The organism is Paenibacillus campi (genome assembly GCF_034659835.1).
Classification (GTDB): Bacteria; Bacillota; Bacilli; order Paenibacillales; family Paenibacillaceae; genus Saccharibacillus; species Saccharibacillus campi.
Window position 1 is genome coordinate 576,716 of sequence record NZ_JAXSQZ010000001.1, and the last position, 115,343, is coordinate 692,058.

At 46.4% G+C, this 115,343-nt stretch carries 88 protein-coding genes, 2 tRNA genes, 1 pseudogene and 2 riboswitches (2 of these 93 running past the window's edge); of the genes and pseudogenes, 66 read left to right on the top strand and 25 right to left on the bottom strand.

All coding sequences use genetic code 11. From position 1 onward, the window contains the following. From U1I11_RS02235 to xynC, 9 genes and pseudogenes are all read left to right on the top strand, one after another. A protein-coding gene (locus U1I11_RS02235) for a methyl-accepting chemotaxis protein (RefSeq protein ID WP_322903441.1) crosses the window boundary here: on the top strand, nt 1-1,255 show its final stretch. 1,436 nt of this gene lie to the left of the window's left edge; 1,255 of the gene's 2,691 nt are visible here — the last part of the coding sequence; its start codon lies off the left edge, out of view; it ends in the stop codon at nt 1,253-1,255. A 129-nt stretch (nt 1,256-1,384) separates the two neighbouring features. Then, a complete protein-coding gene (gene pstB / locus U1I11_RS02240) occupies nt 1,385-2,140 on the top strand; it encodes a phosphate ABC transporter ATP-binding protein PstB (RefSeq protein ID WP_322903443.1) in 756 nt (251 codons plus the stop codon). 72 nt (nt 2,141-2,212) lie between these two features. Next, nucleotides 2,213-2,872, top strand: a complete 660-nt coding sequence (phoU, locus tag U1I11_RS02245; RefSeq protein WP_322903445.1) for a phosphate signaling complex protein PhoU — start codon at nt 2,213-2,215, stop codon at nt 2,870-2,872. A 360-nt stretch (nt 2,873-3,232) separates the two neighbouring features. Further along, the gene (gene polA / locus U1I11_RS02250; protein ID WP_322903446.1) at nt 3,233-5,926 is read left to right on the top strand and encodes a DNA polymerase I; all 2,694 of its coding nucleotides are present in this window, start codon (nt 3,233-3,235) and stop codon (nt 5,924-5,926) included. Nucleotides 5,927-6,045: 119 nt separating this feature from the next. Then, nucleotides 6,046-6,897, top strand: a complete 852-nt coding sequence (gene mutM / locus U1I11_RS02255; protein ID WP_322903447.1) for a DNA-formamidopyrimidine glycosylase — start codon at nt 6,046-6,048, stop codon at nt 6,895-6,897. Between the two features lie 4 nt (nt 6,898-6,901). After that, nucleotides 6,902-7,498: a dephospho-CoA kinase gene (coaE, locus tag U1I11_RS02260; protein ID WP_322903448.1), complete on the top strand. Its 597-nt coding sequence runs from the start codon at nt 6,902-6,904 to the stop codon at nt 7,496-7,498. Further along, nucleotides 7,495-8,070 carry a lytic transglycosylase domain-containing protein gene (locus U1I11_RS02265; RefSeq protein ID WP_322903450.1) on the top strand — a complete coding sequence of 192 codons (576 nt, stop codon included), beginning with the start codon at nt 7,495-7,497 and terminating at the stop codon, nt 8,068-8,070. The genes coaE and U1I11_RS02265 overlap by 4 nt, the downstream gene beginning before the upstream one ends. A 146-nt stretch (nt 8,071-8,216) precedes the next feature. Continuing rightward, nucleotides 8,217-8,669, top strand: a pseudogene (gene nrdR / locus U1I11_RS02270) (transcriptional regulator NrdR); the annotation flags it as partial. 897 nt (nt 8,670-9,566) lie between these two features. Beyond that, on the top strand, nt 9,567-10,838 hold the full coding sequence (gene xynC / locus U1I11_RS02275) for a glucuronoarabinoxylan endo-1,4-beta-xylanase XynC (RefSeq protein WP_322903451.1): 1,272 nt from the start codon (nt 9,567-9,569) through the stop codon (nt 10,836-10,838). 175 nt (nt 10,839-11,013) lie between these two features. Here xynC and U1I11_RS02280 read toward each other — a convergent pair. Next, a tRNA-Leu gene (locus tag U1I11_RS02280) sits at nt 11,014-11,100 on the bottom strand. A gap of 368 nt (nt 11,101-11,468) precedes the next feature. Continuing rightward, nucleotides 11,469-12,440 carry an ABC transporter substrate-binding protein gene (locus U1I11_RS02285; protein ID WP_322903452.1) on the bottom strand — a complete coding sequence of 324 codons (972 nt, stop codon included), beginning with the start codon at nt 12,438-12,440 and terminating at the stop codon, nt 11,469-11,471. Nucleotides 12,441-12,793: 353 nt separating this feature from the next. Here U1I11_RS02285 and U1I11_RS02290 point away from each other — a divergent pair. Continuing rightward, nucleotides 12,794-12,866: transfer RNA gene (locus U1I11_RS02290), tRNA-Ala, on the top strand. A gap of 261 nt (nt 12,867-13,127) precedes the next feature. Here the strand turns inward: U1I11_RS02290 and U1I11_RS02295 are convergent. Next, nucleotides 13,128-14,240, bottom strand: a complete 1,113-nt coding sequence (locus tag U1I11_RS02295) for a hypothetical protein (RefSeq protein ID WP_322903453.1) — start codon at nt 14,238-14,240, stop codon at nt 13,128-13,130. 340 nt (nt 14,241-14,580) lie between these two features. Between U1I11_RS02295 and U1I11_RS02300 the strand changes: the two genes are divergently transcribed. From U1I11_RS02300 to U1I11_RS02330, 7 genes are all read left to right on the top strand, one after another. After that, nucleotides 14,581-15,390, top strand: coding sequence for a copper amine oxidase N-terminal domain-containing protein (locus U1I11_RS02300; RefSeq protein WP_322903455.1), 810 nt, complete (start codon nt 14,581-14,583; stop codon nt 15,388-15,390). Between the two features lie 797 nt (nt 15,391-16,187). After that, complete coding sequence (gene licT, locus U1I11_RS02305; protein WP_322903457.1) at nt 16,188-17,024, top strand: BglG family transcription antiterminator LicT; 837 nt, start codon at nt 16,188-16,190, stop codon at nt 17,022-17,024. Nucleotides 17,025-17,148: 124 nt separating this feature from the next. After that, nucleotides 17,149-19,050: a beta-glucoside-specific PTS transporter subunit IIABC gene (locus tag U1I11_RS02310; RefSeq protein WP_322903459.1), complete on the top strand. Its 1,902-nt coding sequence runs from the start codon at nt 17,149-17,151 to the stop codon at nt 19,048-19,050. A 277-nt stretch (nt 19,051-19,327) separates the two neighbouring features. Further along, entirely contained in the window at nt 19,328-20,809 is a 1,482-nt protein-coding gene (locus U1I11_RS02315) for a glycoside hydrolase family 1 protein (protein ID WP_322904465.1), read from the top strand. Between the two features lie 678 nt (nt 20,810-21,487). Further along, the gene (locus U1I11_RS02320; RefSeq protein ID WP_322903461.1) at nt 21,488-23,266 is read left to right on the top strand and encodes an acid phosphatase; all 1,779 of its coding nucleotides are present in this window, start codon (nt 21,488-21,490) and stop codon (nt 23,264-23,266) included. Nucleotides 23,267-23,556: 290 nt separating this feature from the next. Beyond that, the gene (locus tag U1I11_RS02325) at nt 23,557-23,934 is read left to right on the top strand and encodes a hypothetical protein (protein WP_322903462.1); all 378 of its coding nucleotides are present in this window, start codon (nt 23,557-23,559) and stop codon (nt 23,932-23,934) included. Nucleotides 23,935-24,343: 409 nt separating this feature from the next. After that, nucleotides 24,344-26,506, top strand: a complete 2,163-nt coding sequence (locus U1I11_RS02330; protein ID WP_322903463.1) for an ATP-dependent Clp protease ATP-binding subunit — start codon at nt 24,344-24,346, stop codon at nt 26,504-26,506. A 295-nt stretch (nt 26,507-26,801) separates the two neighbouring features. On the opposite strand, the gene U1I11_RS02335 is transcribed toward U1I11_RS02330, so the two are convergent. Next, nucleotides 26,802-27,869 (bottom strand): polysaccharide deacetylase family protein, encoded by a 1,068-nt coding sequence (locus tag U1I11_RS02335; RefSeq protein WP_322903464.1) that lies wholly within the window; start codon nt 27,867-27,869, stop codon nt 26,802-26,804. A gap of 152 nt (nt 27,870-28,021) precedes the next feature. Beyond that, nucleotides 28,022-29,800: an adenine deaminase gene (gene ade / locus U1I11_RS02340; RefSeq protein WP_322903466.1), complete on the bottom strand. Its 1,779-nt coding sequence runs from the start codon at nt 29,798-29,800 to the stop codon at nt 28,022-28,024. A 189-nt stretch (nt 29,801-29,989) separates the two neighbouring features. Next, nucleotides 29,990-30,089, bottom strand: a riboswitch (purine riboswitch). 486 nt (nt 30,090-30,575) lie between these two features. Here ade and U1I11_RS02345 point away from each other — a divergent pair. Next, nucleotides 30,576-32,000: an NAD(P)/FAD-dependent oxidoreductase gene (locus tag U1I11_RS02345; RefSeq protein WP_322903468.1), complete on the top strand. Its 1,425-nt coding sequence runs from the start codon at nt 30,576-30,578 to the stop codon at nt 31,998-32,000. Nucleotides 32,001-32,568: 568 nt separating this feature from the next. Here the strand turns inward: U1I11_RS02345 and U1I11_RS02350 are convergent. Further along, complete coding sequence (locus tag U1I11_RS02350) at nt 32,569-33,435, bottom strand: rhamnogalacturonan acetylesterase (protein ID WP_322903470.1); 867 nt, start codon at nt 33,433-33,435, stop codon at nt 32,569-32,571. A gap of 189 nt (nt 33,436-33,624) precedes the next feature. Here U1I11_RS02350 and U1I11_RS02355 point away from each other — a divergent pair, with 189 nt between their 5' ends. After that, on the top strand, nt 33,625-35,868 hold the full coding sequence (locus tag U1I11_RS02355) for a helix-turn-helix domain-containing protein (RefSeq protein ID WP_322904466.1): 2,244 nt from the start codon (nt 33,625-33,627) through the stop codon (nt 35,866-35,868). Nucleotides 35,869-36,075: 207 nt separating this feature from the next. On the opposite strand, the gene U1I11_RS02360 is transcribed toward U1I11_RS02355, so the two are convergent. Further along, nucleotides 36,076-36,960, bottom strand: a complete 885-nt coding sequence (locus tag U1I11_RS02360) for a carbohydrate ABC transporter permease (protein ID WP_322903472.1) — start codon at nt 36,958-36,960, stop codon at nt 36,076-36,078. 369 nt (nt 36,961-37,329) lie between these two features. On the opposite strand from U1I11_RS02360, the gene U1I11_RS02365 reads away from it, so the two are divergent. The 16 genes from U1I11_RS02365 (at nt 37,330) to U1I11_RS02440 (ending at nt 57,082) form a co-directional block, all read left to right on the top strand. Next, nucleotides 37,330-38,211, top strand: a complete 882-nt coding sequence (locus U1I11_RS02365) for an ABC transporter permease (RefSeq protein WP_322904467.1) — start codon at nt 37,330-37,332, stop codon at nt 38,209-38,211. 49 nt (nt 38,212-38,260) lie between these two features. Continuing rightward, nucleotides 38,261-39,766 (top strand): extracellular solute-binding protein, encoded by a 1,506-nt coding sequence (locus tag U1I11_RS02370; RefSeq protein WP_322904469.1) that lies wholly within the window; start codon nt 38,261-38,263, stop codon nt 39,764-39,766. Nucleotides 39,767-39,824: 58 nt separating this feature from the next. Beyond that, on the top strand, nt 39,825-41,342 hold the full coding sequence (locus tag U1I11_RS02375) for an extracellular solute-binding protein (protein ID WP_322903473.1): 1,518 nt from the start codon (nt 39,825-39,827) through the stop codon (nt 41,340-41,342). Nucleotides 41,343-41,732: 390 nt separating this feature from the next. After that, nucleotides 41,733-42,923 (top strand): glycoside hydrolase family 88/105 protein, encoded by a 1,191-nt coding sequence (locus U1I11_RS02380; RefSeq protein WP_322903475.1) that lies wholly within the window; start codon nt 41,733-41,735, stop codon nt 42,921-42,923. 2 nt (nt 42,924-42,925) lie between these two features. Further along, entirely contained in the window at nt 42,926-44,302 is a 1,377-nt protein-coding gene (locus U1I11_RS02385; protein ID WP_322903477.1) for a glycoside hydrolase family 28 protein, read from the top strand. A 43-nt stretch (nt 44,303-44,345) separates the two neighbouring features. Then, on the top strand, nt 44,346-45,266 hold the full coding sequence (locus tag U1I11_RS02390) for a dienelactone hydrolase family protein (protein ID WP_322903479.1): 921 nt from the start codon (nt 44,346-44,348) through the stop codon (nt 45,264-45,266). Between the two features lie 67 nt (nt 45,267-45,333). After that, entirely contained in the window at nt 45,334-46,431 is a 1,098-nt protein-coding gene (locus U1I11_RS02395; protein ID WP_322903481.1) for a pectinesterase family protein, read from the top strand. A gap of 530 nt (nt 46,432-46,961) precedes the next feature. After that, nucleotides 46,962-48,572 (top strand): ABC transporter substrate-binding protein, encoded by a 1,611-nt coding sequence (locus U1I11_RS02400; RefSeq protein ID WP_322903483.1) that lies wholly within the window; start codon nt 46,962-46,964, stop codon nt 48,570-48,572. Nucleotides 48,573-48,648: 76 nt separating this feature from the next. Beyond that, complete coding sequence (locus U1I11_RS02405; protein WP_322903485.1) at nt 48,649-49,599, top strand: ABC transporter permease; 951 nt, start codon at nt 48,649-48,651, stop codon at nt 49,597-49,599. Between the two features lie 4 nt (nt 49,600-49,603). After that, the gene (locus U1I11_RS02410; protein WP_322903486.1) at nt 49,604-50,449 is read left to right on the top strand and encodes an ABC transporter permease; all 846 of its coding nucleotides are present in this window, start codon (nt 49,604-49,606) and stop codon (nt 50,447-50,449) included. Between the two features lie 12 nt (nt 50,450-50,461). Next, complete coding sequence (locus U1I11_RS02415; protein ID WP_322903487.1) at nt 50,462-51,508, top strand: ABC transporter ATP-binding protein; 1,047 nt, start codon at nt 50,462-50,464, stop codon at nt 51,506-51,508. Then, a complete protein-coding gene (locus U1I11_RS02420) occupies nt 51,501-52,409 on the top strand; it encodes an ABC transporter ATP-binding protein (RefSeq protein ID WP_322903489.1) in 909 nt (302 codons plus the stop codon). The genes U1I11_RS02415 and U1I11_RS02420 overlap by 8 nt, the downstream gene beginning before the upstream one ends. 29 nt (nt 52,410-52,438) lie before the next feature. After that, a complete protein-coding gene (locus U1I11_RS02425; protein WP_322903491.1) occupies nt 52,439-52,591 on the top strand; it encodes a hypothetical protein in 153 nt (50 codons plus the stop codon). A 534-nt stretch (nt 52,592-53,125) separates the two neighbouring features. Next, complete coding sequence (locus U1I11_RS02430) at nt 53,126-53,872, top strand: DeoR/GlpR family DNA-binding transcription regulator (protein ID WP_322903493.1); 747 nt, start codon at nt 53,126-53,128, stop codon at nt 53,870-53,872. A 2-nt stretch (nt 53,873-53,874) separates the two neighbouring features. After that, complete coding sequence (gene pfkB / locus U1I11_RS02435) at nt 53,875-54,786, top strand: 1-phosphofructokinase (RefSeq protein WP_322903494.1); 912 nt, start codon at nt 53,875-53,877, stop codon at nt 54,784-54,786. A 316-nt stretch (nt 54,787-55,102) separates the two neighbouring features. After that, nucleotides 55,103-57,082 carry a PTS fructose transporter subunit IIABC gene (locus U1I11_RS02440; RefSeq protein WP_322903496.1) on the top strand — a complete coding sequence of 660 codons (1,980 nt, stop codon included), beginning with the start codon at nt 55,103-55,105 and terminating at the stop codon, nt 57,080-57,082. Between the two features lie 273 nt (nt 57,083-57,355). On the opposite strand, the gene U1I11_RS02445 is transcribed toward U1I11_RS02440, so the two are convergent. Next, nucleotides 57,356-58,249 (bottom strand): LysR family transcriptional regulator, encoded by an 894-nt coding sequence (locus U1I11_RS02445; protein ID WP_322904471.1) that lies wholly within the window; start codon nt 58,247-58,249, stop codon nt 57,356-57,358. Nucleotides 58,250-58,874: 625 nt separating this feature from the next. On the opposite strand from U1I11_RS02445, the gene U1I11_RS02450 reads away from it, so the two are divergent. Next, the gene (locus U1I11_RS02450) at nt 58,875-59,585 is read left to right on the top strand and encodes an O-methyltransferase (protein ID WP_322903498.1); all 711 of its coding nucleotides are present in this window, start codon (nt 58,875-58,877) and stop codon (nt 59,583-59,585) included. Here U1I11_RS02450 and U1I11_RS02455 read toward each other — a convergent pair. Further along, a complete protein-coding gene (locus U1I11_RS02455) occupies nt 59,519-59,809 on the bottom strand; it encodes a hypothetical protein (RefSeq protein WP_322903500.1) in 291 nt (96 codons plus the stop codon). The genes U1I11_RS02450 and U1I11_RS02455 overlap by 67 nt on opposite strands. Nucleotides 59,810-59,869: 60 nt before the next feature. Continuing rightward, complete coding sequence (locus U1I11_RS02460) at nt 59,870-60,742, bottom strand: LysR family transcriptional regulator (RefSeq protein WP_322903502.1); 873 nt, start codon at nt 60,740-60,742, stop codon at nt 59,870-59,872. 160 nt (nt 60,743-60,902) lie between these two features. On the opposite strand from U1I11_RS02460, the gene U1I11_RS02465 reads away from it, so the two are divergent. Continuing rightward, nucleotides 60,903-61,790 (top strand): tautomerase family protein, encoded by an 888-nt coding sequence (locus U1I11_RS02465; RefSeq protein ID WP_322903503.1) that lies wholly within the window; start codon nt 60,903-60,905, stop codon nt 61,788-61,790. A gap of 241 nt (nt 61,791-62,031) precedes the next feature. On the opposite strand, the gene U1I11_RS02470 is transcribed toward U1I11_RS02465, so the two are convergent. Both U1I11_RS02470 and U1I11_RS02475 read right to left on the bottom strand, forming a co-directional pair. Next, complete coding sequence (locus U1I11_RS02470) at nt 62,032-63,036, bottom strand: hypothetical protein (RefSeq protein WP_322903505.1); 1,005 nt, start codon at nt 63,034-63,036, stop codon at nt 62,032-62,034. A gap of 534 nt (nt 63,037-63,570) precedes the next feature. Next, nucleotides 63,571-64,593 (bottom strand): hypothetical protein, encoded by a 1,023-nt coding sequence (locus U1I11_RS02475; protein WP_322903507.1) that lies wholly within the window; start codon nt 64,591-64,593, stop codon nt 63,571-63,573. An 827-nt stretch (nt 64,594-65,420) separates the two neighbouring features. On the opposite strand from U1I11_RS02475, the gene U1I11_RS02480 reads away from it, so the two are divergent. The 6 genes from U1I11_RS02480 to U1I11_RS02505 all read left to right on the top strand — a co-directional run bounded on the left by U1I11_RS02480 (nt 65,421) and on the right by U1I11_RS02505 (nt 71,980). Further along, a complete protein-coding gene (locus U1I11_RS02480; protein ID WP_322903509.1) occupies nt 65,421-66,185 on the top strand; it encodes a DeoR/GlpR family DNA-binding transcription regulator in 765 nt (254 codons plus the stop codon). Nucleotides 66,186-66,321: 136 nt separating this feature from the next. Next, nucleotides 66,322-67,698 carry a PTS fructose transporter subunit IIC gene (locus tag U1I11_RS02485; protein WP_322903510.1) on the top strand — a complete coding sequence of 459 codons (1,377 nt, stop codon included), beginning with the start codon at nt 66,322-66,324 and terminating at the stop codon, nt 67,696-67,698. A gap of 186 nt (nt 67,699-67,884) precedes the next feature. After that, nucleotides 67,885-68,343, top strand: a complete 459-nt coding sequence (locus U1I11_RS02490) for a PTS sugar transporter subunit IIA (protein ID WP_322903511.1) — start codon at nt 67,885-67,887, stop codon at nt 68,341-68,343. 369 nt (nt 68,344-68,712) lie between these two features. Then, on the top strand, nt 68,713-68,904 hold the full coding sequence (locus U1I11_RS02495) for a type II toxin-antitoxin system HicB family antitoxin (RefSeq protein ID WP_322903513.1): 192 nt from the start codon (nt 68,713-68,715) through the stop codon (nt 68,902-68,904). A gap of 346 nt (nt 68,905-69,250) precedes the next feature. Then, a complete protein-coding gene (locus tag U1I11_RS02500) occupies nt 69,251-70,177 on the top strand; it encodes a prenyltransferase (protein WP_322903515.1) in 927 nt (308 codons plus the stop codon). Nucleotides 70,178-70,882: 705 nt separating this feature from the next. Then, entirely contained in the window at nt 70,883-71,980 is a 1,098-nt protein-coding gene (locus U1I11_RS02505; protein ID WP_322903517.1) for a GntR family transcriptional regulator, read from the top strand. A 47-nt stretch (nt 71,981-72,027) separates the two neighbouring features. Here the strand turns inward: U1I11_RS02505 and U1I11_RS02510 are convergent, their stop codons facing one another. Continuing rightward, nucleotides 72,028-72,231, bottom strand: a complete 204-nt coding sequence (locus U1I11_RS02510) for a hypothetical protein (protein WP_322903519.1) — start codon at nt 72,229-72,231, stop codon at nt 72,028-72,030. Between the two features lie 291 nt (nt 72,232-72,522). After that, complete coding sequence (locus U1I11_RS02515) at nt 72,523-73,146, bottom strand: XRE family transcriptional regulator (protein WP_322903521.1); 624 nt, start codon at nt 73,144-73,146, stop codon at nt 72,523-72,525. A gap of 756 nt (nt 73,147-73,902) precedes the next feature. On the opposite strand from U1I11_RS02515, the gene U1I11_RS02520 reads away from it, so the two are divergent. The 4 genes from U1I11_RS02520 to U1I11_RS02535 all read left to right on the top strand — a co-directional run bounded on the left by U1I11_RS02520 (nt 73,903) and on the right by U1I11_RS02535 (nt 76,362). Then, complete coding sequence (locus U1I11_RS02520) at nt 73,903-74,541, top strand: 50S ribosomal protein L25 (RefSeq protein ID WP_322903523.1); 639 nt, start codon at nt 73,903-73,905, stop codon at nt 74,539-74,541. 435 nt (nt 74,542-74,976) lie between these two features. Next, on the top strand, nt 74,977-75,264 hold the full coding sequence (locus tag U1I11_RS02525) for a Dabb family protein (RefSeq protein ID WP_322903524.1): 288 nt from the start codon (nt 74,977-74,979) through the stop codon (nt 75,262-75,264). Nucleotides 75,265-75,385: 121 nt separating this feature from the next. Next, nucleotides 75,386-75,862, top strand: a complete 477-nt coding sequence (locus U1I11_RS02530; protein WP_322903525.1) for a YfbM family protein — start codon at nt 75,386-75,388, stop codon at nt 75,860-75,862. 77 nt (nt 75,863-75,939) lie between these two features. Further along, nucleotides 75,940-76,362: a DUF86 domain-containing protein gene (locus tag U1I11_RS02535; protein WP_322903527.1), complete on the top strand. Its 423-nt coding sequence runs from the start codon at nt 75,940-75,942 to the stop codon at nt 76,360-76,362. A gap of 475 nt (nt 76,363-76,837) precedes the next feature. On the opposite strand, the gene U1I11_RS02540 is transcribed toward U1I11_RS02535, so the two are convergent. After that, complete coding sequence (locus tag U1I11_RS02540) at nt 76,838-79,918, bottom strand: OTU domain-containing protein (protein WP_322903529.1); 3,081 nt, start codon at nt 79,916-79,918, stop codon at nt 76,838-76,840. 264 nt (nt 79,919-80,182) lie between these two features. Between U1I11_RS02540 and U1I11_RS02545 the strand changes: the two genes are divergently transcribed. From U1I11_RS02545 to U1I11_RS02575, 7 genes are all read left to right on the top strand, one after another. After that, a complete protein-coding gene (locus U1I11_RS02545) occupies nt 80,183-80,800 on the top strand; it encodes a helix-turn-helix transcriptional regulator (protein WP_322903531.1) in 618 nt (205 codons plus the stop codon). A 224-nt stretch (nt 80,801-81,024) separates the two neighbouring features. Then, complete coding sequence (locus tag U1I11_RS02550; RefSeq protein ID WP_322903533.1) at nt 81,025-81,480, top strand: YtxH domain-containing protein; 456 nt, start codon at nt 81,025-81,027, stop codon at nt 81,478-81,480. A 389-nt stretch (nt 81,481-81,869) separates the two neighbouring features. Beyond that, nucleotides 81,870-83,453, top strand: coding sequence for a hypothetical protein (locus tag U1I11_RS02555; protein WP_322903535.1), 1,584 nt, complete (start codon nt 81,870-81,872; stop codon nt 83,451-83,453). A gap of 36 nt (nt 83,454-83,489) precedes the next feature. Further along, entirely contained in the window at nt 83,490-85,688 is a 2,199-nt protein-coding gene (locus tag U1I11_RS02560) for an LPXTG cell wall anchor domain-containing protein (protein WP_322903537.1), read from the top strand. 384 nt (nt 85,689-86,072) lie between these two features. Next, nucleotides 86,073-86,333: a hypothetical protein gene (locus U1I11_RS02565; protein ID WP_322903538.1), complete on the top strand. Its 261-nt coding sequence runs from the start codon at nt 86,073-86,075 to the stop codon at nt 86,331-86,333. Between the two features lie 102 nt (nt 86,334-86,435). Then, complete coding sequence (locus U1I11_RS02570; RefSeq protein ID WP_322903539.1) at nt 86,436-86,744, top strand: HesB/IscA family protein; 309 nt, start codon at nt 86,436-86,438, stop codon at nt 86,742-86,744. A gap of 27 nt (nt 86,745-86,771) precedes the next feature. Further along, nucleotides 86,772-87,005 (top strand): YuzB family protein, encoded by a 234-nt coding sequence (locus tag U1I11_RS02575; RefSeq protein ID WP_322903541.1) that lies wholly within the window; start codon nt 86,772-86,774, stop codon nt 87,003-87,005. A gap of 439 nt (nt 87,006-87,444) precedes the next feature. Here U1I11_RS02575 and U1I11_RS02580 read toward each other — a convergent pair whose 3' ends face one another. Then, on the bottom strand, nt 87,445-89,472 hold the full coding sequence (locus U1I11_RS02580) for an LTA synthase family protein (protein WP_322903543.1): 2,028 nt from the start codon (nt 89,470-89,472) through the stop codon (nt 87,445-87,447). A 606-nt stretch (nt 89,473-90,078) separates the two neighbouring features. After that, nucleotides 90,079-91,242, bottom strand: coding sequence for a THUMP domain-containing class I SAM-dependent RNA methyltransferase (locus U1I11_RS02585; protein ID WP_322903545.1), 1,164 nt, complete (start codon nt 91,240-91,242; stop codon nt 90,079-90,081). Between the two features lie 294 nt (nt 91,243-91,536). Here U1I11_RS02585 and U1I11_RS02590 point away from each other — a divergent pair, with 294 nt between their 5' ends. Then, nucleotides 91,537-92,184 carry an O-methyltransferase gene (locus U1I11_RS02590; RefSeq protein ID WP_322904473.1) on the top strand — a complete coding sequence of 216 codons (648 nt, stop codon included), beginning with the start codon at nt 91,537-91,539 and terminating at the stop codon, nt 92,182-92,184. 245 nt (nt 92,185-92,429) lie between these two features. Here the strand turns inward: U1I11_RS02590 and U1I11_RS02595 are convergent, their stop codons facing one another. Continuing rightward, nucleotides 92,430-93,671: an MFS transporter gene (locus U1I11_RS02595; protein ID WP_322903547.1), complete on the bottom strand. Its 1,242-nt coding sequence runs from the start codon at nt 93,669-93,671 to the stop codon at nt 92,430-92,432. Nucleotides 93,672-94,506: 835 nt separating this feature from the next. Here U1I11_RS02595 and hemE point away from each other — a divergent pair. From hemE to U1I11_RS02635, 8 genes are all read left to right on the top strand, one after another. Beyond that, nucleotides 94,507-95,565 (top strand): uroporphyrinogen decarboxylase, encoded by a 1,059-nt coding sequence (gene hemE / locus U1I11_RS02600; protein ID WP_322903548.1) that lies wholly within the window; start codon nt 94,507-94,509, stop codon nt 95,563-95,565. A gap of 275 nt (nt 95,566-95,840) precedes the next feature. Continuing rightward, nucleotides 95,841-96,791 (top strand): ferrochelatase, encoded by a 951-nt coding sequence (gene hemH, locus U1I11_RS02605; protein ID WP_322903550.1) that lies wholly within the window; start codon nt 95,841-95,843, stop codon nt 96,789-96,791. After that, nucleotides 96,791-98,215, top strand: a complete 1,425-nt coding sequence (gene hemG, locus U1I11_RS02610) for a protoporphyrinogen oxidase (protein ID WP_322903551.1) — start codon at nt 96,791-96,793, stop codon at nt 98,213-98,215. Before hemH ends, hemG begins: the two co-directional genes overlap by 1 nt. A 316-nt stretch (nt 98,216-98,531) precedes the next feature. Beyond that, entirely contained in the window at nt 98,532-100,046 is a 1,515-nt protein-coding gene (locus U1I11_RS02615; RefSeq protein ID WP_322903553.1) for a CapA family protein, read from the top strand. A 128-nt stretch (nt 100,047-100,174) separates the two neighbouring features. Further along, a complete protein-coding gene (locus tag U1I11_RS02620) occupies nt 100,175-100,798 on the top strand; it encodes a fumarylacetoacetate hydrolase family protein (protein ID WP_322903555.1) in 624 nt (207 codons plus the stop codon). Next, entirely contained in the window at nt 100,795-101,643 is an 849-nt protein-coding gene (locus tag U1I11_RS02625; RefSeq protein ID WP_322903557.1) for a DUF92 domain-containing protein, read from the top strand. The genes U1I11_RS02620 and U1I11_RS02625 overlap by 4 nt, the downstream gene beginning before the upstream one ends. Before the next feature lie 10 nt (nt 101,644-101,653). Further along, the gene (locus U1I11_RS02630) at nt 101,654-102,247 is read left to right on the top strand and encodes a TetR/AcrR family transcriptional regulator (RefSeq protein WP_322903559.1); all 594 of its coding nucleotides are present in this window, start codon (nt 101,654-101,656) and stop codon (nt 102,245-102,247) included. Nucleotides 102,248-102,450: 203 nt separating this feature from the next. Then, the gene (locus U1I11_RS02635) at nt 102,451-104,427 is read left to right on the top strand and encodes an ABC-F family ATP-binding cassette domain-containing protein (protein WP_322903560.1); all 1,977 of its coding nucleotides are present in this window, start codon (nt 102,451-102,453) and stop codon (nt 104,425-104,427) included. 173 nt (nt 104,428-104,600) lie between these two features. Here the strand turns inward: U1I11_RS02635 and U1I11_RS02640 are convergent, their stop codons facing one another. The 7 genes from U1I11_RS02640 to U1I11_RS02670 all read right to left on the bottom strand — a co-directional run bounded on the left by U1I11_RS02640 (nt 104,601) and on the right by U1I11_RS02670 (nt 111,961). Next, nucleotides 104,601-105,053 (bottom strand): AAA family ATPase, encoded by a 453-nt coding sequence (locus tag U1I11_RS02640; protein ID WP_322903561.1) that lies wholly within the window; start codon nt 105,051-105,053, stop codon nt 104,601-104,603. Nucleotides 105,054-105,262: 209 nt separating this feature from the next. Then, nucleotides 105,263-107,026 carry a phosphomethylpyrimidine synthase ThiC gene (thiC, locus tag U1I11_RS02645; RefSeq protein WP_322903563.1) on the bottom strand — a complete coding sequence of 588 codons (1,764 nt, stop codon included), beginning with the start codon at nt 107,024-107,026 and terminating at the stop codon, nt 105,263-105,265. Between the two features lie 202 nt (nt 107,027-107,228). Then, nucleotides 107,229-107,332: riboswitch (TPP riboswitch) on the bottom strand. Between the two features lie 443 nt (nt 107,333-107,775). Further along, complete coding sequence (locus U1I11_RS02650) at nt 107,776-108,813, bottom strand: M42 family metallopeptidase (RefSeq protein ID WP_322903566.1); 1,038 nt, start codon at nt 108,811-108,813, stop codon at nt 107,776-107,778. A gap of 175 nt (nt 108,814-108,988) precedes the next feature. Continuing rightward, nucleotides 108,989-109,342 (bottom strand): LapA family protein, encoded by a 354-nt coding sequence (locus U1I11_RS02655; protein WP_322903568.1) that lies wholly within the window; start codon nt 109,340-109,342, stop codon nt 108,989-108,991. A gap of 230 nt (nt 109,343-109,572) precedes the next feature. After that, entirely contained in the window at nt 109,573-111,363 is a 1,791-nt protein-coding gene (pepF, locus tag U1I11_RS02660; RefSeq protein WP_322903570.1) for an oligoendopeptidase F, read from the bottom strand. Between the two features lie 167 nt (nt 111,364-111,530). After that, a complete protein-coding gene (locus tag U1I11_RS02665) occupies nt 111,531-111,722 on the bottom strand; it encodes a hypothetical protein (protein WP_322903572.1) in 192 nt (63 codons plus the stop codon). 8 nt (nt 111,723-111,730) lie between these two features. Then, on the bottom strand, nt 111,731-111,961 hold the full coding sequence (locus U1I11_RS02670; RefSeq protein ID WP_322903574.1) for a hypothetical protein: 231 nt from the start codon (nt 111,959-111,961) through the stop codon (nt 111,731-111,733). Between the two features lie 157 nt (nt 111,962-112,118). Here U1I11_RS02670 and U1I11_RS02675 point away from each other — a divergent pair, with 157 nt between their 5' ends. From U1I11_RS02675 to U1I11_RS02685, 3 genes are all read left to right on the top strand, one after another. Continuing rightward, complete coding sequence (locus U1I11_RS02675; RefSeq protein WP_322903575.1) at nt 112,119-112,316, top strand: cold shock domain-containing protein; 198 nt, start codon at nt 112,119-112,121, stop codon at nt 112,314-112,316. Between the two features lie 332 nt (nt 112,317-112,648). Then, complete coding sequence (locus U1I11_RS02680) at nt 112,649-113,854, top strand: cytochrome P450 (RefSeq protein ID WP_322903577.1); 1,206 nt, start codon at nt 112,649-112,651, stop codon at nt 113,852-113,854. Between the two features lie 526 nt (nt 113,855-114,380). Further along, a protein-coding gene (locus tag U1I11_RS02685) for a tetraprenyl-beta-curcumene synthase family protein (protein ID WP_322903579.1) crosses the window boundary here: on the top strand, nt 114,381-115,343 show its 5' portion. The gene runs 120 nt beyond the window's last position; 963 of the gene's 1,083 nt are visible here — the first part of the coding sequence; its start codon is at nt 114,381-114,383; the stop codon falls past the right edge of the window.

The window sequence follows — 115,343 nt, forward strand, 5'->3', positions numbered from 1 at the left end:
AGAACGTCCAATCACGTCTCCATCTGTAGCAACGACGATCCAAGCTCAAGCTGTCACCAGCCAGTCAGCGCTAGCGACCGTACTTGCACCAGCAATCGAATCGGCACCATTAGCCGCTACCGTCTCGGTTGCTACATCGTGGACAGCTGAACGAGCACCAATCGCTGCGCCGCGTCCAGAATGTCAGCTGCGCCATTATTTGATCGTTGTGCCGCCTATTGGCGCTAATGAAACATGCGGTGAGACGCTACAACGTTTTCGCGATCAGCCGCAGCTGCCTTGCGTGACCGTTTGCAATGAACATAGTGAGCCGACCGGCTTAATTATGCGTGAGCAATTTTATCGGCGGATGGCGAGTCGGTTTGCGACCGAGCTGTATTATGGGCGTCATACGAGTCGTTTTAGCCAAAATGACCCACTCGTAATGAAGTTGACCGATCAACCGGCAGCTGTAGTTGATGCGGCACTGGCACGTGAAGGGGAATCTTTTTATGAATGTGTGCTGCTGACCGAAGCAGGCAAGCTGGCAGGTGTAATTACGATTCGCGATCTGATGGAGCTGTCGCGTCATCTGCAAGCTGATTCCGAGCAGCAGCGTGTGCAGTCGTTACAGGCATCCCATCGTTATGTGGAGCAGATCGGACAGGCGGTCAACATAGTGACTACTGCGGCAAATGAAACATCGCGTGAGCTAGTGCAAATTAAAGAACGCACGATCGCCGGTCATCATCAACTGGTGGAAGCGAACCAGCAGTTCAGACAGGCGCAACAGCTCGTGAACAATCAGCGCGTACAAGCGGAACATATGCTAGAGCATACGATACAAGCACGTAAAGTCGTTGACGATGTTGCCCAGCTTGCCGGACAGAGCAGCATGCTGGCGCTAAATGCATCGATTGAAGCGGCGCGTGCGCAGCAAGCTGGACGGGGCTTCGCGGTTGTTGCGTCGGAGATGCGACTGTTGGCAGAACGCATTTCCGGTATGTCGTCGGATATTGCGCGTCTGCTCGGCAGTCTGAATGAGATGATCGGACAATCTGCCGAATCGAGCCAACTGACCGAGCAGACGATGGATGAGAGCATGTTGCGCATTGCCGAGGCGGATCGTTTATTTGATGAGATGGCAGCGGCAGCTGATCATGCGTCAGTACAGGCGAATCATTTGCATGGAACAGCAGGAGAAGCGAATCGTCTGACGATGCTTGTTATGGATACGCTCCGACAGCAAGTACAGAGCAAGTCGGTGTTGCATTAATTTTTACATTGCCTTTACAATTCAAAAGCTCATGCTTTACAAATATCCCGTATGATCTATAGATGCAAGCCGCTATACGATGCGGCTACGTGTTGATGAATATAGAGAAATTCGGGGGAGTGTGACCTTGTGTCAGACATTATTCGTATCGAGCAACTGAATTTGTATTATGAGAAGCATCATGCTCTTAAAAATATCGGACTTTCCATCAAAGAAAAAGCGGTCACCGCCTTTATCGGGCCATCCGGCTGCGGCAAATCGACATTGCTGCGTACGTTGAACCGGATGAATGATATGATCCCTGGCACGCGCATCGAGGGCAAAGTGGAAATTGCCGGCGCGGATATTTACAGCGATGAAGTTGAAGTGGAAAATTTGCGGCAGCAGGTAGGGATGGTATTCCAACAGCCGAATCCGTTTCCGAAGTCGATTTTTGAAAATGTCGCCTATGGTCCACGTCTACATGGCGTCAAATCCAAATCGGAACTGGAAGCGATTGTGGAGCGCAGTCTGAAACAAGCTGCACTGTGGGAAGAAGTCAAAGACCATCTGAAAAAGTCGGCGTTTAGCCTTTCCGGCGGTCAGCAGCAGCGTCTTTGTATTGCTCGCGCGATTGCGGGACAACCGGACATTTTGCTAATGGACGAAGCTACGTCAGCGCTTGACCCGATCTCGACGTTGAAGATCGAAGAACTGACTCAGGATTTGAAAAAGGAATATACGATCGTAATGGTGACGCACAATATGCACCAGGCGGCACGTATTTCGGATCAAACCGCCTTTTTCCTGAACGGGGAAATCGTAGAAGCTACCGATACAACCGAAATATTTGCCAATCCGTCGGATGCCCGTACGGAAGATTATATTTCAGGACGTTTCGGCTGATCGCTCACACCTCATTTCCGCCACTACTGCCTACTCGCTTCACACAAGTTATCAGCCATAGGAGGATCATGTATGCCTAAACGGAAAGAATTCGACGAAAACCTAGATGTGCTTCGCGAGCTGCTTATTTCGATGGGAGATCATGTCATTGAAGCACTTCAGGATGCAGTGAAATCGATGCAAATGCAAAACGTACCATTGGCGAAAAGCGTTGTAGACAACGACTATCGTCTAAACGAAATGGAAGAAAAGATTATGGATATCGGCTCACGTCTGATCATTACGCAGCAGCCGGTCGCCAAAGATTTGCGTCGCATTATCGTCGCGTTCAAAGTGTCCAGCGATTTGGAACGGATGGGCGATCTGGCATGTGATGTGGCGAAAGTGACGTTGCGTCTGCAAGGCGCGGAGCTAATCAAGCCGCTAAAAGACGTTCCGCATATGGCGGACATCGTGATCCAAATGATTCAGGAAAGCATTCAATCGTATCTGGATGAAAATACCGATCTGGCGCATAAAGTAGGTATGGACGATGATCAAGTTGACCATCTGTACAGCAGCATGATTCGTGAGCTGCACGAGTACATTAAAGAAGATGGCGCCGATGGCCCGCAAATTATGCTCGTTAATATGACTGGGCGTTATATTGAGCGCATTGGTGATCATGCGACCAATATCGCTGAAAGCGTAGTGTACCTCGTTACCGGCAAGCGCCCTGATCTGAACAGATAAGCGTCAACGGCATACAATTAGCCGATTGTGTATTCGATTGAACGCACTGTGACAAAGATTGTATTTTAAAGGATCATACTTTATTTGAACAGACAGATCGCATAATTAAATACGTCTGCTGTACGTCATAATATCCAAGCACCGGAAACTTCTCCGGTGCTTTTGTTTTGGAACCGGAGGGCTTGTGGTATCATAGAAGAAGTAAGAAAACATGTTGTTTTTATAAGTTATCGGTCTGCTTTCAATGATCGTCCACGGTACAAAAGCAGCATTTGCAGGCGGAATCGGACATTTATGCATGCCTGCTACAGCAACGGTGCAGACGGTATGTGTGTGCACGCGCCAACCACAGGAGGAACTATGGACAAATTTATGTTAATAGATGGAAACAGTATTATTTATCGCGCATTTTTTGCGATGCAGCAGCCGATGACCACATCGGCAGGGTTGCATACGAATGCGGTTTATGGCTTTACAAATATGCTTTTGCGTGTGTTAGAGGAACACGAACCGACCCATGTTATGGTTGCATTTGATGCTGGTAAAATTACGTTTCGACATAGCAGCTATGAGCAGTACAAAGGCGGACGCCAAAAAACACCGCCTGAGCTATCAGAGCAATTTCCGCTGCTCAAAGATTTGCTGACCGCATTTGGCATCGCTCATTATCAGCTGGAAGGCTATGAAGCGGACGATATTATCGGTACGCTCTCCCGTCAGGCGGAAGAAAAAGGCTGCGAAGTACTCGTGCTGAGCGGTGACAAAGATATGCTGCAACTCGCTTCAGCACATGTACAAATTGCGCTCACACGCAAAGGCGTAAGCGAGATGGAGCAGTATGGGCCTGCCGAAGTGCAAGCACGCTATGGATTGACCCCGGCGCAAATTATCGATCTCAAAGGATTGATGGGCGATGCATCCGACAATATTCCAGGCATTCCTGGCGTAGGTGAAAAGACAGCGCTCAAGCTGCTGCATCAGTTCGGAACGGTTGAAGCGGTACTGGAAAACACCGATCAACTTAAAGGCAAAATGAAGGAAAAAGTCGAAGCCCATGCCGACGATGCGCGTCTGAGCAAAGAGCTGGCGACGATCTTCCGCGAAGTTCCGTTTGCTGCGAGCTGGGACAGTATGAAATATGAAGGCATTCAGGCAGCGACAGCGATAACAGCGCTGCAAAAGCTGGAATTCAAGTCGATTTTGCAGCGGCTGAATTTAAACGATGTGGCAGCGCACCCAGACGCGACGCTTGATGAGTTAAACGCGGATGCTGAAGGGAGCGCAGTCTCGATGCCTGATCTTAGCGTGACGATGTTGGATGAGCAGCATGTATCGGTGTTGGAGCATGTACTTGATACGGTCGATGTAGTGCATGTGGAAAGTCATGGCGATAATCCGCATCATGCCGAGCTGGTCGGCGTATTGTTCGGCACGCCGGAGCAATATTATTTCCTCACCCCGGATGTGTTAAAAAGCGATGCGGCAGCAGCGATTCGCGCCTGGCTTGCCGACAGCTCGATTCCGAAGCAAGGGCATGATTTGCATCGCGCTGATCTGGTGCTGTTTTGGGAAGGAATCGCCTTTGCTGGCGCTGCTTTTGATATTCAGATTGCCGCCTATTTGCTCGATCCGACCGAGTCTGGTCAAAGCTTAAGCGCGCTAGCAGCCAACTATGCATTGCCATTATTGTCTGAAGATGAGCATGTATTTGGCAAAGGTGCGAAGTATAAAGTGCCAGAACAAGATGTGCTTAGTCAACATTTGGCACGTAAAGCGGCAACGATTCGCCAACTTGTGCCACTACAGCGCGAGCAATTGGCACAAAATGAAATGACACCGCTATTCAGTGAACTGGAAATGCCATTATCGCGTATTTTGGCGGATATGGAAAAACAAGGCGTTTCCGTCAATACGGATGAGCTGCGTGCGCTAGGTAATGAATTTGAACAACAAATTAGCAAGCTGGTGACGCAAATTTATGAACTGGCAGGCACCGAATTCAATCTGAACTCACCGAAACAGCTAGGCGAAATTTTGTTCGACCGCCTCGGTTTGCCGGTAAAAAAGAAAACGAAAACAGGCTATTCCACCAGCGCCGATGTACTGGAAGAATTGGCGCCGTATCATGAGATCGTACAGTATATTTTAAATTATCGTCAGCTTGCCAAGCTGCAATCGACGTATGTGGAAGGCTTGCTCAAAGAAATTCATCCAAAATCCGGCAAAGTGCATACGTACTTCCGTCAGACGATTACTGCAACCGGACGTTTGTCGAGCCAGTTCCCGAATTTGCAAAATATTCCGATTCGGTTAGAAGAAGGGCGTAAGCTGCGTAAAGTATTCGTGCCGTCCGAACAAGGCTGGTCGATATTGTCAGCGGATTATTCACAGATTGAGCTGCGTGTGCTGGCGCATATTTCCGATGATGCTGGTTTAAAAGAGGCGTTTTTGCACGATATGGATATTCATACGAAGACGGCGATGGACGTATTTGGCGTAGCGCAAGAGCAGGTAGATAGCAATATGCGACGCTCGGCAAAAGCGGTTAACTTTGGGATCGTATACGGCATTAGCGATTATGGCTTGTCGCAAAATTTGGGCATTACACGCAAAGAAGCCGGTGATTTTATTAATCAATATTTCGATGTGTTCCAAGGCGTGCGCCGTTATATGGATGAAATCGTGGGCGAAGCGAAGCAGCATGGTTATGTAAAAACGATGCTGGAACGGCGCCGTTACTTGCCGGAAATTCGTTCTTCCAACTTCAATTTGCGCTCCTTTGCCGAGCGTACGGCGATGAATACGCCGATTCAAGGTACAGCCGCCGATATTATTAAGCTGGCGATGGTGCATATGGATCGCGCACTTACCGAGCATGGGCTGAACAGCCGGATGCTGCTGCAAGTGCATGATGAATTGGTGTTCGAAGTGCCTGCTGATGAGCTGGAACAGATGAAGACGCTTGTGCCACAGGTAATGCAAGACGCGCTTGCCCTGTCCGTTCCGCTCAAAGCTGATGTTAGTTATGGAGCGAACTGGTATGAGGCGAAATAACATTGGAGCTGGCAATACCATTTAACATAGCGGAACAGAAACGACCAGCGGCGCATCATCATGCCACAGCGCAGCAAGCCAGACGATTGAACATACTGGAAAGAGAAAGGTGAACGACGATGCCGGAATTGCCAGAAGTAGAAACAGTCAGACGTACGCTTAACACGTTAATTCCCGGCAAACAGATTGAACGGGTAACCGTGTCGCTGCCACGCATTATTCAGCGACCGGACGACCCGCAACAGTTTGCATTGGAATTGCAAGGACATACATTTGAACAGGTAGAACGACGCGGGAAGTTTTTGCGTTTTATGTTGGATGGGCTAGTGATGGTGTCTCATTTGCGGATGGAAGGACGTTATGGAGTGTATCGCCATGATGAACCGGTGGAAAAACATACGCATGTTATTTTCCATTTTACCGACGGAACAGAGCTGCGCTACAAAGATGTGCGGCAATTTGGTACGATGCATCTGTTTGCGACCGGTGAGGAGCTAAGCGCTAAGCCGCTTGTACAGCTTGGGCTGGAGCCGCTTGACCCGGAATTTACGGATGAGCAGTTTATCGCGCTGATGAGCAAGCGCAGAACGATGATCAAGCCGGTGCTGCTCAACCAGGCGTATGTCGTCGGGATCGGTAACATTTATGTCGATGAAGCGCTCTTTCGCGCCGGTATTCATCCCGAGACGATCGCTTCCGACTTGAGTCGTGAGCAATTGATCCGTCTGCATGAAGCGATCGTGTCCACATTGAGCGATGCGGTGGCGGCAGGCGGTTCCTCGATCAAATCGTATGTGAACGGTCAAGGCGAAATGGGCATGTTCCAACATAGTTTACGCATTTACGGTCGCAAAGCACAACCTTGTCAGGAGTGCGGCACATTGATCGAGAAAACGGTTGTCGGCGGCAGAGGAACGCATTTTTGCCCGGTATGCCAGCCTTTACCTGCGCGTGAAAAAGCAATGAGGTGACAGTATGAATACAGGATTAACCGGAGGAATCGCTACCGGCAAAAGTTCGGTAGCTGCATGGCTCGTACAACGAGGAGCTGTGCTGGTCGATGCTGACGGAATTGCTCGCGAAGTCATGCTGCCCGGGCATCCCGTATTGCAGCAAGTTAGCGAGCGTTTCGGACAGGAGATGCTGTTGGCAGATGGAACATTGGATCGCAAGCGACTTGGTGCGCATATTTTTGGGCAGCCGGAGGAACGGAAAGCGTTGGAACAGATCACACATCCGGCGATTCGGGAGCTGATTCATAGACGTGTAGCCGAACTGGAACAGGCTGATCCACAGCGGCTAGTCGTAGCGGATATCCCGCTGCTGTACGAATCGAGAGGTGCCTATACGTTCAGCGAAACGATCGTTGTCTATGTGCCGCGTGAGATTCAGTTGCAGCGATTAATGCAGCGCGATCATCTGGATGAACAGCAAGCATTACAGCGTATTGCTGCCCAGATGGATATCGAGGACAAGAAGCGGCTGGCTAATATCGTGATCGATAATAGCGGCACATGGGAGCAGACGGAACGTCAACTGGAACGGTACTGGGCAGGAAAGGGATTATCATGAATAAGCTCAAACAAATGCTAATCCGTAAACGGGTACTGCTTCCACTGTTTGTAATTGTGCTGGTGCTCATATTGTTTAATACACGCTGGTTATCGCTAATCTATCCAATCGAATATCGCGACCAAATTCGCGCCCATGCTGCCAATCATGAAGTAGACCCGTATTTGATCGCTTCTATTATTCGGGTAGAGACGAATTACCAGCCGAGTATGGAGTCGAAAAAGGGCGCGCTTGGACTGATGCAGTTAATGCCCGATACAGCGACATGGGCGATGGAAAAAGCGCATCTTAAAGATGTCACACTTGATTCGGTTAAACATGATGTGGAGCCGAATATCGAGCTGGGCAGCTGGTATATTAACAATCTGATGCAGCAATTTGGAGGCAATGAGATTGCGGTCATCGCCGCTTATAATGCAGGTCCAGGCAAAGTGAAAAATTGGATCAAAAGCGGGCAGTGGGATGGCACGTTAGACGATGCCAAAGACATTCCTTACGGAGAAACGAGACATTATGTGCAACGTGTATTATATTATTATAAGCAATATACGACATTGTATGACCGATTCTAACAAGGCATAGCTGCCTTGTTGCCTTTTCTGACTCATGCAGTATGTATAACGCATTTATAGACGAGCAACCCATACAGCCCAATTTCACCAACAGACATCCCAAATGAATGAACAAGCATTAGCAATGAAAGGAAGGTGACACAGCGGTGAAATGCCCCTACTGTGGTCACAACGGAACGAAAGTGCTAGATTCCAGACCGGCTAACGATAACAAATCGATTCGCCGCAGACGGGAGTGCGAAAGTTGCAGCCGCCGTTTCACAACTTTTGAAATGGTCGAGGTCACCCCGCTGATCGTCATTAAAAAGGATGGCAGCCGGGAGGAGTTTAGCCGGGATAAGCTGCTGCGCGGTCTGATCCGAGCATGTGAGAAACGCCCGGTATCGGTCGACCAATTAGACATGATCGTATCCGAAGTGGAAAAAAGTTTGTATGCGACAGCACTTGCCGAAGTGGAAAGTCGTGCAGTCGGAGAGCTTGTAATGGAGCAATTGTATCCGGTAGACGAAGTCGCTTATGTGCGCTTTGCTTCAGTTTATCGTCAGTTTAAAGATATTAATATGTTCATGAAAGAGCTGCAAGGCTTGCTAAGCGATGATGCAAAGCATGAGAAAAAGCAGCGGCATAAAGCTGCGCCAGCAGCACCAGAAGCGCATTCCGAGCAACATGATACGGATGCAAAACAGCACGATCAGGATTGACTATGTTCCAAAGCTTTATTTTCTGAAAAACGATGAAACGGCAAAACAGGTCGCTGTTATGGATCATGCAGCGACCTGTATAAACAAGCATAGGAGTGAAAGTGGACGCTTAGCATAGACAATTGCTACAAAACGAAGATATTACAAACAGACGACATTTTATAAAATATAAATTGAAGTGCTTAGCATGTATGATCCAAGACTAACTTCGTTTAACCCTAACACTCGTAAATTGCATTTACCGTGGTCTAAAGTTAATACTATTGAAAGTGAAGTGACGTATAATCCTTCGCAACATGATATTGTAAAAGTTTGCACATATTGTTCGCAAAAGTTAAAACATAATTCCATATAATGCGGTGAAAAAAAGAACCGAAAATTCGGTTCTTTTTTATTTACGATTTATCTGTCTAGAGGGTTGTCTCAGGAAGATGTAAGGTTGCGTCCATCTCAATCCTGCTTGAACTGTGCAGCATTCAGACGAACGCAACCCGTGGATAAATTGGAGACAAGTTACTAGAGCATGTATACAAGTCAACTAACATCCACATAATAATACGAGCTATTCACAGTGAATACGGTCATTTCCATATCATTGTGTGCTTGTTTTCTTATCTTTAACTATGCTTGAATTTAGCACATTTATTTAGGTTACGAGCAGTTCGGTATTGTTAACGATCGGCTTGCTTCCTAATTGCGTCATTATAATATTGCCCATTAATTGTATTAAAATACATAATTAGTATATCAGTACACAAGCTTTAAATATTTTATTACAGATGAGGAGATGATGTTTTGTTTGACCTAACGAAAAAATCGATCAATGTGCTGCTTGTCGTCGCTACGCTCTTTTCACTGCTTACGCCTGTCGTTGCCCCAACTGAAGTATCTGCAGCAGGTGATGCGGTCGTCAATCTGTCTGCCAACAAACAGCTGATTCGCGGTTTTGGCGGCATTAACCATGCGTTATGGGTAGGTGATCTGACAGCTGCACAACGTGAAACTACGTTTGGAAACGGTAATAATCAATTAGGCTTCTCTGTGCTGCGTGTGTATATCGATTCCAACAAAAGCAACTGGGCAAAAGAACTTCCAACCGCACAAGCGGCTGTCCAGCGCGGTGCGATCGTATTTGCATCGCCGTGGAATCCACCGGCTGAAATGACCGAAACTTTTAACCATGATGGCGATACAGCAGCCAAACGTCTACGTTATGACAAATATGCTGATTATGCCAAATTTTTGAATGAATTTGTAGCATATATGAAAAGCAATGGTGTCGATCTGTATGCGATCTCGGTGCAAAATGAACCGGATTATGCGCACACATGGACATGGTGGACACCGCAAGAAATGGTGCGTTTTATGAAAGAAAATGCCGGTTCGATCAATGCACGTGTGATCGCACCTGAATCGTTCTCGTATTTGAAAAATATGTCTGATCCGATTTTGAATGATTCGCAGGCACTTGCCAATATGGACATTCTTGGCACACATACATACGGAACATCGTTTAACGATTTCTCGTATCCGTTATTCCAGCAAAAAGGAGCGGGCAAAGAGCTGTGGATGACCGAGGTGTATTATCCGAACAGTGATAACAACTCTGCCGATCGTTGGCCGGAAGGTGTCGATGTGGCGTACCATATGCATAAAGCGATGGCAGTCGGCAACTTTCAGACGTATGTATGGTGGTATATCCGTCGCCAATACGGCCCAATGAAAGAAGACGGTACTATTAGTAAACGCGGTTACAGTATGGCGCATTTCTCCAAATTCGTCCGTCCCGGTTACACCCGTGTCGATGCAACCGAAAACCCGAGCAATAATGTGTACGTATCCGCTTATAAAGGCGGCGGCAAAGTGATCATTATTGCGATCAACAAAAACAACTCGGCTACGAACCAAAGCTTTGCCTTGCAAAATGGCGGCGTCTCCAAAGTGTCTTCATGGACAACCGATGCAAGCCGTAATCTGGCATTTGGTTCGGTAAACACATCCGGTTCTGCGTTTAATGCAAACTTGCCAGCACAAAGCGTAACTACGTTTGTCGCTGATTTGAAATAATCCATTATAACTCGTACTGAAATAGGCAAATGAAATCAAGCCGCCGGACTGCAAAAATGTACATCCGGCGGCTTGATTGTTAGTTACGCTTGCGTAATAAGCAATAAAGAGCGATTAAAAACAAAACAAAAAAGCACGCAATTGACGAATCAATTACGTGCTTGTAATAAGCATATGGTGCGGTCGAGAGGACTCGAACCTCCACGGGGGTAAGCCCACACGGACCTGAACCGTGCGCGTCTGCCAATTCCGCCACGACCGCAAGCAATATGTAACTTCCCGTTTCTGTTGGTGTGTGATCATGATGTGTGACAGGAAGTGGTGAAACAATCACCGTAATTAAGATCATACTATGTTTGAAGATGGAATGCAACAATTTTGTAGTGTTCAGGTAATTCGATCTCCATGTTGTCGTAAAACGCGGAAAGTTGAAATTTAACTTGGTCATCGTACTATTATGATCTACAGCGCCTGTATAGGTGCCCTTCATCGATCGCTACACGATGCAGAGAGGCAGTACGATCTGCCTCAAGCGGTATGATCATCTTTTTGTCATCGATATAAATCTCTTGCAAGATCGGAATACGTCTAACCTTCATCGATCCATATATAGACGATACTTATACTATTTTATTTAGCGGACAGCTTATCCGCAATCGTCTGGATGACATACGATTTGGCAAGCGGCGTATCGTTAAAGAACGCTCGATTAACGATATACATATGCCCATTTTGTACAGCTTTCAGACCGCTCCATGCTGCGCCATCAGCAGTAGCTGCCATTCGTTTGTTTAGCGCTGCTACGGTATCATCCTTTTGGTCAGTTGCGATAAACAATGTGTCCGGGTTCAACTGCTGTAGCTGTGCCATCGTGATCGTCGTGGAGGCAGTACTAGACGGAATGCCTGCTGGTGCTTTGAGCGCCAAGTCTTGATACAGCACTGCACCTGTACCATGCTGTGTGCTGCCGTACACTTGCAGTGCCTTATTTTGCATCATGACAGCGGCAATCGTGCCTGGATTCGCTGCTGCAATCGTGCTTTTTGCACTATTGGAGTCTTTTTGGTAAGCGTTCATATACTGTCTTGCAATCGTATCACGATCGAGAAACGTACTGTACATGTACAGCTCACTGCGCCAGTCGAGCGTTGGATCGATATAAACGGTTGGAGCGATTTTGGACAGTGCATCATAAGCGCTGCGATCGCTGTTATCGGTAAAGATCAGATCGGGTTTTTGGGCAGCCAGTGCCGACGGATCAAGCGTACCGTTTGCGGTCTCGATCAATGTCAAGCTATCGCGTTGTTCTTGTCCGGTATAGGGAGGAAAAGTATAATCTCCGCCTTCTGGCTTAGCTGCGAGCGAAACGGTCGCATCCAACGCATTCAAATAGTCCATTGCCCGTTGATCGGTAACTGCAATCCGTTTAGGCGAGATCGGCACATTGACCATCTGTCCAAACGAATCACGTACCGGCATTACTTTGATCCCATTCGGATTAAAAATATCCGCCCGCGTCTCTTTCGGTTGTCCGCAAGCTGTCAAAAAAACGAGTAATAAGGCAAGACCAATTCCTGCCTTTGCCAAAGCTGAATACTTCAAAGATATTCGCCTCTTTTCGCAATATATCGGTATGCCGAAACAGAAAGCATATCTGCCTTGTCAGCTAGACTAGCTGCAAATGATCGTTTCGGTTCGTGATGAATAAATACCCAATACGTTCATTATACCAGTAGTGGCAGAATGGAAGTCAATGTAAGCACATAACTGTCACCAGCTTGTCACAGAGTGGTGGGAAAAAGGTGAGAGTTGAGGTTGAGCAATGAAATAGATGAATGAAATAGATAGAAGTTGGAAGCGGTTTGTATAAATAATAAATTATTGACTCGAAAATATCAGCATGATATATTAAAGGAGTTGATTCGTTCGAGTCATTTCTATAAAAATACCGCCGTGGGGCCTTAGCTCAGCTGGGAGAGCGCATCGCTGGCAGCGATGAGGTCAGGGGTTCGATCCCCCTAGGCTCCATATTAGAAATAAAGAAACTGAAATCAGTGTTGTACTGATTTCAGTTTCTTTGTGTATAATTTTTAGTGAGAATTAAATGTTTGAGGCATGTTGCAAATGGTATTGTATCAAATGGCGCAAAACACTAACAAAAGTGAAACCGTATAATACTTCTTTATTACTCAAAAAAGAATCCTTTTGTCCATTGAATAGGGCGCAAAAGGATTCTTTTTTATAGATGTAACGATTGAGCTGTAAGCAGTAGGTATGATGATATAGATATTAGATTGGAAGTTGGATATTTAAATAGTTAGCAACAGTTCTTTTATACCATTCTTTTTGTGTAATCCATCCATTCTCGTGTTTCATATAGAGTAAAAATGAGTTTAAATCATTACTGTAACGCTTAATTTCTTCAATTTTTCTTTGTTGACTATCTGTCATTTTGCCATCTAAATGCCAATTGACATAACCAAGAATATATAAATCTTTATTATTGTTTTTCATTGTATAGAGCACATTGTACTGAGCGCTTTCAATATGAATATGGTAGACATTACTTGCTGCGTGCGGGTCTGTTCTCCCTGAATTCCAATTGTTATGCACCCTCGAAATATAGGCATTAACAATATCGGTAGCTGTCGTGTGCAAATAGACTGTAGGTTTAGGGTTTGTCCTGTTCATGTCAGCATATAAAGCATCCAAACGCTGAGTTATAAGAAGAAGATTATCATTTAAATTTTTTAATGGATAATTAACAAGAACTGGTTTACTTATATGCTTAAAATAATTTAGATAGTCTAAGATTTTTGGTGCAGCTACTTCTAACATATGATCATCGTTAAATCGTTTCATGACATTGTCCCATTGTTTTTTAGTTTGAACTATATAATTGTCTAGATGTTTTTGCATTTCTTCTAAGGCTTTATATACAGTTCTAGCCTCCAACATAATGGGTTGATGATTTTGAGATAACGAAACGATTTGATAATAATATGACAATTTGTTTTGCATACTCGCTGGGAAAATAGCTAGTTGGGAATTTGCTACTTCTAAATCTCCTATGACAGTTTCTTTCATTACCTTTTGCTCCACGCTATCGTAAAAAATACCTGTTGTATGCAGTACAGGATTTAACGCTAGTTTTTGTAATATGTTGCTTGCTATTTGGTATAGTTGTTTTTTAGCGGTATCTTTATTTTGGGTAAAAGAAATGTTGTAATCATGAGTATCAACCTCTTGTTGCAATATGTCGGTAAACAATTGATTACTCACTTTATGTTGTTGATAAGCAGATACAATCTTATCTTTTACACCTACCTCTCCAAAAGCTTGAAGCAGACGAGTGGGTGTTACGACTGTGCCATCTAGCTTTAATTTATTTTGAGTAGACATACCTTGATTCCTCCTTCTAAATAATAGAGTATTGTTTATTGCATATCGTGTTCAATAAGTGTCCTTATTGTTATTGTCATGTTGTGATTTGATTGTAGCACACCTCTTTACCATATATTTCTTTAATAGTCAATATGCATATCAAAAAACTGAAAAATTCCTGTCAGACGTCTACAATTGAACGGTTTACACAATCAATCTGTATCTTGCCCAAGATGCAGATTGATTGGCTGCAAAATACAGCATCTTAAACCTTATCATTCACCGCTCATCTGTTTCCCTTTTGTGCTCACAGCCAATAACGTTTAATATGGAGAGAGACGATAGGAGGTAAAGATGTATGCTAAAACGAAAACCGTTCATTGTCTGTCTCGCTGCCTTGTTGTTTATGACGCTCGCTCCGCTAGGGACACGAGTAGAGGCGGCACAGTCATTTGCTTCGCCGCCGCTTTTGAAAATAAATGAATATGCGGTGCTGTTTACAGCGCCGGTAGCTCCGTTTATTGATTCGGCAGGACGTGCCCAAGTGCCGCTGCGCTCGGTCGGTGATTTGCTTGGTGCGCAGGTGACCTATTTTCCGCAAGGACGCTCGGCTACGATTGCGCTCAACAGTCATCTGCTCACCGTAACGCTTGATTCCAAGCAGATTCGGGCGGATGGACGATCCTATACTATGGATACGGTTCCGATGATGCGCAACAACTCGGTCTATATTCCGATTCGTGTGCTGATTGATCGTTTACAGGTGAGCGGTACATATCGTAATGGCATTATTGAATTGCAGGATCGCCGTTATATGCGTAGCATTCCGCCTTTATTGTCGGATTGGAGCGGACGGCTTGCCGCTTACCAAATTTCCCGTTCGCTTGATGTGCGTTCCTATTCATTAAGCTGGAATGCCGATGCGGTGCCAAGTGGACGCTGGGCTGGCAAGTTGCAAGTAACCGCACGTAATATTAGTCGTGGCACGATCGATAGTGATATGCAGTATTTCCAGCCGATTATGCAGTATAGCGACGGCAGTACACAGATTGGTTTTGAGTCCGTGCATACACCGACTGATGTGCCGGCAGGTGGATTGGTAAGTGTGACGTGGAATGTTAGCGGTACAAAGCCACCTCAATATGTGCTGTTACGCAATTATGTGTAGGGTGAATAGGCGTAAAGCGGTGTAATGACGCATCGCTTAAGTATCGTTTAAACCGCTCGGTTTGTAACTGTGCCTAAGAAAGCTGTAGGATTTCTTGCGGGTGATCGCGCTTGAAGTCCACAGCTTTTTTGCTATAGGCGCTGCTTACATTCGCTGTATACGTGCAAACGAAAACATTGGCAAAATCGCTCCATATGACTGTTTTCAATACTACTAACAGAATGAAGCAAGACGACAGACCAAGCACAGAAATCGTCCCTATCATTCTTTATAATCGCTGAAAAATGATATCGATTACCTAAAATTATATCATTTTGTATAAGAATAAAGAACAAATCTTAACTTTAAAAAATATACAATAAACTAAAAAGAAAGCGCTTGCCAAAATGTTAAATTGGTGTTATTCTAACTTTGGGATTGTTACTGAAAAGGCAAAACCCAGTACATGTATAGCTTTGTAGAAGCTTGTTCACATGTGTTGGGTTTTGCCTTTTTTCTTTCCAATCCTTAGTATAGGGTCTGTTCCGTATTATTCTATACAAGCAAAGAGTACTGCAACGTACGGTAGATCGTTGCAGCAAGACGGTGGATTAGATAGATTGCCTTTCCGGTGAGTCGTTCCGGCATCTTGACGATGCTATACGTGACGATGTTGTAACGAAGGTGAATGAAGCAAAGCACATAATCAAATACGCTTCAAAGGACCTTGCTGATGTGATACTTCAAGCTGTAACAGAACTTTTGTCCAACATCTGAGTCCTTGTGCAAAACGATCTAGGATAAGGAGGGCAGCTTGGATGATTATCCAAAAAATATTTAATAACAATGCGATTATTGCTAGTGACCCGGGTAAACGTGAATTTGTCGTTATGGGTCGTGGGATCGCTTTCAAAAAAAGCGCTGGCGAGCCGGTCGACAAAAGTCTAATTGAAAAAATATTCGTTTTGCAGCAAAAAGAAGCATCGGAGAAGTTCAAGCTGTTGCTGGAAGATGTGCCGCCGGATTACATTTCGGTCTGTTATGACATTATCGAATACGGTAAAAACAATCTGGAAGGCACGCTTAGCGATTACATCTACGTTACGCTAACCGATCATTTGAACAATGCGCTGAAACTGTACGCGGACGGCATTTTTAATACGAATCCGCTCAGTTGGGAAATTCGTCGCTTTTATCCAAAAGAGTACAAGGTGGGCGTCAAAGCGCTGGAGTTTATCGAGTCGACACTTGGCAAAACGTTGCCGCAGGACGAAGCCGCTAATATCGCACTTCATCTGGTCAACGCTGAGCTGAACGGCTCCAGCAGCAAGTTTCATAATGTAGCAGTACAGGCGGAGAAAATTCAGGATATTTTGAGCATTATTAAGTATACGTACAATATCGAACTGGACGAACAATCGATTAGTTACGAACGCTTTATTACGCATCTGAAGTTTTTCTTTCAGCGTCTAATTCAAGCGCAGAAGCGCCCATTGGAAGATGATTTCTTGCTCCAGCAAGTCAAAAGCAAATACCGCCGTGCATACGCTTGTATGCTCAAAATCGAAACGTATTTGGATACCGAATTGTCGGATGAAGAAAAGCTGTATTTGACGATTCATATCCAGCGCATTACAAGCGATACAATCGAATAAAATCATCGGATCGTTACTGGTTATGCAGGCGAAACCAAGCTCAGAATCGTCACGGGTACTGCTCGGGTGGATGTTCTGTTTGGTTTCGCCTTTTTATATGGTTATTCATAAAGGAGGAAGAACGATGAAATACGAACAATTGGCAAAAGACATTATCCAAAATGTTGGCGGCAAAGAAAACGTAAACAGCTTGACGCATTGTATTACGCGTCTGCGCTTTAAATTAAAAGACGAAAGCAAGGCAAACACCGATGTATTAAAAAATATGGACGGGATCGTCACCGTCATCCAAAGTGGCGGGCAGTATCAGGTCGTAATCGGTAACCATGTGCCTGAAGTGTATGCCGATGTGAATACGGTTGCAGGGCTTGGCGGTGAATCATCCACTGCTGCCGATACGTCCGGCGAGAAGATGAGCGTATTCAACCGTTTTATCGATATGATCTCCGGCGTATTTGCACCGCTGCTGGGCGTGCTGGCAGCAACCGGTATGATCAAAGGGGTCAATGCATTGCTCGTATCGCTCGGTTGGCTTGTACCGACTTCCGGTACGTACATCATTTTAAATGCGATCGGTGACTGTATGTTTTACTTTTTCCCGATCTTTCTCGGGTATACGGCTGCGAAGAAGTTCAATCTAAATGTATTTATCGGTATGGGGATCGGGGCGGCACTTGTATATCCAACGCTGACCGCCGTATCGGCAGGGCAGCCGCTGTATACATTGTTTGCAGGTACGCCGTTCCACTCGCCGGTACACATTACGTTTTTGGGAATTCCGGTCATTTTGATGACGTATTCATCTAGCGTTATTCCGATCATTTTGTCCACGTATGTAGGTTCCAAAATTGAAGCTGTTTGCAAACGTGTAATCCCAAGTGTAGTCAGAACGTTTATGGTTCCATTTTGTACGTTGTTGATTACGATTCCGCTCGCCTTTTTGATTATTGGCCCGATTGCGACATGGGCAGGTCAACTGCTCGGTACCGGGTTCCTCGGTTTGTATAACCTTAGCCCGATCGTTGCGGGTTTGCTGCTCGGTGCGTTCTGGCAAGTGTTTGTTATTTTCGGTTTGCATTGGGGCTTTGTGCCGATTGTTATTAACAACTTGACCAACTTGCATTATGATCCAATTTTGGCGGCTACATTTGGCGCCTCGTTTGCACAAACAGGTGTTGTGCTGGCGATTCTGATCAAAGCGAAAAGCAAAAAGCTCAAATCATTGTCGATTCCAGCGTTTATTTCCGGTATTTTCGGCGTAACCGAGCCAGCGATTTACGGGATTACATTACCGCGTAAAAAACCGTTTATTTTGAGCTGTATCGGTGGTGCGGTTGGTGGCGGCATTATCGGCGCGATGGGCACCAAAATTTATATTCTCGGCGGTTTGGGCGTATTCGGTATTCCGTCCTTCATCGGTCCTAATGGCTTTGATCTCGGATTTTATGGGGCGATGATCGGTATGGTCGTCAGCTTTGTGCTCGGCTTTGTGCTTATGTTTTTCACCAAATTGACAGATGATGAGCCGGAAACTGGCAAAATCGCAACACCTACTAATGATGTGCTGGTGAAACAAGAAACGGTATTCAGCCCGATGAAAGGTGATGTGATCGCGCTGTCGCAAGTAAAAGACGAAGCGTTCTCCACCGGCGCACTTGGCAAAGGGATTGCGATCGAACCGATCGAAGGCAAAGTGTATTCTCCGGTCGATGGTGTACTCACATCGCTGTTCTCGTCTGGTCATGCGATCGGCATTACGAGCAATCACGGTGTGGACATTTTGATCCATGTCGGTCAGGATACGGTAAAGCTGAAAGGCAAATATTTTACACCAAAAGTCAAACAAGGCGATACCGTCAAAAAAGGCGATCTGCTGATGGAATTTGATGTAGAAGCGATCAAAGCGGCAGGTTATGTACTGACCACACCTGTCATTATTTCCAACTCCGGTAACTATCTTGATGTGATCGAAACTGGCAAAAAATCGGTTAGCTATCAGGAAGATTTGTTGACGATTGTAATCTAAAGTATAAGATTGGCGCTGTAACGTGTAGATACGGCATATACGCACATTTAGGCACATATGTATCTGTTCGCAACAGTTTTTAAGTGAATTTCCCTTCACTCATCGTGGTGCATGATGCTCTCCCATTATGCACCATGATCATTTTAGAACGATAATGTGCAATGTAGTTTATCGTAGGATAGTCTGGATCGTTTAAGTGAGTTGGACTAGCGTTAAGCAATGGCAAATAATTTATAAACTGTGATTCACAAATATCATATCAAACAGGAGGTTTATGATGATGAACATACCAATCCATGCATTTCCGGCGAATTTCCTCTGGGGTGGCGCAACGGCTGCCAATCAGCTTGAAGGTGGATATAATGAAGACGGCAAAGGGCTTAGTACAGCCGATATGATTACAGCAGGTACACATACAACGCGGCGCCGTATTACATTGGAGTTGGAGCCAGGCGCTAATTATCCAAGTCATGAAGCGATCGATTATTATCATCGGTATGCGGAAGATATTGCGCTATTTGGCGAAATGGGGTTTAAAGTGTTTCGGATGTCGATTGCTTGGTCGCGCATTTTTCCGAATGGGGATGATACGGCGCCGAATGAGGCGGGATTGCAATTTTATGATCGTATTTTTGCCGAGTTGAAAAAGCATCAGATCGAGCCGTTAGTGACGATCAGTCATTATGAAGCACCATTTGCGCTTGCGAAAAAGTACAATGGTTGGACGAATCGCCAGTTGGTAGACTTTTATGTGCGCTATTGTGAGACACTGTTCACACGGTATAAACATACGGTCAAATATTGGCTTACTTTTAACGAGATTAATCTTTTGACATTGCCGTTAGGCGGTTTTTTTGGCGGAGCGATTCCGCCGCAGGAAAGCAGTGAGCTGGGCACGGGAGCAGATGATGTGCAGCAACGTTATCAGGCACTGCATCATCAGTTTGTGGCAAGTGCGAAGGCGGTCAAGCTGGGGCATGAGATCAACCCGGATTTCCGTATCGGTTGTATGATCGCTTATATGTGTTCGTATCCGCTCACCGCGCATCCGGATGATGTGCTGCTGGCGCAGACGAAAGATAATTTGACGAATTTCCTCTGTTCGGATGTACAGGTGCGTGGTCTGTATCCGGGGTTTGCACATCGTTATTTTCAGGAGCAAGGGATCGAGCTTGTGATGGAAGAAGGCGACGAGCAAATGTTGCGTGAAGGTCGTGTCGACTATTACACATGTAGCTATTATTCGTCTACTTGTGTGAGCGCCAATTCGAATCAACAGGAAATCGGTGGCAATCTATCGATGGGATTGAAAAATCCGTATTTGCAAGCAAGCGATTGGGAATGGCAGATCGATCCACAAGGGCTGCGCTGGTCGCTCAATAACATTTATAATCGTTATGGCATTCCGATGATGGTTGTGGAAAATGGGCTTGGTGCTGTCGATACGGTAGAGCCGGATGGAGCGATTCATGATCCATACCGAATCGACTATTTGAAACAGCATATTGAAGCGATGAAAGAAGCGATCGGTGATGGTGTGGAGCTGATCGGTTATACACCGTGGGGCTGTATCGATCTGGTTAGTGCGGGTACAGGCGAGATGAAAAAGCGGTATGGTTTCATTTATGTTGATAAACACAATGATGGACAAGGCACGCTGAATCGCTCGCGTAAAGATAGCTTTTACTGGTATAAACAGGTGATCGCCAGCAATGGTGAGCAGTTGGAACCGTCGCAGGTGGAACAGCTGCATCCATAATAGGAGCGCAAGTAAGCGATCTGTTCTGATTCTATGATTGATCCTATGCTCGATCGTAGATGAGCAACCTGTTTTGGCACTATCATCGATCATAGGTGAGCCATCCAGGAACGTATAGGATCGTAGTTAGCATGGCAGTAAAAGGCGATACGAGCAGCAGGGCGATAACATTAACGTTCCACTTCATCGTATACATTTAAAATATAAATTCAAAACCGGTGAATTGCCTGCTGTCTGTAAAAACGGATCAGGTAGTGAGCCGGTTTTGGTGTATAAAGCAGTTTGTTTCCAGTATAACGAGGCTAAGTACACCGGAGCCTGTTTAACGATAAGGCTGTTATGAATAAGCTTTATTGCCTATGACATAAAATGAACCGACGAATTATATTTTTAGATGCGATATATTGCTACATACTACATGTTTCTGCATACGCTATGTAGTAAAATGTGCACCGGATAGAGGAAGTTTTTGCTACATCGCGCCAAAACCAAGTTGAATTTTAACTTTGATTATGTCTTAAACTATTGATAAATAAGAGATTGAAACAGCCTTGAAATATAGGTGTTTTTAATAAATGTAGTTAACATTGCAGCAATATTTTACGTGTATGGCGTTAATAGATGGGCTGTATGCTGTTCAAGGTGTAATTAATTGAGATCAGGGAGGACATATTTTATATGAAGTTATCCAAATCAAGCATAATCGGACTATCGATTACATTATCCGTATTTACCGGTACGATCGGGGGCAGCTACGCAAGTGCAGCAGCGGTTCCAGCATCGATCACACCGGTGAAGCCAGAGTGGGGCTATGTGATCGATACATATAAAAACAATACGAAAGATCATCTCACCCCTGAATCTAATCCAATTATCGGTACATTGTCAGGCTTTAACAAGCTGTGGACACCAGGTAAAACATGGGATTCCGGTACGATGCTAAACCCGAAGCTGCTGAATGAAAATATCGAGAAAGTGATCCAAATCGCTCACAAGCGGACAGCCGAGCAAGAGCAGCGCGCCTATCTGGATGATCGTCGCAATCAGAGCTACAGCATTATGGACGGTATGGGCAAACTAACCGATCTTTACCGTAAAGAGGCGGGGGCGACGACAACGATTACCGAAGTTCCTGCTGATGCGACGACCCAAAAACATGAAGATGAAGGCAACGATGCCGGCGATCCAAATTCCAAGCTGGGCAATGTCGTTAGCCTGGTCAAAAAACTGCGCGGCGATTATTCGTCCAGCAATCCGTCCAAAATGTATTTTGGCTATAAACGTCCATTCCGTTGGAGTACGGAAGCTTCGGTCATTCCAACACTGGTGCCGCAAATTAAGTCCGATCCGAGCACAGACGGCGGTTTTCCAAGCGGGCATACGAATGCAGCGTATTTGTCCGCGATTGCGATGGCATATGCGTATCCAGAGCGTTATCAAGAGCTGCTGACCCGTGCCTCCGAGTTGGGCAATGATCGCATCGTAGCGGGTATGCATTCCCCGTTTGATGTAATCGGTGGGCGGATGATGGCGACTGCGCTATCTGCGGCTATTTTGAATGATCCGGACAATAAGCAGTTGAAGCAGGCGGCATATACGCAGGCACAGCAGGTACTTGCTGATCAACAGGGCACAGGAACCGACCGTTTTGCCAATTATGTCTCTAATAAACAAGCATACAATGAGCGTTTAACCTACGGTTTCCCGCAAGTGTCTGCGACAGACAAGCCAGTAGCAGTGCCTAAAGGTGCCGAAGTATTGCTGGAAACACGTCTGCCATATTTGAGTGATGCACAGCGTCGCTCGGTACTGGCAACAACCGGTTTGGCATCCGGTTATCCGGTGTTGGATGATCCGGAAGGTTGGGGCAGATTGAATCTGTTTGCGGCAGCAGATGGATTTGGTGCTTTTCCGAATGATGTAATCGTTACGATGGATGCTGCCAAAGGCGGTTTTAATCGTCAAGATACGTGGCGCAACCGTATTTCCGGTAAAGGCGGTCTGACCAAACAGGGGAGCGGTACACTGCAACTGGCAGGCAAAAATAGCTATACTGGCGCAACGATTGTGGATGCAGGTACGCTGGAAGCCAAAAACGGTTATGCATTTGGACGTGGTAATGTGTCCAATGCAGGCGGCGTACTGTCCGAGCAAATCAACGGCTGGCTCGTTATCGGTGGTAATTACAAACAATCGCCTAAAGCTACACTAGAGCTGAACATCGGCAGCAAAGCGGATTTGCTTAAAATTGACGGTACCGCTATGTACGGTGGCAAGCTACAGCTGAATTTTACGAATAGTTATATTCCTGCTAACGGCAGCAAAATTATAATTAGCGCACCAACAGCTAAACACGGTCAATTCGCCTCCGTCCAAGTAACCGGTCTGCCTAAAGGTTATAGTGTGAAGCCGGTCTACAGTAATACAAGCGTGAAGCTGCAAGTCGTATCCAAATAATTTGAATGTTGTTATTGCGAATGATACGGATCGTTTGCCTAAAGCCTAATAAATGATTCATTTCATCGGCTAAGCTCGATACTATGCGATGTATATGTGCTGATGGTTGCCAACAAACCGAATAAACGATGGAATTGATCCCCCTTCCAGCCTCGGGAAATTATGCTGGACAGGGGGGTTTTTATCGATAAATGGCTAGTAAAATGGATGGAATATGATCATACTGAGTGTAAGTGGGACACATAATGAGCATGGAGTGTGCTGCTGCTTACATCAAAAGGAGGATTCTAATGTCTTATAAATATGTGCAATACGAGCTTACGTGCGGCAATGGAACATATGCCAATGAAAGTCTGAATGCTTCATTATTTCAGGAGCTGATTAGCGAGCTGGAACTGTATGATTTTATCGTGTTGGAGCCGTCCGTTCCGCTTGAAGGCAGTCTGTATTTGCAAGCGACAACGCTTGAGGAAGCAACTGCACGTAGACCACAGATCATAGTGGAGATTCGTGTGCAGCAAAAGCAAGATTTGCACCCATTCCGGCATTATCGGCTAATGACGGAGCATAATGAGCGAGTATTGCGCTTGTTTTTAGAGTATTGGGGAGAGCAACGTTTGCCAGATGTGGAGCTTGACGGTTGGCAAGAAGTGACAGACGAGTTCTAGAGGATATGCTTTGAAAACGAGTGCTTGCTTAGTTAATGGAATGGAGCGGATGGACTGACGGCGGTTACACGTCGGCATTAATAAGTTGTATACAAAAATATTTTCGGAAACTATCTGTAATCTATTGACATTATACGTAGATGCGGTATAATAGTCAAAGAAAGTCAAAGTCAGAAAGAGTTGATCAAATATCAAATTGACCTTTTCTGACTATAGTAGTTTAAGTTTATAGTTATGTAAGTTTATCGCATTTTAAGCGATTGTATTCCAAGTCGCAGCTTGTTGTATGCTGTGCCCGCTGATTTGGGTTTACATGATCAGTGGTATGCTGTTCGTTCCAATTCGAATGTAGTGCTGAATCTTTTCCGTAGCAGATACGGAATTTTATTAATGAAAGGGGTAATGATTCATGCGTTGTCAACATTGTCATCAAAACGAAGCAACTGTTGGAGTTCAATTTACAGTTAATCATAAATCGGAAAAAATGTTTCTCTGTCAAGATTGTTATGCCAAACTGAATAGCGGTGTTCCTTTTAATACAGGCTTTGGTTCGTCCGGTCAAGGCAAGTCACCGTTGGATGAGTTTTTTAAAGGTTTTATGCAATCGCCGTCAGCACATGCTAACGGTGCTGCAAGTCAGCCCGCGGCTGGCACGCGCACACAAACCCGTCGCGGCGGAGGCGGTATACTTGATCAGCTTGGTCGCAATCTGAATGATGCGGCGCGCGAAGGTCGAATCGATACGGTGATCGGGCGCGATGAAGAAATCGAACGTACGATTGAAATTATTAATCGCCGTAACAAAAACAATCCGGTATTGATCGGTGAACCAGGTGTTGGTAAAACAGCTATTGCCGAAGGGTTAGCATTGCGCATTATCGAAGGCAAAGTGCCATCCAAGTTGCTGCACAAAGAAGTGTATTCGCTCGATGTCGCTTCACTCGTAGCTGGCACCGGTATTCGCGGACAATTTGAGGAAAAAGTCAAACAACTGATCGCCGAACTGGAACAACGTAACAATGTGCTGTTGTTCATCGATGAGATTCATCTGCTCGTTGGTGCCGGTTCTGCCGAAGGTTCGATGGATGCGGGCAATATGCTGAAACCTGTACTCGCCCGTGGCGATTTGCAGGTGATCGGTGCCACAACATTGAAAGAATATCGTCAAATTGAAAAAGATGCTGCACTAGAGCGTCGTTTCCAGCCGGTCATGGTCGATGAGCCAACCGTAGAAGAAACGGTGGCGATTTTGAACGGGCTGCGTCCTAAATATGAGCAATACCACGGTGTACGTTATGCGGACGAGGCGATCGCTGCTTGTGTACAACTGTCCCATCGTTATATTCAAGACCGCTTTTTGCCAGACAAAGCGATCGATCTGCTCGATGAAGCAGGTGCCAAGCTGAATTTGGCGGCTTCAGCGAATGATGACAGCCAGCTGCGTAGTCGCTTAGAGCAAGTGCGTGCAGCCAAAGAACAGGCGACCGCTGCCGAGCAATATGAACGTGCTGCCGAGCTGCGTGATGAGGAAGCTATTTTGCTGGAAAGCTTAAGCAAAGGGATTAGTGCCAGCGCACCGTCTGAAGTGCTTGTGCAACATATTCAGCAAATCGTAGAACGCAAAACCGGCATTCCAGTCGGCAAGCTGCAACAAGATGAACAAAACAAAATGAAAAATCTGGCAGCTCGTCTGGAAGGCAAAGTGATCGGTCAGCAGGAAGCGGTCGAAAAAGTCGCCAAAGCGATTCGTCGCAGCCGTGCCGGGTTAAAACAGCAACACAAACCGATCGCCTCATTCCTGTTTGTCGGCCCAACTGGGGTCGGTAAAACCGAACTGTCCAAATCACTTGCCGAAGAACTGTTCGGTCAAAAAGATGCGATGATTCGACTCGATATGAGTGAATATATGGAGAAACATGCCGTGTCCAAGCTGATCGGTTCGCCTCCAGGTTATGTCGGTCATGACGAAGCCGGTCAATTGACCGAGCGTGTACGCCGCAATCCGTACAGCATTATTTTGCTTGATGAGATTGAAAAAGCGCATCCTGATGTGCAAAATATGTTTTTGCAAGTGCTGGATGACGGACGTTTGACCGACAGCCAAGGGCGTACGGTAAGTTTCAAAGATACCGTAATCATTATGACATCGAATGCAGGTATCGTAGATAAAAAGATGACGGTCGGTTTCTCGGCACCAAAAGCCGATCAAACCCGTTCATTGCTCGATTCGCTGGGCGCTTATTTCCGCCCGGAATTTCTGAATCGATTTGATGCGATCATTCCGTTTGCTTCACTGAAACAAGATGATCTCGTCCAGATCGTTGATCATATGCTGGATGACATTGAGTCCACATTGAGTGAACAGGGCATTGTGCTGCATGTGTCGGATGAAGCGAAGCAAAAGCTGTCCCAGCTTGGCTACAATCCTGACTTTGGCGCCCGTCCGTTACGCCGCGTAATCCAGCAATATGTGGAAGACGGCATTACCGATCTGGTGCTCGATGATGAGCAGGTGCAAAGCATTCAGGTTGAAGTACAAGACGATATGATCCAGGTCGTCAAAGCTAGTTAATGCCGGCGCTGACGAGCAGGAAGGCAGCTTACTGCTATTACAGCATGGCAATTTGATTGAGCGGTGAGCAGGGTGAATACTGGATAATTGCTGTAAATAAACAATTTGAAATAGGAAAAGCACCGCCCCCTCCCGGCGTGTGAATAGCGGATATGCCAGTTGGCAATATGCTATCATGCACAAGCAGGAGCGATGGAGCGGTGCTTTTTGATCGTGTGTTGTCATGCTTTTGGTTGTGTTTCGTTAAGCTGTCATTTGGCTGTCAGCCGTATCGTGTATACGGTTATGCCAATGATTAATGGTGTATTTCCACTGAATTAATATCTTCACGTCCGTTATGTTGTACTTCGTCCGGCAAGTACAAATTATGCCCTGGCTGTTTGTTCTCCCAATAGATGGAAGCGTACAAACGCTGTGGGCTAACGAGCGGCGAGCCGCCATTAATGCGTGGGATGGCGAGCGGATTGTCATTACGGGATGCTAAACCGAGCGTCGTCGTAAACGCATATTTAATACCTTCATCTTTGGCAATTTGCTGCACTTCAGGTGTGTACAAACCGTACGGATACGCAAACGAATCGATCGGATGCGCATTTAGCGTTTTTAACTGATCGATACAGGTGGACAGATCGGTACTGATACGTGCTAAATATTCGCCTGGCGATTCTTTGGTGCCATGTTTGACGAGCGGTGCAGTTAGCGCATCGGTTGTGGCGCTCGTTTTGTAATGTAGATGATTCGTATGCACTTGCACTTCCGTATTAGGATCAGCGGCGATCATACTTTTGATTTCCTGCCGTGTCATATGCGGTGTATAAACAAGCGCCCCTTTGCTAAAGTCACCGGTAATGACAAAGCTGACGCCGGAAATGCCACGCTCTTTCATAATCGGATAAGCGGTTGTATAAAAGTTTTCGTAACCATCGTCAAATGTGACCAGTACGGCATTTTCCGGCACTGAGCCACTTTTCATAAAGGAACGGAATTGCTGCAATGTAATGAAATTCATCCCTTTGGAACGAAGAAAATCAAGCTGAGCGGCAAACTGATCCGGCGTAATAATATCGCCGCCTTTTTCCGTCGGACTCATATCGTGATACATCAATACCGCTACATGGTCGTCATACAACTTTGTTTTTGGAACGTGGTTAAATTGCTCTACCGGAGGCAGCTCGCTTTCCGATAGTGTTGCTGGCGTAGCGGATGTATGGTTACTAGAGTGATGTGATTCCGCTTCTGTGCGAGTTTCTGTACCAAGCACTCTTTCTAGAGGACCATTGTCCAAATAGAGGGCGAGTAGAACAGCGGCTGCGCCAACGAGAAATGCGCCTAAAGTGAGTAAAATTGTTTTAAACCATACCATGATCGAATTCCCCTTTGATCTCTGTAATAGGACAGTTTCTTAAATGTATATCGGCTAGGTGATAGGTAGAGATTAGGGGGGAATTCAATTTTGTTAGCTGTTTTAAACTAAGTTTGTCTCATTGTACATATTTTTGTCGATTGTCGTCTACGTTATGTCTGCGGCAGGGAATGCGGCTGATACGTAACCTCAACGTCAATATGGCGACCAGCTGCAAAATCAAACAGCCCCAGATCGGTCAGCTTCAGCGTCGGGATTACTGGCAAGGCTAGAAAAGACAACATTAGAAATGGATCATAATGCTGTGCGGCTCCGATTTGCCGCAATGCTTCACGCAGCCCTGCCAGCTGCATATACACTTGCTCATACGGAAGCTGGGACAGCAAACCGCCAATCGATAGCGGTAATGAAGCGAGCACTTGATCTCCATCAATGACCGCCAGCCCGCCACCAAGCTCGGTCACATGACGAATCGCTAGCAATAGTTCTTCATCCGATGCTCCTGCGGCGATCAGATTATGCGAATCATGCGCAACGGTCGATACGATCGCACCGCGTTGCAGCTCAAAGCCTTTTACAATCGCCCGCCCGATATGCCCTGTCGCGCGATGCCGCTCCGCCACAATCAGCTTGAGCAAATCGCGTTCGATCGATGGAGCAAACTGCCCGGCGACGATATCCACTCGTTCCTGTGTATGACGAGTAACGATCGAATTAGGAATAATTTCGATAATATTGCATAACTCGGAATGGAGTGGCAACGCGAGATCATGTTCATGCATAGCAGCCATATGGCAGCGCGACAATGCCGATGTATCGGTTTCACGATCCGAAGCTACCGCTGGAAAAGCGGATGGTTGTAATTGGTGATTGGTCACGACCGGTTGACCATTTTTATACACGCTGTGTATCGTTAACTGTTCCAGATCGTCCAGCAGTACCAGATCAGCAATATACCCCGGCGCAATCGCACCGCGATCACGCAAACCAAAACATTCGGCAGTGTTGAGTGTTGCCATCTGAATCGCGGTGACTGGCGGCAAGCCATGACGAATCGCCAGTCGCACATTATGGTCGACACTGCCTTCGTCAAGCAGATCGTCGGTCAATTTATCATCGGTCACAAATATACAACGGCGTGCATTGTACGGTGTGACAGCTGGCAAAATCGCTTCCAAATCTTTGGTCGCTGTGCCTTCGCGGATCATCACATACATACCGAGTGCAAGCCGCTGTTTGGCTTCCTCGGCGTTAATACATTCATGATCGGTACGAATACCTGCTGCCGCATACACACCGATTCCATCGGCTGCAATCCCGGCGGCATGTCCATCGATCCGTTTGCCATGTGTATGAGCGGATACAAGTTTGTCGACCATGCCCGGCTCCGCCTGCGACAATGCGCCATAATCCATCACTTCCGCTAACCCAAGCACACGCGGATGATCGTAAAAAGGTTCCAAATCCGCTGCTGTCAAACGAGCGGCACAGCTTTCAAATGAAGTGGCAGGCACACAAGATGGCAGCATAATAAATTGATCCATCGGCAAACCTTCGGATTGCTCCAGCATATAACGAATGCCGGCGGCTCCGGCAACACTGCCGATCTCATGCGGATCGGTAATGACACTCGTCACCCCATGCTGCAAAACGACTTTGGCAAACTCGCGCGGCGACAACAGCGAGCTTTCAATATGCACATGACCATCGATCAAACCGGGGATCATCCATTTGCCGCTAGCATCGATCACTTCGGTGCCTGTATAGCTACCGATCCCGGCGATCACACCATCGACTATTGCGATATCAGCTTCTGTAATTTCTCCACTAAACACATTGACGATTTTGCTGCCACGAATTACGAGATCAGCGGGACGGGTATGAGCGGATACTTCGATTCGGCGCGTTAAAGCAGCTTGATTCCATTGCATGGCAAACACTCCTCTGACAGAAATAGTTTGTCCGGCTGTCATGTATGATGACCGGTGAGCGGGAATGGCGCTTCATTAATAATGGTAGAACGGTATTGGCACAGTGATCATGAATGACTTCAACGAGAGCTGTGCGGGGTTAGCTTACCGTGAATACAAAAATCCCGATCACAAAAAAATGCATGACAGCAACAGACAGCATTTTTTCGTAATCAGGATTTTACGGTTCCTGGTAGAAACCCCCGGCCCATATTATCGGGGTTATACGAAAGACAATTATGAAATAAATTAGCATTATTTTAGAGGAAACCGTCGTGCTTGGCAAGAGGGAAGTTATTTTTTATTACATTAAAAGGCGGCATGTTCGTACGAAGCTACAAATTCATGTTTTAGTTTTGGATGATATGACAATAAAATTAACATTGGCTATCGAAATTAAAATAAGTTTCGTTATAATAGGAATAATTCATAACGAGGAAATATAGACTGGAAATAAATGATTACTGGCTGGATAATTACAGAATTAGGTTGAAATCAGCATGAAACCAACTATTTGCAGCTTGATTCAAACCGAATTAAGCAGCGGATGAAGTAGTGAATCAAGTGACGATGGAGTGAATTTCGCGTTTAAACAGGCGCAGCTAATAACCGAGCATAGGCGATGATAACGCCGCTTTATGTCACTTAGTTTAACATTACAAAATAAAAATCTTATCAACAAAGCAACGATGAGCGGAATCTACTACAGCTGATATAAGCGAAAGGTATGAGGGATATGAGTCTGGAAGCATTGAATGCACGCGTGGAACAGGATTTGGCTTATCTCGCTTACGGAGGAGCAGACTGGGTACGTCCGATGGAGCACCCGGAAGGGCATGTGTACGATGTAGTCATTGTCGGCGGTGGACAAAGTGGGCTTGCCGCTGCGTTTGGGCTACTGCGTGAACGTATTTCGAATATTTTGGTACTGGATGAAAATGCTGAAGGTATGGAAGGACCGTGGGAAACGTATGCGCGCATGGTTACGCTACGTACACCTAAACATTTGACATCGGTTGATCTGGGTATCCCGTCATTGACGTTTCGCTCATGGTGGGAAGCGCAGACTGGGCAAGCAGGCTGGGCGCAAGTCGATAAAATTCCGCGTGGAGATTGGATGAATTATTTGCGTTGGTATCGCCGTGTGCTGCATCTGCCAGTCATCAATGAAGTGAAGCTGGAACTGATCGAGCCGCTGGATGAAGGCATTCACCGTCTGCATATTGCTGGTGCAGGCGCACCGGCAACGTCATTGTTAACACGTAAAGTGGTGCTGGCGACCGGTATTCAAGGCGGCGGTGAATGGCATGTACCACCGCTGATCGCTGAGCGGCTGCCTGCTCATCTGTATGCTCATACGTCGCAAGCGATTGATTTTGATCAATTAACAGGGAAAAAGATCGCTGTGCTAGGTGGCGGTGCGTCGGCGTTTGATAATGCCAATTATGCGTTGACCGAAGGTGTGGCGGAAGCGCATGTGTTTGTACGGCGTGAAGTGTTGCCAAGTGTGAATCCGATTCGGCAAATGGAAGTGTCCGGTATGATCGAACGTTTTCATGCGCTGGACGATCGTGATAAATATGCAGCGATTTCGCATTTTTTCAAATTTAATCAGCCGCCGACAAATGATACGTTTGAGCGTGCAGCTGCTTGGGACGGATTTCAGCTACATCTTGGCTCGCCGTGGCTAAATGTAGAGCAACATGGCGAAGGAGCGATCGTGACGACGCCGAAAGGGCAGTTTTATTTTGACTTTTTGATCGTCAGTACAGGGCTGCTTAGTGATCCGGGTTTGCGTCCCGAGCTAAAGCTAGTTGCCGACCATATCGCACGCTGGCGTGATCGTTATACTGCGCCTGCCGAGATCGCGAATGAATTGCTGGATGCACATCCGTACTTAAGTTCTGGCTTTGCTTTTCAAAGTCGTAGTGAACAAGGGGAGCAACTGCTGCACGGTCTGTTTGTCTTTAATTATTCGGCACTGGCAAGCTGCGGCTTATCCGCTTCAGCAATTTCCGGTACGAAAAATGCGGTGCCCAAGCTTGTGACCGCGATTGCCGATCAATTGTTTCTGGACGATAAGCAGGAGATTTTAAGCCGTTTCCTCGCTTATGATGAGCCGGAATTTGTCGGGCGTTGGCCGAAGGTCGTAACGAGCTGAGTCGGGAGCACATTTGGCATAAGCGCACGCAATTGGGATAGCAAAGCGCGCATGATGTGAACGCTGTAGTTGTGATGCTGCATTTGTAGGGATGAACCGTATAATTTATCCCAAATGCACTGTAGTGGACATTATGATAGCAAACGCGCTGTCTAACATATAGCGCGTCTACATTTCATTCCCTGCTCGACTGCAACGACTGTTACCGCATAGTTCCAAATGTAGTTATGTCAAACGTAATCTTTAGCCAAACGTCCAGCTCATCATAGTTGTAATTATAAGCAAGGTTTTCTCGCTCTGCTATTCGGTGCAGGTGAGAAGACCTTGTTTGTTTTGTTGATCAGTGGCGCTGCTGCGCAGCTTGTACGCATACATTCACACTTACAGCGCATAGTAATGATCCTGTTGATTTAATATACGAGTCGTATACGATCCGCCTAGTCCAGTAATCTAGCCAAGTATCAAGTATAGGGATATCATTTGCAAATAGTATCTGGATCACTTTGCCGTTTCAGGGGATAAATTATTAGCACGGAAAAGTGGTGATTGGACAAAGAGATAGTTTGCTTTATGCCAGCAATAGTGCCGCCAATTTCGTCAATTGTGGATGCTCACGGATAGCATGAGCGACAAGTGCGGCAATTCGTTGGGCGCCAGCGGCTGAGAAATGCGTATTATCGCTAATGCCCTCCGGGTAGTTCGGATGTGCACCAGCGTGCAAATGCATAAACAGCGCTGCCGAATCGGCTTCGCCCAGCTCGCGGTACAGCTGCTGACTATGCTGAAACAGATCGATAAGCGGTGTATCGGTGTCTGTCGCCACTTGGCGCATCGCCGCTGGATACGAGCCGAGTGCAGCGGGATCAAGCTGCCCATTGGCTAGAAACAGACGGCGGCTGACTGATGTGAGCAGTACCGGATTTGCAGCGCGCGCACGCGTCGTATCGATATATTGCCGCAAAAAGCGACGATAATCATGCTCAGGATCGGCATAACGGGCAATGTCTTCCACTTTGCTATCATTATGCCCAAATTGGATAAATACATAATCGCCTGCGTGCAGCTGATCCGCAATATAGTGCAGTCTTCCTTCGGCAATAAAAGAACGTGTGCTGCGTCCGTTCACCGCATGATTGTGAATGGCGATACTTGGACGCATATAACTGCCCAAATATTCGCCCCAGCCGCTCATCGGTTTCTCGGTAGCGCCTTTGGTAGCGGCGGTGGAATCACCAGCGATATAGATTGCAGGTCGTATCGCCTCTATGTCGGTTGACTCGGTTAGGTGGGCATCTGTATGCACAGTATGTACATGCTCGGCAAGCCGCTTTGGTAGTGTATCCGTATTCGATTCATTGCCGCTAACAGCAGTTGGTGCATGACGATTGTCGTCCATATTAGTTTTAAGATGAGGCGGAATATGCAAAAGTGACATAAACGATAGCTCCTTTGCCGGATCATAGTAAGCGAATCTAAAATGCCGCGGATGCCAAAACTAGTTTCACTAAAGAAATCCTTAACATCCCTAATCTGAAAAGGGTATAATAGTTCTTGTCCATCGCGATCGACTCACTCATAATAAAGAAAACAATGTATAGGATGACTGAACCAATGGGGGAACATGATGAACAAAGGGATTATGTTTTATAAAATATTTATTCCTATTCTGGTGCTCGGCATCGGTTTATCGATCAGCTTTGGCATTTACATCTATTTCAGTACCGTGCGCTCGGTCACCGACAGCATCGCGACGAATAAACAGACGTATATGATGCAAATGCGCAACAATTTGGAGCAAAAAATACGAACTATTGAATACGCTTTCAATACATATAGCACAACGAGTTCATTTAGGGAGACGGTGAACGAACCGATTACGGAGCGCGATTTTGTCGCTTATCGCGATGTGAACACTCAACTTAATTATATCGCCACGATGGGGCTGGAGGGAGCCAAATATTCGCTCATTAGCCTAAGCCAAAATTGGCAAATTTCCAGCGGACGGCTTACCCATCTGACCGCCCCGCAACGGCAGCAATTGTACCGGCAATACGTGGACAATCAAGATCAAAGCCTGTTTTGGGTTAAAACGGATTCCGGTATTCGTTTTGTGAGTACATTGCCGGTCTTTTCCACCCGTAAGCAGGCGATTGCGCTGTCCGACATTTCTGCTGATACGCTCAATCGTACACTGCATACCGAGGATAGTTCGCCGGTATTTATTTTGAATCGGCAGGGCGAGTTAATGTACGATACCGGCAACAATGCCGATGTGTTAGCAAATGCACAAGTACGGGAGCTGCCGGATATGATCGGCAATGAGCAAGGAGTCGGCATGTTCACGTTAAAAGATGGGCAAAATTCACCGGTACAGCTCATTTATGCCAAATCTGCTTATAACAACTGGGTCTATTTTACCGTGCTTGATCCTGGTGAAATTGCCGCTGCCTTGCAGACGACCCGTTATGGTCTAATTGCGATTGAGCTGGTGCTTATTTTGCTAATTGCGATCGTTGCTTACGGCATTGCGCTTTATTTTACAAAGCCGATTCAGCAAATTCGTCATAGTCTGCCTACCGCTGCCCATGTACAGTCCAAAAATGAGATTGAATGGATTTTATCGTCGATCAATCATATTTTGACTGAAAAGCAAAGTTTGGAAACGTTAATCGAAGCCGAGCAGCCACAGCTTGAAACACAGCTAGTGCTGAATCTGTTCCGCAATCGCATGAAGGCGGATGAATTGGACGGACAGCTGGCGCGGATCGGTTACAGCGAATTGCATGATCGCCGCTATGTGACAATGCTTGTACAGCTCGATAATTTGGGCAAACGCAGTGTTGCTGACCGTGATGTGCTCATGCTGGCGATTCATAAAATTGCTGAAGAACTAATTCCAGCGGAGCAGCGAATGTTGCCGATCATTTGGAATGATGATACACAGGCGACGATTTTAATGTTTTCGAGCAGCAATGAACAGGAAATACGGAAGCAGGTTATCGCGTATGCGAAGCTGATGATTCGTAGTGTGCGCGACTATCTCAAACTGTCGGTTAGCGTAGGCATTAGCAGTACGTATGATAGCCTGCTATCCAGTAAAGAAGCGATTGAGATGAGCAAGCAAGCGCTGCATCAACGGCTGAATTTGGGCAAAGAATCGATTATCTTTTACGAGGATATTTCCAATGTCGTATCCGGCCCAGTGCTGCTGCATTATCCGACCGAATTGGAAGCAAAATTATTCGATGCGATTCGGCTCGGTGATGAACAACAGGTATCGACACATCTGTATCCGTTAATGGCGGAATTTATGAAAAAAAGTCGGCATTCGCTCGATTTGGAAGTGATGCTCGTACGCTTCGTTAACAATCTGATTCAACTGGAACAGTTACTCGGATTGGAAGTGCTGCTGACAAGGGACAATCAGGCGCTATATCATCGTCTGCTTAGCATTCGCAATCCAGAGGAGATTGAGCATATGCTCGTCGAACAGGTTATTTTCCCGATGGTACGCAGCATGAAGGAGAAGACAAGCGAGCAATTCCGCTGTCTGTCCGCGACGATCGCCGATATTGTACGCCAGGAATATGATCGCGAGCTGTCACTGGAAATGATCGGTGATCGGCTGCATTACAATCCGAACTATTTGAGCAGCATTTTCAAAAAAGAATACGGTACGACATTTAGCGACTATTTGATGAGTTACCGGCTGGAAATGGCGAAAAAATGGCTGATCGAAACCGACCAAACGATCAAAGAAATCGCTGAGCGACTGCAATACCATAATCCGCAAAACTTTATCCGCTCATTTCGCAAAAAAGAACAAGTCACCCCAGGCACCTACCGCAAAATGCGGCAGATGAATTGAGTGAACGGCAGGCAAGATGACATAGACTACGTAATGATTGGCAGGCAACTGCGTATGCTGTGAATCACACTTCACTGCGGGCAGGAAATAAGGGGGACGACCTATTCGTACATTTGTGTGCGAGATAGGAGTTCGTCCCTTTATTCCGTACTATAGCGTTGTCTGTCTCCACACAAACACTGTACACAAGCAGAACGACTAACCATTTTACCCTTTCACCGCACCGAGCAATGCGCCTTTTGTAAAATGCTTTTGCACAAATGGATATGCAATCAACATCGGCACGGTCGCAACGACGATGACCGCCATTTTGATCGTCTGGGCAGGTGGAATAACATCGACTGAGCTGCCTTCTGCTTGCATGCCACTCGATACGATTACGATCTGACGTAGCAGTACTTGGATCGGCCATTTGGTGGAATCGTTTAAATACAAAATCGCATTCATATACGTATTCCAATACGTAACCGCATAAAAGAGCGAAATCGTCGCTATCGACGGCAATGCAAGCGGCAACATAATTTTGAAAAAGACACCAAAGTCATTACAGCCATCGATCTTTGCCGATTCTTCCAAACTTTCCGGCAATGCTTGGAAAAAGTTACGCATAATGATCAAGTTAAACGCATTGATCGCGACCGGCAAAATCATCGACCAGTACGAATCGATCAGACCGACACTTTTTACAATTAGAAACGTCGGAATCATACCACCGCTAAACAGCATTGAAAAGACGACGATAAAGTTAATCGCATTGCGACCTGCCAAATATTTGCGTGACAGACCGTACGCCATAAATGCGGTCAATGCCATACTGACGAGTGTACCGACAAGCGTCGTACCGATCGACACCGCCAATCCTTTAAAAATCGTCGGTGTGGACAAAATGTAGCGATATGCATCAAGCGAAAACGTAGTTGGAAACAAAATAAACTTTTTGGATACGACCTCCTGTGTAGATGCAAATGAACTGGCGATTACATTAATAAAAGGCAATAAACAGGCGAGTGCTACCAAAATCAATAAAGTGTTATTTACAATCGTAAATAGCTTACTTCCAAGCGTTGTATCTTTGCGTAGCGTCTGTTCCATGTATGAACCTCCTTCATTGTTCTTGTACTTCTTCACTGTACCAGCCGATTGTTGTTCCGTATATAATCAGGTGCCCAGATCATCGATGAAATCACTCATAATCGCTGTATAATCATTAGATCATAGTATAATCATCAGCTAACATACAATCCGACTAAACATTGCTATATCAGCATTTTGCAAACGCTATCATAAGATGATTATATACGGAATGAGCGGGTTGTTCTAAGCTTGGTCATGTAAGCGAGAATGGGCAAAGGAGGCTGCGAGCCGGTGAAGATGTCGAACGAAATCAAAATGTCCGATACTGCTGTATTGGGATTGGAACAAGAGAAACGGGAAGTCAAAAAGAAAGGCCGCTACGGTATTATGCGTAATAAATTTTTGTATTTGATGATTTTGCCTGGTTTCATTTATTTTGTTATTTTTAAGTATTTGCCGATGGGCGGGCTGATCATTTCATTTCAAAATTACCAGCCGTATCTCGGCATCTCAGGCAGTCCGTGGGTAGGAATGAAGCATTTTGTGCGTCTGTTTACAGAGCCTACCTTTTTTATGTTATTGCGCAATACACTCGTTTTGTTCGCGCTTAATATCATTATCTTCTTTCCATTACCGATTATATTGGCGCTGATGTTAAATGAAGTGCGCCATCGTTATTTCAAAAATGCGATCCAGACGATTATTTACATTCCACACTTTATGTCATGGGTCATTATCGTATCGATTACTTACGTATTCCTGACCGTTGATGGCGGTGTCGTCAACGAAATGCTAGCAGCAATGGGCTTGCCCAAAATCAGCTTTCTCACCTCATCAGAATGGCTGCGCACGATGTATATGGCACAGATCATTTGGAAAGAACTAGGTTGGTCAACGATTATTTATTTGGCGGCAATTACCGTCGTCGATACACAACTGTATGAAGCATCCGAAATGGACGGTGCCGGACGCTGGCGCAAAACATGGCATGTCACACTACCAGCCATTCGTCCGGTCATCATTACACTGCTTATTTTGAAAATCGGCAGCACACTTGATCTCGGCTTTGAGCATATGTACCTGCTACTCAATTCACTTAACCGCGACGTAGCAGAAATTTTCGACACCTACATTTACACTGCCGGTTTAAAAAATGGACAACTCAGCTTCAGCACCGCAGTCGGCTTATTTAAAGGTTTGGTCGGACTCATCCTGATCATGCTGGCAAACCGACTCGCCAAAAAGTTTGGGGAAGATGGCGTGTATTAAGCAATGTGTTAACATTAAAAAGGATTCAAAGGAGCGCAAATTAATGAAAATGAAAAAAAGATGGAGTCTTACCCTCATAGCGAGCCTAACGCTTGCGACTGTGCTGTCCGGTTGTGGCAACGGCAGCGAGGCGGAAGCGAATCAAACGTATGATCCAAACTCCAAGCTGCAATTTACATGGCTTAACATTTTGCATACCGCATCACCGCCTACCAATGTGATCAAAAATAAGCTGGAACAATACACCAATTCCGAAATTAATTTTAGCTGGGTGCCTGACGCGTCCAAAGAAGAACGGATTACGACCGCGCTCGCTTCCGGTCAGCTTGCCGATATGGTGACGATTACGATGATGAACAATTCGACCGTCCGCAACTCGCTCAAATCCGGTCTGTTCTGGGATGTTGGTCCCTATCTTGACAGCTACAAAAACTTAAAAAACATTCCACCGAAAGTGCGCACTGCCGCCTCGATTGAAGGTCATTTATACGGTGTGCCATTTCAGAAAAATATGGCACGCTCCGGTCTGATCTTGCGCAAAGATTGGCTCGACAAACTCGGTCTGCAAGTGCCGACTACGCTGGATGAGCTGTACAATGTGGCGCGTGCATTTACCGAAAATGACCCGGATGGCAACGGTAAAAACGACACGACCGGTTTTGGTGATCGTTCTGATCTGCGATATAGCAGCTTTAAAACGCTTAGCTCTTATTTTGGCACACCAAACGGTTGGGCGGTGGATGCGAGCGGCAAATTCACACCAGAGTTTGATACGCCGCAATATGTGTACACATTGCAATACTCGCGCAAATTGTATGAAAATGGCTACCTGACGCGCGATTTCGCGGTTACCGCGAAGACGGATCAACAGCAGCAATTTGCCCAGGGACGCACTGGTATTTATACCGGCATGGTCGATATCGCCAGCCTCGAAAATATGTCGCAAGGCTTGCAAAAAGGGATGGAGCTGGTGCCGGTCAACAAAATTTCCAATGGCGATGGCAAATACCATGTCTGGTCTGAAGGCAGCGGTGTAGGCGGATTGCTCGCTTTTCCTAAATCCGAAGTTAAATCTGAAGCCGAATTAAAGCGCCTGCTGCAATTTGTGGACAAATTGCTCGACAAAGAAGCGTTTATGTATATGACCGGTGGCATTGAAGATGAGCATTACAAAATCGATGCAGATGGTTCATTTAAAATTATAAATAAGGATAAATGGCAGGCGGATGTACAGCCATTTGCCGCTTCTCGTCCGAGCGAAGTTACGTACAAGCTCAAAGATGCCAACCCGCGCAAGCAAATGGCAAATGAACTGATCAAAGAAAACGACCAATACGCCGTGCTTGATCCGACCGTACCATTGGATTCGCAAACGAACAATGAGCAAGGCACCGAGCTGCAAAAAATTGTTACCGATGCTACATTCCGCTACATTATGGGCGAGATTGATGAGGCAGCCTTTAAACAAGCGGTACAAAGCTGGAAAGACGCCGGTGGTACACGCATTACGGAAGAATATGAAGCCGCTTACAAAGCGAGTCAGAGCCAAGCCTAAGTTACATTTACCTGCAAACTAAACATAGCTACTAAACGATCGTAAAGGAGCATGATGGATGAAAAAGCAACGACAGATCGCTATGAACAGGCTGGCAGCGGTGATGGTAAGTAGTGCCATCGTACTGACCGCATGCGGTGGACAGGAGGCATCGTCCAGTAAAAATGATGCCAATTCGAAGGCAACGATTACATGGCTAAACATTTTGCATACCGCTTCGCCGCCAACCGATACGATTTTGAACAAATTGGAGCAAAAGACGAATACAGAGCTTTCCTTTTCGTGGGTGCCAGACGCGTCCAAAGAAGAACGGATTAATACCGCCCTTGCTTCCGATTCGCTTGCAGACATCGTAACGTTGACGATGCTGGACAACTCATCGGTGCGTAATGCACTCAAATCCGGTCTGTTTTGGGAAGTAGAGCCGTATTTAAAAGACTATCCAAACCTTGCCAAAATCTCATCCGATACGATCCGTTCGGCATCGATCGGCGGCAAGCTGTATGGCATCCCTTTCCAAAAAGACTTGGCACGTAACGGGGTGACATTGCGCAAAGATTGGTTGGACAAGCTCGGATTGGATGTGCCGAAAACAACAGACGAGCTAATGGAAGTAGCACGCGCATTTACCGAGGATGATCCAGATGGAAATGGTCAGAACGATACGACCGGTTTTGTCGATCGTAATGATCTTGTCTACGGTGCCTTCAAAACGCTCGGTTCTTACTTTGGTACACCGAACAACTGGCAAGTGAGCGCAGACGGCAAAATGACGCCTGAGTTTATGACCGCCGGTTATATGAAAACGATGAATTATATGAAACAGCTGTATGATAAAGGCTATATGAACAAAGATTTTGCCGTTACTGCCAAAACCGATCAACAGCAAAAATTTGCGCAAGGCAAAGCGGGCATTTATGTGGGCGCATTGTTTGATAGCAAAAACTTGCTCAATATGTCCAAAGGCTTGCAGAGTAAAATGGAGCTGGTGATGGCTAACGATATTACTTCCACAGGTAAAGAGAGCGATCGTGCGATCTGGGCAGCGAACAACGGCATCGGTGGTCTGCTTGCCTTCCCACGCACTGAAGTCAAAGATGAAGCTCAATTGAAGCGCATTTTGCAATTTGTGAATGATCTGCTGGACGAAGATTCGTATGCGCTCATGACGTATGGCATCGAAGGCACACATTACAAAGTCGATGATAAAGATGCCGCAACGATCATTAATAACGATCTGTGGCAGCAAGAAGTGCAGCCATTTGCGTCAAGTCGTCCGAAAGAAAGCGGCTTCCGTATTCATGATGCCAATCCGCTCAAACAGCAGGCGGAGAAACTGATCGCTGAAAACGCCAACTATGCTGTCCTAAATCCAGCTTATGCGCTCGATTCCGACACCTACAATACACAAGGCTCGGAGCTGCAAAAAATTGTTACCGATGCTACCTACAAATACATTTTGGGCGAAATTGATGAGGCTGGCTTTAAACAAGCGATAGAAACATGGCAAAACGCTGGTGGCAACAGCATTATTGCTGAATATGAAGCGGCTTATAAGCAGGCTAACGGCAAGTGATCGGCAAATAAAATATTTGCAATAAAACAGATATAACATAGCGAATGGACGGTTTCGACCGGAAGCAAAGGTTGCACATCGTTGAACGTATTTCTTATGATCTAAGTACAGCTACATGCAGGATGAAGTAAACTACCACCAACGATCGGTATGACTGATCTGGATTGCGGCGGGCTGTTGCATTATAACTAGAGAGTTTTGATAACGGTTACAACTATGAGCAAGGTACACATGTTTGTCTGCATGTTCTATGCTGCTAAACGTACAACGGTTTGCTGCGCATCTGTAAGGGTGGCAGGCAAACCGTTGCTCCGTTTTGATTGTCTGTCTTCATTTTATAGTAGGGCTAGTTCCAACCTAGTATCCAATCCATTTTGCAGGAGGTTTATCATGACTTTATTTGACGAGCAATCCCGCTGGGCAACACGTACTGCCGCGTCTATTATGCAGCGTATGCCGTATTTGCACGAAGACCCGGAGCATCGTGGCAAATGGTCGTACGACTATGGTGTCATTTTAAAAGGATTTCAGTTGTTATGGAAGCAGACCGGGAATCGTCAATATTGGCAATATATCCGCAACAATATCGATCATTTTGTGTATGAAGACGGTACGATTGGCGGTTATCGTCAGGATGAATACAATATCGATCATATTAACAATGGCAAGCTGCTGTTTATGCTGCATGGACAGACAGGCGAGCAGCGATATCGTCAGGCAGCGGATTTGCTGCGAGAGCAACTACGGTCACATCCGCGCACAGCGGAAGGTGCGTTTTGGCATAAGCAAATTTATCCGTATCAAATCTGGTTGGATGGGCTGTATATGGGGGCGCCATTTTATCTCGAATATGTGCTTGCCTATGAGCAAGGAGCAGAACAACAACGAGGGCTGGATGATGTGACCCGTCAATTTTTGCTCTGTGAGCAGCATACACGTGATAAGAACACAGGGCTGCTTTATCATGCATGGGATGAGAAAAAGCAGCAGCCTTGGGCAGACCCGTATACCGGATTGTCGCCTAATTTCTGGGGGCGTTCGTTAGGCTGGTTCGTCATGGCGCTCGTCGATGTGCTGGAATTGCTGCCGACCGAGCATGCCCACTATGGGGAATTACAGCGGATGCTGACCGACACACTGACAGCGATTCGTCGTTATCAGGATGCCGAGACAGGCGTATGGTATCAGGTGCTTGATCAAGGCGATCGTAAAGGCAATTATTTGGAAGCATCGGCAACAGCGATGTTTGTGTACGCGATGGCAAAAGGCATACGGCTTGGCTTGCTGGCACCAGAATGGCAGCAGGCGACCGATTGGGCGTATGCGGGCATGATCTCGGAATTTGTGCTGGAAACGAAGGAAGGGTGGGTAAATTACAACAAAAATTGCCAAGTGGCAGGGTTAGGCGGAGCAACGCAGCGTGATGGCACATTTGCTTATTATGTTAGCGAGCCGATCGTGACCAATGATCAGAAAGGGCTAGGTGCCTTTTTGCTGGCATGTGCTGAGTATGAGCATGTTTTGTCAGCAGATGATACAGTCGTTCATCATCACACTTCGATAAGCAGGGGGCGAGCATAAGGATGAGCAACTATTTATACAATATCGATGATTATGGTGCTGTACGAAATACGGATACGCTATCGACGGCAGCGATTGCCGCGGCGATTGCTGCCGCATCACAAGCAGGTGGGGGCACGGTATACATTCCCGCAGGTACGTATTATACGGGTGCGATTAGGATGCAGAGCAATATTGAACTGCATGTGAGCGCCGGGGCGGTGCTGTCGTTTAGTACGAATCCAGCCGATTATCCGGTGGTCGATTCACGTTGGGAAGGCGTAGGACGACAAGTGTATGCATCGTGCATTTATGGAGAGCGATTGCACAATATTGCGATTACGGGCAGCGGTGTGATCGAAGGCAATGGGCAAACATGGTGGGATTTGTTTCGCGATCATCCCGACCAGCTTCTGTATCCGCGTCCAAAGTTAATTAGCTTTCATCATTGTACCCGCATCACGATTCGGGATGTGCAGCTGCGTAATTCGCCAAGCTGGACGGTCAATCCGATCTGCTGTGAAATGGTGACGGTAGACAATATTACGATTCACAATCCGGCGGATTCGCCCAATACGGATGGCATCAACCCGGAATCATGTCGCAATGTGCATATTAGCAACTGTCATATCGATGTGGGCGATGACTGTATTACGATCAAATCAGGCACAGAAGATACAGCTGAGCGCATCGCCTGTGAAAATGTAACGATCGTTAATTGTACGATGATGCACGGTCACGGCGGTGTCGTCATCGGCAGCGAAATGAGTGGCGATATTCGCAATGTAACGATTAGCAATTGCGTGTTCAAACAGACCGATCGCGGTATCCGGCTCAAATCACGTCGCGGTCGCGGCGGCATTGTGGAAGATATTCGCATCAGTAATATTGTAATGGAAGATGTGATTTGTCCATTTATTATGAATCTGTATTATTTTTGCGGCCCGCGTGGTAAGGATCGATATGTATGGGACAAAAATCCGTACCCGATTACCGCCGAAACGCCATGTTTTCGGCGTATTCATTTTGCCAACATTACCGCACGGCGTGTACATGCGGCAGCCGGATTTCTGTACGGACTGGCAGAGCAATACGTATCTGAAATTACCTTTTCCGATATCGATATTTCGATGGCAAAAGATGCGATTCCAGGGCGACCGGCGATGATGGCAGGGATCGAAGAAATGAACAACCGCGGCTTTTATGTGGGCAATGCGCGTGACGTACGATTTAACCGTGTGACGATTGAGAATCATGAAGGCGCCGCCTTTTATATCGAAAACGGTGAAGATGTGGATGTGATCGATTGCCGTTCACGCCGTACGAAACGCGAGGAGCTATTAGTGGAACGAGTGACTGTGGAGCCGCCCGCCGAATCGGAAGCGCCTGTTCAGTCTTAACGATAAGTACATCGGTAAGTATAACAAGAAAGGAGGCATAGTTATGAAAGATTCGTCGCATAGCTCGTTAGGTGAAAACGATGATCGACTATGGCAATTGTTAGGTGATTTGCCGCAGCCAGAACCGATAGGTAGCGAATTGCTGGAGCGCAGACAGCAGGACGGTTATATGCTGGAAACGGTACTTTTAGAACTTAACGGGCTGGAAAGGGTGCCGGCATCGATTGCACTTCCATTAGATGGGCAAGCTCCTTATCCGCTGATCGTATTTAACCATTCGCATGGAGGCAATTATACTGCCGGACGGCGTGAGTTGTTGTACAGTAGTGCTTATTTGCAGGAGCCGTCGTTTGCATCTGTATTGACAGGTATGGGCTATGCGGTCTGTTGTATCGATATGTGGTGTTTTGGCGAACGCAGCGGTCGTGCGGAGAGTGAGACGGTTAAAGAAATGCTTTGGCACGGTCAGGTAATGTGGGGCATGATGCTGTACGATAATCGCCGTTTGCTTGACTATATGTGCAGTCGGGACGATATCGACGGCAGCCGGATCGGTACGATTGGCATGTCGATGGGCGGTTTGATGGCATGGTGGCTGGCAGCGCTGGACGAACGTGTACGTGTTATTGTCGATATTGCCGCCCAGGTCGATGCCCATACACTGATCGCCAAGCGTGGACTGGATCATCATGGCTTTTATTCATATGTACCTGGCTTGCTCAAACAGTATACGACACTCGATATTCAACGCCGAATCGCCCCGCGTCCACGCATGAGTCTAGTCGGTCGGCATGATCGATTATGTCCGCTGGAAGGGGTACAGCATCTGGCTGCTAGCTTGTCTGACGTTTACGCTGCCGCAGGTTGTGCTGAACATTGGCAACCGATGATCGGTAGCGGTGGGCATATGGAAACGATGGAAATGCGTGCGGCGTGGATGCCATTTTTGCAAAAGTATATGTAGCGTATAGCTGATTAGGTAGCGCACAGTTGACGTTAGTTCGTATGCACGAAAGGAGCGATGATAAACGATGGAGCTTATTGTAGGCACAACGTCTTTTTGCGATTATGATTCGATTCAAGCAGCGGTTGATGCGCTGGAATTTGGCGCCGCTGCTTTGGCAACGACACATATATGTGTGCGTAGTAGCGCTATTGCGGCAGTGTCGGATCAAGCGGCAGATCGTGCTTTTTGGTCGCAGTCGGTACAGGCGAATGAGCAGATCAAAGCGAACGATAACGATCAAACAAGTGAAATGGATACTATTTTCATACTGGAAGGTGTGTATGAGGAAGCGGTCATGATCCACAATTCCAATTTGCGGTTGTGTGGTATCGGTAGGGTGGAGATTACGAGCAGCCGTCATGCACGTGAACGCAATGAGCAAGGCGATGAGATCGGCACATTTGCAACGCCAACCGTATTTTTGGGCGGCAGTGATCTGTTGATTGAAAATATAATCATTAGCAATACGGCAGGACAAGGGGACAACATCGGACAAGCGGTGGCGCTGACCGCTTATTGCGACCGTGCTGTATTCAAAAATTGTACGCTACGCGCTTATCAGGATACGCTATTTACCGGGCCATTGCCGCCCAAACCGAAGGAACGCGCCAAATTTGGCGGCGCCGAAATCAGGCATAAGCATGCACAGTATCGCCAGCTGTATGTGAACTGTTATATCGAAGGCACGATTGATTTTATTTTTGGTGGGGCGACGGCGTATTTTGACCATTGTCATATTCACAGCTTGCGTCATTATCGCAATCATGCCACCTACATTACAGCAGCATCAACCCCGGTAGGACAGCCGTTCGGGTATGTATTTCATCGCTGCTGGCTGACCGGAGATGCGAACATTACACCGGTATTTCTCGGACGACCTTGGCGCGAATATGCGCGGACGGTGTTTGTACAATGTCGTCTTGGTGAGCATATCGATCCAGCAGGCTGGCATAACTGGGACAATCCGGACAATGAGCGTACGGTAGTGTATCAGGAATACGATCCCCAACATGCCGCAGCATTGCGACAAACGCGTGTGAGCTGGGCGGATTGTTTGGCAGACAGCGCGGAGCAGTGGGAGCGGCGGATCGTGTTTGACAATGACGTATTTTGGCAAGAGTAAATGAGCTGGTGGTGACGATGCCTCTAGCGACTCGGTGCAAGCGTAAGTTTTGCAAGCAAGTTTTGCAAGCAAGTTTTGCAAGCAACATTTTGCATACAGGCTGTACTCATCGGATGTAGCGCTTCAATCGATGAGCACGGCTTTTTTGTGCGATATGATAGGGAGAGGTGATATAAGCTTGAATGTAATCTAACCATGCTCGACTACCAATTATACATCGGTAAAATGACCAACAATAGTTCGACCCTATTAGCATAGTACGCTTTCTATCCGCGTTTACAACTGTGACATATATAATAATAGTCGGATTGTTGAAATAGCGGTACATAACATCTATAAACCGATAAACCCGCGCCCATACTGCATAATTCAGTATATAACAGCACTTCATCCACAACCGAATAAACTGTTTGTTATAAAAAATGGAACAGCAGGGAAATTAAAAATATTGAAATTCCTACTAAACCGATATACTATACAGATTATAAACAAGCAACATAGTATATTTTATCGATAGGGGATAGGACAACATGAATACAAAGTTTAAAAGTCTTGTGATTATGATGCTGTTTACGGTATTGCTGGCAGCTTGCTCAGGCAATAACGGTAGCAGCTCGACAGCATCGACAACAACAGAAACGTCAGCGACCGATACAGGCGCACCGAAAGATGGCGGCAGCCTCATTATTGGCGTAGCGGCTGATCCGGTCATTTTAAATCCGTTGTATGCAGGCGATCGTGTCAGTTTGACGATTGATCAGGCGTTGTATGCACCGCTATTTCAAGTGAATAATGGTAAAAAGACATATTATTTGGCTGAAAGTTTGCAACCTTCTGCGGATCAACTTACATACACACTCAAACTGAAAAAGAATCTGACCTGGCATGATGGACAAAAGCTGACCGCAGATGATGTGGTGTTTACGATTAACAGCATTTTGGATGAGAAGCAAAATAGCTTCCTGCGCGCTGGCTTTATTATTAACAACAAACCGATCCAAGTGTCCAAAGTGGACGATTTGACGGTTGCATTCAAATTGCCGCAAGTGAGCCCGGCGTTTGAAGCTTCACTCGTACAAGTCTCACCGATTCCAAAACATATTTTTGCAGGCGAAACCGATCTGGAAAAGAGCAGCAAAAACAACAATCCGATCGGCTCCGGCGCATTTAAATTTAAAGAATACAAAACAGGCGAATACGTCACGTTGGATCGGTTTGACAATTATTTTGGCGGTAAGCCGTATCTGGATAGCGTAACATACCGCATCGCCAAAGACGCTAATGCCGCTAATCTGGCGCTACAAAATGGTGAGATCAATGTACAATATCTCGATCCACGCGATGTAGCGACGATTCAGGCGACTGGCAATTTTGATATCCAGTCGTACAGTGAAGGACGTCTAGCCTACTTGCTGTTTAATGAAAAAAGCGATACTGGCGTATTGTCTAAAAAAGAAGTGCGGCAGGCGCTCTCGTATGCACTGAATCGTCAGGAACTAATTCAGACGGCGTATACATCTGACCAATATGCTGATCCGGCGCGTTCATTTGAAACACCGGACGGATTGTACCAGACGAACGATGTACCAACCTATGACAATGATCCTGCTAAAGCGAAACAATTGCTCGCACAGCAAGGCATTACGAATTTGAAGCTGCGGATGATCGTACAATCCGGCAACAAAGTGCAGGAAGCGGTCTCGCTGTATGTGCAACAAAAGCTGAAAGAGATCGGTGTTGATGTCGAGCTGCAAAATATGGATGCAAGCGCATTTGGACAGAAGTTTGTCAATGCCAATGCAACCGATTATGAGCTTGCCTTGAGCGGTTACATTATGGGCTATGACCCTGATGCGTACCGGATTTTGTTCACTAGCGATTCGTCGTCCAACTATACGCATTATGCCAACAAACAGGTGGATCAGCTATTTGCAGAAGGCTCTGGTGAAGGCGATCCGACTAAACGTGCTGCCATTTACAAACAATTGCAAACGATCATTGCCGAAGATGCACCGATCTATCCGATTGCATATACGAAAACAATCGTTGCCATTTCTAAAAATTACGGCGGTTTGGAACAAGCGGTATTAAAGCCGGTCGTTATTTTTGAAGACTTGTCCAAAATTTATCAAAAACAATAAAGTCCATGTTCATAATGAAAGCAGCAAATAAGCCGGTTTCCCGGCTTATTTTGTTGTGGGGAAGGGAGTGCGGAATATGAGGCAAATGATTATCCGTCGCTTGCTGCAAACGATACCGTTATTGTTTTTCGTTTCGATTGTCTGTTTTGCGATGATTAAGCTCGCACCAGGTGATCCGGTGCTGTCGTTTGTCACACCGAATATGCATGCAGACGATATCGAGCGTATCCGTCATAATCTCGGGCTGGATCGTCCGGCATATGTGCAATATGGGCTTTGGTTAAAACAGCTACTACAAGGTGATCTCGGTTATTCGCTCGTCAATCATCAGCCGGTGCTTGGACAGATTGTAGAACGATTGCCCGCGACAGCCGGACTGATGGGCAGCGCGATTGCAATTGCGGTGCTGCTGGCGATTCCGCTCGGCTTGATTGCTGGTGCCAACCGCAATCGCTGGGTGGACAAAATCATCAATTTGATCGCTTATATCGGCATTTCGGTGCCGCTGTTTTGGCTGGCGATTTTGCTGATCTATATTTTTGCGATCAAGCTGTCATTGTTGCCCAGTATGGGCATGCGCACGATTGGAACAGAGTCGGTTGGCGATGTGATTCGACATGGGATTTTGCCATGCTCGGTGTTGGCATTTGGTTTTCTGGCAGGTTATTTGCGCTATATTCGCTCCAGTACGATCGGTCAACTGAAAGAAGATTATGTACAAATTCAATATGCGTTTGGCTCCAATAAATGGACGATTTTGTTCCGGCATGTGATCAAGCATGTGCTGTTGCCGATCATTACGCTGCTCGGGATGTCGATGGGCGATCTAGTCGCCGGTGCGATCGTCACCGAAACGGTATTTTCATGGCCTGGTATCGGTTCACTGGGCATGACTGCCGTTAGAGGGATGGACTATCCGATCATTATGGGCATCACATTGTTCTCGTCATTGCTGCTCATTTTGGGTAATTTGGCGGCGGACATTTTGTATGCTGTAGTAGACCCGCGTATGAAGGCAAAGGGGTGACGTGATGAATCGCAATAAATGGAACCAATTAAAACGTGAACTGTTGAGCAGCAAGCCGGGGATGGCGGCGCTGTTCGTATTGATCGTACTGACGCTGGGCGCGATCTTTGCTTTTTTGTCGCCGTATGATCCGAATCTAATGAATGCGACGACACCGTTTGCCCCGCCTGGAGCGGCGCACTGGTTCGGTGCGGATGATTATGGGCGCGATTATTTTGCCCGTGCACTATATGGCGGTAGGGTATCGCTGCTCGTTGGCTTTGCGTCGATGATTTTGGCGACCGCGATCGGTGTCGCGATCGGCGTCATGAGCGGTTATTTTGGCGGCTGGATCGACAGTGTACTTATGCGTGCACTGGATGTAATTTCCTCGATTCCGTCATTTCTAATTTTGCTGCTGCTTAGTGTATTTTTGAAACCAAGTGTGGGCAATATTATCGTCATTATCGCGCTGCTAATGTGGATGAATGTGGCGCGGATCGTGCGCGCCGAGACGATGAGCATTAAAGAGCGCGAATATGTGCTGTATGCACGTGCTTCCGGTCAAGGTGGAGGTGGGATGATCCGCCATCATATTTTGCCCGGACTGCTTCCAGTCATTATCGTCGGCGCGACGAACAATATCGCCTCTGCGATTATGATGGAATCGTCGCTCAGCTTTCTCGGTTTTGGTGTACAGCCACCCAATGCGACATGGGGCAGCATGCTGAACAATGCGCAAGGGTATATTGCGCAGGCGCCGTATATGGCGATATTTCCGGGTTTGCTCATTTTGCTGACCGTGCTTAGTTTTAATGTGTTAGGTGACCTATTACGGGTCGGTTTGGAACCGAAGTTAAACCGAAGATAGGAGGGATGGATCATGACAGAGCATCTGCTTTGCGTGGACAATTTAAACGTTTCTTTTGCGACCCGTGATGGTGAAAATCAAGCTGTGCGTGGCATTAGCTTTTACGTGGACAAAGGTGAGACGCTTGGCATCGTCGGTGAATCCGGCAGCGGCAAAAGCGTAACTGCTCGTTCGATCATGTCCTTGATCGCGCCGCCTGGCAAGATTACCGCTGGTAGCATTCGGTTTCGCGGACAAGATTGCTTGGCATGGTCGGAAAAAGAATGGCGCAAGCTGCGCGGCAATCGCATTTCGATGATTTTTCAAGACCCGATGACTTCGCTTAACCCGCTAAAACGGATCGGTCAGCAATTGACTGAAGTGTTGCGCAGACACCGTGGGTTGGACAGACAGCAGGCGAAGCAAGAGGCAGAACGTTTATTGCAAGAAGTGGGCATTACCGATGCCAAAGCGCGTTTGCGGCAATATCCGCATGAATTTAGCGGCGGTATGCGGCAGCGGGTAATGATCGCGATGGCATTGTCTTGCCAGCCTGATCTGCTCATTGCCGACGAGCCAACAACGGCGCTCGATGCAACGATACAGGTGCAAATTCTCGATCTGTTCAAACGTTTAAAACAGCATTCCGATACAGCAATCACATTGATCACCCATGATCTTGGCGTCGTCGCACAAGTGTGCACACGCGTCATTGTCATGTATGGCGGGCTGATTATGGAAGAAGGAAGTGTGGAGCATATTTTCTACCGTCCACAGCATCCGTATACAAAAGGGCTGCTCGGTTCATTGCCTAAACGCGGCAGTGGTTCGCGTGAGCGGCTGGTGCCGATTGAAGGCACGCCGCCTAATTTGCTGCATCCGCCTGCCGGTTGTCCGTTTGCAGAGCGTTGCCCGCAAGCTTATGCACGTTGTGCAAATATGCCGCCCGTTACCGAGACGGAGCCAGGGCATTATTCGATGTGCTGGCTCGCTCATGAAGCGGCAACGGCAACGGTAGCTGTAGGTGCAGGCGATGCGGATCGTACGTCAGCAGTGGAAGGAGCAGAGCATCATGAGTGAAGTGCTGGTTGATGTGCATCATTTAAAAAAACATTTTGTCAGTGCGCGCAACTGGCGCGGTCAGCCGACCCGTGTGCAGCATGCGGTCGACGGTGTGCATTTTCAAATTCGTCGTGGCGAAACATTCGGTCTTGTCGGTGAGTCAGGTAGCGGCAAATCTACGGTCGGACGCTGTATATTGCGGCTGTATAATTATACGGCTGGCGAGGTGACATTTGCTGGTCAACCGCTCGGCGGGCTAAGCGAAAAGGCGCTCAAACCTTTCCGCCGGCGCATTCAGTCGATTTTTCAAGACCCATATTCGTCGCTTAATCCGAACCTGAATGTGCTGGAATTGATCAGCGAACCGATGAACATTCACGGTGTGGGAGCAGGTGACGAACGTAAAGCAATTGTTGCTGAGCTGCTGGAAAAAGTAGGCTTGAACCGTGAGCATTTGTACCGGTATCCGCATGAATTTAGCGGTGGGCAGCGGCAGCGTATTTCGATCGCGCGCGCATTGTCGGTGCGACCGGAGTTTATCGTATGCGATGAACCAATCTCGGCGCTAGATGTGTCTGTACAGGCGCAGGTCGTTAATATGCTCGAAGATTTGCAGGCGGAATTTGGGCTGACATATCTGTTTATTGCGCATGATCTATCGATGGTGCGCCATATTTCCGATCGCATCGGTGTGATGTATGCAGGACGGCTTGTGGAAGTGGCGGACAGTGATGAACTGTACGAAAATCCGCAGCATCCGTACACACGTGCACTGTTGTCGTCCATTTTGGAAACCGATCCTGGCAAAGTGGCGGAGCGTATTCGGCTAGATGGCTTCACTACGATTCGTAATGACGGACAAGCCGCTCCATTGCAAGAAATTAGCCCAGGGCACTTCGTCGCTTTTGATTATAAATAAATGATCAATGAAAGGAAGGTACACTTACAATGACCGATCTCACACCACCGCACATAGCGGAAAAAGTAAAGCTGTCCCAATGGGACGCATTGCTGCTGGAAGCGCTGCGCAAGCAAGGCTGGTCGGAACAACAGTTGCTGGAATTGAGCACCGTACCTGCACAGCAGTTGCTACAAACATAATCCAACGGTTTAGTTTTAATTAGCACAAACAGAACAGTACGTATTCACTATAGATGCTATGCCGAAAATATAGTGAACTAAAGATCGTTTTACGATCTATTGGCATAAATGGATAGGTCTGTTTGAGAGTCTGTACTCGTCATTGTTCAATAGTGTAAATCGTATGCTAGTGAACGATGCTTTTGTCTCCATTTCAATGTGAATTTGGGATGTTACGTAAACAGCAAGTTTGCCCTCCTGTAACCAAAATAACCGCTTAAAGCTCAAGCGCTCTGCCACCTAGCCGTTTTATGAACGATTCCACCTAATCGTTTATGAAACGGCTTCTTTTTTTCTGTAAAATACTGTAATTCGAAACGAAACTAGCCGATAACAAACACAGGAATAAAAAAGGCATCATTCCTCATTTTGCCAGTAACATCCAATTTGTGAACGAAATTCGTCGATTGTTGAAACTTTTTGCATTATTTTGAAGGAGAGTGATTGTTTTTTGCGACGTTTGTGGTAGTATATAGAGCAGTTGGAGGAATGAATATGCTTACAGAGGAACGTTACAACTTGATTATAGAGCGCTTACAGGAACGCGGTATTGTGAAATTACAAGAACTGGTCGATGTGTCCGGGGCTTCAGAATCAACGATACGGCGCGATCTGATCGACCTGGAAGCAAGGCAACTGCTTAGGCGTATCCACGGTGGAGCAACATTGCTGCATCCGAAAAATCAGGAACCTGGTATGGAAGAAAAAACCTTCACAAACGTTCAAGAAAAAAGTATAATTGCTCGTCTAGCCGCCCGTGAGATTCAGGATGGCGAATGTATCTATTTGGATGCAGGTACGACAACACTGGCAATGATTCCATATATCGATGCAAAAGACATTACTGTCGTTACCAATGGACTGTCTCATGTCGATGCACTCGTAAACAAGCGTATTCGTAGCTATCTGCTCGGCGGGTTAATGAAACTGCATACGAAAGCGGTTGTAGGCAGTATGGCGTTACAGAGCATGGACAATTTTCGGTTTGACCGCTGCTTTTTAGGGGCGAATGGGGTCGATACCGAAATGGGTTATACGACACCTGACCCCGAGGAAGCGATGATCAAGCGGCGTGCGCATGAGCTTGCCGCCCATACGTATGTGTTGGCGGATTCGAGCAAAATCGGTGAAGTCACGTTTGCACGGCTGCTCGATTTGCAAGAAGCGGTGCTTATTACCGAGTCGGTGCCGGTGCATTCCCGTCCGTCCATTTTGAATAAAACTAAGATAATCGAGGGATAACTATGATCTACACAGTAACACTTAACCCTTCTATCGATTACATCGTGGAAGTTGACGAACTAAAGCTTGGTGAATTGAACCGGATGAAGCGTGATTTAAAGCTTCCTGGTGGTAAAGGTATCAATGTATCCCGTATTTTGAACCAACTTGGAGCACACAATACGGCAATCGGTTTTCTAGGCGGTTTTACCGGGCATTATATCGATGACAAGCTCAAGCAGGATCAGATTGCAACCGATTTCGTATTTATCGGTGACGATACGCGTATTAATGTCAAGCTGAAGCATGGCGAAGAAACGGAAATTAACGGTCTTGGCCCAATGATCAGTACAGATGAAGCGGATCAATTGGTAAACAAATTGTCTGTGCTCACTCAGGGCGATGTGTTAGTGCTGTCCGGCAGTGTTCCACCTTCGCTCGGCGGCGACTTTTATGAGCGTTTGATTGCGGTATGCAAACAAAAAGGCGCTGAATTTGTGATCGATACGACAGGTAAAGCATTGCTGCAAGCGTTGCCGCATCGTCCGCTGCTAGTGAAGCCGAATCACCATGAGCTGTCCGAACTGTTTGCAACCGAAATTAACAGCCGTGAGGAGCTAATCGCTCACGGACGTAAGTTGCTGGAACTTGGTGCGCAGCATGTGCTCATTTCGATGGCTGGTGATGGCGCATTGTTGGTGACCAAAGACGAAGTTTACCATGCAAACGTACCAAAAGGTCAGGTGAAAAACTCGGTCGGTGCAGGCGATTCGATGATCGGTGGCTTTGTCGGCACACTCGTGCTTAGCAATGACCCGTTGGAAGCGTTCCGCACTGGCGTTGCTTCCGGAAGTGCAACCGCATTTTCCGATGATCTGGCAGAGCGCGCGAAGATCGATGAACTGCTGCCACAAGTAATAGTGAACCGTCTCTAATCTGATCTATGCTCATGATGTTAACGCCCATTTGTCCATTTTACAGCGTATACGAACCGATCTAGCAGATGCACGCCTAACGCGTGTATCTGCATCGATGGGCATGAAATATAGTTATAGATAAAACTGTGCTATTCTCAACTGCAAAATAGCATAATTAGCAAGCGTGCTCACTGTTTTAACGATTCGTTATGCTGGTAGTTGTTGTTTGACGATTTATAGACTCGAAATCAATCAGTCATAATCCATTTACACACCGGGGTTGCCTGCCGAAGCGCGACAGCCTGTGGTGATTGAGATTAAGGGAGTGTACACAATGAGAATTACTGATCTGATGATCAAGGAAGTTATGATCATGGACTTGCAAGCGGTGAGCAAGGAAGCGGCAATCGACGAACTGATCGCTAGCCTAACATCCAGCGGCCGTATTAATGACCCGATTTTGTTCAAAGAAATGATTTTGAAGCGTGAAGGCGAATCCAGCACAGGAATCGGCGGCGGTATCGCGATGCCTCATGCCAAAACAAAAGCGGTGAACGAACCAACCGTTGTATTTGCCAAAAGCAAGCAAGGCGTTGATTATGAATCGCTTGATGGTGAACCAGCACATCTGTTCTTTATGATCGCTGCTCCGGAAGGTGCTGCCAATACGCATTTGCGCACACTAGCTGCATTGTCCAAGCTGCTCATTGATAGCGATTTCATCGCCCAATTGATGAATACGAATACACCGGACGAAGTGGCGACACTGTTCGACGAAAAACAAGCGGAAGCGGATGCCAAAGAAGCCGCCAAACAAGCTGCCAAAGCTGCCAAAGAAACAGCACAACAGCAAACTGAAAATGCACGCGAACAAGAGGCGACAGCCGCGCTGACTGGCGCTGCACCATTCGTTGTAGCAGTTACCGCCTGTCCAACTGGGATCGCGCACACCTTTATGGCAGAAGATGCTCTACTGAAAAAAGCACAGGAGATGGGCGTAACGATCCGCGTGGAAACAAACGGCTCTGAAGGTGCAGGCAATCCGCTGACTGCGGATGAAATTCGCCGTGCGAGCGGCGTTATCGTCGCTGCTGACAAAAAGGTAGACATGGATCGTTTTGATGGTAAGCCGGTATTACAACGCCCGGTTAGTGACGGTATTCGCAAACCGGAAGAACTGATCCGTAAAGCGATGAACGGAGAAGCGCCGGTATATCGTAGCTCTGGTAAAGGCGCTGCTGACGAAGGTAGTTCAAACGAAAAAGTAAGCGTCGGCAGCAAAATTTACAAAGACTTGATGAACGGTATTTCGCATATGTTGCCATTCGTTGTCGGTGGCGGTATTCTGCTCGCTGTTTCGTTCTTGCTGGAGCAAACACTCGGCGCAGACAATGCGCTCGTGAAGTTGCTGCAAACGATCGGTGGCGGAGATGGCGCGTTCTTCTTCCTTATTCCGATCCTTGCCGGTTTTATCGCGATGAGTATCGGTGATCGTCCAGCTTTGATGCCTGGTATGGTCGGTGGTCTGATGGCGGTACATTCTAACGCCGGTTTCTTAGGCGGTCTGGCTGCCGGTTTCCTGGCAGGTTATGTCGTTGTTTTCCTGCGTAAACTGCTGTCTGGTTTGCCGAGAACGATTGATGGTTTGAAGCCGATTTTGCTTTATCCGGTACTCGGTTTGCTCATTACCGGTACGATTATGTTTTTCATTTTTGACCCGATTTTTGGCGGTATTAACGGTTGGCTTGTTAACGTACTGAACAATCTTGGTACAGGTAATGCGATTATTCTCGGTCTGCTGTTGGGCGGTATGATGTCGATCGATATGGGGGGGCCATTTAACAAAGCTGCCTATACGTTTGCGATCGGTGTGTTCACATCGAGCGGCAATACAAACGGCATGATGATGGCAGCGGTTATGGCAGGCGGTATGGTGCCACCACTGGCGATTGCACTCGCTACAACGTTTTTCAAAAACAAATTTACCGAGCAAGAGCGCAAATCCGGTCTGACCAACTATGTGCTCGGTCTGTCCTTTATTACCGAAGGCGCGATTCCATTTGCAGCGGCTGATCCACTGCGTATTCTGACTTCTTGCATTATCGGTTCGGCGGTCGCTGGCGGTCTGACCCAATTGTGGCACATCAACCTGCCTGCACCACACGGCGGTATTTTCGTAGCTGCACTGGCGAACCATGCATTGCTGTTCATGTTGGCGGTTATTATCGGTTCCGTCATTTCCGGTCTGATCCTGGGCGTATGGAAAAAGCCGATTGCGCAAAAGCTAGCTGAACAGCAGCAAAAAGCGGCTTAATCCGAACTTGAATAGACACACTCAATCCGATTCGGTCGCCTGATCTTGCACTGTCAGCTCCATTTAAAATATAATCTATGCTTTCAATAGCGACGAGTTTTTGCTTGTTATGGCTGGACGATGTATCGTCACTAGCTATGGCTGCGAGTGAAGCGATCCAAGCCTGTTATTATGATATCCTGATGGAGTACGCGTAATAACAGGCTTTTAGTTATTTATTTTTGTACATCACTATAAAACGAAAGCACGAAATGACAAAATAGCATGACGTCCTCAACGCAGCGACTGCGAACGGATCAGATCGACAAAATGTCGTACCGCCGCCTGCGGTTCTTCCCCTTTACGCATACATACGGCAATCGTATTATACAATTGCACTTCATCTACATACACACGACAAAGCAGCCCGCGTTCCACCTCATCACGCACAATTAAAGCCGATACAAAGTTAGCACCATACCCGGCAATGACCGCCTGAATCGCTTCATACAATCCGTTAAATTGCAGGGCGATCCGCGGAGTTGGCACATTATGCGTACGGCATAGCGATAGCAGACGCTCTCTCGTCGAGCTGCCTTGTTCACGCATAATAAACGGTTCCGCCATCATTTCCGCCAGCGTAATATGACGATTCGCCAGCCGATGACCTGGAGCGACGACAAACCATAATTCGTCGCGAAATAGTTGTTCTGTCCGCACCCATTCTGTTTCGCGCTCGGGTAGACCACCATAAATAGCCAGATCGACCTGTCCAGCGGTCAACATGCGCAGTGCATCGGCAGAGTTAGTCGTATGAATAGTCAATTCCACTTGCTCATATTGCCGTTTAAAGCGTGCCAGCCAGCCCGGTAACAGAACATGAGCCGGTAAATACGTAGCCGCCAGCGAGATCGAGCCAACGGTGCCTTGCTGCATATCGCTGCACCATTGCTCCATTTGTCGCTCCACTGCAAACAAGCGCGTAGCCATTTCATACATCGTCTGCCCTGCGGTTGTCAATCGAATGCCACGCCCGGCAGGCTGCAACAGCCCGATGCCAAGTTCCTGTTCCAGTCGTTTCACTTGTGACGTAATGGCAGGTTGACTAATGTTAAGCAGCTCTGCCGCCCGCGTAACACTGCCGGTAGTCGCAATCGTATAAAAAAGTCGCAAAGCGTGCAGATTCATCATCGTAACCAACTCCGTTCTTTATTTAGTATTATGTTGCTTATGTTTAACATCGTAGCTTGTTTTACTTTAATGCAGATGATGTGTATCTCTGTCGTATCGTTTGAGCATGAACAAGTTTAAGCCTATGCAAACTTGATGTTGAATGGTGACCGCTTAATGATGGATGTAATTTCATCATAATCATATATTAAAGTTATGAATAGATCATAAATATATATTATATTTATCAATTAAAACGCAGTATGCTCATATCAGAGGCAGACGATACACCGTAGTTGAGTACAAAAATAACACTTGTTCCAGCGTTTAGAGTACGGGATCAGATAATGAAAATGCTTGTGTGTATGAGCGTTATTTTACCTGATCCGACAACAGCCTAGCTTGTATGTTCCAACATTATCGCATCTAATCAGGTGCTAGGGCGTGTAGGCAAACCTGGCGTGTTGGGATCGCCACCACTGCGGTAAGCAATAAGAGGACAGACTCCTTATTTCCTGCCCGTAGTGAAGTGCATCTCGCATTATACAAATTTGCGTACATGCCTTAGTACGTACAGGTTAGCTTGTTACTTTTATCTATCCAACCGTAACGTCGCCTACTACAAACAGGAGCGTGAATGAATATGATGACACCAAGACAACGAAATGAGATCAATGCCGCAAATAACTGGTATGAAGTAGACCAATATGTAAACGAGCGTCTCTACCTGCAACAAGGTTTATTCGAACAAATACTGCACCGCAACCAACAGGCGAATTTGCCACCGATCGATGTGTCTCCGGCACAAGGGGCGCTGTTACAGCAATTGATTATGTTATCCGGTGCGCGGCGTATATTGGAAATCGGTACGCTTGGCGGATATAGCACGATTTGGATGGCGCAAGCATTGCCGCAAGATGGGAAAATAATAACGTTGGAGCTGGAGGAACATCATGTGGCTGTCGCGCGCATTAACTTTGAACAGGCGGGGGTATATGAGCGGATCGAACAGCGTACCGGCGAAGCGCTGAAACTGTTGCAGCAGCTTGATGAGGAGCAAGTGCAGCCATTTGATTTTATTTTTATCGATGCGGACAAACCGAACAATCCGGCTTATCTGAAATGGGCGCTACATTTTTCGCATCCAGGTACGGTTATTTTCGCTGATAACGTTGTGCGCGAAGGCGAGATTATCGATCCGCATAGTACTGATCCACGTGTACGTGGGGTGAGACAGTTTTATGATCTGCTCCATGATGAACCGCGTTTGCGTCATGTAACTACAATTCAGACGGTGGGCGAGAAAGGATATGACGGATTTTTGCTAGGAATTGTAGGAGATGTCGCACGATAATCCGAGTGAAGTTCACACCGTACAATTTTATAAAATATAGCAACTACAAAGTAAAGCTTGACCATCCGCTTATTTTGTTCAAAATCAGCCAGACGCAGACGCAGACGCAGACGCAGACGCAGACGCAGACGCAGACGCAGACGCAGACGCAGACGCAGACGCAGACGCAGACGCAGACGCAGACGCAGACGCAGACGCAGACGCAGACGCAGACGCAGACGCACCTGAGTTTAGCTGGGATTAGCGACCGCTCTATGCCGAATCAACTTACAGCTCAGCGTCGATTAACGCTGAGCTTCTTCGCGTACAATATCGATCCACAAACGGCGTGATACCGGCAAATAGTTTGGCTCACGCGGCAACAGCAAGCCAATCGCCAGTAAAGGCTCCATAAGTGGGAAATCTAGCTGCACCATATGGGTTGCCAGCGGGGTAGAACCGAGTACGACACCGATGCTGTCGGTGGCAGCGGCAAGTGCGGGTATAGCGGATACTTGACTGATCGTATGCATGAAAGGTTGCAGTTTCAGCCGTGCCAGCTCTTTTTCCAGTCGTACATAGTAGAGGCAGTTTTGACCGCCCGCTGCGAGCGGATAACGCTGCAAATCCGCTTGCTGCAATTTGCCTGCTTGTGCTAGCGGATGCTGCTTATGCACGACAAATACAATTTGTTCCTCATACAATGGCTCAAAATGCAGCTTATCGAGCTGGTGCGGTTCACCGCATACCGCCAGATCGATCCGGCGTTCTAATAATAGTTGCGTTAACGTCTCGGTATTGCCAACGGTCAGCTCGCAGTGAATACCTGGCTTCTGTTTGGCAAAGCGTTTCATTACAGCTGGCAGCAGCGCTGTACACGCATTTTCGATGATCCCGATTCGCAATTTGCCGCGTTCCTCCTGCCCAAGCTGCTGCGCCTGATCCCGTACATGCTGCCAGTGAGCGATAAGACTGTCCACCTCGGCAGCATACAATTTACCCGCTTCGGTTAGCTCGGCATCCCAGCCACGCTTAAACAATTGAAACCCTAGCTCCTTTTCCAAGCGCTGAATCTGATTTGTTACGGTAGATTGAGCATAATGCAACTGATCGGCAGCACGTGAAAATGTACCCTCCTGTATAATAGTGCGAAATGTAGTCAATTGTTTTAAATCCATGCTCAAAACTCCATTCAAAAAATTGAATTTTATATTTATTATTTTCAATTATACGAATGAAGAAGGAGGCTGTACACTAATAACAGATCAACGAAGCGATCGATGCATGATCCATTTGTACAATGATGAACGATGTTAAACGATACAGGAGGGAACAGACATGCCATTTATTCGCATTAGCTACCGTCAGCAAGCGTACACGAACGAGCAACTTACCGAGATTAGCCACGAATTGATGCACGCATTGCAGCAGCATTTTCAAGTGCCGGATCATGATTTTTTTCAAGTGTTTCACGCTCATGAGCAGGGACAATTTATGTATGATGAAACGTATCTCGATGTGCAGCGCAGCGACAGATTGTTGTACATTCAGATTACGCTTGGTTCCGGGCGCAGTGTAGCACAAAAACAAGCTTTTTACGTCTGTGCCGCTGAACGCTTGCAACAGCAGGCAGGTGTGCGCAAACAGGATGTGTTTATTGTGCTGGTGGAGACAGGGTTGGACAATTGGAGTTTTGGTAATGGACAGGCACAGATGATCCAGCGCGAACATGGCGATTGGGATGTCGCATCTGATCATATGGCAAATGCGCATGATCACTATGATCAGACTGCAAAACCATTACAGACGAACGATGTACATTCACATACTAATCAGGTTCAAACGGCAATATTACAGACGGATCACGAGCATACGTCTGCGGCGCAGTTGCATAGCCAGCCAACTATGCCGCCAACTTCTAACGTACAGCATGTATATGGCGAGCTTGCGCCCGATTTTGCCCGTTATAGCGAAACAGTATTGTTTGGCGATCTGTGGTGTAGCCCGGAGCTAAGCCCACGCGAGCGCAGTTTACTAACGATTGCCGCGCTAGTTGCCGGTCGTCATACTGGACAGTTACCGTATCATATCGACCTTGCACAGCAAAATGGCATCACCATTACCGAGCTGGCTGCCGTGATGACCCATTTGGCATTTTATGCAGGTTGGCCTGCCGCTGCTGCTAGTTTGCTTGTGCTGCAAGAGCAAACACAATCGAATCTGTAGTGGAGTTAGGCAACTGAAACGAACGTCAGAACGTTAACAGATGATGCAGAACATGATGCTTATGATGTTATGATTTGCTGTATTATTCGGGCAGTAACCATATCAAGATAAAGCTAAATCCGTCGCTGTATAAACGGCATACGTACAACAAAAGCCGCCCTCATTAAGGACGGCTTTTAAACATGTCGAGCTGATACAGTCGCTTATTTTCAGCAGCAAAGGAATATTAACGTCAATACGATTAAAACGGTTTACCTTCTCCAAGTCGCTGTTTCAGAAATTGGGTTACTTTGTCTGTTTGCTTGCCGTTCGTTTGTTTGAGCAGTTGGAATAGATCGGATAAATTGGTCAGGATGGCGCTTTGTTTAATTTGCGTCGCATTATAGCTAGCAAGCACCTTACGATAATCCGCTGCAAATTCCGCATCCATTTTCAGCGTGTCATAATCAAATACAGGTGTATTCAAAGCGCCATAAAAAATGTTTAGCTGGATATTTTTATACTGTCTTACCATATCTGCCCGGCGGTTGGATGTAGCATACGTATTTACAAATGATTCGATCGCCAGTCCGCGTTTCAGCAGTTCGGTCGGTGTAATGATAATGCCGTTATCATCCGTAGTCGGCGCTTTCGCTTCGGTAGCCATAATGTTCATATAATCGCGAATATCCGGTGTCACATAAGCAAGCAATGGACTGAAAGCCGGATAATCGATATCAGGATAAAAAGAGCCTTCCACCGTTTGCAACCGGTAACCCATATCACTGAGTTGTTGTAACGCTTGCCGAGCCGTTTTGCCTTTTACGGCTGCTGCTGCTTGTTTCATTGTCATACCTGGCTCGTATACTTTTTCCAACGCCTCATACACACTTGATTGAGACAGCAACTGATCAGCAAATGAACGGTGTTTGTTGTAAGCATTTTCCAATTGTAATACAGCAAGGCTGGCACGATTGCGATCAAATTGCGCAATGGATTTCATTAGCGTGGCACGTGCTTGCGCGAAGGTGGCAGGCTTTTGCAGTTGCTGCACGAACATAGTGTAAGCTTTTTGCGCATTCGCCGAGCTAGTCGTTGCTTGCGTCGTGCCTGTGCTGGCTGCATCTGTATGCTGCAACAATGAGGCTGGCAAGACTGCTCCTGTAGTGAGCAGCACGGTAGCTAGCAACGCAGTTGCGAGTGGACAAACAGCGCGTGTCGGCTGAGCGGATGATGTGATCTGTGCCTGTTTTTGTTTAAATGTCATAAATAACTAACTCCTTTGTATGATAATGGAAATAGAGAATGCTACAGTATGTAAGTAAGCTGGTGAACTAGTTTGCATTCTTCTTCATTGTAGCTTGTTTGATAAAAAAGAAAAGACATTAATTTTGGTGTAGCAATCTATTGATAAATGAAGAAAATGTCTATTGATCGTTGAAGATCAAGTAGCAAATAGAAACGAAGATTTATTATTTTTAAATCACAGTATAATGAAAAGATAGATTGAGCAGCACCGATCGTACCGATGCACATTGTATGAACCGTAATGATTACAATCACAACGATGCCAACCGATAGTATGCTAATCAATAGGGAGCGCAGCAATTGCACATACTGCTAATATGTACATTGCTGCGCTCCAACTACGTCTAGCCGCTCTTAAATCGACCGTTTTAAACATTAACTTGAATTGCTTATTGATGTTCTATAGCTCAGAACTTGTAGCAAGTTTGAAATTAAAATTTAAAGTGGTCAATGTACTTTATTTTACGAAAGCGATACAGGCGTACCGTATTCGCTAAAATAAATCACCTACACGCTGCTTTAGAAATTGCTCAACTGCACTTGTGCTTTTGCCGCCATTTTGATCGACCAGTTTAAGCAAATCGGACACATTGGTCAGCAGTTGGCTATTTTTAATTTGTTGAGCGCTATAACTGTTTAGCACTTTACGATACCCTGCTACAAACTGCGGATCGATTTCCGACGTTTGTGGATCGAATAATGGCGTATTGTCAGAACCGGAAAAAATGTAAAATTTCATCAGTCGATAATTGTCTGCAACCGCTGTCCGCCGATTGGATACAGGATACCGATTTAAAAATGTCTCCATTGCCAGTCCGCGCTTCAGCAGTTCTGAAGCTGGGATAACGATGCCAGCATCATACGCTGTCGGCGCTTTCACTTCAGCCGCCATAATGTTGATGTAATCTTTAATGTCAGCATTAATGTAAGGGAAAAAGGTGCTAAAGGCTGGATAATCAATAATCGGGTAAAATACACCTTCACTCGTCTCCAGTCGATAGCCCATTTCACCGAGTTGCTGTAATGCCGCGCGATCGGCTTTGCGAGTCAGTGTTGCCGCCGCTTGTTGGATCGTCATATTGCCTTTGTAATTACGCAGCAGCTCATCTTGAATCGATTCTTTATAAATTAGATTTGACGCATAGTCCATATGTTTCATATAAGCATTTTCCAGTTGCAATACGGCAATGCTGGCACGGTACGGATCGAATTGTTTGATGCGATTAACGAGTGTGGCGCGTGCTAGTCCAAGTGTACTCGGCTTTTGCAAGCGCTGTACAAATAAATTGTACGAGCGTTGTGCAGTGTCTGCGCTAACCGCTTGTTTGGCGCCCGTAGTGGCAGTAGCGTTAGTGCTACTGGCTGCATAGGCACCGTTTAGCAGCGAAGCTGGCAAAGCGGCGCCTGTACCGAGCATAACCGTTGCTAGCACGGCTGCCGCAAGCGGACGAGCGTATCGCTTTGCTGTATAGCGGGAATGACGTGCTAGTTGAGGATGTTGTCCTTGTTTGTTCATGATTAACCCCCTTAACTATTTAGTGACAGCAGAGCAGCATTTGGCAGTGCTGCTGTCATGGCCATCTCTGTTCATCAATTGCGGCTTCGTTATAGCTGCTTATTGCCAGAAGCAGCTACTTTATAGACGTTTTAACAACGCCAAAGTTGTGACGCTTACAATTTATGACATAGATGTATACTTACTTTATACACAGCAATCAACAGATCAAGCAAGTTTCATGCATACTTTTCCTTTATATTCATTAAAATTAATAAAACGATAATAGTAAGTGCTTATATTCATTGTAGGAGGATGACCACCGAAACGTGAAGCGACCAGATCATTTGCATATATGCGCATTTATGATTGTTTCGTAATGATCATATGTGCATCGATAATAAAATAAACGATCTGATCTTTTCCCGCAGCATTCGAATGATAAGGATAACAATTCCAGCTTTGCAAAAGTTATTAAAACATGACAGCTTATTCAGCGTATCCATTTTGCTGCAAATGCTACAAAATGCTGCAAATCGTTTCTAGACAAGGGGTTAGAGAAAAGAAGCGATACAAAAAATACCGATAAAAAAACAATTTTTTTGCAAAAAACTGTAAAAATATCATTTGCTACGGTCGATATAATAAACATAAGCCACTAAATTACCCACCGATTTTAACGTCAAAAATAAAGTTATTGACAAGTCATGAAAGCGTTATTATAATCATAATCAATCAAGGATGATCATAAACGATCACAAATAATCATGAAGCGATAATACATGATCAGCCTCGATCACAGGTTGGATAATAATATAGCAAATTGACAGACAGGTGGTGATGTCCCGATGCTTTTCGAGCAAGAACGAAAGCATAAGATGGTTGAGTATTTGCAGCAAAACCACCGGGCATCGGTTCAGGAACTGGGTGAAGTGTTTCACGTTTCAGAATCAACAGTCAGACGCGATCTGAAGGAACTTGAAGATGGCAGATTGCTAAAAAGAACGCATGGCGGAGCGATTTCGTTACAGAGTGTTGACTTTGAACCGAATATGGTGGAGAAGGAAGACTCTTATCGCGAGGAAAAGGAAAACATCGCGCGCCGGGCAGCAGAGCTAGTCATTCAAGGCGATACGATTTTACTGGATTCAGGAACAACGACACTTCCACTAGCAAGAGCGCTTCGCAGTCGATCCGGCATCCGGGTGATTACCAATTCGGTCATCGTCTTGGGGGAATTGAAAGATTGCCGCAACATCGAGCTGTCGATCATCGGTGGACTGCTCAGGCCGGATACACAAGCATTTGTCGGACCGATGGCAGAACGCACACTCGATATGATCCGAGTGGACAAAGCATTTATAGCAACAAACGGTCTCGACATCAAAGAAGGCATCACAACGCCTAATCTGATCGAAGCCGCGATTAAACGTAAAATGATCGATATTTCCAAGCAGGTCATTTTGCTGGCAGATCATAGCAAAATTGGCGGTATCGCGTATGCTAAATTTGCCGATCTGACCGATATTGATTACTGCATTACCGATGGGGGAGCATCGGTATCGATGATTCAACAGTTCCGTAAGCAGGGGCTTGACATGATTATCGCTTGAACGATTCGACAAACAACCTTTTTACAAGTTTGTAAGCGTTTTACCATATTTCGGATTATACCGAAGCGGGCGCAGTCGTACAGGGCATATTCATAAATGACCGATTTGATAGATGAATGGTGAAGGGGAAATTACAATGAAAAAATTATTGGCTGTTACCGCTTGTCCTACTGGTATTGCACACACGTACATGGCGGCAGAATCACTTGCCAAAGCTGCCAAAGAAAAAAATGTTGAGATCAAAGTGGAAACCCGTGGCGCTGTTGGCGTCGAAAATGGACTGACACCGCAAGAAATCGCGGAAGCACATGCGATCATTATCGCCGCTGACACCGATGTAGATGAAGCTCGTTTTGCTGGCAAACCGGTCGTACGCGTGCCGGTCGCACAAGGTATCAAAGTACCGGGTGAACTGATCACACGTGCACTGAATATGGAACCGTCCAGCTCGACCGCAGCGGCAGCAGCAACACCAGCTGATAGCGGCATCAAACAACAAAACATGATTTATAAACACCTGATGAACGGTGTATCCCATATGTTGCCACTCGTTATTGCTGGTGGTCTGATTATCGCCTTTTCATTCCTGTTTGCTTTTACAAAAGGTGGAGTAAGTCAGGCGGAAGGTTCATTTGGCGCTGCATTAGCTACAATTGGCGGCGCTTCGATGGGCTTGATGGTTATCATTTTGTCCGGTTTTATCTCCTTCTCAATCGCAGGTAAACCGGGTCTTGCTCCAGGTCTGGTCGGTGGTGTACTTGCCAAAGATATGGGCGCTGGTTTTATCGGTGGTATTATCGCCGGCTTTATCGCAGGTTATGTTGCTCACTGGCTGATCAAGCATATTAAACTGCCACGTAACTTTGAAGGTCTGAAACCAATTTTGATTGTCCCTGTGTTGTCCGTCCTTATTATCGGGTTGCTCATGGTATATGTCATCGGTGAACCGGTTCAATGGCTGCTTGCTCAATTGACAGCATGGTTGACGAATATGGGTACAGGCAATGCGATTTTGCTCGGTGCCATTCTGGGCGCGATGATGGCATTCGATATGGGTGGTCCGTTTAACAAAACCGCTTATACATTCGCAGTCGGTCTGCTCGGCGCATCGATCTTTACACCGATGGCAGCGGTTATGGCAGCAGGTATGACACCTCCACTTGGCATCTGGCTGGCTACAATGATCGCCAAAAACCGCTTTACAAAAGAAGAACGCGAAGCTGGTAAAGTGGCATCGATCCTCGGTCTGTCCTTTATTACCGAAGGTGCCATTCCGTTTGGTGCAGCCGATCCGATTCGGATGATTCCTTCCTTTATGGTAGGTTCTGCGGTTGCTGGTGCATTGTCGATGATGTTCGGTTGTGGACTGCATGCGCCACACGGCGGTGTATTCGTACTGTTTATTCCAAATGCAATCGATCACCTCGGCTACTATGTACTATCGATCGCTATCGGTACCGTTGTAACCGCATTGATGGTATTGCTGCTGAAACGCAACAAAACCGTAGCTTAATCGCAATCCCAAAACTTTAAGCTATACCCTATGCAGCGACCGGACTCCCAATCCGGTCGCTGCCGTTTGCCAAGGATGCATAACAAGGCTAGAATGCGTTATGATATTACTGAATGATAATGATCTATATACGTTGTTTCATGACTACAAGCTATACCCACTATCGAACATAAAGGAGTCTGCCCTATGAATATTCGTGAATTGTTGCAACCCGAAAGTATTTTCCTGCCATCGACCGCCTCGACTCGTGAAGAAGCGATCAAGCAACTTGCCGCAGGTATGGCTGCGAACGGTGCGGTAACCGATACCGACGATTATGTGCGTGCTGTGATGGCGCGTGAACAGCAAAGCTCGACCGGTATCGGCTTTGGCGTAGCGATTCCACACGGCAAAGCAGCTGGCGTAACGCGTGCAGTGCTCGGTTTTGCCCGTTTTGACCAGCCGATCGATTGGGATTCACTGGATGGCGAACCTGCACGGATGGCATTTATGATCGGTGTACCGGAAGCGAATGCAGGCAACGAACATTTGCAAATTCTGGTCGCTTTGTCCCGCAAACTTATCCATGACGAATTCCGCGACGAACTGCTGCAAGCGGGCAGTAAAGAAGAAATATTGGAAATTTTGAGCCGTAATATCGGGTAAAGCAAAGCGTACACAGCGTGTATGAAATTTATGTATACTGCGATGGAGCATAATTAAAATAGCCTAATTAAAATGCAGTTAATGTTACATCGGTTACATCGCATTAAAACTTCTATGTTAGGCAATACGTTGTCACTTTAAGCATACTATCGATTGGAACGTATACAAAGAAGCACTTTGTCAGCAATTCAGGCAAAGTGCTTTTTTTGTATTAGGTAAAATGACGGTCAAGCACCCTTACTAAAAACTACCCACCCAAAACACTGCTAAGTATATGAAAACAAGCGGGCTTGAACGGCTGACAAGCCTTTTTTGCTCGAAGGAAGTTTATATAAATTGAGTAAAAAAGATGTATACCGGTATTAGGCGTTGTTGGATTATTCAAATGGAAATAGCGTGACCGTTCGCTTCCCTCACTTGCCTGGCTGTGAGACATTTGGGGATACAGCGGCAGCCGCTCATACCAGTGCGCGTGAAGCATTAGAATGTTTTATGTATGAGCTTGAACAGGATGGAGACGATATTCCAGAACCGTCTTCACTCGATGTTATTCTGACTTAGGTGATCACTGGTGAAGCAATGGCAGATATACAAGTTTATATGACTGTAGTCCGAGCAGCAGCCAATAAAGCTGTAAAAAAACATTGACCATTCCCAAATGGTTAAACGGTGCGGGGAAAAGTCAGCATCTTCATTTTTCGCATATTTAACAAGAATGTATTAAGCGCAGTCTGGCGATTAAGAAGCAACAAAAGTTAAAAATGGATCGGTTGCGTACATCATTATGCAGGCGATTCCAGTGGGATTCATGCGCTTGCGTTTCCTGTGTATGCACAATGTTTAATGAAGGGGGATACGACCATCCATTGAACAAGGATGAATATGCTGCACAGAAAGTAGGGATACGATGAACAAATGGCAACAGTTTCGCCAAGCTTCGCGGATGCATTTTGTACCGTTAATGGCGATCTGTGTTGTACAGGGTACATTGGCAGCCTGGATATGGAATGAACAGTTTAGCCTCTGGATTGCATTAGTAACGATGCTCGGCTCCTGTGCTGCACATATTTTCTCGATGATGATTAACGATCTATGGGATTATCGCAGTGGAGCAGACAAAGCGGCGCATGCATCAGATGAAGCGATTTCTACCGATTCGGGCTATTTAACGTCAGGCAAATGGGATGAACGCACATTTGAGCTAGTTACTTGGTCGATGCTCGGTGTAGCGCTCGTTTGTGCCGCCATTTTGTATGTTGTGAGTGGCTGGGGGGTATTGCTGCTTGGCGGATTAGGCTGTTTTCTGGCGCTCTTTTATGTCGTACCGCCGATTCGGTATGGTTATACTGGCAAAGGGATGAGTGAGCTTGCACATGTGCTATCATTTGGCGTGTTTCCAGTGATGGGTTCTTATTATGTGCAGACCGGGCATTTTGATGGCAGACTGTTGCTATTGTCGTTGTCGATGGGACTGCTCACAACGTTAACATTTTTTAACCATCACTTTTTGCATTGGAAAACCGATCGTCAGGTCGGCAAGCGCACATTGGTCGTAATGTGGGGAGAACGCAAATCGTTTCGTTTTTCGGTGCTGCTGCTTGTGCTAGCATTGCTTAGTGTAGCGCTCTGTGCATTGGCTGGTGTCATTCCAATGTATGCGGTAATTGTGCTGTTCGCCGCTTGGCCGTTATGCCGGATGTACAGCTACATGAAACAACCGCGCCGCAATTTACAAACCCACCAGCAACTGTTATGGCTATCACTGCGCACATCGTTGCAATTCGGCATATTAATTATCGCCGCTCAGCTGATTAGTCATTGGATCGGTACGTAGTAGCTTGTCTTAACTTTATTCAGGGATTGCGTTCGTCTGAATGCTGCACAGGGTTCAGATAGACGTAACCTTATATCTGCTTGAGACAAGTCAGTAGTAGTTTGTCTCGAATGGAAATTGTGTTTGAACGTACCTTAACCGATTCATCATCAAGCAATGGTTAGATCGACAAACCGTACATGTATTTGAGACAGTCTAGTAGTAGCTTGTCTTAAGTGAAAATTAGGTTCGAACTTACCTCAACACGTTCATGATCAAGCGATGATAACAAAGACATACCCTGAATGTATACGCGACAAGCTAGTAGAGTACAGTACAAAGTAGAGTTGGTCTGCCAACCGTTGATGGAAGATGTGATTGGTACGGTGCGTGTACGATGTTGGCTAATTGCCATACAGCAATGACATGTTTTTTGTCGCTTGGTAAGTCGCAGATATAGTGTCTGCGGCTTTTTGTTATCCGGATAGAAGCGAAGCAGTATAATTGCTCTATGTCTAATCGCGAATTGCACCTTATCCGAGTACATAACAATTATGAATGGTATGGACAATATGTAAGCGGTTTATTAAAATGTATGTACAACACATGAAACGATCACTGTAGCAAACTGTGTGTCGATCATGCCATATGTTACAATGGAGCGTATGTTTAAATTAAAGATCGAACATAGGATTGTTGCTGTCATCCGACAAGCCAGGAGGAACCATGAGCGCTAAATACAGACAAGTACGGGACGAAATTCTTTCCTGGATTCATTCCTCCCGTTTACATCCAGGTAGTCGGTTGCCGTCTGAGCATGAGATTGCCGAGCAATTTGAAGTGAGCCGTCAGACAGTACGGCAAGCATTGGGCGAGTTAATGCGTGACGGTTGGCTCAATCGCATTCAAGGCAAAGGCACATTTGTAACCGAGCCGGCTGTGCAACCAACCGGTCATAACAAAACGGTAGGCGTCATTACGACGTACATTTCCGATTATATTTTCCCGCAAATTGTACAGGGGATTGAAGCGCGTTTGCGAGAGGCAGGGTACCGGTTGCTGCTAGCGAGTACAGACAATGATCCAGGCAAAGAACGTGAATGTTTGGAAATGATGCTTAGCCAATCCCCATCCGCATTGATCGTCGAACCGACACGCAGCGGAGAGCGTAGCCGTAATTTGAATTACTTTTTGACGATTGAAAATCGCCAAATTCCGTATTTAATGATTAATGCGAGTTATGAGGAGATGGATTCGCCGTGTTTACGAATGGATGATGAGCGAGGTGGTTTTCTCGCTACCGAGCATCTGATCGAACTGGGACATCGTCGGATTGCCGGATTTTTCAAAACTGATGATATGCAAGGTGTACGGCGAATGAGAGGGTTTGTTGCCGCTCATCGCAAATATAGCATTCCGTTGCAACCATCATTAATTTTTACGTATACGACAGAAGACAAGCAGACCGCACCATTACAGCAAGCGCGTCGACTGATTGCAGCCACACATTCCGAGCGTGCGACCGGTTGGGTGCTGTATAATGATGAACTTGCTGTAACATTGTTGCAGGCAGTGCGTGAAGCGGGGTGGCGTGTGCCAGAACAATTGTCGATGGTCGGTTTTGACGATTCATTTTTGGCAACGGCGACCGAAGTAAAGTTAACGACTTTAAGTCATCCCAAACATGCGCTTGGAACGGCTGCCGCCGAGCTCATTTTGCAAATGTTAGATGGACGAGGTGGGGTGGAGGAGCGGATTCATGCGCCTGAACTAATCCGCCGCGATTCAACTGCACCGCCATTGGTCATTGGTGAAACGATATAATGTAGGGTAGATAAAGCGGTGCTGTATTATGTTTTGTTGTCTACTGATCATTCGTAAATTGCCTGATTTGCAGTTGTAGCATAACATTTGGCAGACCGCAGACCGCAGACCGCAGACCGCAGACCGCAGACCGCAGACCGCAGACCGCAGACCGCAGACCGCAGACCGCAGACCGCAGACCGCAGACCGCAGACCGCAGACCGCAGACCGCAAAAGCAGTTGTTCTGTACGAAGTTTGCTTGTGTAATCATCGATAGACTAATATGACTCGGTTTATTGGTACACTAACAACCGCTAATAATGAGTCATAAGCACTCATTATTAGTAGCTTTATGTGTAACAGTTAACAAAAGTCAGTAAATTGTTAACTTACCTATTATATGTCCAGACAAGTAATAGCTCCGCTACGTACCGGAATTCGGAAACAGCGGAGCTATACATGTTTGTATATCATGATGGGGTCAGCTTCAAAGCTTAATGTCTGACTCATTTAACTGTGATTAATATATCACAGTTTATAACGTAATAAAAATTGCAACTGCTTATTTCTTCATCGCTGCATACTGTTCCAGCTCTGTTTGTTCTTCCCCAAGTACACAATCGGCAAAAAGAACCGATTTAGGAATACGGAAAAATTGTTCTGTTTTTTCCTGAAAAGCAGGTGAAGGCAGTGTTGCTTGATGAAGCCATTTGCGGAAAGTACCTGGATGCACACCGATCCAATGACTCACATCGGTTACCGACAGATCATGAACCATACATAGACCGGTCAAAATGTGGTTGCGTACCGGCGAACGTGTAATAGTACGCTTCATAAAACGAGATGGGGCTTGTTGACAGATGACAGGACTATTGTTGATCACCTGTGGGTTGAATAGGATATGATGCGGATAGCCAAGCTCCCGGCATACTTTTTCCAGGTTTGCTTTGCCTGGCAATCTTCCTTCATATACCCAGGCACTTACACTGCGTGAAGAAACTGATAACCGTTCCGCCAGCTCCGAAAGCTTAATATCCTTGACCATCAGTACAGCTAGCAAAACGCGATTGCGAATTTGGCAGCGTGTTGGTCTGCGGAAGCGCTTAACGCGGACACCTTTACCTAGGTATTTACGGTTAATCAGAGACCACGCCTCTATAAAATGTCGTTCTGGTTGATTAGGCATAATTCCTCCGATAAAAGTAATTAATTATTCATTAGTATAGCAGTCGATTTAACGACCCTTTCAACATCCTACAACACAAATTCGCTCGTTTCAAGCGAACTTTTGCCAAAATAACACATGATAATACGGTAATTTTTAAAAAATTCAAATCCACACGACAAAATGACAAAAACATAAGTGAAAATGTATGCCGCCATTGCTTGGTTACCAAAATATGAAAATGTTGTAATGTTATATGTGGAGCCATTTAATTGTTAAAAATGATTAAGGCAGTCAGCAAGTCGATGTCAAAAGAAACGAAATATAGTTATTTGTGTGCAGTCTTATTTTTTTTAGCAAATCACTCGTTTATTTATTACATTCAGCAAATAATAAGCAGTTGCAGCATAATAATTTCACACTAAATACAAATAGACATATCCATATGGGTGCAATCGCTTACGATCATACATATGAACGACAAACAAACCGATTCGGAACAAACAGGGCGGTTTGCAGCATCGAAAGCCAATAGCGCTAGAACTGTTTTTTTATCCTTTTCGCGTTTGCAATCAAGGCGAAAAATGATGCTTTATAGATAATTTATAATGGAAAATATCATCGTAAACTTGAAGAAAATTCCGTATTGCTGATACATTTGCGGTTTGACCGGGTATATAAGAACAACGGTCAGCGCACAATTATTGCTGACTTAATTGCATACTATGCACTCTGCATGTAGCAAAATCGCTCATCATTCTAGGGAGGTCAATTCGTATGACTACTATGAAAATGAAAGCCGAAAAACGTGAAGCTACTAAATATTCTGCCGTCCGCGAGCTGCGCAACAGCGGCCGTACACCGGGCGTTGTATATGGACCTGATCTTGGCAGTATTCCTGTACATGTGGACAGTAAGCAGTTGCAAGTACAAGCACGCCGTGGCGGTGCGGATATCTTCTCACTGACGCTAGACGATGGCAAAGACGTACAAGTACTGCTGAAAGATATTCAGCGTCTTGAAGGACGCATTTTGCATGTCGACTTTTTGCAAGTATCGTCCAAAAAACCAATTACAGTTAGCGTACCGCTTGATTTCCAAGGCGAAGCGCCAGGAACGAAAGTTGGCGGTATTTTGCAAACACAGGCAACTGAGCTGTCTGTATCTGGTCTTGCCAAAGATTTGCCGTCCACACTCGCGGTGGATGTGTCCAAGTTGGAAATTGGCGATACGATCACAGCCGCAGATGTTACATTGCCTGACGGCGTAGAACTCATTTCACATGAAGAAGAAATTCTCGCTTCCGTCATTGTACCTCGTGTAGCTGATGAAGATTTGGAAACACCTGTTGCAGCTGACGAAGCCGCTGGAGAAACTACTGATGAAGCTTCGGATGAAGAAAAGTCTGAAGAATAAGCGGCAAGTGGTTACGTATAAAGCGATTTATGTATAAAATGCTCTATGTATAACGTACGCTATGTATAAAGCGGTTATGAATCTTGACCATAAATAGAGTTCACGGTTTCGCAAATAATGTGATACAGTGTGCATGGAACCGGAGCGCAATCGCTGCTCCGGTTTTTGTGCTGGATTCATTTGGGTTTTATTAAGCATATAGTAGATGTTACATATACGTTTTAGCTTATCTTATTCGGCGAGCGCGAGCATGATCATTCTGACCTACATTGCAAGGAATAGATGATCATTAACAAGCATAATCAGATACGCAATCAGACGATCATCGACAGGCGCAAAATGATGCTGAATATGATACGATAGAGGGGTGAGTGCGTGACTTGAAATAGTCGGGTATCTATCATGAAATACATACAAAAAGGAGCTGTTATTACGATGATTAAGCATATTGTTCTGTTCAAATTTAAAAATCCGTCCCAGGAAATTATCAATAATGTAATTACAGGTTTGCGTGCATTGGAAGGCAAGGTCGAAACGCTACGTTCGCTTCAGGTTGGTGTAGATGTAATTCGCAGTGAACGTTCTTATGATGTGGCACTAGTAAGCGACTTTGACTCGCTCGAAGATTTACAGGCGTATCAAGTGCATCCGGATCATGTGCAAATTGCCGAATATATTGCAACCGTGAAGGAATCGACGATTGCAGTTGATTACGAATATTGAGTTGTAGCTACCTGTTTGGAAGCGTTCTTGCGGGCAACGGATAGGGTAGTCCGCTGGAAATGTGGCTGAATTCCGAATTGCAACATCGATATTTTCACAAAAATAAGTGAGGAATGATCAAATGGGCATGATCGGAGCTTATCTGGCGGTCGACCGTATCGTACTGGATCAATTGGCTGAGGGCAAATTAAAGCTGGAACATATCGATTGCGACCAATACGCCGATTTGGATATTGATAAATCATGGCAGGCGATTCATTTTATGCTTTGCAATAGACTGGATAACGGTACGCCGCCGCAAGGGTATGTAGTGCCGATGATCAGCGAGCAATTTTTGGAGTTTGGACAATATGGGGCGTTCTATTTGCTGCCTGAACAAGTACAACAGGCGTCTGTTTTTTTGCAATCACTGACAGAAGCGGAGCTAAGCAAGCTGTACCATTTTGATGTGCTTGCTGAAGCACAAATTTATCCGATTTATGAAGGGGATAATGGCGCTGAATTTTTTGAATATGTGGCGGAGTATGTGCAACAAATCCAAAGCTTTTACGCAGAAACCGTGCTTAAGCAACAAGGTATCATTTTTTATATTGCGTAATCAAGCGAACAGATCGTTTGATGTTCGTTTATGTTTGGACAATGATATAAATTTGATCGCAAAGGCGGTGTCAAACCGTGTATTATGTAAATCGTGAGCAAATTGAACGCCGTATTGCGGCGCTTGATGATGTATATACTGCGCTTGAACAAGTGACAGCCGCATGGGATGGCAGTCTGTTAAGTGGGATGGTGCAGGAACGTGCGCTTCATCTGGCGATTGAATGTGTAACCGATATTGGCAGTTATTTGATCGATGGCTTTATTATGCGTGATGCGAGTAGTTATGACGATATTATCGAAATTATTCGCGGTGAACAGGTGATGGACGAACAGACAGCAGTTCGTTTGTTGGAACTGGTGAAACTGCGTCGTCCGCTTGTGCAAGATTATTATGATTGGCCGCGTCATGAGTTGCATCCATTGACGGCGGTTATGCCGGATATACTGCGCGGATTTGCGCAGCAGGTGAGTCATTATTTGGATCGTGAGCTTGGGTAGTAGCAGATGTATGAACGACAGCATATAGGTCGTTTGATTGGGTAGACAGTATGATTAGCAGGCTACACATGAGTGGAGCGGACAGATGAGGTGACGAGCAAACGTCAAGTATGGCAGCTTGGTACAGTTCACGTCATCGGCTCTATTGATTTGCATGGATACGAAAAAGTAGATCATTTAGTATGATCTACTTTTTCGCGTGTTGATGAGATGATAGTAGGCTCACCAGCTTAAATTTACATCTTACGAAACATATACTCGAATCGTAGCAGAAGAACATCGCTGCTCTGCATGATCAAACTGCTTAGTTAACGCGGTCAAGCTACTAGGTGGTGTCTTCAAACTGTCCTACGTATCATTTATTGTTCACAAAGGGTAGAAATAAGACCCTGTACAGCTTAGTCTGACGCAAATTACCCGGATCGAACGATCTGTAAAGTCGTTTGAAGACACGCCCTAGGTGAAGCAGGGTTGGTTATTTCTTTTTGGCTGGTTTCTTTGTCGGTTTTTTGGCTGGCTCTGATTTACTAGTGCTAGTTACGGTTTTGGCTGTGGGCGCAACAGGCTTTGCAGCGGATGGTAGCTGGCTGGCTAAATATTGTTCCAGTCCATGAATAATCGAGCTAATCGTTGTAGAAGCGTCAAAAGAACTATCTTTTAAAAAACGAGTGTAAGCTGTTTCATTCTGATTGGATTGTGTTTGCCGTTTGCGTTGGTCTTCTTTTTGTGATTCGGTAAGTCCGGATGAACCAGCACCTACATTGCCATCAAATTCAAGCCGCACTGCTGTATTGTTTTCATCTACCTTAATCCAATACCACCAACGCACACTGCTTGCCCGATCTTTGCCGCCTTTCGATGGTTTCATTCGCATAACAAATTCAATTTGGTTTACATGGGGGCTTTTTACCGGCGGTTTTTGTGTTAAAGAAGCATGAAGTTCGAGCGGCTCCGGTACACCTGGGCAATCCACTACATGAGCGCTTTGACCGCGATGCCAATTTTGACTTTCAAAAAATTCGATAATAGCGTCTCCTTGAAATCCTTGTGCAGATTTAGCCATTTTTTTATACACATATTTAGGTACTTGAAATAATTCGGTGCTTTTTCCTACAAATTCACTGGAAGCATCTTCTTCTGCTGCGTCTGCCGAAATATTCAATATGTCGTCTACATCCATATTAATCGTTGCTCTAGGCATCTGGGAAGGCAATATGATATGGATTGGCTCAGCATTTTCTTGTGTAGCTCTCAATGCATTCAATGCTCGTTGTTCCACATTTCCAAGCCACATCTCCGAATCATTACGAACGCTATGAATATAAATTTGTAGTAATGCATCTTCATTCATAATTAACGCTATTAAATCGGTAGTATCATTTAATACTTCTGCATAATGCCTGCTGACAAACAACTGTAAGGCATGATTTAATAAAGTTCCAGCCCCTTCAAAATGCCATGTGTCCGCCGATTTCTTATGATAGTTATACTTTGCAAAACGTGCAGTATTAATATAATGTGCCAATTCGAACATAATATCGGGGCGAGCTGTAGGTGATGATTGTAATTGGTCGGCAATTTGCTTGCGCAAATCTCCTGTCCTGTCTGCTTCTGTTTTTTCCAAAGCTTGAATCTGCTCTGTTACCCATGTCTCAATCTGTTCATTGGTTCTTGGTTCAGTTAAGTATTCCGCCAAGCGTGGCGAAAGAAGATCGCCCCATGCCACACCATGTACAAAACAATTGCCATCACCAGGTACATTCAAATTTAGGATTTGGTTGTCGGACATTTCGAGCAATAAATGATAATGATTAAAATTGTGCAGCAGATTAATGTGCCCTGTTCGCAATGCTGCTGTACTTGGGCGAGCTGGACTACCAGATGCAGATTGGGTTGAAGGCTTTTCTGAATGCTCGCTCTTTTCCTCTTTGGAGTCTGGAATTTCTTTTTGATGTTCCACTTTGCTGGCGCGATCTGGTGAAGATGTATGTTGATCCAATGTGTGGCGTAGCTGCCCTAGTTCATCTTCAGTCACAGGCACAAGCGTATCTTCTACAGACTCATCGAATTGCTCGTTAAACACTCTATCCCCTACTTGCGCTCTTAATTGCAGTAGATTTTCAATATAAACCGGTGGGATGGGCAGTTCTTTGTTAGTACGCATGTGCCGGATACTTTGAATAATCATTAAACGAATGTCACTGCTAAGTTTACTCCCAATCCGTCTTGCGTCACGTAAAGCGTCAACAGCTCTCCGCATATCGTCCAGGTGTGTATGAAGAAATTGGGTTGCTTTCACCAGCAGTTTATTGTTGTTTTTCTCAGCTTCTGCGTAAGCATCCGGATCAACCATTCCGTTTCGGAACATACGCTCAATCAATTGATACACTTGGATAAATGCTTCTCTGGAGTAAGCATGTGTAATCAGGTGTCGAAGTTGTTCTCCAAACATACCAAATGCGATCGAGTTTGCATCGATAATCCCTTCTCGTTGTTCAACAAAAAAAGCGCGCAAATGATCGCGAATGTTGTTGCTCCATTCCGTAGCTAGGAGGTTTAATCGTTCTCTTGCGCTGACGACCATAGGATCGCGTTCATCTTTTAACGCATCTACCATAATGCTGAATGGGTCATTGAATACGTGGTCTCCTGCTGATTTGCTTGAAACAGCAGCCTCTTTTTCCGCTTTCGGTTTAGCTTTAGTTTGGGAAGAACTAAGCGTTGCGAATGGTGCGTGATAATCTTCGCGCCCATAACTCGTAATTTCTTTCATTTTATCTCCAATGCCAACGGGTTTTGAACTGGATTCGGATGTTTCTGTAGGTTTGACAGAGGTTGAATATTGTTCACTAAGATGAAGCCAGAGCAGAATAGCTTTGTTAACTTCAGGTTTCAGTGTTTCGTCTACGGTTGCCTCTTTTTTGGTCTTTAACGTTGTTAATAATCTGTCCATTTGTGTAATGTCTGCGCGATGAGTTGCTGAGAAGGGGGGAGACTTCATAGCGGTAAGTGTTAGCTCTATAGCATCCAGATCACCAAATAAACTTGTAAAAGCGGCAACAGGCTTTTTGGCGGCTCCTTTTTTCTTCGGTTTGCTTGGTTGACTTTCAACGGTTTGGGCAGACACTTCGCTTACTGTTGTGTGGCGTGATTCGGCAATTGTGCTGGACATGGATGGAGAAGATTCAAGAAAATACAGAGGATTATGCGGAGTAATCGTTAATGTTCCTTGACCGTCAGCACGTTGAACTTCGTAATGCCCCTCTTTATTAACAGCAGTAATTGTACCAATCAGTGTACCATGTTGATCATAAACGGAGCGTTCTTCAGCAGCGTACGTTTCATTGGCGCCACTTGATGGACCAATTTGCCGTTGGATCATTTGCCCAAAACTTCGGTTCCCTAAACTTCGTTGAAGCATACCGATCGGTGCCTTGCCGAGGGAGGCTGGAAGTGGGATAACAAGTTTGGAAGGACGCTCATTGATCGGATCGTTATGTTGCTTATGTAATGGTGGCGGAGAAGATGCAGGGATTGGAGATGGATAATCTTTCATTACTATTTCCTCCTTCAGTGATCGTTTTGAATTTACTTTTATATACAAGTTATCATGTTGGATGCAATAAAAGAACAATGAAAATGGCTACAACTTCTTTATATATACGATCTATACGAAGTTTGTTAACTCACGGATCGTTTTGAATTTACATCCCTTGTCGGATAAGCTACAATAACGGTATTATTAAAGGGATGTTGTGACCCTTTTCGCTACTCATAGCGGACAGGGTCATTTTATTTTTACTATAAAGGGGGTTCAGGGATGAAGGCTAACCTACAACCGTCCACACGACGAACGATTATGATGTTACTCAAAACAGGCGGCCCGGCAAGCGTATCTGATCTGGCCCGTAAATTGGAACTTACCGAAATGGCGGTTCGGCGCCATATTCAGTCGCTGGAGCAGGAAGGGTTGCTGCTTGCGGAGACGGTACGCATTCCTACCGGACGCCCTTTTTTGCGTTTTCGACTAAGCGAACAGGCGGCAGAGCATTTTCCGCATAATTATCATCAATTAACATTGGATTTGTTAGATGAGCTGGATGAAGCGTCGATCACACGCATTTTCGAAGGGCGCAAGCAAAAGCTGCTGGATCGTTATCGTCCGCTTATGGAGCAGCAAAGTTTGGGCGAGCGTGTCGCAGCATTAACAGACATTCAGCATCATAGCGGTTATATGGCAACCTATGAAAGCAATGGGAACGATGTCTATACGATGTATGAATATAACTGCCCGATCAATCGGGTGGCGGATCAGCACGCGATTGCTTGTCAATGTGAGCAGGAGCTGTTTCAGCAATTGCTCGGGGCAAATGTGACGCGCACCGAATGTATTGCCAAAGGCGGTCAATGTTGTATTTATCAGATTGAAAAGCGGTAAATCATGGTGCTGCTAGCGTGGTAACATCACTATCGTTTTACGAATCGACAGGGGACTCGATCCAGCCTGAGAGGGCGAATGGATCGAGTCCTTTGTCGCGTTTACAATGACTGTGCTGTAAATTTATAATGACTGTGCTGTAAAGATACAGAAAACTTATAGCAAAGCTGTTATTGTGGGTAATAGTAAACAAATACAAGCAATCAAAGAATGGAGAGATTATAATGGATCAACAACAGTCACAATTCGTATACGGTCTGATCGCAGGCGCATTCATCGGCGCGGCAGCAGCAGCATTGTTTACCCCGAAAAGTGGACGCGATATGCGTGCTGATCTAATGTATGGCGCAGAGATGATTAAGGAAAAAGGACCAGAATGGAATGAAAAAGGGCATGAAGTTACTGAAAAAGGTCGTGAGGTCGTTGCCGTCGTTAAAGAATCGATCGGTGTAGCGCGTGAGTGGAAAGAGCAAGTAGAAGCAGCAGCCGAAGATGTGAAACAAGAGTTGGCTGAATTTAAGGAACAGCAGGATGCCGAAAAGCAGGACGATGTAAAAGTAGTGTCCAAGACCGATACGCCAACAGGCGCTACGTCCGTGTCAGCCGCTGCTGCAAGCTCTAATCAAAAACCAACGACTCCGCCAGCGGGCAAAGATAAAACAAGCAATTACAGCGTATAACGTATAAAACGACATCGATCTCATCCAGCATGTGCTATATAACATGCCGTCTATAAAGTACATGATACAAAAAGGAGCATAATCGTATGGACAGTGATCCATAGGGTTGTGCTCCTTTTTTGATGGCATTTTATAGTTGGTGCTCCATAATATAATCTCATATGGAAAAATTCGCAAAATGAATAACTTTATTAGTTACAAATATACTAAATATAGTAATTCAATCGTTTAAATTTGGGTATTATAATTATAACCTAATTTTCCATAATATTATTTATGAGTATTTGCTTTCCTAAAGATGAATATTCTTTTTCAAGATGCTAAGTTTTCAAAAAATCAAGCACAGTTGTATAGCTCTATTTCGTACGTGAAAGGAGGTGAAAAATCCAATGAACGATCGTATCACTCTGTTGTTTATTTTGTTAGTTGTAGGCATGTGGACGTACACTCCTACTACACATGCAGCTCAAGTTGAACTATCGTTGTCCAAAGGGGTCACGGTTCAAAGTCAAACGAGCGGCAGCGACACTTCCAATGGCAATACCGCAGCTGCTAGCAGCAATACGAGCAGTGAGGCAACGTCCAGCAGCAGTAATGCCAATGGAAGCAGCACCAATCAGGCAACAGCCGGGATTGTTCAGCGTACAACTGCTTCGTTGACAAGTACGCTAACCGATACAGTGAAATCGGTTGCAGATACGACACAAAAAACGACATCCGATGTTGTTTCCCAGACGACAAGCACGGTTGACAATGTAAGCAAAGTCGTAACGGAAACGGTTAGTAATACAACGAATATCGTTGATCGTGCTAGTAATCTGACCAAAGATGTAGTGACGGAAACGGAGAAAGTAGTCTCCGGCAAGCCGTCAGACATTACCGGAACTGTATCATCAGGCGTCACCAATACGGTTAATGAGACGGCGAATACAGCCACCTCTGCCGTATCTGGCACGGTATCTACAACAAAAGATACGGTAGCCGGAACGATAGGCACAGTCGATCATACGGTCAAAGCGGTAACGGAAACGACAGTTGAAGCCGTAACTGAAGTCGTAGACACGACAGGCACTATCGTTGAAAATGTGCCTGTGATCGTCAAAGAGACGGTGAATCAATTACCGGTTGTCTCGACTCCGGTTATTGTTCCACCTGTAGTGAACGTACCGCCAATCGTGACGGTGCCACCCGTTGTAACTGTACCTCCAATTGTTACTGTGCCACCGATCATATCCGTATCTTATCCTAACACGGACGAGACATCAGCGTCTCCGTTGAATCCAAGTCGTAACGAGCAACCAGCAGAACGTCAACCTGGCATGACCGATGCAACAGGCAAATCGTCTGTAGCAGAGCGTACGCCAGTTGTAGACGGTGCTTCGCTTGGAATGGTAACTCCGATTTCGAATGATGCGGATGCGAACAGTCCAGTGTTAGCAGTGTATCCAAGCTTGACGGATCAACCTATTGCTAGTACTTCGGATGAAAGCGATACTTCAGTTCAAGCTGTATCCAACATGGAGCAGCCTGCTGGTGAGCTTGGCAATATGGAACCTGTAACAGCTAATGCGCAAACGAATACGGACATGCAAACGCGTGTTGCTAATCCAGCTGTCTCCATTCCGGTAGGACAGAGCGCAACCGAAAATGGGTCGCTATCCGCATCTTCGTCCGCTCTAACGAAAGACGGCAACATACCATTTGCTCCGTCCGGGTTGCCGCTTGCACAGGGTTGGGACGGTACTATGTTGGCTGTGATCAATACAGGCTCTGCTTCATCCGCTGGTCAAATCAGTTCATCAGGCAGTAATGTAGGCGGTACAGCACCAACAGCTATGCTGCTAGAAGCAGCGCAAACTTCGCTGCCGAAACAGCCAATCTGGATATACAATGCAAAGGCTCAGCGTGGAAGTAGTCAATGGATGAATGCACCACCTGGTCAACCGCCGCAATCGGCTCCCTATTTTAATTGACATCTGTCTTATTAAAATAAAAGGGAGCGATTAACAATGAAATGGTCAGTGAAAATGATGGTAGCAACAGGTTGTCTGGCAGCAGCAATGGCGTGGTCACATGGAACAGCGCAAGCCGCACAAGCGGATCAAAATGCACTGCTTAAGCTCGATATCGGCAATCGTGGCGATGAAGGAAGCCTGCATGTCGGTGTATTGGAAAATAGCAATACGAGCGCTAACGGAGCAGAACAGTCGGCAAGTTCTGTGCTAAATGTGCAAACTAGTGACACGATACTGGGAGATAGCGTACAGGCTGAAGTGCTGACTTCATCTGACTCCGCTACATCGACCAGTGACGCAAATGATGCGGCAGTTGTAGACATTACCGGCAACGATACAATCGTTGGTAATGATGTACATGTCGGCGTGCTGGACAATCATGAGCAATCAGAGCAAAACACTGACAGCACTCACTCGGCAGTTGTCACAGTGGGCGCTAAAGATACGGCACTGGGTGACGACGTACATGTCGGTGTGCTTGAAAATAAGGAGCAGACTGGCAGTGCAGCAAGCAATGATCATCAAGCAGTAGTGGAAGTAGGTGCTACAGATACAATTTTGGGTGACAATGTGCATGTGGGTGTGCTGGACAATCATGAGCAAACTGGTAGCGCAGCAAGCAATGATCACCAAGCAGTAGTAGAAGTAGGCGCTACGGATACGGTTGTAGGTGACAACGTGCATGTCGGTGTGCTTGAAAATAACGAGCAGACTGGCAGTGCAGCAAGCAATGATCACCAAGCAGTAGTGGAAGTAGGTGCTACAGATACAATTTTGGGTGACAATGTGCATGTGGGTGTGCTGGACAATCATGAGCAAACTGGTAGCGCAGCAAGCAATGATCACCAAGCAGTAGTAGAAGTAGGCGCTACGGATACGGTTGTAGGTGACAACGTGCATGTCGGTGTGCTTGAAAATAACGAGCAGACTGGCAGTGCAGCAAGCAATGATCACCAAGCAGCAGTAGAAGTAGGAGCTACAGATACAATTCTAGGTGACAATGTGCATGTCGGTGTACTCGACAATCATGAGCAGACTGGCAGTACAGCAAGCACTGATCACCAAGCAGTAGTAGAAGTAGGAGCTACAGATACAATTCTAGGTGACAACGTGCATGTCGGTGTACTCGACAATCATGAGCAAACTACGCCAACCGGCACGAATCAGCAACAGTCTGGTGTAACGCTGGGGCTAGACAATGTGCTCGGCAGTAATCTTGATTTGGCTATACTTGAAAATAACAGCCAGCAAAATAATCAAGGTAATGGTCAGCAGTCTTCTTTAATTTCCATCGGTCTGAATGACGGCATTTTACCTGATCTGAACTTAACCGTACTGGGTAATCAAAGCTTTGTGCCAGCACCTAGTGGTGGCGATAACGGCTCTGGTGGTAATGGAACCGATCCAACGGGACCATCGCAACCTGGTAATGGTGGCGGGAACGATAATGGTAGTAACAATGGCGGCAATACAGGCGGCACGACTCCGGACGGTAACGGAAACACCGGTGGTAATACGGGTGGCAATGGTAATACCGGCGGTAACGACAACACAGGCAATAACGGAAATACAGGAAATACCGGTAGTAATAGCAACACAGGCAACAACGGAAATACCGGAAATACTGACAGTAATAACAACGAAGGCAGTACCAATACCGGCAGCACTGGCGGTAGCAACTCCGGTAGTAACGGTTCAATAGGCAGCAACGGTTCGACTGAAGCGAGCAGTACAGGCAATAGTAGCATTGGCGGTTCCGTTTCCAGTTCATCGACTGGTGAAGCAGCAGGCACAGATATGGTCATTGCTGCGGCGTCTACGGATGAACCTGTCATGACAGCGGAAACTGCAAATGCAGGCAATACGACTCAGCCTGGCAATTCGGTTGATGCAGCTACTACAGACGTAATAGCAGCGGCAGAAATGTTGCCGAGTGCGACGGGTTCAGGCGATCAAAGTGCCAGCGTAACAGCAGCTAGCACAGGTATAGTTGCAGCCAATGGACAAGTGGCAGCGAATGAGCAAGCGACAACTACTCCAACAGCTATGAATCAAAATAGCGCTATTATGGAGTTGGATCAATTGCCACAAACAGGTGAAACGACTCCACTGGCTGTATATGTACTCGGTATCGCGCTTGTTCTGCTTGGTTTGGCTCTGCGTAGCCGTAGCCAAATGACACGTTGGAACTAAGCTGCCAAGCATAATGTATGGCACCGCAGTAAAATAGTAAAATCTTGCAAAAATGAGCAACAGTGTATTGTTCCGAGTTAGATTAGATGATAAACATGTCGCTGCATAAGTAGACATGATTGGTACAAACTGATAGATCGTAAACACGATTCGACGTATGAAGGGAAGCTCCTTTATTTGTAGAGCATCCAGCTTGTGGAGCCGCTTTTGGTTTATAAAAGCGGCTCTTTTATTTACATATCTATTCAGATAGCGCTTATTTTCTGAAACTTTTGATGACGCTTGCGTATTATATACAGTACGCACAATTTGTGCATACATTCATTAAGGTGGAAAAGCGCCCTGATCGCAGATGCGGCGCTATGTATAAAGGAGAGATGCGATATGTCCAAATGGGCTCGTTTATTTTCAGCAAAACAATGGTTGCATGTGTTTAAAAAATTACCGGGTTTGCTGACCTCCAGAGAGCTGCCGTTAAAAGAGAAAATGCTATTTGTAATACCGGTGCTCGCTTACTGGATTATGCCGGATGTGATGCCATTTATGCCGATCGACGATATCGGAGTTACATTGCTAATGATGAACTGGTTTGTATCGCGAGCAGAGAGCAAATTGTCTGTGATCGAATACGATCCGCGCCGTTGAGGAACGGTTTAGCCTTGCGTATTGGCGGGACGAGTTATACAATAGAACTATTGCGTCCTGCCATATGGCAGGCAAGTCGAACTGAACGAAGGAGCTGATCCCATGAAAGTTAAAATTACGCGCAATGCAGCGAAACAGATAAAAAAAGAGATGGACAAACCGGAAAATGCCGGTTTGAAACTGCGTGTATTTGTGACTCATTCCCACGGTGACCACGTGCACTACGGTATGGACCTGGCTGAGCCACAAAGTCATGAACAAGTCTTTGCTACAGATAAAGAAATCGATGTTGCGGTCGATCCGAACGAATCGTGGTTGGATGGCGTCAAAATCGATTATTTGTATGTAGGTGAAGAAGGCTTTGTAATTACGAACCCATCCAAAGGCGATTTCGGTCACCATCATCATTAAGATGACCGGAGGGAAACAGTAATTATTATGGCTAACGATATTCGCGTATGTGATGAGTGCAATCATATTCGCCTGAAAACGATTATTCCTAAATTGGAAAAGATGGCGCCTGATGCTGAGATTAAAATCGGCTGCAAGTCGTATTGCGGTCCATGTGGCAAGCGTGCCTTTGTATTTATTAACGGCCGATATGTGAGCGCTCCGACTGAAGAAGAAGTGCTGGACAAGGTTGCCAAATTCGTAAAAAAACCAAAACCATAATCCGTATAATATGACACTGCCCGATGCTGCGGCAAGCGGTCATTTTGACTGTTTGTCATTATGGTCGACCGGCAGTCCGAATAGAGACGCATCCTAAAGTACGTATTATCTATACTGAAGTACGTATACCTAAAACCTGAAAAATCCTCCTGTCTACGGTCATAGCGACCGATTGACGGGAGGATTTTTGATTATAAAGCATACTTATGGTGATACAGAAAAGCGCTTGTACATACATAGGCTAGCTACGAATGACTACGTCATCATTCGTTTGCGATAAATATCTGTAGTCAATCAAGCGCTGTAATGTATCGCATGCAATGACAACATGAATATCGATGTATGCTTATCCATGTATGCACAGAGTTTATAGGGTCTATTCAATCCGATCGTAAAATTGGCGAACGGATTGATAGACTATGCCACTTGATCTTGCCGCTTATTTCGCGTCCGCTTGCTCTGCATGGAACTTGCGAATCAGATCGCCTGTAATCAGTTCATCTGAAATGTTGAGCCGTTTTTGCGCTTCGGTGAAACCGGCGCGGGCGCGCTCGATGTCGGTCGTTTGCCGTGTTTTCAGATCATAGGCGGTGCCATGCTCAAACACGCCATCCGCAGATGGGATATAAAATATATTGCCATCACTAAAGGCACCGGTGCGTAACACGACTAGCTTTTTCTCCCGGTCGTTAAACATATCGTTACCCATCAAATAATACGGGCTGGCATTGACGCCCAGTAAATGCAGCAGCGATGGTGTCATATCGAGCTGACCAGCCGGAATATTATAAGTGCCAGCGTGGGCACCGTCTGGCAAGTGAATGAGCATCGGCACCTGGTTCATTAGCTGTTCCATATCTAGATCGCTTAGCGACTTGCCGAGGAATTCCTCCATCGGTTCTTTTTCTTTGAGCGAGTCATCATGATCGCCGTAAAAGACGAGGATCGTTTTGTCCCATAATCCATTTGCCTTCAGCTCGTCTTCCATTTCACCGAGCGCGGCATCGACATAATGCAGTGCCTGAATATAGTCGCCAAACGTAGTGCCAGACAGATCGCCCATATCGAGCTCCTGTACTGAAGGCGGCAGCGTAAATGGATGATGGCTCGATAATGTGATCATAAACGAGTAAAATGGCTGCTTGAGCTGACTCATTTTTTGCACCGATTGCCGGAAAAACGATTTGTCACCAAGCGACCAGCCGAGTGGTTCATCGATCGTAAAATCATTTTTGCTGAAAAATTTCGTGTAGCCCATATTTTGATACATGACTGAACGGTTCCAGAAGCTTGGCTCATACGCATGGAACACGTATGACTGATACTCTTGTTTACTCAAAATATTCGGTAATGTGTCATACTGATGATCGGCATAACGGGTAAATACCGATCCGGTTGGCAATGGGTGCAATGACGCATTGGAGCCGATATCCGCATCCGATGTGCGTCCTTGTCCAGTCTGATGATAATACTGGCTAAAATACATGCTTTCTTTCATCAGCCGGTTAATATTAGGCGTAATCTCCTGCCCGTTAAAGCTTTTGCCGATCACAAAGTTCATAAACGCTTCGCCTTGAACCGCAATTACATTGCTGTCCTTATAAGCGCCAAACAGCTTATCATCGCCTGCTTTGGCACGTCCGTTTTGTTTGTTGGCAAACCACTGCTTCACCTCATCGGTTTGTGCCGCCGACAACTGACTGCCATTGCCAAAATGATCATCTGCATACCGATAAATATCATAACCGTGAAAGCCGAGCAAACCGGTTACATTATAAAGGGACATATTCCACCAGTTGCCGGCAAACAGTCCGACTGCCCAAGTGGAAGTTGCATATTTGATCGGGCCGAGCGTAAGCATACAGCCAAGCACAAACAGTGCAGCTCCTTTGGTAAAACGTGTACCGATCCGTTGGCGGATGTTGCTGGTTGCTGTTGTCGTAGCAAATGACAGCCGGTTACTGCTACGACTAGCGCTCAAACGACTGCCACGGCGCATGCGCAGCACCAGCGCTACGATGCCTGCCACCAGCAGTACGATCAGATCGGCAAATAGCCACCAATCTTGGACAGCGAGCAGTTCACGAATGCTGCCGCCAAGCGATTCTACCTGTCCAGCCTGCAATAACACCGGAATAGTAATAAAATCTTGAAAATACCGAAAGTACACCAGATCGGCAAATATAAGCACACTGAGCAGCATATCGAGTATAATAAGCGCTACGATGCGTGCGCGCTTTGGCAGCCATACGACCCAAAACGAAACAAGTATGGTCGATCCAATTGCGGTCACGACATCCAAATTGGTCATATCAATATTTGGCAATTGAATATTATGTTGCAAATAGACTAATTTCCCCAAAATAACGACCAGAAACAGCCAGTAAGCGATACGGGTGGGGGCAAACGGCGACAGCAGTCGCTGCATCCAGCTTTGCCGCTGTGAACCGGAAGTAAAAGATTCCAAATGAACGAAGCCTCCTTGCGAAAGACGCCGTTTCCACAGCCAAGTGTAGCGTGTTACGGCGTTAAATAGATAAAGATATACAACATGAAATGATCGCCACTCGCGGTCATGTCCATGCTTACATTACATTTACATGTTTACATAGATGAAATATTGCACATTAGCGTGCAGTTTAACATGTTCGCTGTTGTTGTTCAAGCGATTGAGAGCAGATGAGTACATTTAGGCGGGAAAATAGCAAAAATTGCGATGAATATGCACGTTAATTGTGCGTAAACGGCGTATAAACTACAACATACTTATACGGTTGAACGATGCATACAACGTAAACTGACTGCTTCGTTTACACCCATTTAACAGTCAAAAATGACACCAGACCGCCGGACTGTCATGTATGCCTGCTCGCATTATGCAGTCCGGTAGTAGGTGTAGTATTAAGATGATCGCTGATGCCAAGCTATATTTGCCATCGGTGACCATGCGATCAAATGAACCTATTCGTAGGGTCGCCAACAGCGCCAGTACCAGTCGGCTGTCTATATCAAATGATAGTAGGTGAGTCTGCTCTGAAACGAAGCTAATCCTCGTTCAATACGTAGGTACCCTTTACGCCTGCGGCTCGTCTGCTTCCGCTTTTACACGAGGTGGCAATGGGCCGAGGTATTGCAGAAATTGACATTCGATCCGTCCATTGTACAGCTTGCGGCGCTTATCTGCTTTGCGTCCGAAAAATTGCTCGAAATGGCGTGTCGGTGTGATCGCAAATACCGACCAATCCGGCAAATAGATCGATGCTTTGCCTAGATCACGAATCATCGCTTCCACTTCCTTCGCTTCGCTTAAGCGCTCACCATATGGGGGGTTAGTAATAATGCAGCCGAATTTGCCTTTGGGCTGGATGCGTGATACGGGCATCACTTTAAATTCAATCTCATCGCCAAGCCCGGCGCTTTTGGCACATGCTCTGGCGATTTCGATAGCGGACGGATCGATATCGCTGCCGATAATGTTGAGCGGAATATCGTCTTGTACCGCATCGAATGCTTCATCGCGCGCTGTTTCCCACAGCTCATCGGCAATGATCGACCAGCCTTCTGATGGGAAGCTACGACGCAATCCAGGTGCGATATTCCAGCCGATCATCGCCGCTTCGATCAGCAATGTGCCGGAGCCGCAAAACGGATCATACAGTGGACGATGCGGACCCCAACGACTGAGCAGCACGAGCGCAGCCGCTAGCGTTTCTTTGAGCGGCGCTTCATTTGCCTGCTTGCGGTAACCGCGTTTATGCAGGGAAGGGCCGGTTGTATCGAGTGTAATTAGTGCGGTATCTTCAAGCAGGGATACTTCGACCGCATACAATGCGCCATCTTCCGGGAACCATTCGGTATTGTACGTCTGTTTAAGCTTTTCAACGATCGCTTTTTTGACGATACCTTGGCTTGCCGGTACACTGCTAAGCTGTGACTTTTGCGAGCGACCGGAAACCGGAAATTCGCCGTCAGCCGGAATAAAGTCTGCCCACGATACCGCTTTGACGCCTTCAAATAGCTCATCAAATGTCGTTGCTGCAAACTCCGCCATCTTGATCACAATGCGATCGGCAGTGCGCAGCCAGTAATTACAGCGACAAATGTCGATCAGGTCGCCGCTAAAGCGTACACGTCCATTTTCTGTGCGTGCATCATCGTAGCCGAGCTGTTTGAGCTCACGCGCGACAACAGCTTCAATACCCATCGGGCAAGTTGCAATTAACTCATACTGTTTCATAATACGGATTCACTCCTGTTTATTGTAAGATAGCGATTGATGTTGATTTCCTGTTTGCAATCCAGGCAGGGCAATCATTGCCAGTAGTCCGTCCATAGCGTCTGGATCGTATGATCGTGTGTTTTGCTTGCCGGTCACGCCTGAAAACCATACAATCTAGTATAGGTGAATGCGTCTGTTCTTACAAACGTTTCCGGCAAAAAAGTGCGCATTTTGAATGGAATCGACAACGGATACCCAATGAGCAGAACTTCTGCGTAGCACAATATAGGTTAAAGGAGAATTGGAATGCAAATGACACAACAACACGGCTCGAATGCGGAGCAATATATGAATGAACTAATTGAGGAGGACGAACTGCTATTACAGATCAAAGCAACGATTCGTGAACACAAAATGCCGGAAGTATCCGTCGAACCTGGATATGGACGTCTGCTCACATTACTCGTACAAATGTCCGGTGCACGCTCGATTTTGGAAATTGGCGCGCTGGGCGGTTATAGCGGCGTCTGTATGGCACGTGGTATGGATCAAGGCGGACGCATCGTTTCACTGGAGCTGCGCCCTGATTATGCGGAAGTTGCACAGACGCATATGCGACTCGCTGGTTATGCAGCACAGGTCGAGTATCGGATCGGTGAAGCGATTTACAGTCTAGCTAAATTAAAACAGGAAGGTCAGCGGTTTGACTTCTTTTTTATCGATGCGGATAAATTAAACTATGTAAATTATCTCGATTATGCGCTTGAATTGGCTACACCAGGTGCGATTATTGTCGGCGATAATTTGCTGTTGCGCGGACGTACGCTCAATTTGGAGCGAAACGGCCCAGCGATCCAAACGGTACGTGAGTTTAATCGCCGGATGGCAAACGATCCGCGTCTGACCGGCACGCTTCTGCCTGCTTATGATGGATTGGCGATCGCCAGAGTGAAAGGCTGATGATGTTTCAATAAGAGACGAAGAAGACGAATCATAAGCAAGGAGACGAATCGGGAGAGAAAGCCTATACGGTTGCGAACGGATTCGTTTTGACTGATTCGCTTTTATTATAGCGACTAGTCTGCATGCACATACAAACAGCAAACATCATATGCAAAAAGCACAAACCGTCGCATTGCCAATCCGTTGGCGTCGTGCGGTGGTTTGTGCTTTTTTGGATAAAAACAGAGGGTACTGCCTTCAACTTATGCCGATTTCTGCTGTCGTCCAGTCGATGGTTTGCCATACAGTTTGGAGCGTACCCACATCATATTAAGCAGCAGCAACATGCCGGACATAATAAACAGTCCTTCAATACCGATAAAACCTGCTAACATACCGCCCATAACCGATCCGGTCATATTGCCCAGCGCATTCGTACTGCTGTTAAAGCCAAAGGCACGGCTTTCCATCCCGTCCGGTGTGTACGAGCGAATAAGCGAGTTGACGCTTGGTAGCAGACCGCCCATACATAATCCCATCAAAAAGCGAATCGCCAGCAGCTGTCCTACATTTTGCACAAAGGCTTGCGGAATAAGCGTTAATGCGGCTCCAATCAGCGAAAAGGTCAATACACGGTGCGCGCCGTATTTGTCGCTTATTTTGCCGAGGAAAGGCGCGGTTAGCATATTCGATAAGCCGGTGACCGCGCTGACCAATCCTGCCCAAAATGCTAGATTTTCGGTGGCGCCGTGCAGCTTTTGCACATAGAGTGGCATCAGTGTCATCGGGCTAATCATCGCAAATTGCAGCAGCAATGTGACGGCAAACAAAGCGGGCAATTGCGGAGTCAGACTGAGTTCACGCAAGCCGGACAGTACGGATACCTTTGGCATTTGGGCTGCTAGCGAGCGGTCGAATTGCTCGCGTACGAGAAACAATGCCAGCAATGTCGCCAAAAAAATACACGATCCAGTAATGTAAAAAATATAACGAAAGCCGATCGTATCCGCCAGTATACCGCCGATTAGCGGGCCGAGAATCGTACCGGCAACCGTACCGGATTGGCTAATGCCCATCGCAAAGCCCATTTTTTCCTTCGGCGTATTGCTGGAAATGAGCGAAGTTGCCGCTGGATTAAAGCCGGAAATCGTTCCGTTCAGCAGCCGCAAGGCGAGCAGATGCCATGCTTGCGTAGCAAAACCCATCAGTGTAAATATGATCGCCATTCCGAATCCGGAACGTAGCAACATCACTTTGCGCCCGTATTGATCGGACAATTTGCCCCAGAGCGGCTGGAATATAAATGAGGTGACAAAGTTAGCCGCAAAAATAAAGCCTGCCCAGAGCGCGATCTGGTGCTCACCATGTACACCGAGGTCTTGTGACAAATATAACGCGATAAAAGGGACGATCATCGTCATCCCGGCATTGAGCAGAAACAGCCCGACCCACAACACGATTAGGTTTATTTTCCACTGTTCCAGATTGAGTTTGGATATTTTCATACCGTTTCACTTCCTTACATTCATTTCATTATTATAACATATTTAACGTCAAAATAGCTTAAATTTGAATGAAAATCCCAAAAAAATAAAACCTTTTTTCATTAGATGAAACCAAAATGCGTTATATCGTTATATCGCAATCTAGTAACTTATCTCAAATACATTCATGGTTTGTTGATCTAACCATTGCTTGATGATGAATAGGTTAAGGTACGTTCAGACACAATTTCCATTTGAGACAGCCTACTAGCGACAGGTGCAAATTTACGAAAGAAATAGATCGGTATGTGCTTTAACTGGCTGTATCCATCTTTACCCGCTGCTGCAAATTGTTCGCTACATAGCATATATTTTTAATTATGTGCGCATACTTTAAGGGCGTAATACATAAGGATGTATAACACAGCAAAGCGCATATTGTTCAGCTACCTGCACGTTCGGGCTTGATGTAGACGATACATACAGGTGAGCAAAGCGCATATTGTTCAACTACCTGGATCATCGCCAGCATAGGGTAAAAAACGCTGCTGTTAAACAAATGTGCGCGCTGCTGCTCAGCATCGTTTGTATAATCGAACGGATAAGCTGGAATAGGCATTATGAAGCGGCAAGCGCACAGATGCGTTCATAGTATTGTCATGGGATGTTCATCGTAAGGGAGTTGTTACGGATTCCGAAAAAGAGGATAATGGAAATGTGAGTCAAACGGAACGAAAATGGACATCAATGGAAAGATAGGTTGTTTTGCCTAGTGCATTTGCGCAGGCGATGTTCAGACAGAGCAACGAGCGCCAGCAGGCGTAACGAAACATTACCGATGCGGAGGATTGCCTTTATGAGTTATAACGATTCCTTCATACGAGCCTGCTTGAAGCAGCCTACCGACCGTTTGCCGGTCTGGTATATGCGTCAGGCAGGACGCTATGATCCGGATTATCAGAAGATTAAGGAAAACTATACATTGCTAGAAATTTGCCGTCAGCCGGAGCTAGCTGCCGAAGTGACGTTGATGCCGGTGCGTAAGCTTGGCGTGGATGCGGCGATTTTGTATTCCGATATTATGAACCCGGTCGCTTCGATCGGTATCGATTTTGATATCGTCAAAAATATCGGCCCGGTCATCGACAACCCGATTCGTACCGCCGCCGATGTGGAACGGTTGCGTCCGATTCAAGTGGAAGAAGACCTCGGTCATGTGCTGGAGACGATTCGTATTTTGGATCGTGAACTGGATGTGCCGCTGATTACGTTTGCCGGGGCGCCGTTTACGATCGCCAGCTATTTGATTGAAGGGCGACCGTCCAAAAGTTATATTCGCACCAAAACGATGATGTACAGCGAGCCGGAACTATGGCACTCGCTCATGCGCAAGCTGGGCGATATGGTGGCTACGTATTTGCGCAAACATATCGAAAATGGCGGCAAAGCGTTCCAATTGTTTGATAGCTGGGTTGGCGCATTGTCCGCAACTGATTTCCGCACATATGTGCTGCCAACGATTCGCTATATTTTCGAGCAGCTACAAGATTTGCATGTGCCGAAAATTTATTTTCCAGGTGTCAGTTCAGGCGAGTTATTGCCGGAGCTGAACGGTTTGCCGGTCGATGTGATCGGGCTGGATTGGCGGGTATCGATTCCGGAAGCGCGCCGCCGTCTAGGGGGGAATTATGCGGTACAGGGCAATTTGGACCCGTATGTGCTGACAGCGCCGTCAGCGGTCATTCATGAACAGGCACGCCGAATTATCGATGAAGGATTGCAGGAGCCGGGGTATATTTTCAATCTCGGTCATGGTCTGTTTCCGGAAGCATCGATCGACAAGCTCAAGGAACTGACCGATTATGTGCATGAATATTCGGCAGCTGTATTGAAAAATCGTGCCGTATCCGGTTAAACGAGCACGGTGATCATGTTTGTTTATCCAACCTCTAGCAAATTGGCAATTGCTATGCTGCTTATGCATAATAGAAGATAGTTGATTGAAAAGTGAGTTTGAGCGTTATTAAAAGAAAGCGGAACCTATTGCTTCCGTTTGTTTGTATGATCGTTCCGCAGATGAACAGGAAGCGATAGTTCCAAATGTAGATGAAATTTAAATCGTCACTGTGATGATTGTCATCGATGACGAGATCGTTTTGTATTATTACTTTATTGTTGAGGTGATCCTTAATGGCTAACAAAAAAATCGGTGTTCTAGTTATGTCCTATGGTACTCCTGCCAGTTTGGACGATGTAGAAGCTTATTATACGCATATTCGCCGCGGCAATCCGCCAAGCGCTGAACAGCTCAAAGAGTTAAAAGATCGCTATGAAGCGATTGTAGGCGGTGTATTCCCGCTGCGTGAAAATACGGACAATCAAGTGGCTGGTTTGCAGCAAAAGCTAAACGAGCATACAGCTGGCAGTGATGTGGAATTTGTATGTTATCAAGGACTCAAGCATGCGTATCCATTTATCGAAGACGGGATCGAGCATATGGTCAAAGACGGCATTACCGAAGCGATCGGCATCGTACTGGCACCGCATTATTCGATTATGAGCGTAGGCAGTTATTTGAAACGTGCACGCGAAACAGCGCAGCAGCATGGGCTAAACATTTCGTATATCGAAAGCTATCATCTGCATCCGAAGCTGATCGAAACGCTAGCGAACCGGGTCAACAGTAAGTTGGAACTGTTTGAAGAAACAGGTGCAACACGTGAGCAAGTGCGTGTGCTGTTCAGTGCACATAGCTTGCCAGAGCGCATTTTGAGCATGGGCGATCCGTATCGTGATCAATTGTTGGAAACGTCCGCTGCGATCGCTGAGCGTGCCAATGTACCGTCATGGCAATTTACGTGGCAGAGCGCAGGACGTACCGCTGAACCGTGGCTCGGTCCGGACGTGCTTGATACGATGCAAGCGCTGCGTGAAGAACAAGTTGAATATGTGCTAGTGGCACCGATCGGCTTCGTATCTGATCATCTTGAGGTGCTGTACGATCTGGACATTGAAGCACAAGAGCTTGCGCAAGAGCTGGATATGCGTTTAATGCGTATCGATTCATTGAATACAGACCCACTCTACATGGAGGTACTGGCTGACGAAGTCATCCGCAAATCAAAAGAGGTGCATGTGTAATGCAATTATCCAAACGACGGATTATCGTGATCGGGGGCGGGATTACCGGTCTTAGCTCCGCATTTTATGTACGTAAACATTTTCGTGAACAAGGGCTGCATCCGCATATTACGGTAGTGGAGCAGTCCGGTTCACTCGGCGGCAAGGTGCATACATTGCATCGTGATGGCTTTGTCATCGAAAAAGGGCCGGATTCCTATTTGGCGCGCAAAACAGCGATGACCGAGCTGGCGCAAGAGGTCGGATTAGGCGATGAATTGATGACGACGAATCCGAATGCGAAAAAAACGTATATTTTGCATGATGGCAAGCTGCATCCGATGCCATCGGGTCTTGTGCTTGGTATTCCAACTGAGCTGCGTCCATTTATGGAAAGCGATCTGATCTCGATGGATGGCAAAATTCGCGCATTGGAAGATTTCCTATTGCCGCCAAAGCTAGATGGAGAGGACGAATCGCTCGGTGATTTTATCGAGCGCCGTCTTGGTAAAGAAGTGCTGGAAAATGTGACCGAGCCGCTGCTGGCAGGCATTTATGCCGGAGATACACGCAAGCTGAGTCTGCAAGCGACATTCCCACAGTTTGGCGTAGTGGAACGTGAGTATGGCAGCTTGATTAAAGGTATGAATACCGGTCGCAAGCCGGTAGAGACGCATACTGGGACGAAAAAGAGTGCATTTTTCACCTTTAAGCGCGGTTTGCAAAGTCTGACTGACAAGTTGGAGCAAGCGTTAGCGCCGGATGTCGATTTCCGTTTGCAGACAGGGGCACATTCGATCGCATACGATAACGGATTGTATACGGTCACACTTAGCGATAGTACGACGCTGGAAGCGGAGCATGTGATCGTAACCGTGCCTGCATTTGCGGCGGCGCCACTGTTAAAAGGTCATGCTGACACAACGGCGCTGGAACGGATTAACTACGTCTCGGTCGCCAATGTCGTGATGGCATTTGACCGCAAACAGATCGAGACTGAGTATGACGGTTCCGGTTTCCTCGTACCACGTAAAGAAGGACGCACGATTACCGCTTGCACATGGACATCGACCAAATGGCTGCATACAAGCCCGGATGATCGAGTGCTAATGCGCTTTTACGTCGGTCGCGACGGACAGGAACAAATCGTTGAACAGTCGGATGATGAGATTAAAGCACGCGTACTTCAAGATATGCGCGAGCTGATGGGCATTGATGCCGAGCCATTATTTACGGAAATTACCCGTCTGCGCCATTCGATGCCACAATATCCAGTCGGTCATATGGGCGCGATTGCCAAGCTACGCAGCGAGTTGGCACAGCAGCGCCCAGGACTGCTATTGCTCGGTGCAGGTTATGATGGCGTCGGCTTGCCCGATTGTATTCGTACAGCAAGAGATGCTGCTGCGCAGGAGAGCAAACGGGTAGCAGTACCTACGAACTGAGCGGTTGGTAAGGCAGATGATCGTTTTAGAAATGAGCTTGTAGGTAGTATCGGCGTCTCGCCTTGATCAAAATTACACAATACAAGACTTTATATGAAAATAGTTTGTCTAATGTAAGGCGCTTCGTCCTGATTGAAGGAGGAAGCGTCTTTTCGATTATGGCGGAGGGGTGCTTGTTCTCATTCATTATAAAAGTTGAAATTATTTAAACTCGCACGCCGTAAACTGAGCAGCGACGAATGTTGCACAGCAAGCTTTTCGCCCATTAGCGTAACCTGCTATAATAGATAAGACGTATTCGTTAAAGGAGCAAAGCATGTATACAACCAAATCAGAACAAAACCGTCAACAGCAGCAAGCAGCATTGCTTCGTCGCAAACAGCGCTTCAGACGGTGGATGCTACTGAACGGTATACTCGCTACGGCGATTGTACTAGTCGGAGTCGTTTATTGGTTGCAAGAGCAGCCTTCCACCCAATCGATCGTGTCAGCGGCAGAGCATGCTGACTATCCTGCAACGGATGAGCAAGCAGCCAACTCGCAGCAGACATTACGATCCGCTACTACACCGGAACAAGATAGCGTAGCGGCAAGCGAACAAGCGCCGCAGTCGGACGATGCAGCGGCGGCGGAATCCGCACAAGCAGACAATGAACATCAGGCAAGTCAGGATCAATCTGCGGAAACGCAAGATCAGATGAACAGCGATCAACAAGTAGGCAATGAGCAACAGCCGGACAGCGAAGCAACGCCGGTGCAGCGAGATCAATCGGATTCCGCAGCGACCGCCACCGACAAGCCTGCAACTGGCGATACAGCAACCGCTCCAAACAAACAGCCATCTACTGCGACGCTTGCACCACAGACAGATACTACACCTCAGGGGCAGACGGTAACGCTTAACTTTGGTGGCGATGTGATGTTTGCCGGGAAAGTAGGCGAATTGTTACAGCAAAAAGGATATGATTACCCGTATCAGTATGTAAAAAAATTGTTTACGTCTGATGATCTGACGGTAGTGAATTTGGAAACGCCTGTTACAGGCTCCAATACAACCGCAGCCGACAAAACGTATACATTTAAATCTGCGCCTGAAGCATTGCCACATATGGCTGCCGCCGGCATCGATGCCGTTAATCTTGCTAACAATCATATTTTGGATCAAGGTGTAGTCGGTTTGAACGATACGATCCGTCAGCTTGATGCGAGCGGTGTTCAATATGTAGGAGCCGGAGCAGATGCCGCACGCGCATATAAACCTGTTATATTTGAGCGTAAAGGGATCAAGATCGCATTGCTCGGGTTTAGCCGTGTTATTCCAAACGCAAGCTGGAATGCAGGCACTAATCAGCCTGGCGTAGCGACGGCATATGATCCGACTGCGGCAGAAGCAGCGATCCGCAAAGCGAAAAGCGAAGCCGATTTGGTCGTCGTCATCGCTCATTGGGGCATCGAACGTTCGGATGCTACAGTGAATACACAAACTGAGCTGGCGCATGATTTTATCGATGCCGGAGCCGATCTGGTCGTTGGCGGTCATCCGCATGTGTTGCAAGGGGTAGAGCAATATAAAGGCAAATGGATTGCTTACAGTACAGGCAATTTTATTTTCACCCATTCATTGACCAAGAAAACATGGGATACCGGTGTATTTCAGGCGGTATGCTCGGTTAAAGGGCAATGCAGTATGAAAGTCATTCCGTACACTGCTACGCTTGGACAGCCTGTACCGATGGAGCAACAGCCTGCACAGGCATTGTTGCAGCGGTTACAATCATTGTCTGTCGGTGTGCGATTTGATGGGAACGGCAATGCGATTCCGTCAAAATAAACGGTTTGGATTAATGATCTATATAGCTTTTAGTTTTGCCGATGTCTAATGTTGTGAAATGGAGGCAGCGGGTCATATGCGCAAACTGTTATCGCCATCCTACTTCCTATCGATAAGGAGAATGCTCAATGAGTGCCATTCAAAATGTATACTGTGTCGGTCGTAATTATCGTTTACATGCGGAGGAGCTTGGCAATGAAGTGCCTAGTTCACCGATGATCTTTTTGAAGCCTTCACATGCGGCGGTGCCGTTTAACGATGAAGCGCTTGTATTGCCTGCCGATAAAGGCGAGATTCATTATGAAGCTGAATTGGTCGTACGGATCGGTCGTGATTATGAGCCGGGTCTGTCCGCTGAACAGCTAGTGGATGGATTGGCGCTTGGTATCGATTTTACTTTGCGTGACGTACAGAGCGTACTCAAGCAAAAAGGACATCCGTGGACAGCTGCCAAAGGTTTTAAAAATTCAGCACCGTTGACCGCATTCGTGCCGTTTCCAGGTAATGAAGGCTGGCTGAACAACGAGTTTGCACTGCTCAAAAATGGCGAGCAGGTGCAGCTTGGACGCACAACGAATATGATCTTTTCGCTGGAAACGATTTTGACGCATATCGGTGAGCAGTATGGCTTGTCGGCAGGGGATATTATTTTTACCGGTACACCGGAAGGGGTTGGCGCGGTCGCGGCTGGCGATACGTTTGAGCTAATCTATGCCGGAGCAACGGTCGGCACATGCCGGATTGCGCAATGAGTAGCTGGCTAGATTGGCTAATCGGTGCCATCTGCGCCGGTCTGATCGCCGGGCTTGGCTATCGTAAACAATGGCTGTCCGGTTCCGGCGCGATTGCGGCGGCACTGATGGGAACGATCTATTATGCCGCTGGAAATTTGCTCTGGTTCGGGCTGCTTATTTTATTTTTTGTGAGCGGAAGTGTGCTATCGCGTATGAAGCGTGAGCGCAAGCGGCGGATGGAGCAGGACTATGCCAAAGGATCACGCCGGGATGCTGGACAGGTGTTTGCCAATGGCGGACTAGGTATGGTGCTCTGTCTAGGCAATGCATTGGTGCCGCATGAAGCGTGGGTACTCGCTTTTATCGGTGTGATGGCAACGGTGACGGCGGATACATGGGCGACCGAATGGGGCAGTCTAAGCCGTAAGCCGCCGCGCTCGGTGCTGAACGGGCGTGTATTGGAACCGGGAGCATCCGGCGGGATATCGCTCCGTGGTACAATTGCCGCTGCTGCGGGTGGGATTGTGATCGGCGTGGCGGCGGCATTGTTTTCGCTTCTGTCTGCTGTGGGTAATCCATATACTGACCTATCCGGCGTGAACAGTATGCTGTACGGTGCAATCGTAATGGTGTTGGTTGGTTGGATTGGCGGGCTGGTAGGGTGTTTTGCCGACTCGTATTTGGGAGCGACGGTGCAATTGATGCATCGCTGTACCGTTTGCGGCAAAATGGTCGAAACAGACACGCATTGCGGGCAACCGACCGTGTATGCACGCGGCTGGCGCTGGATGAACAATGATATGGTGAACGCGGTAAGCTCCGTAATCGGCGGAGTAGTAGCGCTACTGTTTTTAGTCATATAGGAGGTGGCGTATGAGCGGCACGACAGGAGACAAATTAGACCTCATATTGGATGCTGCTTATGAGCTGTTTGGTCTGGATGGATTTTATGAAACGAAAATTTCCGACATCGCCAATCGGGCTGGCATTGCCAAAGGTACGGTTTATTTATATTTTAAAAGCAAAGAGGAGCTCTGTTTGGCAGTTACGCGGCGTGACTGTGAGCAGTTTCTCGACAATTTGCATGAGGCGTTGCGCCCTTGCACAAGTATGGCGGACAAGCTATACGTGATTGCGGTGCACCATACACGCTATCATTTTGAACGCCGCAAATATACAAAGCTCGTCTTTCGCGCACCTAACAATGATCCGGCATTGATGCAGTATATGCGGCAGTTTATGTTTCGCTATATGGAAGTTGTGCTGGACGTATTAAAAGAAGGCAAAGTCGCACATCCGCGGTGGTCGGCGGAATCGTATATCGGTATGCTTGATCGGGTCAAAATGGATTTGATGTTTAACCCTGATTTTAATGAGCAGCAATTGCAAGAGCGAACGCGTTTTGTGACCGACTTGTTTCTGATGGGCTGTGAGAAACAGATTCATCATCCGACTGATCCATCGTAAGTTGCAAGGTTACAGATTGCGGGGAACTTCATAATTGGGAGTCACTTGCGATAAATAGGCAAGCTGCGCATAAATCGCTGTGTACGTAATTTGATAGCAATTAAGTTTACGTGCACACTACGTTTTTTGCCAAATAAGATGAACTTTCACACTATTTGAACTAAGATCAATGACGGGCTTAGAGCCTGAGAAGGTGAAGCGTAATGAATATAATGACTGTGGAATCGCTCGCCAAAAGCTATGGCGATAAAATACTGTTTCAAGATGCCTCGTTTGGCATGGAAGATCGCGACAAGATCGGTATTATCGGTGTGAACGGAACAGGCAAGTCCACCTTTCTGAAAATTATCGCCGGGTTGGAAGAACCGGACAGCGGGCAAGTTGTAATCGGTAACAGTGTGCGTGTACGTTATTTGGCACAAAATCCGCCTTATGATGCGGAAGCGACTGTACTGCGTCAAGTGTTCGAAGGTGGCGGTGCAGAGCTGCAAGCGGTTAGCGCTTATATGAGTGTGATGGATCGCTTGGAACAGCAGCCGGATGATGCGGCAGTACAACAAGAGCTTGTACATGTCAGCCAAGAGATGGATCGACTGGATGCGTGGACATTGGAAAGCGAAGCGAAAAACGTGCTGTCCAAACTTGGTATTACCCGTTATGACGCGCCGATGGGCACATTGTCCGGTGGACAGCGCAAACGTGTCGCACTCGCGACTGCGCTTATTCAGCCCGCAGAGCTGCTCATTCTCGATGAGCCGACCAACCATATCGATCATGATTCAGTCACCTGGCTAGAACAATATTTGCAAAAACGGCGCGGTGCGCTGCTGATGATTACGCATGATCGGTATTTTTTGGATCGTGTGGCGACGGTTATGTTGGAGCTGGATCAAGGAAGATTGTTCCGGTATGAGGCAAACTATACCCGTTATTTGGAGCTAAAAGCGGATCGCGAGGAACGCGAAGCTGCTGCTGAAGACAAGCGGCAAAATTTACTGCGCCGTGAGTTGGCATGGATACGACGAGGTGCCAAAGCACGTACGACAAAGCAAAAAGCGAGAATCGATCGGTTTGAACAATTGCAAAATGACGCGCCTGGTCGCCGTAGCGATCAGTTGGACGTATCGACCGTTTCCTCACGTCTTGGCAAACAAATTATCGAGCTGGATGATGTGTCGTTGACATTAGGTGGACGTGAACTTATTCATGAGCTTACGTACCATGCGGTGCCCGGTGATCGCATCGGCATTGTCGGCCCAAACGGACGTGGTAAATCGACATTGCTCAATCTGATTTCAGGACGGATCGAACCGACATCGGGGCGCATCATTACCGGGCAAACGGTCAAATTCGGTTATTTTACCCAAGAGCATCAAGAGATGGACGAATCGATGCGGGTGATTGAGTACATTAAAGAAGCCGCTGAAGTGGTCAAAACAGCGGACGGAAGCAGCATTACCGCCGCCCAGATGCTGGAACGCTTCCTGTTTACACCAGCCGCCCAATGGACGCCGATTGCCAAGCTATCCGGCGGCGAAAAGCGCAGACTGTACTTGCTACGTGTGTTGATGAGTGCACCGAATGTACTGCTGCTAGATGAGCCGACCAACGATTTGGACATTACGACATTAACGGTGTTGGAAGATTATTTGGACGAATTCCCTGGTGTTGTATTAGTCGTATCACATGATCGCTATTTTCTCGATCGTACATGTGAGAAGATTTTTGCGCTGGAAGGCGGCGGTGTAGTTAGCATTCATACCGGCAACTATAGCGAGTACGAGGAGCGCACTGGCGCCCAGCAGATGAAGTCGGATGTACCAACGTCTAGCAAAAATATTCCGCAGTCGAAAGCGGCAAATAGCCATGCTGGAACGGGCGGCAGTAGTGCTAGTGCCAATGATACAGCAGGAGAAGCGAACAAACGTAACTCCTCGCGCGATAAGCTTAAATTCAGCTATAAAGAACAGCGCGAATACGAGCAAATCGACAGCATGATCGAAGCTGCCGAACATAAACTGGAACGCATCACAACCGAGATGGAAGCCGCCTTTAGCGATTCGGCACGCTTGCAGCAACTGATGACCGAACAGGCAAAGGCTGAGCAGGAATTGGAGCATTTGATGGAACGTTGGACGTATTTGAATGAGCTGGCGGAGAAGATTGAGCAGCAAGGTTGATTGCTTGAGATTCGTTTACGTTAGTAATGAGGATCAATGAAGTGAAAATAAAACTCCCTTTTGGATTGGAAGCCACTTGTATAAGTGCGTCGATTCATCCGAGAGGGAGTTTTTAGTATTTCATAATATTTTTATTTATTCGATCTAAATCAAATCCAATCTGAATCATCTGCTTACTCCTCATAATTTTGGATCATATTAGTCTCTTTAATTAATTGTTCAAGCGTATCATTAAAAGTTTTCATTTCGAAGCCGTATAGTCCTAATTCAAGCTTCGTAATGACGGTATTACCGTCAATATCTTCAAATTGATAGGCATGTATCTGGTTGAGATCAGCTGGGATATCTTGCTCGCTATAATTTAATTTTTTGAGCAGTTCGGTTTGATCGTTTCTTTGGGCGATCGTTAACAGATTGTTGATTTGTTGGGCAAGTGTATTGCTATGGGTGGTGATCCAGATTGATTTATCTTTGTTGATGAGCCGGAATAGGAAACGAGCTATTTTTAATTGCAATTCGGTGTGTAGATGTGCTTCAATTTCCTCGATAATCCATATATTGGGATTATTATCATATATATGTCCAAAATTTTTACATATAAATCCCATTGGTTTCGCATAATGCACTCCTTTTCAACCAAGCTATATCTATTAATATACCTTATTTACTAGGATACATAAAATGCTATCAAATGAACGCAAAAATTCACTTGATAGCATAATATAAATTAAACTTACATTATTCATCAGAGTAGCATTTTATTTTGAACGCTAATCATCAGGATGATTTCCTTTTTGTAAATACAGGTCATTCAAATATCACTACCGTAATTCCTTCACCCATACACCCCAGTCCCTTTCCGCGCCCGATAACTTTCCGCCATCTGCTCCATCCCCGCCTCAATCGCTTCCTCCGGTGCTACCCCATCCCGTTCTGCTAACTCGCGGATATCTTGCGTAATCTTCATACTGCAAAATTTCGGCCCACACATCGAGCAGAAGTGCGCAGATTTGGCGCCTTCCGCAGGCAATGTTTCATCATGGTAGCTGATCGCCCGTTCAGGATCGAGCGACAGATGGAATTGATCGCGCCAGCGGAATTCGAAGCGGGCGCGGGATAATGCGTCATCTCGATAACGGGCGCGTGGATGACCTTTGGCGAGATCAGCGGCGTGGGCGGCGATTTTGTAGGTGATAACGCCTTCTTTGACATCATCGCGATTCGGCAAGCCGAGATGTTCCTTCGGTGTCACATAACAGAGCATGGCGGTACCCATCGAACCGATCATCGCCGCACCGATCGCGCTCGTAATATGATCATAACCTGGTGCGATATCGGTCGTCAGCGGACCGAGTGTATAAAATGGCGCTTCCTTGCACACATCCAATTGCCGATCCATATTTTCCTGAATCAGATGCATCGGCACATGACCAGGGCCTTCGACCATCACTTGTATATCATGCTGCCAGGCAATTTGCGTCAGCTCCCCTAGCGTGTCCAGCTCGGCAAATTGGGCTTCGTCATTCGCATCTGCAATCGAGCCTGGACGCAGTCCATCTCCTAGCGAAAAGCTAATATCGTACGCCTTCATAATTTCGCAAATATCCGCAAAATGCGTATACAAAAAGTTTTCTTGATGATGTGCCAAACACCATGCCGCCATAATCGATCCACCACGGCTAACGATGCCGGTGACGCGTTTAGCAGTAAGCGGAATATAACGCAGCAGCACACCGGCATGAATCGTAAAATAATCGACCCCTTGCTCTGCCTGCTCAATTAACGTATCTCGATACACTTCCCAGCTTAGTTCCTCGGCGCGCCCGCCAACCTTTTCCAGCGCCTGATAAATGGGCACCGTGCCAACAGGGACAGGGGAGTTGCGGATAATCCATTCGCGCGTCGTATGAATATTTTTGCCGGTCGATAAATCCATAATCGTATCGGCACCCCAGCGTGTTGCCCAAGTCATTTTTTCGACTTCTTGCTCGATCGAAGAAGCGACGGCTGAATTGCCGATATTGGCATTAATTTTCACATGAAAACGACGCCCGATAATCATCGGTTCCAGCTCCGGATGATTAATGTTGGCAGGGATGATCGCTCGTCCAGCTGCAACTTCAGCGCGTACGATATCCGGTTCCATCCCTTCGCGAATCGCGATAAACTCCATCTCCGGCGTAATGATGCCGCGCCGTGCATAATGGAGCTGAGTGACATTATATCCCGCTTTTGCTCGTAACGGTCGGCGTCCATGCTGGGGGAATGGCTCGGCACCTTGCAACTCGGCTTTATCCTGACTGGAAAAGCCGTTGTCTTCCGGTCGCGCCACACGTCCAGCTGTATGTTCGCAATCGCCGCGTTCGGCAATCCAGTTCGCTCGCAGTGCAGGCAAGCCCTGGCGAATATCGATGATCGCTTCCTCATCGGTGTATGCGCCGCTCGTATCGTACACACGCAGCGGTTCGTTCGCTGTTTCCACGCCGCGTAACTCGGTTGGCGAAAGGGCAATTTCGCGCTCAGGCACTTGAATGTCAGGACGCGAGCCTGTCGTATACACTTTACGGCTGCCTGGTAATGGGTTCGTCAAAATCGTCATTTTCAAAATCCTCCTGCAGTATTATGGATAACATCCATCGGAGACTGCGAGGTAGAGGAGCACGAGAGGACAGACGTCATTTGGGTAGGTTATGTAAGCTGGGCGATTTGTCGTTTCCGCATAATGGTCGCACACCGCAGACAGCAAAAAGCCGCCTCCGGCGTACGGAAGCGGCAAATACGACCACAGGCAAACAAAGCCGGTCATCATTGCACCACTTTCCTACGCTGGCATGACCCAGATCAGGTTCAAAGGGACCAAAGCAAAGCTTTATCTCAGCCCATACGGGCGCCCCCAGTGGATGTCTCGTTACACACTATACGTCGTTGAGGTGTGTTCTGTCAACTTTTGCCAAACTATACGGTTCGTATCGTATTATAGGAAGCAAATCATGGCTATTGTGTTGGTTGGTCATAGCTTACCTGGCATGAATTGGAAAATAGCAGAAATTAGTTGGGAGAGATCAGATGAGCCAGCAGTATAATCCTTTATCCGTATGCCAAAAACGTTAGTTTGATCGTCATTAACTTTCTAATTCTCATCATTGTCAATGCTGGTATCCGTATACCTTCATCAGCTAGGTAAAACGATGGGCTTATGCATATATACCGAGCTTAGCTCAAATGATGAATAAAGTTGAAGTAATAAAGGACATGCCCTGTTGCCAGCAGCATGTCCTTATTGTAAGTCGAGTATGGAACTGTTTGCTTATGGAAGTGCCGTTACTTGTCAGAACTTGCCCCTCATCATCACTCCGTAATATATGCCGCCAGCAAACGCGCCGTATTAATTACCGCATCGCTATGTGTACGTTCCATCGCATGGGAGGCATGTACGCCAGGTCCAATTAATGCCGCCCGGATATTGTTGCCAGCGGACAATGCTGCCGAAGCGTCGGAACCGTAATGTGGATACACATCAAGCACGAACGGAATTTGCTCCCGTTTAGCTAGTTCGGCAAGCTTACCAGTCATTGCATAATCATACGGGCCAGAGCTGTCTTTGACACAGATCGATACATCGGTTTCTGTACATGACAGATCGTCACCGATACAGCCCATATCAACGGCGATCATCTCATCGATATCGTGCGGAATATGAGCGGCACCGTGACCGACTTCCTCATAGTTAGAAATGAGCAGCTTCACCGTATATATAGGCTTCCAGCCGTATGTATGCGCCGATTCTAGCAAACCGAACAGTGCCGCTACACTTGCTTTATCATCCAGATGGCGGGATTTGACATACCCGCTTGGCGTAATGACCGAACGCGCATCAAAGGCGATATAATCGCCAACTGCGATGCCAAGCTGTTCCACGTCTTCTTTGGACGATACCATTTCATCTAGACGAACTTCCATATTTTCTTCTTCACGCTTCAATTCATAGGCATCATCATACACATGCACCGACGGTTTAGTCGTCAAAATCGTACCGGTATATACGCGTCCATCCCGTGTATGAATGGTGCAGTATTCATTTTCGATACTGTTCATCATAAAACCACCAACTTTGGTCAGGCGAATCGTGCCTTCCGGCTTGATCGCACGTACCATCGCGCCGAGTGTATCGACATGTGCACTTAGCGCAATCGTGCGTGCTGAGTCTTGACCTGCTAACGTTAATACGAGTCCACCTTTACGATTCAATTCTACCGTTACGCCAAGCGTCAGCGCTTCTTGTTGCAGGCGGTCGATCAGATGGTGGGTATAACCGGTCGGGCTGGGCGTTTCCAATAGCTCTTTGAGCAGGGATAAAGTATAATCGCGATTGATCGAAATAGTCATGATGTTCTCCTTTGCAAACCGTAAAATAAATAAAACACAATGTAACCAACATACCAGTTTTAATGATCGTTATCCAGTAAAAATCCACCTGAAGCACCGTTGTTGCCGATGCTCCAGGTGGATAGGGGGTGATCGATCATCATACTGCGAATCGATGATCGATCGTAAAGCTTAATTAAAGCTTGCGATCGGAAAATGAAGAAGCGGCTGCCTCCTCATCACGATCATACATTTTGTCAAATTCAACATTGCCGACTGGGCCGCTATCCGCTACTGGCGCTGCGCTAAGCTGGGCAATTTGCGCTTCCAGTTGCTTGATTTTGCGCTGTAAAAAGTACTGACGATAAATGCCATAAAAGCCAACGATCAGTCCACCTGCCAGCGTACAGCCCAAAATGAGCAAAATAAGCGGCAATTGTACCCTATCAAACAACAAATTCACCTGCACCGGATTCACATTGATGACTGCAAAAATCGCAATAATGACCGCAAAAATCAATCCCAAAATCAATGTCCATTGAAATTTCAATTGAACGTCCCCTTTCGCCAAATCGTGTATCCTGACTATGAACTCATTCAATACTATATAAAGTAATTCCTGCTTTCATAAACAGGTGTAGCTTGTTAGCTTCATTATCTATGCACCAGCTCACATACAAATACGCCTGACAACAGGAGTTAATCCTGTACAGGCGCGTTTGCTGCTGCTATAAATGTAGTGGTGATTGAATGCTATCGTTGACAACGTATAAGCTACGCTTACTTCGTCAATTGCTCCATCTCGCTAATCAAGCTTTCAAATACGCTCATCGCTTCGCGAATCGGTGCTGGGGTGGACATATCGACCCCTGCTTTGGTAAGAATATTAATCGAATAGTCGCTGCCACCGCTTTTCAGGAAGCCGAGGTAACGTTCCACCGCCGGTTGCCCTTCCTCCAAAATTTGTTTGGAAAAGCTGGTCGCTGCCGAGAAACCAGTCGCATATTTATACACATAGAAGCTGTTGTAAAAATGCGGAATGCGTGCCCATTCCAGCTCGATATCTTGATCGACTGTCATGCCGTCGCCATGATATTTTACATTCAGATCGTAATAAATTTGCGACAAATCTTGCGGTGTGAGCGATTCGCCTGCTTCGCTACGTGCATGCACGATCATCTCGAACTCGGCAAACATCGTTTGTCGGAACACGGTCGTGCGGAATTGATCGGCATAATACGTCAGCAAGTACATTTTTTCTTTTGGATCGGTCGACTTTTTCAGCAAGTAGTCCATCAGCAGCGCTTCATTCGTCGTCGAAGCGACTTCCGCCAGGAAAATCGTATATTGTGCATCACGATAGGAAAGTGCATTGTCCGAATAGTAGGAGTGCAACGCATGTCCCATCTCATGGGCAAGTGTGAACATGCTGTTCAAATTGTCCTTATGGTTCAGCAGCACATACGGATGCGTGCCGTATGCGCCCCAGCTGTAGGCACCGGTACGTTTGCCTTCATTTTCGTACACATCGATCCAGCCTTCATTGTAGCCTTTGTTGAGCGAGTTAAGGTAATCTTCGCCCAGCGGCTGCAATCCTTCCGCCACAATTTGTTTGGCTTGTTCGTAGGTGATATCCATATTAAACTCCTCCACCAGCGGAGCAAACAGATCGTACATATGCAATTCATCCACACCGAGCAGCTTTTTGCGCAAATTCATATAACGGTGCATAATCGGCAAGCTTTCATGAATCGTATCGATCAGGTTGGTGTACACTTCTTTGGCAATATTGTCGCTATACAATGACATTTCCAGTACGGACGGATATTTGCGCACACGGGCGTAGAACATATTTTTGTCAATATTAGCGGTTAATGTGGCAGCGATCGTATTTTTTTGACGGGCATACGTGCCGTAGACCGCTTTAAACGCACGCTCACGTACTTCGCGATGCGGACTTTCCAAAAACTGCACATACCGTCCATGCGTCAGTTCCACTTCGTTGCCATGCTCATCGATAATGTTAGGGAATTTCAGATCGGCATTGTTCAGCATACCAAAAATCGTTTGCGGCGCTTGTGACAAATTGCCGACTTGCGCCAGCAATGCTTCTTCCGCTTCCGTCAAAATATGCGCTTTCTCACGTTTCATTTCCTGCAATGTAAACCGATACGCTTGCAGCGCTGGCGCTGCAAGCAATTGCTCCAACTTATCATCCGACAGACTCAAAATTTCCGGTGTTACAAACGAAAGTGCCTGGCTAACGTCCACACTCAGCTTTTTCGCTTTTTGCGTCAGTGCCTGATATGTAGGATGGGTCGTATCTTCGTCCTGATGCATATGTGCATACACATACAGGCGTTCGATTTGCATGCTCACACGGTCTTCTAGCTCAAACGCCTGTTTGACCGCTTCCGGTGTGTTTAGCTTGCCTTTTAGCTGCTCTGCCTCTGGCAACATCGCTTTCAGCTCATCATAGGCGGTATCCCATGCTTGCTGATCGGCAAACATATCATTCAAATTCCAACAATGTTCGGGTGCAACCTCGGAACGTTTCAATACTTTCTGCATCTGTAATTCCTCCTCAGAGTCGTCGATGTAAAATAGTTGATTGTGAAATACGTGAATAATATCGCTTGAATATATGGATGAACAAAAGCAAGCGCGTGCTGAACGAGAGCAAGCGCAGTAGTGCTAAAGCATGCTCTGCACTAGGCTGCACTGCTTGTCATAGCCGATTAAGACCCGTTCGGATTCGCTGCCATCAGGAAACCATAAATCATTAACCCAAACGCAACGAGCAGCATCACGATCGCGAAGATCGCAAGCCAGCGCTTAAATGCCGCCGGAATGGTGTCTTTATACGTAATCAGAACAAATCCTTGCACAAAGGCAAGGATAATAAAGATCACAATAGCGGTATAATTCATCGGGCGAATTAAACCTCCCGGAAGGCATTCATAATGTCTTCCCATTCCGCTTCATTATCAAATTGGTCTTTCGGAAAACGTGTGCTTGCCCATTGCATCATCTCCGGGCGGCTAATAAAACGATGTGTTTCTTCGCCCCATTCATCGGAAATTTCGCGCAAAATCAATTCGCGGCCATTCACTTCAACCGTCAGCATATTCCATTTGTCTCGTTTGTAAATCTGATGTTTTTTGATCATAATTATAAATCTCCCTACTTCTTGTATTGCTAAAATCATACCTTTTGCCTCCATGAATTGCAAATCAAACCGCTTTAACTTCGTTGCATTTTGAAATCGGTTGCGCTATAATACATTCATGCGTCATAGATGGCGCTATTTTTAGGAGGTTGTTTACATGAAAGGTACAGTTAAATGGTTCAACGCAGAAAAAGGTTTCGGTTTCATCGAAGTTGAAGGTAGCGACGATGTATTCGTACATTTCTCCGCTATTACAGGCGAAGGTTTCAAAACTTTGGACGAAGGCCAAGCAGTTGAGTTTGATATCACTGAAGGTAACCGTGGTCCACAAGCAGCTAACGTAGTAAAATTATAAGATTGTTTCCGTTACGCACGGATCACTTATACATTGAACATCCGAGAACGTTCACACACATATGTTAGTTACAGCACAAGCTTCCTTGTTCACAAGGGGCTTGTGCTTTTTTGATATATACATACGTTTGGTAGTATAAGGCGCTGCGGTAATGCATAAGGCGTTAATATTTTGGCAGCAACAATTTGATACATCAAGGCGGATTTAGGGTGAGTGTACGTAAAGGATCGTTTCTGCTGCTCTGCCCCTGCAATGAAGTCAAGCGATCGATGGTCATTCTGAATACAAGTTAAACATATGTTAACACGATAATTAACGGGAGGTTAACCGATATGCAATCAAATTCTGAAGCATCAACCGTATTGTCACCGAATATGATCGTGCCGCAAGGAGTGAAGGAAGCAGGTTCTACCTTTGCTTGGTATGAACGGATGAGACAGGAAGCGCCGGTACATTATGATGAGCAACGGGGAAGCTGGGATGTATTTTTGTACGAAGATGTGCATCGGGTAATGTCTGATTACAAATCGTTCAGTTCGCAGACGCGCCGCGATGCGGATGGGCAGCAATCTGATATGTTGCTTATGATGGACCCGCCAAAGCATAAAAAATATCGTACGATCGTCAACAAAGCGTTTACGCCCAAAGCGGTAGCAGCGATGGAGCCGCGCATTGCCGAGATTACGCATGAATTGCTCGATCAAATCGAGCCTGGTGAAACGATGGATATAATTCGCGATCTGTCATTTCCATTGCCTGTAATTGTGATCGCAGAGCTGCTCGGCGTGCGCGAGGCAGATCGTGAATTGTTTAAAAGCTGGTCGGATACGCTAGTAGAAGGTTTTAGCGGCAAAGCGGACAGCCCGCAGCAGCTTGCCGCGCGCAAGCAGCAGGCGACGCGTGAGCTGTATCAATATTTTATGGGCGTGATCGAGCAACGCAAAGTGCAGCCGCAACATGATCTTGTATCTGCGCTGCTCGCGGCGGAAGTGGAAGGTGAAAAGCTGGATATTCCGCATCTGCTCAGCTTCTGTTTGCTGCTGCTCGTTGCCGGTAATGAGACGACGACTAATTTGATCGGCAATGCGGTCATTTGTTTGACCGAGCAGCCAGGACGCTGGTCTCAGCTTGCCGAGCAGCGCGAACTGCTCGATGCAGCGATCGAAGAAGCGCTGCGTTTTCGCTCGCCTGTACAAGGTATGGTGCGCAAAGCGTTGGAGGATGTAGAGCTGGGCGGACAGCTCATCCGGCGCGATCAGTTGGTGACCGCATGGATCGGCTCTGCCAACCGGGACGAGCACAAATTTGACGCTGCTGGTGAATACCAGATGGAGCGCCATCCTAACCCGCATATGGCATTTGGGATGGGCGTGCATTTTTGCCTTGGTGCACCGCTTGCCCGTTTGGAAGCGCGCACCGCACTGAATGTGCTGCTTGATCGTTTTCCGAATTTGCAAGCGACCGCAAGGCAGCCGCTTGAATTGTTGCCAAGCCCGATGGTGTATGGTGTGAAAAGATTGCCTGTGCAGCTGCGTTAAGCGATATGTAATGGTAATAATGAGCAGGTCGAACAGCCTGTTCGTTCAGCGATACGTATGCGGGCATGATCCGTTCAATTGCGTCTGATTCGTTGCAGGTGAATCAGACGCTTTTTGGTGAACAAGTGCGTAGGCAATCGAATCGGTTGTGATGGCAATGGGAGATGTCGTCTATTTTGCATAACTGGGACAACTATTAAAATGAATCCTATTTCAAAACTGACATTTAACGTTTCGAGGCAAATAAGGTTATAAAATTTACAATTTTTTTGCAGTTGAGAAACTTTTCAGGTTCATCCTTTTTTGCGTTGAAAAGACAACTCGTTTATCATGTTTATGTTATCTTTTTTGTGAAAAATGTGGGTTTGGATCGATGAACCAACATGAAGCGTAAACTGGCTATAAAATACTGGAAAAGGCAGCAACAGCGCGTTGTGATCCATTACGCCGCTACGTTGTGAGGGTGCAAAATATGATGTATGATAATGAGGATAGGTTCAACAGACAACCACGTGGAGGCAACCCATTGAATGATATGATGCAAAGTCAGTACCCGTTTCCCCGTAATGCCGTCTCGCTAATGAAGCGGGTGTATAAGCATGGTTTGCCAGAGGTACGCCGCGAGCTGCACAGCTGGCGTCAAATGGCGGAACGCATGCCTGACGCAGAGCTTAGGAAACAGGCGCTTGCAAGTATCGCTACCAAACAGTTTCACTGCGAAGGTGGAGCCATTTATGCAGTCGCTAATCCGTCGCAGCGCCATATTTTGCTGCCGCTAATTGTGGCATTCCAGACGATCAGCGATTATTTAGATAATTTATGCGATCGCAGCACATCGATGGATGCAGCCGATTTTCGTTTATTGCATCAATCGATGTTGGATGCTGTAACGCCGGATGCGCAGCCGGTCAATTATTATGCCTTGCGCACCGAGCAGGAAGATGGCGGCTATTTGCAAGCGCTTGTGCAACTGTGTCAGCAAAACATACGCCAGCTCCCCGATTATGCTGCTGTATTTCCTTATGTTCGTGATTTGGTGTCATTGTATTGTGATTTGCAGGTGCACAAACATATCGCACCTGAACTACGGGAAGCCGCTTTGCTGAATTGGTGGGCGGAAAATGAATATCGCACTCCTCATTTGCAATGGAACGAATTTGCAGCAGCGACAGGCTCAACGCTTGGCGTTTTTGTGCTGTTTCTCGCTGCGAGCGGACTTGGATTGAGCGATGATGGAGCCAAGCAGGTATATCATGCTTATTTTCCTCATGTATGCTGTTTGCATATTATGCTCGACTATGTAATCGATCAAGAGGAAGATCGGCGTGGTGGAGATTTGAATTTCTGCAACTATTACGATTCGCCGGAAGTGATGTATGGGCGTATCGAACAGATTGTGGACTGGGCACGTCGTGATGTGGAACATATTCCGGGCACCTCTTTCCACCGGATGATTATTGAAGGGCTAGTCGCTCTGTACTTAACCGAT

Bases quoted from the DNA above. Each gene is read 5' to 3' on its own strand.
- phoU (WP_322903445.1), top strand. From the start codon at position 2,213: ATGCCTAAACGGAAAGAATTCGACGAAAACCTAGATGTGCTTCGCGAG.
- polA (WP_322903446.1), top strand. From the start codon at position 3,233: ATGGACAAATTTATGTTAATAGATGGAAACAGTATTATTTATCGCGCA.
- mutM (WP_322903447.1), top strand. From the start codon at position 6,046: ATGCCGGAATTGCCAGAAGTAGAAACAGTCAGACGTACGCTTAACACG.
- coaE (WP_322903448.1), top strand. From the start codon at position 6,902: ATGAATACAGGATTAACCGGAGGAATCGCTACCGGCAAAAGTTCGGTA.
- U1I11_RS02265 (WP_322903450.1), top strand. From the start codon at position 7,495: ATGAATAAGCTCAAACAAATGCTAATCCGTAAACGGGTACTGCTTCCA.
- U1I11_RS02295 (WP_322903453.1), bottom strand. From the start codon at position 14,240: ATGTCTACTCAAAATAAATTAAAGCTAGATGGCACAGTCGTAACACCC.
- U1I11_RS02300 (WP_322903455.1), top strand. From the start codon at position 14,581: ATGCTAAAACGAAAACCGTTCATTGTCTGTCTCGCTGCCTTGTTGTTT.
- licT (WP_322903457.1), top strand. From the start codon at position 16,188: ATGATTATCCAAAAAATATTTAATAACAATGCGATTATTGCTAGTGAC.
- U1I11_RS02310 (WP_322903459.1), top strand. From the start codon at position 17,149: ATGAAATACGAACAATTGGCAAAAGACATTATCCAAAATGTTGGCGGC.
- U1I11_RS02315 (WP_322904465.1), top strand. From the start codon at position 19,328: ATGATGAACATACCAATCCATGCATTTCCGGCGAATTTCCTCTGGGGT.
- U1I11_RS02320 (WP_322903461.1), top strand. From the start codon at position 21,488: ATGAAGTTATCCAAATCAAGCATAATCGGACTATCGATTACATTATCC.
- U1I11_RS02325 (WP_322903462.1), top strand. From the start codon at position 23,557: ATGTCTTATAAATATGTGCAATACGAGCTTACGTGCGGCAATGGAACA.
- U1I11_RS02330 (WP_322903463.1), top strand. From the start codon at position 24,344: ATGCGTTGTCAACATTGTCATCAAAACGAAGCAACTGTTGGAGTTCAA.
- U1I11_RS02335 (WP_322903464.1), bottom strand. From the start codon at position 27,869: ATGGTATGGTTTAAAACAATTTTACTCACTTTAGGCGCATTTCTCGTT.
- ade (WP_322903466.1), bottom strand. From the start codon at position 29,800: ATGCAATGGAATCAAGCTGCTTTAACGCGCCGAATCGAAGTATCCGCT.
- U1I11_RS02345 (WP_322903468.1), top strand. From the start codon at position 30,576: ATGAGTCTGGAAGCATTGAATGCACGCGTGGAACAGGATTTGGCTTAT.
- U1I11_RS02350 (WP_322903470.1), bottom strand. From the start codon at position 33,435: ATGTCACTTTTGCATATTCCGCCTCATCTTAAAACTAATATGGACGAC.
- U1I11_RS02355 (WP_322904466.1), top strand. From the start codon at position 33,625: ATGAACAAAGGGATTATGTTTTATAAAATATTTATTCCTATTCTGGTG.
- U1I11_RS02360 (WP_322903472.1), bottom strand. From the start codon at position 36,960: ATGGAACAGACGCTACGCAAAGATACAACGCTTGGAAGTAAGCTATTT.
- U1I11_RS02365 (WP_322904467.1), top strand. From the start codon at position 37,330: ATGCGTAATAAATTTTTGTATTTGATGATTTTGCCTGGTTTCATTTAT.
- U1I11_RS02370 (WP_322904469.1), top strand. From the start codon at position 38,261: ATGAAAAAAAGATGGAGTCTTACCCTCATAGCGAGCCTAACGCTTGCG.
- U1I11_RS02375 (WP_322903473.1), top strand. From the start codon at position 39,825: ATGAAAAAGCAACGACAGATCGCTATGAACAGGCTGGCAGCGGTGATG.
- U1I11_RS02380 (WP_322903475.1), top strand. From the start codon at position 41,733: ATGACTTTATTTGACGAGCAATCCCGCTGGGCAACACGTACTGCCGCG.
- U1I11_RS02385 (WP_322903477.1), top strand. From the start codon at position 42,926: ATGAGCAACTATTTATACAATATCGATGATTATGGTGCTGTACGAAAT.
- U1I11_RS02390 (WP_322903479.1), top strand. From the start codon at position 44,346: ATGAAAGATTCGTCGCATAGCTCGTTAGGTGAAAACGATGATCGACTA.
- U1I11_RS02395 (WP_322903481.1), top strand. From the start codon at position 45,334: ATGGAGCTTATTGTAGGCACAACGTCTTTTTGCGATTATGATTCGATT.
- U1I11_RS02400 (WP_322903483.1), top strand. From the start codon at position 46,962: ATGAATACAAAGTTTAAAAGTCTTGTGATTATGATGCTGTTTACGGTA.
- U1I11_RS02405 (WP_322903485.1), top strand. From the start codon at position 48,649: ATGAGGCAAATGATTATCCGTCGCTTGCTGCAAACGATACCGTTATTG.
- U1I11_RS02410 (WP_322903486.1), top strand. From the start codon at position 49,604: ATGAATCGCAATAAATGGAACCAATTAAAACGTGAACTGTTGAGCAGC.
- U1I11_RS02415 (WP_322903487.1), top strand. From the start codon at position 50,462: ATGACAGAGCATCTGCTTTGCGTGGACAATTTAAACGTTTCTTTTGCG.
- U1I11_RS02420 (WP_322903489.1), top strand. From the start codon at position 51,501: ATGAGTGAAGTGCTGGTTGATGTGCATCATTTAAAAAAACATTTTGTC.
- U1I11_RS02425 (WP_322903491.1), top strand. From the start codon at position 52,439: ATGACCGATCTCACACCACCGCACATAGCGGAAAAAGTAAAGCTGTCC.
- U1I11_RS02430 (WP_322903493.1), top strand. From the start codon at position 53,126: ATGCTTACAGAGGAACGTTACAACTTGATTATAGAGCGCTTACAGGAA.
- pfkB (WP_322903494.1), top strand. From the start codon at position 53,875: ATGATCTACACAGTAACACTTAACCCTTCTATCGATTACATCGTGGAA.
- U1I11_RS02440 (WP_322903496.1), top strand. From the start codon at position 55,103: ATGAGAATTACTGATCTGATGATCAAGGAAGTTATGATCATGGACTTG.
- U1I11_RS02445 (WP_322904471.1), bottom strand. From the start codon at position 58,249: ATGAATCTGCACGCTTTGCGACTTTTTTATACGATTGCGACTACCGGC.
- U1I11_RS02450 (WP_322903498.1), top strand. From the start codon at position 58,875: ATGATGACACCAAGACAACGAAATGAGATCAATGCCGCAAATAACTGG.
- U1I11_RS02460 (WP_322903502.1), bottom strand. From the start codon at position 60,742: ATGGATTTAAAACAATTGACTACATTTCGCACTATTATACAGGAGGGT.
- U1I11_RS02465 (WP_322903503.1), top strand. From the start codon at position 60,903: ATGCCATTTATTCGCATTAGCTACCGTCAGCAAGCGTACACGAACGAG.
- U1I11_RS02470 (WP_322903505.1), bottom strand. From the start codon at position 63,036: ATGACATTTAAACAAAAACAGGCACAGATCACATCATCCGCTCAGCCG.
- U1I11_RS02475 (WP_322903507.1), bottom strand. From the start codon at position 64,593: ATGAACAAACAAGGACAACATCCTCAACTAGCACGTCATTCCCGCTAT.
- U1I11_RS02480 (WP_322903509.1), top strand. From the start codon at position 65,421: ATGCTTTTCGAGCAAGAACGAAAGCATAAGATGGTTGAGTATTTGCAG.
- U1I11_RS02485 (WP_322903510.1), top strand. From the start codon at position 66,322: ATGAAAAAATTATTGGCTGTTACCGCTTGTCCTACTGGTATTGCACAC.
- U1I11_RS02490 (WP_322903511.1), top strand. From the start codon at position 67,885: ATGAATATTCGTGAATTGTTGCAACCCGAAAGTATTTTCCTGCCATCG.
- U1I11_RS02500 (WP_322903515.1), top strand. From the start codon at position 69,251: ATGAACAAATGGCAACAGTTTCGCCAAGCTTCGCGGATGCATTTTGTA.
- U1I11_RS02505 (WP_322903517.1), top strand. From the start codon at position 70,883: ATGAGCGCTAAATACAGACAAGTACGGGACGAAATTCTTTCCTGGATT.
- U1I11_RS02510 (WP_322903519.1), bottom strand. From the start codon at position 72,231: ATGATTACACAAGCAAACTTCGTACAGAACAACTGCTTTTGCGGTCTG.
- U1I11_RS02515 (WP_322903521.1), bottom strand. From the start codon at position 73,146: ATGCCTAATCAACCAGAACGACATTTTATAGAGGCGTGGTCTCTGATT.
- U1I11_RS02520 (WP_322903523.1), top strand. From the start codon at position 73,903: ATGACTACTATGAAAATGAAAGCCGAAAAACGTGAAGCTACTAAATAT.
- U1I11_RS02525 (WP_322903524.1), top strand. From the start codon at position 74,977: ATGATTAAGCATATTGTTCTGTTCAAATTTAAAAATCCGTCCCAGGAA.
- U1I11_RS02530 (WP_322903525.1), top strand. From the start codon at position 75,386: ATGGGCATGATCGGAGCTTATCTGGCGGTCGACCGTATCGTACTGGAT.
- U1I11_RS02540 (WP_322903529.1), bottom strand. From the start codon at position 79,918: ATGAAAGATTATCCATCTCCAATCCCTGCATCTTCTCCGCCACCATTA.
- U1I11_RS02545 (WP_322903531.1), top strand. From the start codon at position 80,183: ATGAAGGCTAACCTACAACCGTCCACACGACGAACGATTATGATGTTA.
- U1I11_RS02550 (WP_322903533.1), top strand. From the start codon at position 81,025: ATGGATCAACAACAGTCACAATTCGTATACGGTCTGATCGCAGGCGCA.
- U1I11_RS02555 (WP_322903535.1), top strand. From the start codon at position 81,870: ATGAACGATCGTATCACTCTGTTGTTTATTTTGTTAGTTGTAGGCATG.
- U1I11_RS02560 (WP_322903537.1), top strand. From the start codon at position 83,490: ATGAAATGGTCAGTGAAAATGATGGTAGCAACAGGTTGTCTGGCAGCA.
- U1I11_RS02565 (WP_322903538.1), top strand. From the start codon at position 86,073: ATGTCCAAATGGGCTCGTTTATTTTCAGCAAAACAATGGTTGCATGTG.
- U1I11_RS02570 (WP_322903539.1), top strand. From the start codon at position 86,436: ATGAAAGTTAAAATTACGCGCAATGCAGCGAAACAGATAAAAAAAGAG.
- U1I11_RS02575 (WP_322903541.1), top strand. From the start codon at position 86,772: ATGGCTAACGATATTCGCGTATGTGATGAGTGCAATCATATTCGCCTG.
- U1I11_RS02585 (WP_322903545.1), bottom strand. From the start codon at position 91,242: ATGAAACAGTATGAGTTAATTGCAACTTGCCCGATGGGTATTGAAGCT.
- U1I11_RS02590 (WP_322904473.1), top strand. From the start codon at position 91,537: ATGACACAACAACACGGCTCGAATGCGGAGCAATATATGAATGAACTA.
- U1I11_RS02595 (WP_322903547.1), bottom strand. From the start codon at position 93,671: ATGAAAATATCCAAACTCAATCTGGAACAGTGGAAAATAAACCTAATC.
- hemE (WP_322903548.1), top strand. From the start codon at position 94,507: ATGAGTTATAACGATTCCTTCATACGAGCCTGCTTGAAGCAGCCTACC.
- hemH (WP_322903550.1), top strand. From the start codon at position 95,841: ATGGCTAACAAAAAAATCGGTGTTCTAGTTATGTCCTATGGTACTCCT.
- hemG (WP_322903551.1), top strand. From the start codon at position 96,791: ATGCAATTATCCAAACGACGGATTATCGTGATCGGGGGCGGGATTACC.
- U1I11_RS02615 (WP_322903553.1), top strand. From the start codon at position 98,532: ATGTATACAACCAAATCAGAACAAAACCGTCAACAGCAGCAAGCAGCA.
- U1I11_RS02620 (WP_322903555.1), top strand. From the start codon at position 100,175: ATGAGTGCCATTCAAAATGTATACTGTGTCGGTCGTAATTATCGTTTA.
- U1I11_RS02625 (WP_322903557.1), top strand. From the start codon at position 100,795: ATGAGTAGCTGGCTAGATTGGCTAATCGGTGCCATCTGCGCCGGTCTG.
- U1I11_RS02630 (WP_322903559.1), top strand. From the start codon at position 101,654: ATGAGCGGCACGACAGGAGACAAATTAGACCTCATATTGGATGCTGCT.
- U1I11_RS02635 (WP_322903560.1), top strand. From the start codon at position 102,451: ATGAATATAATGACTGTGGAATCGCTCGCCAAAAGCTATGGCGATAAA.
- thiC (WP_322903563.1), bottom strand. From the start codon at position 107,026: ATGACGATTTTGACGAACCCATTACCAGGCAGCCGTAAAGTGTATACG.
- U1I11_RS02650 (WP_322903566.1), bottom strand. From the start codon at position 108,813: ATGACTATTTCGATCAATCGCGATTATACTTTATCCCTGCTCAAAGAG.
- pepF (WP_322903570.1), bottom strand. From the start codon at position 111,363: ATGCAGAAAGTATTGAAACGTTCCGAGGTTGCACCCGAACATTGTTGG.
- U1I11_RS02665 (WP_322903572.1), bottom strand. From the start codon at position 111,722: ATGAATTATACCGCTATTGTGATCTTTATTATCCTTGCCTTTGTGCAA.
- U1I11_RS02670 (WP_322903574.1), bottom strand. From the start codon at position 111,961: ATGATCAAAAAACATCAGATTTACAAACGAGACAAATGGAATATGCTG.
- U1I11_RS02675 (WP_322903575.1), top strand. From the start codon at position 112,119: ATGAAAGGTACAGTTAAATGGTTCAACGCAGAAAAAGGTTTCGGTTTC.
- U1I11_RS02680 (WP_322903577.1), top strand. From the start codon at position 112,649: ATGCAATCAAATTCTGAAGCATCAACCGTATTGTCACCGAATATGATC.